Origin of the sequence: Nonomuraea rosea, from assembly GCF_039539705.1 — a bacterium.
GTDB classification, from domain to species: Bacteria; Actinomycetota; Actinomycetes; order Streptosporangiales; family Streptosporangiaceae; genus Nonomuraea; species Nonomuraea rosea.
The window spans coordinates 278,584-376,047 of the sequence record NZ_BAABDQ010000007.1; the positions used below are offsets into that span (position 1 = coordinate 278,584).

The 97,464-nt window shown below is 71.6% G+C and carries 95 protein-coding genes, 1 pseudogene and 2 riboswitches (1 of these 98 only partly in view); of the genes and pseudogenes, 71 read left to right on the forward strand and 25 right to left on the reverse strand.

Annotated features, from left to right (window positions below):
- On the reverse strand, positions 1-720 hold the 5' portion of the coding sequence (aroF, locus tag ABEA43_RS19690) for a 3-deoxy-7-phosphoheptulonate synthase (RefSeq protein ID WP_345563688.1). The gene continues 312 nt to the left of window position 1, outside the view; 720 of the gene's 1,032 nt are visible here — the first part of the coding sequence; it begins with the start codon at positions 718-720; the stop codon falls past the left edge of the window.
- A 262-nt stretch (positions 721-982) separates the two neighbouring features.
- Here aroF and ABEA43_RS19695 point away from each other — a divergent pair, with 262 nt between their 5' ends.
- The 5 genes from ABEA43_RS19695 to ABEA43_RS19715 all read left to right on the forward strand — a co-directional run bounded on the left by ABEA43_RS19695 (position 983) and on the right by ABEA43_RS19715 (position 5,448).
- On the forward strand, positions 983-1,579 hold the full coding sequence (locus ABEA43_RS19695) for a molybdopterin-dependent oxidoreductase (RefSeq protein WP_345563690.1): 597 nt from the start codon (positions 983-985) through the stop codon (positions 1,577-1,579).
- 55 nt (positions 1,580-1,634) lie between these two features.
- Positions 1,635-2,828 (forward strand): sensor histidine kinase, encoded by a 1,194-nt coding sequence (locus tag ABEA43_RS19700; RefSeq protein ID WP_345563692.1) that lies wholly within the window; start codon positions 1,635-1,637, stop codon positions 2,826-2,828.
- Positions 2,829-2,894: 66 nt separating this feature from the next.
- Positions 2,895-3,635 carry a LytR/AlgR family response regulator transcription factor gene (locus ABEA43_RS19705; protein WP_345563694.1) on the forward strand — a complete coding sequence of 247 codons (741 nt, stop codon included), beginning with the start codon at positions 2,895-2,897 and terminating at the stop codon, positions 3,633-3,635.
- Complete coding sequence (locus tag ABEA43_RS19710; RefSeq protein WP_345563696.1) at positions 3,632-3,958, forward strand: hypothetical protein; 327 nt, start codon at positions 3,632-3,634, stop codon at positions 3,956-3,958. Before ABEA43_RS19705 ends, ABEA43_RS19710 begins: the two co-directional genes overlap by 4 nt.
- A complete protein-coding gene (locus tag ABEA43_RS19715; RefSeq protein WP_345563698.1) occupies positions 3,955-5,448 on the forward strand; it encodes a sodium:solute symporter family transporter in 1,494 nt (497 codons plus the stop codon). Before ABEA43_RS19710 ends, ABEA43_RS19715 begins: the two co-directional genes overlap by 4 nt.
- Positions 5,449-5,819: 371 nt before the next feature.
- Here the strand turns inward: ABEA43_RS19715 and ABEA43_RS19720 are convergent, their stop codons facing one another.
- Positions 5,820-6,659, reverse strand: coding sequence for a deoxyribonuclease IV (locus ABEA43_RS19720; RefSeq protein WP_345563699.1), 840 nt, complete (start codon positions 6,657-6,659; stop codon positions 5,820-5,822).
- Between the two features lie 24 nt (positions 6,660-6,683).
- Here ABEA43_RS19720 and ABEA43_RS19725 point away from each other — a divergent pair, with 24 nt between their 5' ends.
- From ABEA43_RS19725 to ABEA43_RS19760, 8 genes are all read left to right on the forward strand, one after another.
- Positions 6,684-6,848 carry a hypothetical protein gene (locus tag ABEA43_RS19725; RefSeq protein WP_345563700.1) on the forward strand — a complete coding sequence of 55 codons (165 nt, stop codon included), beginning with the start codon at positions 6,684-6,686 and terminating at the stop codon, positions 6,846-6,848.
- 106 nt (positions 6,849-6,954) lie between these two features.
- Positions 6,955-7,476, forward strand: coding sequence for a 2-oxo-4-hydroxy-4-carboxy-5-ureidoimidazoline decarboxylase (gene uraD / locus ABEA43_RS19730; protein ID WP_345563701.1), 522 nt, complete (start codon positions 6,955-6,957; stop codon positions 7,474-7,476).
- Complete coding sequence (gene uraH / locus ABEA43_RS19735) at positions 7,473-7,772, forward strand: hydroxyisourate hydrolase (RefSeq protein ID WP_345563702.1); 300 nt, start codon at positions 7,473-7,475, stop codon at positions 7,770-7,772. The genes uraD and uraH overlap by 4 nt, the downstream gene beginning before the upstream one ends.
- Positions 7,773-8,633 carry a factor-independent urate hydroxylase gene (pucL, locus tag ABEA43_RS19740; RefSeq protein WP_345563703.1) on the forward strand — a complete coding sequence of 287 codons (861 nt, stop codon included), beginning with the start codon at positions 7,773-7,775 and terminating at the stop codon, positions 8,631-8,633. It abuts the gene before it with no gap.
- 2 nt (positions 8,634-8,635) lie between these two features.
- Positions 8,636-9,496 carry an FAD binding domain-containing protein gene (locus ABEA43_RS19745; RefSeq protein WP_345563705.1) on the forward strand — a complete coding sequence of 287 codons (861 nt, stop codon included), beginning with the start codon at positions 8,636-8,638 and terminating at the stop codon, positions 9,494-9,496.
- The gene (locus ABEA43_RS19750; protein ID WP_345563706.1) at positions 9,496-9,969 is read left to right on the forward strand and encodes a (2Fe-2S)-binding protein; all 474 of its coding nucleotides are present in this window, start codon (positions 9,496-9,498) and stop codon (positions 9,967-9,969) included. The genes ABEA43_RS19745 and ABEA43_RS19750 overlap by 1 nt, the downstream gene beginning before the upstream one ends.
- A complete protein-coding gene (locus tag ABEA43_RS19755) occupies positions 9,966-11,399 on the forward strand; it encodes an 8-oxoguanine deaminase (RefSeq protein WP_345563707.1) in 1,434 nt (477 codons plus the stop codon). The genes ABEA43_RS19750 and ABEA43_RS19755 overlap by 4 nt, the downstream gene beginning before the upstream one ends.
- 88 nt (positions 11,400-11,487) lie before the next feature.
- The gene (locus ABEA43_RS19760) at positions 11,488-11,700 is read left to right on the forward strand and encodes an EF-hand domain-containing protein (protein ID WP_345563709.1); all 213 of its coding nucleotides are present in this window, start codon (positions 11,488-11,490) and stop codon (positions 11,698-11,700) included.
- Positions 11,701-11,719: 19 nt separating this feature from the next.
- Here ABEA43_RS19760 and ABEA43_RS19765 read toward each other — a convergent pair whose 3' ends face one another.
- Entirely contained in the window at positions 11,720-12,880 is a 1,161-nt protein-coding gene (locus ABEA43_RS19765) for a winged helix DNA-binding domain-containing protein (RefSeq protein ID WP_345563710.1), read from the reverse strand.
- A 147-nt stretch (positions 12,881-13,027) separates the two neighbouring features.
- On the opposite strand from ABEA43_RS19765, the gene ABEA43_RS19770 reads away from it, so the two are divergent.
- The 4 genes from ABEA43_RS19770 to alc all read left to right on the forward strand — a co-directional run bounded on the left by ABEA43_RS19770 (position 13,028) and on the right by alc (position 17,915).
- Positions 13,028-14,353, forward strand: a complete 1,326-nt coding sequence (locus ABEA43_RS19770) for a nucleobase:cation symporter-2 family protein (RefSeq protein WP_345563712.1) — start codon at positions 13,028-13,030, stop codon at positions 14,351-14,353.
- Between the two features lie 82 nt (positions 14,354-14,435).
- A complete protein-coding gene (locus ABEA43_RS19775; RefSeq protein WP_345563714.1) occupies positions 14,436-15,617 on the forward strand; it encodes a glycerate kinase in 1,182 nt (393 codons plus the stop codon).
- Positions 15,618-16,928, forward strand: coding sequence for an allantoinase AllB (allB, locus tag ABEA43_RS19780; protein ID WP_345563715.1), 1,311 nt, complete (start codon positions 15,618-15,620; stop codon positions 16,926-16,928). It abuts the gene before it with no gap.
- A complete protein-coding gene (alc, locus tag ABEA43_RS19785; RefSeq protein ID WP_345563716.1) occupies positions 16,929-17,915 on the forward strand; it encodes an allantoicase in 987 nt (328 codons plus the stop codon). It begins immediately after the preceding gene.
- Between the two features lie 45 nt (positions 17,916-17,960).
- Here the strand turns inward: alc and pknB are convergent, their stop codons facing one another.
- From pknB to ABEA43_RS19805, 4 genes are all read right to left on the reverse strand, one after another.
- Positions 17,961-19,844, reverse strand: a complete 1,884-nt coding sequence (gene pknB, locus ABEA43_RS19790) for a Stk1 family PASTA domain-containing Ser/Thr kinase (RefSeq protein ID WP_345563717.1) — start codon at positions 19,842-19,844, stop codon at positions 17,961-17,963.
- A gap of 145 nt (positions 19,845-19,989) precedes the next feature.
- Positions 19,990-20,745 (reverse strand): thiazole synthase, encoded by a 756-nt coding sequence (locus ABEA43_RS19795; protein WP_345563718.1) that lies wholly within the window; start codon positions 20,743-20,745, stop codon positions 19,990-19,992.
- Positions 20,738-20,938: a sulfur carrier protein ThiS gene (gene thiS / locus ABEA43_RS19800; protein WP_345563719.1), complete on the reverse strand. Its 201-nt coding sequence runs from the start codon at positions 20,936-20,938 to the stop codon at positions 20,738-20,740. The genes ABEA43_RS19795 and thiS overlap by 8 nt, the downstream gene beginning before the upstream one ends.
- Entirely contained in the window at positions 20,935-22,164 is a 1,230-nt protein-coding gene (locus ABEA43_RS19805; RefSeq protein WP_345563720.1) for an FAD-dependent oxidoreductase, read from the reverse strand. The genes thiS and ABEA43_RS19805 overlap by 4 nt, the downstream gene beginning before the upstream one ends.
- Positions 22,133-22,247: riboswitch (TPP riboswitch) on the reverse strand. (Overlaps the previous gene by 32 nt.)
- 58 nt (positions 22,248-22,305) lie before the next feature.
- Between ABEA43_RS19805 and ABEA43_RS19810 the strand changes: the two genes are divergently transcribed.
- The 3 genes from ABEA43_RS19810 to thiE are packed head-to-tail and all read left to right on the forward strand — an operon-like array spanning position 22,306 to position 24,490.
- Positions 22,306-23,469, forward strand: a complete 1,164-nt coding sequence (locus ABEA43_RS19810) for an NAD(P)/FAD-dependent oxidoreductase (RefSeq protein WP_425570307.1) — start codon at positions 22,306-22,308, stop codon at positions 23,467-23,469.
- A gap of 30 nt (positions 23,470-23,499) precedes the next feature.
- On the forward strand, positions 23,500-23,874 hold the full coding sequence (locus tag ABEA43_RS19815; RefSeq protein ID WP_345563724.1) for an Rv2175c family DNA-binding protein: 375 nt from the start codon (positions 23,500-23,502) through the stop codon (positions 23,872-23,874).
- The gene (gene thiE, locus ABEA43_RS19820; protein WP_345563725.1) at positions 23,852-24,490 is read left to right on the forward strand and encodes a thiamine phosphate synthase; all 639 of its coding nucleotides are present in this window, start codon (positions 23,852-23,854) and stop codon (positions 24,488-24,490) included. Before ABEA43_RS19815 ends, thiE begins: the two co-directional genes overlap by 23 nt.
- 190 nt (positions 24,491-24,680) lie before the next feature.
- On the opposite strand, the gene ABEA43_RS19825 is transcribed toward thiE, so the two are convergent.
- Positions 24,681-25,748: a polyprenyl synthetase family protein gene (locus ABEA43_RS19825; RefSeq protein WP_345563726.1), complete on the reverse strand. Its 1,068-nt coding sequence runs from the start codon at positions 25,746-25,748 to the stop codon at positions 24,681-24,683.
- A 92-nt stretch (positions 25,749-25,840) separates the two neighbouring features.
- On the opposite strand from ABEA43_RS19825, the gene metF reads away from it, so the two are divergent.
- On the forward strand, positions 25,841-26,761 hold the full coding sequence (gene metF / locus ABEA43_RS19830; RefSeq protein WP_345563728.1) for a methylenetetrahydrofolate reductase [NAD(P)H]: 921 nt from the start codon (positions 25,841-25,843) through the stop codon (positions 26,759-26,761).
- Between the two features lie 165 nt (positions 26,762-26,926).
- Here the strand turns inward: metF and ABEA43_RS19835 are convergent, their stop codons facing one another.
- On the reverse strand, positions 26,927-27,499 hold the full coding sequence (locus ABEA43_RS19835; RefSeq protein ID WP_345563729.1) for a GNAT family N-acetyltransferase: 573 nt from the start codon (positions 27,497-27,499) through the stop codon (positions 26,927-26,929).
- A 10-nt stretch (positions 27,500-27,509) separates the two neighbouring features.
- A complete protein-coding gene (locus tag ABEA43_RS19840) occupies positions 27,510-27,986 on the reverse strand; it encodes a YbaK/EbsC family protein (RefSeq protein ID WP_345563731.1) in 477 nt (158 codons plus the stop codon).
- Positions 27,987-28,108: 122 nt separating this feature from the next.
- Here ABEA43_RS19840 and ABEA43_RS19845 point away from each other — a divergent pair, with 122 nt between their 5' ends.
- Positions 28,109-28,933 carry a L,D-transpeptidase family protein gene (locus tag ABEA43_RS19845; protein ID WP_345563733.1) on the forward strand — a complete coding sequence of 275 codons (825 nt, stop codon included), beginning with the start codon at positions 28,109-28,111 and terminating at the stop codon, positions 28,931-28,933.
- 145 nt (positions 28,934-29,078) lie between these two features.
- The gene (locus ABEA43_RS19850; protein ID WP_345563734.1) at positions 29,079-30,755 is read left to right on the forward strand and encodes a hypothetical protein; all 1,677 of its coding nucleotides are present in this window, start codon (positions 29,079-29,081) and stop codon (positions 30,753-30,755) included.
- Here ABEA43_RS19850 and ABEA43_RS19855 read toward each other — a convergent pair.
- On the reverse strand, positions 30,752-31,360 hold the full coding sequence (locus tag ABEA43_RS19855) for a hypothetical protein (RefSeq protein WP_345563736.1): 609 nt from the start codon (positions 31,358-31,360) through the stop codon (positions 30,752-30,754). The genes ABEA43_RS19850 and ABEA43_RS19855 overlap by 4 nt on opposite strands.
- Before the next feature lie 171 nt (positions 31,361-31,531).
- The gene (locus ABEA43_RS19860) at positions 31,532-32,137 is read right to left on the reverse strand and encodes a TetR/AcrR family transcriptional regulator (RefSeq protein WP_345563738.1); all 606 of its coding nucleotides are present in this window, start codon (positions 32,135-32,137) and stop codon (positions 31,532-31,534) included.
- Positions 32,138-32,233: 96 nt separating this feature from the next.
- On the opposite strand from ABEA43_RS19860, the gene ABEA43_RS19865 reads away from it, so the two are divergent.
- From ABEA43_RS19865 to ABEA43_RS19875, 3 genes are all read left to right on the forward strand, one after another.
- On the forward strand, positions 32,234-33,424 hold the full coding sequence (locus ABEA43_RS19865) for a cytochrome P450 (protein ID WP_345563740.1): 1,191 nt from the start codon (positions 32,234-32,236) through the stop codon (positions 33,422-33,424).
- Positions 33,425-33,430: 6 nt separating this feature from the next.
- Positions 33,431-33,622 (forward strand): ferredoxin, encoded by a 192-nt coding sequence (locus tag ABEA43_RS19870; protein WP_345563741.1) that lies wholly within the window; start codon positions 33,431-33,433, stop codon positions 33,620-33,622.
- Positions 33,623-34,519: 897 nt separating this feature from the next.
- Positions 34,520-34,966, forward strand: a complete 447-nt coding sequence (locus ABEA43_RS19875) for an SAV_6107 family HEPN domain-containing protein (protein ID WP_345563742.1) — start codon at positions 34,520-34,522, stop codon at positions 34,964-34,966.
- A 572-nt stretch (positions 34,967-35,538) separates the two neighbouring features.
- Here ABEA43_RS19875 and bldD read toward each other — a convergent pair.
- From bldD to ABEA43_RS19905, 6 genes are all read right to left on the reverse strand, one after another.
- On the reverse strand, positions 35,539-36,033 hold the full coding sequence (bldD, locus tag ABEA43_RS19880; RefSeq protein ID WP_026214021.1) for a transcriptional regulator BldD: 495 nt from the start codon (positions 36,031-36,033) through the stop codon (positions 35,539-35,541).
- Positions 36,034-36,334: 301 nt separating this feature from the next.
- The gene (locus tag ABEA43_RS19885; protein ID WP_345563744.1) at positions 36,335-37,201 is read right to left on the reverse strand and encodes a universal stress protein; all 867 of its coding nucleotides are present in this window, start codon (positions 37,199-37,201) and stop codon (positions 36,335-36,337) included.
- Positions 37,202-38,623 (reverse strand): amino acid permease, encoded by a 1,422-nt coding sequence (locus ABEA43_RS19890; RefSeq protein WP_345563746.1) that lies wholly within the window; start codon positions 38,621-38,623, stop codon positions 37,202-37,204. It lies immediately after the preceding gene.
- Positions 38,624-38,633: 10 nt separating this feature from the next.
- Positions 38,634-39,569 carry a carbamate kinase gene (arcC, locus tag ABEA43_RS19895; protein ID WP_345563748.1) on the reverse strand — a complete coding sequence of 312 codons (936 nt, stop codon included), beginning with the start codon at positions 39,567-39,569 and terminating at the stop codon, positions 38,634-38,636.
- Between the two features lie 50 nt (positions 39,570-39,619).
- The gene (gene argF / locus ABEA43_RS19900) at positions 39,620-40,624 is read right to left on the reverse strand and encodes an ornithine carbamoyltransferase (protein WP_345563752.1); all 1,005 of its coding nucleotides are present in this window, start codon (positions 40,622-40,624) and stop codon (positions 39,620-39,622) included.
- Positions 40,625-40,634: 10 nt separating this feature from the next.
- Positions 40,635-41,879 carry an arginine deiminase gene (locus ABEA43_RS19905; protein WP_345563754.1) on the reverse strand — a complete coding sequence of 415 codons (1,245 nt, stop codon included), beginning with the start codon at positions 41,877-41,879 and terminating at the stop codon, positions 40,635-40,637.
- Positions 41,880-42,155: 276 nt separating this feature from the next.
- On the opposite strand from ABEA43_RS19905, the gene pyrR reads away from it, so the two are divergent.
- From pyrR to ABEA43_RS20045, 28 genes are all read left to right on the forward strand, one after another.
- On the forward strand, positions 42,156-42,701 hold the full coding sequence (pyrR, locus tag ABEA43_RS19910) for a bifunctional pyr operon transcriptional regulator/uracil phosphoribosyltransferase PyrR (protein ID WP_345563756.1): 546 nt from the start codon (positions 42,156-42,158) through the stop codon (positions 42,699-42,701).
- Positions 42,698-43,615 (forward strand): aspartate carbamoyltransferase catalytic subunit, encoded by a 918-nt coding sequence (locus ABEA43_RS19915; RefSeq protein WP_345563758.1) that lies wholly within the window; start codon positions 42,698-42,700, stop codon positions 43,613-43,615. Before pyrR ends, ABEA43_RS19915 begins: the two co-directional genes overlap by 4 nt.
- On the forward strand, positions 43,612-44,907 hold the full coding sequence (locus tag ABEA43_RS19920; RefSeq protein ID WP_345563760.1) for a dihydroorotase: 1,296 nt from the start codon (positions 43,612-43,614) through the stop codon (positions 44,905-44,907). Before ABEA43_RS19915 ends, ABEA43_RS19920 begins: the two co-directional genes overlap by 4 nt.
- Positions 44,904-46,052, forward strand: a complete 1,149-nt coding sequence (gene carA, locus ABEA43_RS19925; RefSeq protein ID WP_345563761.1) for a glutamine-hydrolyzing carbamoyl-phosphate synthase small subunit — start codon at positions 44,904-44,906, stop codon at positions 46,050-46,052. The genes ABEA43_RS19920 and carA overlap by 4 nt, the downstream gene beginning before the upstream one ends.
- A 3-nt stretch (positions 46,053-46,055) precedes the next feature.
- Positions 46,056-49,343 (forward strand): carbamoyl-phosphate synthase large subunit, encoded by a 3,288-nt coding sequence (carB, locus tag ABEA43_RS19930; RefSeq protein WP_345563762.1) that lies wholly within the window; start codon positions 46,056-46,058, stop codon positions 49,341-49,343.
- A 34-nt stretch (positions 49,344-49,377) separates the two neighbouring features.
- A complete protein-coding gene (locus ABEA43_RS19935) occupies positions 49,378-50,244 on the forward strand; it encodes a dihydroorotate dehydrogenase electron transfer subunit (protein ID WP_425570311.1) in 867 nt (288 codons plus the stop codon).
- The gene (locus ABEA43_RS19940; RefSeq protein ID WP_345563765.1) at positions 50,234-51,211 is read left to right on the forward strand and encodes a dihydroorotate dehydrogenase; all 978 of its coding nucleotides are present in this window, start codon (positions 50,234-50,236) and stop codon (positions 51,209-51,211) included. The genes ABEA43_RS19935 and ABEA43_RS19940 overlap by 11 nt, the downstream gene beginning before the upstream one ends.
- A 118-nt stretch (positions 51,212-51,329) precedes the next feature.
- Positions 51,330-52,025 carry an orotidine-5'-phosphate decarboxylase gene (gene pyrF / locus ABEA43_RS19945; protein WP_345563766.1) on the forward strand — a complete coding sequence of 232 codons (696 nt, stop codon included), beginning with the start codon at positions 51,330-51,332 and terminating at the stop codon, positions 52,023-52,025.
- Between the two features lie 1,308 nt (positions 52,026-53,333).
- Complete coding sequence (mihF, locus tag ABEA43_RS19950; RefSeq protein WP_020541698.1) at positions 53,334-53,657, forward strand: integration host factor, actinobacterial type; 324 nt, start codon at positions 53,334-53,336, stop codon at positions 53,655-53,657.
- Positions 53,658-53,778: 121 nt separating this feature from the next.
- Complete coding sequence (gene gmk, locus ABEA43_RS19955) at positions 53,779-54,366, forward strand: guanylate kinase (protein WP_345563768.1); 588 nt, start codon at positions 53,779-53,781, stop codon at positions 54,364-54,366.
- Between the two features lie 5 nt (positions 54,367-54,371).
- Positions 54,372-54,641, forward strand: a complete 270-nt coding sequence (rpoZ, locus tag ABEA43_RS19960) for a DNA-directed RNA polymerase subunit omega (protein ID WP_345563770.1) — start codon at positions 54,372-54,374, stop codon at positions 54,639-54,641.
- 8 nt (positions 54,642-54,649) lie between these two features.
- Positions 54,650-55,918, forward strand: a complete 1,269-nt coding sequence (coaBC, locus tag ABEA43_RS19965; protein WP_345563772.1) for a bifunctional phosphopantothenoylcysteine decarboxylase/phosphopantothenate--cysteine ligase CoaBC — start codon at positions 54,650-54,652, stop codon at positions 55,916-55,918.
- 200 nt (positions 55,919-56,118) lie between these two features.
- The gene (locus tag ABEA43_RS19970) at positions 56,119-56,481 is read left to right on the forward strand and encodes a hypothetical protein (RefSeq protein ID WP_345563773.1); all 363 of its coding nucleotides are present in this window, start codon (positions 56,119-56,121) and stop codon (positions 56,479-56,481) included.
- Positions 56,482-56,609: 128 nt separating this feature from the next.
- The gene (gene metK / locus ABEA43_RS19975; RefSeq protein WP_345563774.1) at positions 56,610-57,797 is read left to right on the forward strand and encodes a methionine adenosyltransferase; all 1,188 of its coding nucleotides are present in this window, start codon (positions 56,610-56,612) and stop codon (positions 57,795-57,797) included.
- A gap of 529 nt (positions 57,798-58,326) precedes the next feature.
- Positions 58,327-61,596, forward strand: coding sequence for a primosomal protein N' family DNA-binding protein (locus tag ABEA43_RS19980; protein ID WP_425570308.1), 3,270 nt, complete (start codon positions 58,327-58,329; stop codon positions 61,594-61,596).
- Positions 61,597-61,645: 49 nt separating this feature from the next.
- Entirely contained in the window at positions 61,646-63,139 is a 1,494-nt protein-coding gene (locus ABEA43_RS19985) for a hypothetical protein (protein WP_345563776.1), read from the forward strand.
- A 37-nt stretch (positions 63,140-63,176) separates the two neighbouring features.
- Positions 63,177-64,532 (forward strand): hypothetical protein, encoded by a 1,356-nt coding sequence (locus ABEA43_RS19990; RefSeq protein WP_345563778.1) that lies wholly within the window; start codon positions 63,177-63,179, stop codon positions 64,530-64,532.
- Positions 64,533-64,592: 60 nt separating this feature from the next.
- On the forward strand, positions 64,593-65,141 hold the full coding sequence (def, locus tag ABEA43_RS19995) for a peptide deformylase (protein ID WP_345563779.1): 549 nt from the start codon (positions 64,593-64,595) through the stop codon (positions 65,139-65,141).
- Between the two features lie 4 nt (positions 65,142-65,145).
- A complete protein-coding gene (gene fmt / locus ABEA43_RS20000) occupies positions 65,146-66,075 on the forward strand; it encodes a methionyl-tRNA formyltransferase (RefSeq protein ID WP_345563780.1) in 930 nt (309 codons plus the stop codon).
- A 71-nt stretch (positions 66,076-66,146) separates the two neighbouring features.
- Positions 66,147-67,517 carry an RsmB/NOP family class I SAM-dependent RNA methyltransferase gene (locus tag ABEA43_RS20005; RefSeq protein WP_425570309.1) on the forward strand — a complete coding sequence of 457 codons (1,371 nt, stop codon included), beginning with the start codon at positions 66,147-66,149 and terminating at the stop codon, positions 67,515-67,517.
- A gap of 91 nt (positions 67,518-67,608) precedes the next feature.
- On the forward strand, positions 67,609-68,271 hold the full coding sequence (gene rpe, locus ABEA43_RS20010; RefSeq protein ID WP_345563784.1) for a ribulose-phosphate 3-epimerase: 663 nt from the start codon (positions 67,609-67,611) through the stop codon (positions 68,269-68,271).
- Between the two features lie 30 nt (positions 68,272-68,301).
- On the forward strand, positions 68,302-69,111 hold the full coding sequence (locus ABEA43_RS20015) for an oxygenase MpaB family protein (RefSeq protein WP_345563785.1): 810 nt from the start codon (positions 68,302-68,304) through the stop codon (positions 69,109-69,111).
- Positions 69,112-69,188: 77 nt separating this feature from the next.
- A riboswitch (FMN riboswitch) is annotated at positions 69,189-69,319 on the forward strand.
- Between the two features lie 109 nt (positions 69,320-69,428).
- The gene (gene ribD / locus ABEA43_RS20020; protein WP_345563786.1) at positions 69,429-70,616 is read left to right on the forward strand and encodes a bifunctional diaminohydroxyphosphoribosylaminopyrimidine deaminase/5-amino-6-(5-phosphoribosylamino)uracil reductase RibD; all 1,188 of its coding nucleotides are present in this window, start codon (positions 69,429-69,431) and stop codon (positions 70,614-70,616) included.
- Positions 70,616-71,206, forward strand: coding sequence for a riboflavin synthase (locus ABEA43_RS20025; protein ID WP_345563787.1), 591 nt, complete (start codon positions 70,616-70,618; stop codon positions 71,204-71,206). Before ribD ends, ABEA43_RS20025 begins: the two co-directional genes overlap by 1 nt.
- On the forward strand, positions 71,203-71,862 hold the full coding sequence (locus ABEA43_RS20030; protein ID WP_345563789.1) for a nicotinamide mononucleotide transporter family protein: 660 nt from the start codon (positions 71,203-71,205) through the stop codon (positions 71,860-71,862). The genes ABEA43_RS20025 and ABEA43_RS20030 overlap by 4 nt, the downstream gene beginning before the upstream one ends.
- Complete coding sequence (locus ABEA43_RS20035) at positions 71,859-73,076, forward strand: bifunctional 3,4-dihydroxy-2-butanone-4-phosphate synthase/GTP cyclohydrolase II (RefSeq protein ID WP_345563791.1); 1,218 nt, start codon at positions 71,859-71,861, stop codon at positions 73,074-73,076. Before ABEA43_RS20030 ends, ABEA43_RS20035 begins: the two co-directional genes overlap by 4 nt.
- Before the next feature lie 58 nt (positions 73,077-73,134).
- Positions 73,135-73,602, forward strand: coding sequence for a 6,7-dimethyl-8-ribityllumazine synthase (gene ribH, locus ABEA43_RS20040; protein ID WP_345563793.1), 468 nt, complete (start codon positions 73,135-73,137; stop codon positions 73,600-73,602).
- 19 nt (positions 73,603-73,621) lie between these two features.
- A complete protein-coding gene (locus ABEA43_RS20045; protein ID WP_345563795.1) occupies positions 73,622-74,101 on the forward strand; it encodes a PH domain-containing protein in 480 nt (159 codons plus the stop codon).
- A gap of 62 nt (positions 74,102-74,163) precedes the next feature.
- Here the strand turns inward: ABEA43_RS20045 and ABEA43_RS20050 are convergent, their stop codons facing one another.
- Entirely contained in the window at positions 74,164-74,571 is a 408-nt protein-coding gene (locus ABEA43_RS20050; protein ID WP_345563796.1) for a hypothetical protein, read from the reverse strand.
- A 108-nt stretch (positions 74,572-74,679) separates the two neighbouring features.
- On the opposite strand from ABEA43_RS20050, the gene ABEA43_RS20055 reads away from it, so the two are divergent.
- The 4 genes from ABEA43_RS20055 to ABEA43_RS20070 are packed head-to-tail and all read left to right on the forward strand — an operon-like array spanning position 74,680 to position 78,292.
- Positions 74,680-75,546, forward strand: a complete 867-nt coding sequence (locus ABEA43_RS20055; protein ID WP_345563798.1) for an AAA family ATPase — start codon at positions 74,680-74,682, stop codon at positions 75,544-75,546.
- Positions 75,539-76,645 carry a vWA domain-containing protein gene (locus ABEA43_RS20060; protein WP_345563800.1) on the forward strand — a complete coding sequence of 369 codons (1,107 nt, stop codon included), beginning with the start codon at positions 75,539-75,541 and terminating at the stop codon, positions 76,643-76,645. The genes ABEA43_RS20055 and ABEA43_RS20060 overlap by 8 nt, the downstream gene beginning before the upstream one ends.
- On the forward strand, positions 76,638-77,729 hold the full coding sequence (locus ABEA43_RS20065) for an XdhC family protein (RefSeq protein WP_345563839.1): 1,092 nt from the start codon (positions 76,638-76,640) through the stop codon (positions 77,727-77,729). The genes ABEA43_RS20060 and ABEA43_RS20065 overlap by 8 nt, the downstream gene beginning before the upstream one ends.
- Positions 77,726-78,292, forward strand: a complete 567-nt coding sequence (locus ABEA43_RS20070) for a nucleotidyltransferase family protein (protein WP_345563802.1) — start codon at positions 77,726-77,728, stop codon at positions 78,290-78,292. Before ABEA43_RS20065 ends, ABEA43_RS20070 begins: the two co-directional genes overlap by 4 nt.
- Here ABEA43_RS20070 and ABEA43_RS20075 read toward each other — a convergent pair.
- Entirely contained in the window at positions 78,278-79,165 is an 888-nt protein-coding gene (locus tag ABEA43_RS20075; protein ID WP_345563804.1) for an endonuclease/exonuclease/phosphatase family protein, read from the reverse strand. The two genes, ABEA43_RS20070 and ABEA43_RS20075, sit on opposite strands and share 15 nt — an antisense overlap.
- A gap of 91 nt (positions 79,166-79,256) precedes the next feature.
- Between ABEA43_RS20075 and ABEA43_RS20080 the strand changes: the two genes are divergently transcribed.
- Both ABEA43_RS20080 and ABEA43_RS20085 read left to right on the forward strand, forming a co-directional pair.
- Positions 79,257-80,297, forward strand: a complete 1,041-nt coding sequence (locus ABEA43_RS20080) for an LLM class F420-dependent oxidoreductase (protein ID WP_345563805.1) — start codon at positions 79,257-79,259, stop codon at positions 80,295-80,297.
- A 214-nt stretch (positions 80,298-80,511) separates the two neighbouring features.
- A complete protein-coding gene (locus ABEA43_RS20085) occupies positions 80,512-81,810 on the forward strand; it encodes a dicarboxylate/amino acid:cation symporter (protein ID WP_345563806.1) in 1,299 nt (432 codons plus the stop codon).
- 42 nt (positions 81,811-81,852) lie between these two features.
- On the opposite strand, the gene ABEA43_RS20090 is transcribed toward ABEA43_RS20085, so the two are convergent.
- Positions 81,853-82,080, reverse strand: a complete 228-nt coding sequence (locus ABEA43_RS20090) for a helix-turn-helix domain-containing protein (RefSeq protein WP_345563807.1) — start codon at positions 82,078-82,080, stop codon at positions 81,853-81,855.
- A gap of 182 nt (positions 82,081-82,262) precedes the next feature.
- On the opposite strand from ABEA43_RS20090, the gene ABEA43_RS20095 reads away from it, so the two are divergent.
- The 8 genes from ABEA43_RS20095 to ABEA43_RS20130 all read left to right on the forward strand — a co-directional run bounded on the left by ABEA43_RS20095 (position 82,263) and on the right by ABEA43_RS20130 (position 89,260).
- Positions 82,263-84,002 (forward strand): serine/threonine-protein kinase, encoded by a 1,740-nt coding sequence (locus ABEA43_RS20095; protein ID WP_345563808.1) that lies wholly within the window; start codon positions 82,263-82,265, stop codon positions 84,000-84,002.
- 26 nt (positions 84,003-84,028) lie between these two features.
- Complete coding sequence (locus ABEA43_RS20100) at positions 84,029-85,078, forward strand: M24 family metallopeptidase (protein ID WP_345563809.1); 1,050 nt, start codon at positions 84,029-84,031, stop codon at positions 85,076-85,078.
- Between the two features lie 26 nt (positions 85,079-85,104).
- Entirely contained in the window at positions 85,105-85,665 is a 561-nt protein-coding gene (efp, locus tag ABEA43_RS20105) for an elongation factor P (RefSeq protein ID WP_345563810.1), read from the forward strand.
- Position 85,666: 1 nt separating this feature from the next.
- Positions 85,667-86,077 (forward strand): transcription antitermination factor NusB, encoded by a 411-nt coding sequence (gene nusB, locus ABEA43_RS20110; protein WP_345563812.1) that lies wholly within the window; start codon positions 85,667-85,669, stop codon positions 86,075-86,077.
- Between the two features lie 149 nt (positions 86,078-86,226).
- Positions 86,227-86,517, forward strand: coding sequence for a hypothetical protein (locus ABEA43_RS20115; protein WP_345563814.1), 291 nt, complete (start codon positions 86,227-86,229; stop codon positions 86,515-86,517).
- 49 nt (positions 86,518-86,566) lie between these two features.
- Positions 86,567-87,319 carry a methyltransferase domain-containing protein gene (locus ABEA43_RS20120; protein ID WP_345563815.1) on the forward strand — a complete coding sequence of 251 codons (753 nt, stop codon included), beginning with the start codon at positions 86,567-86,569 and terminating at the stop codon, positions 87,317-87,319.
- A gap of 72 nt (positions 87,320-87,391) precedes the next feature.
- A complete protein-coding gene (locus ABEA43_RS20125; RefSeq protein WP_345563817.1) occupies positions 87,392-88,633 on the forward strand; it encodes a DNA polymerase IV in 1,242 nt (413 codons plus the stop codon).
- Between the two features lie 228 nt (positions 88,634-88,861).
- Positions 88,862-89,260 (forward strand): DUF3040 domain-containing protein, encoded by a 399-nt coding sequence (locus ABEA43_RS20130; protein WP_138693901.1) that lies wholly within the window; start codon positions 88,862-88,864, stop codon positions 89,258-89,260.
- Positions 89,261-89,375: 115 nt separating this feature from the next.
- Here the strand turns inward: ABEA43_RS20130 and ABEA43_RS20135 are convergent, their stop codons facing one another.
- The 3 genes from ABEA43_RS20135 to ABEA43_RS20145 are packed head-to-tail and all read right to left on the reverse strand — an operon-like array spanning position 89,376 to position 94,116.
- Positions 89,376-91,823 (reverse strand): transglutaminase TgpA family protein, encoded by a 2,448-nt coding sequence (locus ABEA43_RS20135; protein ID WP_345563821.1) that lies wholly within the window; start codon positions 91,821-91,823, stop codon positions 89,376-89,378.
- Positions 91,820-93,082: a DUF58 domain-containing protein gene (locus ABEA43_RS20140; protein ID WP_345563823.1), complete on the reverse strand. Its 1,263-nt coding sequence runs from the start codon at positions 93,080-93,082 to the stop codon at positions 91,820-91,822. Before ABEA43_RS20140 ends, ABEA43_RS20135 begins: the two co-directional genes overlap by 4 nt.
- On the reverse strand, positions 93,079-94,116 hold the full coding sequence (locus tag ABEA43_RS20145; RefSeq protein WP_425570310.1) for an AAA family ATPase: 1,038 nt from the start codon (positions 94,114-94,116) through the stop codon (positions 93,079-93,081). The genes ABEA43_RS20140 and ABEA43_RS20145 overlap by 4 nt, the downstream gene beginning before the upstream one ends.
- A 407-nt stretch (positions 94,117-94,523) precedes the next feature.
- Between ABEA43_RS20145 and mraZ the strand changes: the two genes are divergently transcribed.
- The 3 genes from mraZ to ABEA43_RS20160 all read left to right on the forward strand — a co-directional run bounded on the left by mraZ (position 94,524) and on the right by ABEA43_RS20160 (position 96,634).
- Positions 94,524-94,955, forward strand: coding sequence for a division/cell wall cluster transcriptional repressor MraZ (gene mraZ / locus ABEA43_RS20150; protein ID WP_345563827.1), 432 nt, complete (start codon positions 94,524-94,526; stop codon positions 94,953-94,955).
- 217 nt (positions 94,956-95,172) lie between these two features.
- Entirely contained in the window at positions 95,173-96,135 is a 963-nt protein-coding gene (gene rsmH, locus ABEA43_RS20155; protein WP_345563829.1) for a 16S rRNA (cytosine(1402)-N(4))-methyltransferase RsmH, read from the forward strand.
- Positions 96,128-96,634 carry a hypothetical protein gene (locus ABEA43_RS20160; protein WP_345563830.1) on the forward strand — a complete coding sequence of 169 codons (507 nt, stop codon included), beginning with the start codon at positions 96,128-96,130 and terminating at the stop codon, positions 96,632-96,634. The genes rsmH and ABEA43_RS20160 overlap by 8 nt, the downstream gene beginning before the upstream one ends.
- A 593-nt stretch (positions 96,635-97,227) precedes the next feature.
- Here the strand turns inward: ABEA43_RS20160 and ABEA43_RS20165 are convergent.
- Positions 97,228-97,464 (reverse strand): annotated as a pseudogene (locus ABEA43_RS20165) (hypothetical protein); the annotation flags it as partial.

The window sequence follows — 97,464 nt, forward strand, 5'->3', positions numbered from 1 at the left end:
CCGCACGCCCCGCTCGCACAGCACGATGTCCAGGTTGCCGCGCTGGGCGATGTACTCGGCGGCCATCAGCCACTCCTCGATGGTGGCGGTCATGCCGCGCTTGAGCATCACCGGCCGCCCGGCCGCGCCGACGGCCTGCAGGAGCGCGAAGTTCTGCATGTTGCGGGTGCCGACCTGCAGCATGTCGGCGTAGGAGGCGACCAGCTCCACGTCCTGGGCGTTCACCACCTCCGTCACGATCGGCAGGCCCGTCTCCTCGCGCACGTCCGCCAGGATCCGCAGGCCCGCCTCGCCCAGCCCCTGGAAGGCGTACGGCGACGTGCGCGGCTTGAAGGCCCCGCCGCGCAGCAGCACCGCGCCCGCCGACTGCGCCATCCGCGCCGCGTCCAGCGTCTGCTGGTGCGTCTCCACCGCGCACGGCCCCGCGATCAGCGTCACGGTGTCGGGGCCGATCGGCACGCCGCCCACGTGGACCGTGGAACGTTCCGGGTGGTTCTCCCTGCTGACCAGCTTGTACGGCGTGGACACGCGCATGACGTCGCGCACGCCGCCCATGCCGCGCAGGCCGGCCGCGTCGAGCTGGGTCACGTCGCCGACCAGGCCGACGATCGTGCGCCGCACGCCCTTGCTGACGAAAGCCTCGACCCCGGCCGCCTGGACGACCGCCACGATCGACGCCAGATCGTCCGCGGTGGCCTCGGGGCCCATCACGATCACCATCAGAAGTACTCCTCCGCCGTGAGAACTGCTCGGAATTTGCCTGGACAACGCAGAAGGCCCCGGGTCCTGTCGGACCCGGGGCCTTCGCTCGCCTGGCTGCTAGCGCAGCGTCAGATGGCGAACGGACTCGGGTCCGTCGCCATACCAAAACTGGGACGCGTTGCGCATAGCCCGTAATGGTAGCGCACCGCACCCGCTCGCGAGTCACTCCCCGTCCGATGGCAGGATGGCCCAAGACGCGAGATGTGTGAGGGGAGTGATCGTGGAGGAGTCGCGCCTGCCTCCAGGCCAGTACGTCCCGCGCGGCCGACCCGTGATCCACTACGGCAGGGTGCCCCAGTTCAAGCCGGAGAGCTGGGACTTCCGCGTGTTCGGGGCCACCGCCTCGGGCGAGGAGCACTGCTTCACCTGGAGCGACTTCGAGGTGCTGCCGCGCACGACCAGGATCGCCGACTTCCACTGCGTCACCAAGTTCTCCCTCATGGCCAACGAGTGGCGCGGCGTCGCCCCCGCCACGATCATGGCGGCCGCCCCGCCCGACGCCGGCGTCCACCACGTGATGATCTGGGCCGAATACGGCTACAGCGCCAACCTGCGGATGGCCGACTTCGCCGCGAGCGACACCCTGTTCGCCATGGAGCTCGACGAGAAGCCGCTCAGCCCCGACCGCGGCTACCCGCTGCGCATCGTGGTGCCCCACCTGTACGCCTGGAAGAGCGTCAAATGGGTGCGCGGCATCGAATACCTCCTCGAAGATCGCCGGGGCTTCTGGGAGGAGCGCGGCTACCACAACATCGCCGATCCGTGGGACGAGCAGCGATACTCCTACCAGGAAGAACCCGGCGAGGGCCCCCCTTAGACTTCACGCCCGGTTTTCCCTCGGACACGCTCTGTTTTTGGCTACGGTTGCCCGCATGCAGACCACCGCATGCGTGGCGCTGTCCTCCCTGACCTTCATCCTGGGCTCCGCCCTGGCATGGGCTCTCAAGGGCGCTCTCGACGGGACGCCCGGCGGGCCGCTCGCTCGGGCTCCTTGGCGCCGCCACGCGCTGCCCGAGGGCCGCTGGGAGGACGAGGCGACGTTCACCACGCTGCACATCGCCGCGATGGCGGCCCCGGCCCTCCGCGCGGGGCTCAATCGCGACTCCGCCCGCAAGGCGGTGCGCCACCTGCACACGCTGCTCGGCACCCACGCCGTCGCGATCACCTCGACCGACGCCGCGCTGGCCTGGGACGGGCCGTGCACCGACGACGTGCTCACCTACGCCCACGCCACGCTGGCGGCCGGCCGGGCACAGGTGTTCGCGGGGGAGCCGTACGGGGCGGTCGTGGTGCCCCTGACCGTGGACGGCACGGTCGTGGGGGCGCTGGCGGCCTTCGACGACGAGGTGAGCGCCGCGCTCGTGCGCACCGTCACGGAGGTCGCCCGCTGGGTCTCCGGCCAGCTCGAACTCGCCGACCTCGACGCCTCGCGGCGGCGCGCCCTCGAAGCCGAGATGCGCGCGCTGCGGGCGCAGATCTCGCCGCACTTCGTCTACAACGCGCTCACCACGATCGCCTCGTTCGTCCGCACGAACCCCAAGCGCGCCCGCGAGCTCCTGCTCGACTTCGCCGACTTCTCCCGGTACGCGCTGCGCAGGGCGCACGACTTCACCACCCTGGCCGACGAGCTGACCTGCGTCGACCGCTACCTGCTGCTCGAACGCGCCCGCTTCGGCGACAAGCTGCGCTTCAGCATGCAGGTGGCGCCGGAGGTGCTGCCGGTGCCCGTGCCGTTCCTGTGCCTGCAGCCGCTCGTCGAGAACGCCATCAAGCACGGCATGCGCGGCCGTGGCGGCCGGGGCGAGGTGCGGGTGGTCGTGCGCGACGCCGGTCCGGAGGCGCACATCACCGTCGAGGACGACGGCGCGGGCATGGACCCCGAGTGCGCGCGGCGGATGCTCGACGACGACCCGGCCCGCGAGGGCAGCGGCATCGGGCTGGCGAACGTGGACCTGAGGATGCGCCAGATCTACGGCGACGGCTACGGGCTCGTCGTGGAGACGGCGCTGGGCGCGGGCACCAAGGTGCGGCTGCGCGTGCCGAAGACGCAACTCACCTCATTGTGACCGAATGCTTACGCTATGCTGGCGTGTCGCTTGTGACCTTTGCTTTCATACGGCAGCGTGGTGGACATGCTGAGAGTGCTGGCCGTCGACGATGAGGTGCCCGCTCTGGAGGAGCTGGCCTATCTGTTGCGCCAGGACGACAGAATCGAACACGTGACGACCGCGGCCGACGGCGTCGCCGCGCTGCAGGACATGGTCCAGATGATCGGCGGGGGAGAGCGGCTCGACGGCGTCTTCCTCGACATCCGGATGCCCGGCCTCGACGGGCTCGACCTGGCCAGGCTGGTCGGCGGCTTCCCCAGCCCGCCGCGGCTGGTCTTCGTGACGGCCCACGAGGAGTGCGCGGTGCAGGCGTTCGACCTCGAGGCGGTCGACTACCTGCTGAAACCGGTCAGGGCCGAGCGCCTGTCCGAGGCCGTGCGCAGGCTGGAGGCCGCCACCTCGCCCGGTCCGGAGCCGGGGCAGGACGACGTGATCCCGGTGGAGCTGGGCGGGCGCACCAGGTTCGTGCCGCAGCAGGCCGTCTGGTTCGCCGAGGCCAAGGGCGACTACGTGCGCCTGCACACCGTGGACGGGAGCTACCTGGTGCGCATGTCGCTGGCCGCGCTGGAGCGCCGCTGGTCCGAGGCCGGGTTCATCCGGATCCACCGCAGCACGCTGGTGTCGGCCAGGCATGTCAGCGAGCTGCGGTTCGAGGGCGGGCGGGTGACGCTCACGGTCGGCACCGAGACCCTGCCGGTCAGCAGGAGACACAGCCGCCAGGTCCGCGAGCAGCTCGTGCGCCAGCACCGGGGCGTGATGTCGTGACGGCTCGCCCGCACCGGGCGGAGCGGCGGGTGGTCGTGTCGCGGCGGCCCGCCGGGCTCGGGCGGCCCCGCGGCCTGTCGGGTCCGGACGGCGCGCCCGACGGCCTGCCCGGTGTGCCCGACGTGCCGGCGATCGTGCGGCGGCAGTTACGGCAGGCGCTGCTGACCGTGGCGGCCGTGGCCGTGCTGCTGCTGGGCACACCGGTGCTGGCCCTGTGGCTGCCCGACTCCTGGGCCTGGGTGGCGCTGTCGCTGGCCGTGCAGTGCGCCTGGGTGGGCCTGTCCGTGTCGCAGCTCAGGCGGGCGGAGCGGCTGGAGCGATGACCGTCGCGGTGCTCACCGGGATCGCCTTCGTGCTGGTCCTGGGTGTCATGGCGGGCGCCGCGCGACCGCGCCGCTCCAGCGGCGTCTCCGACTTCTACGTCGCGGCCAGAGCGGTCCCCCCGTGGTGGAACGGCGCCGCGATCACCTCGGAGTTCACCTCGGCCGCGGCCTGCCTGGGCGCGGCCGGGCTCATCGCCACCAGGGGCGGGCCGATGCTGTGGTACCCCGCAGGGGCCGCGGCCGGGTTCGTCCTCGTCCTCGCGCTGGTGGTCGCGCCACTGCGGCGGTCGGGCACGTACACGCTGCCTGACTTCGCCGAGTGGCGGCTGAGGTCGGCCGGGCTGCGCCGCTTCACCACCTGCATCGTCCTCGTCATCGGGCTCGCCTTCCTGGTCGCGCAGTTGCACGCGGCCGGGGTCGTGGTGCGGCTGCTGACCGGGCTGCCGCCGTGGCTGGGCTGGGCGGCCGTCGCGGCGGCGGCGCTGACCGTGGCGCTGGCGGGCGGGCTGGGGAGCGTGACCAGCGTGCAGGCCGCGCAGTTCTGGCTGAAGCTGGTCGTGTTCCTCGGGGTCGGCGCGGTCTGCTGGTGGATGTCGGGCACGCGGCCCGTCACCTGGTTCGAAGGGGCCTACCGGGCGGGGGAGGCCGGGCTGGCGGGCGCGGGGGACCCGTCGCTGCCCGGGGTGCTCGCCGTGCTGCTGGCGTGCGCGCTGGGCACGATGGGGCTGCCGCACGTGATCGTCCGGGTCTACACCAGCCCGGACGGGCGCGCGGCCAGGCGGTCCATCGTGGCGACGCAGGTCATGCTGGCGGTGTTCTGCCTCGTGCCGCCCCTGTACGGCGTTCTGGGGCACGTACACGCGCCGGACGCCGCGACGGACGAGATCGTGCTGCTCCTGCCCGCCAGGATGCTTCCTGGGGCCGCGGGCGACGCGCTGACGGGCCTGCTGGCGGCCGGGGCGTTCGCGGCCTTCCTGGCCACCACGGGCGGCGTGCTGGTGGCGGTCGGCGGCGCGATGTCGTCCTGTCTGACGCGGGCCGGCGTGGGCTCCTTCCGCGCGGCCGTGGGCGTGGTGCTGCTGGCCGCGCTCGCCTTGACCGCGCTGACCAGCCCGCGCACGTCGGTGGCGTTCGTGCTGGTCGGGCTGAGTGTTTCGGCCGCCACGCTCTGCCCGCTGCTGGTGCTCGGGATCTGGTGGAGCAGGCTGACGGACGCGGGGGTGGCAGCCGGGTTCGCGCTGGGCGGGGGCGTGACGGCCACGCTGGTGTTCTGCGAGCAGGCAGGCGTGAAGACGGGCGTGCTCGATTCCCACCCCGCGGCGGTCGCGGCACCGGTCGCGTTTGCCGCGATGGTTGTGATTTCCCTGGTCACACCGGGTCGGGTGCCGCGGGAGGTCGGCCGGCTGATGGCCAGGATGCATGTGCCCGAGCATCTTGCAGGCCCCACAACCTACCGTTCGTCGCTCCACGATGACCGCTCATCGCGATAGCACTCTCCGTATATCGATGACTACGGACCGTTCGACGAGCTGACCGTAAACAGGGTTTCGCCCACAAGATCGCAACCGTAGTGTTTCGGCATCGGAGAGCCACCCGGGCGCATCGGGGGGGACGAGCCGTAAGGCTCATGACAGGTCTGATGCGCCGGGCTTCACCGGTGACCGCGCAGGTCACCACGGCTGTCGGGCCCTTTACCGGGGGGTAGGGCCCGCCATGCCGATCGTGAGGGGGCGTCCGCCGAGGCCGGGCGACCGGCCCGCGATCCGGCCTTCGGGGGCGGTCGGATCGCGTGTGCGGGCGTCCCTATCACGTTTCCGGCAGAGCCGGGGCTTTTGCCCGGCCGCCGCGACGACCGGAATGGTCAGCCGTCGCGCAGCTTCTTCAGCAGGGCGATGTCCTCGGCGTGCTGGGGGGCCTTGCCCGGCGTCTCGATGCAGATGGGGACCCCCGCCACCGCCGGGTGCCGCATGAGGTCGGCGAACGGCTGGGCGCCGATGTGACCGGCCCCGATGTTCTCGTGCCGGTCCTTCTTGGCGCCGCACACGTCCTTGGAGTCGTTGGCGTGGATCAGCTTGAGCCGGCCGGGAGCGATCTCGTGCAGGGCGTCGAACGTCTCCTGCACCCCGCCCTCGGCGGCGAGGTCGTGACCGGCGGCGAAGGCGTGGCAGGTGTCGAGGCAGATGCCGGCCCGCGGATGCCAGTCGAGCGCCGCCAGGTAGGGCTCCAGGTCCTGGACGGTCGCGCACAGCATGGCGCCCTGACCGGCCATCGGCTCCAGCAGCAGGTCGGGCCCGCCGTCGGGGATCTCGTCGAGCAGCGGCACCAGGTTGTCGTGCAGCTGGCGCAGGGCGTCTTCGCGCGACTGCGTCACCGCCGAGCCCGTGTGCACCACGACCCCCTTGGCGCCGGTCGCCACCCCGCGCCGCAGCGTGTGGCGGACGATCGCGATGGAGTTGGCCAGCGTCTCCGGGCTGGGTGAGCCGAAGTTGACGAGGTAGGGCACGTGGATGAAGGCGTCGACGCCCGACTCGGCCAGCTTGGCGTCCTGGTCGGGCTTGCCTTCCGTGAGCGCCCAGCCGCGCGGGTTGGTGACGAACACCTGGATCATCTCGGCGCCGATCTCGGCCATGTACGCGAGTCCGCCCGTCGCCAGGCCGCCCGCCACGGACACGTGTCCGCCGATGAGGGATGTCGGAGTCATGATGGCCCTAAGTGTAGGCCCCAAGTGCAGCGCAGCCTGCGACGATTCCGCCGGGCCCGGCGCGCCTGCGCGGAGTACGGCGTCGTGGCGCAGGACGGGCCGGTGGCGCGCATGCCGAAGCGGGCGCCCGGCGCGCTGCGCGAGATCGCCGCGGGCGGAGCGCGCGGCGAGATCGTCTTCACCATGTGAACGCCCGGCTCTTGGAGCATGACACGAAAAGTCCCGGCCATCCGGCGGGGAGGTTCGGAGTTCTCGCGGATGGACCGGGCACGAGGGACATGTGTGTACTTCTGACATGCCCGACACGCTGACCGCACTCGACGCCTTCAACGCCCGGCCGCCGGACGCCGCCGAGGCGGAGCTGCTGACCTGCTGCGCCTCCCGCGCCTTCGCCAGGAAGGTCGCGGCGCTGCGGCCGTACGGGAGCGTCGCCCTGCTCGTGGCGGCCGCGGAGGCGGCCGTGCGGGAGCTGGCCTGGCCCGACGTGCTGGAGGCGCTGAGCGCGCACCCGCGGATCGGCGAGCGGGCGGCCGGGACCGGCAGGGAGGCGGCGTGGTCGCGCCAGGAGCAGTCGGGGATGGCGGAGCCGGGGGCGGAGGACGTCCGCGCGGCGCTGGCCGCGGGCAACCGGGCCTACGAGGACCGTTTCGGGCACGTCTACCTGATCTGCGCCACCGGGCTCAGCGGCGCCCAGATGCTGGCCAGGCTGCGCGAGCGGCTGCGCAACGACGAGGAGGCCGAGCGTGCCGCCGTGCGCGGCGAGCTGGCCGCGATCACCCGGCTGCGGCTGGGCAGGCTCATGGAGGAGGCGGGATGAGCTTCTCGACGCATGTCCTCGACGCGGTCACCGGGCGGCCCGCGGCGGGCGTCCGCGTACGCCTGGAACACGACGGCCGGACCGTGGCCGAGGGCCGCACCGACGACGACGGCCGGCTCAACGGCTGGCACCCGGAGGCCGGGGTGCACCGCGTCGTCTTCGACACCGGGGCCTACCTGCGGGAGACGTTCTACCCCGAGGTCGTCATCACCTTCACCGTGACCGACCCCGGACAGCACTATCACGTGCCGCTCCTGCTCAGCCCCTACGCCTACTCCACCTACCGAGGGAGCTAGATGTCGATCAAGCTCGGCCCCAACCGCTACGGCAAGGCGGAGACCAGGCTCGTCCACGTCGTCAGAGACGGCCCCGTGCACCACATCAAGGACATCAACGTCAGCACCTCGCTCTCCGGCGACATGGAGGCGGCCCACCTGACCGGCGACAACGCCGCCGTGCTGCCGACCGACACGCAGAAGAACACCGCCTACGCCTTCGCCAGGAAACACGGCGTCGGCCAGATCGAGGAGTTCGCCCTCCTGCTGGCCAGGCACTTCGTCCGGTCGCAGCCCACGATCCACCACGCCAGGGTGGAGATCGAGGAGTACGCCTGGAGCCGCGGCGGGCCCCACTCGTTCGTGCGCGAGGGCGGCGAGGTGCGCACGTGCGTCGTCCACCACGACAGGGAGGGCGGCGACACCGTCGTGTCGGGGCTCAAGGACCTGGTGGTGCTCAACTCGACCGGCTCGGAGTTCCACGGCTACATCGTGGACGAGTACACCACGCTGCCGCCCGCCACCGACCGCATCCTCGCCACCGCCGTCACGGCCCGGTGGCGGCACGCGGGGGAGACGGTCTCGTACGGGAAGTCGTACGAGCAGGTGCGGCAGTGCCTGCTGGACGCGTTCGCCGGCACGCACAGCCTGTCGCTCCAGCAGACGCTGTACGCCATGGGCGAGCGCGCGCTGGCCGCCTGCCCCGAGATCGGCGAGGTCAGGCTGGCGATGCCGAACAAGCATCACTTCCTGGTCGACCTGTCGCCCTTCGGCCTGGACAACGACAACGAGGTGTACTTCGCCGCCGACCGCCCGTACGGCCTCATCGAGGGCGGCGTGCTGCGGGACGACGCGCCCGACGCCGGATTCGCCTGGGAGTAGAGATGGACTTCTTGCGCCCCACGACGTGGGAGGAGGCGCTGGCCGCCAAGGCGGACCAGCCCGAGTCGGTGCCCATCCAGGGCGGGACCGACGTCATGGTCGAGATCAACTTCGACGTGCGCAGGCCCGTCGCGCTGCTCGACCTCAACCAGGTGGCCGAGCTGCGTGACTGGGAGATGGTGGACGGCGTCTGCCGGGTCGGGGCGGGGGTGCCGTACACGAGGATCATCGACGAGCTCGGCGGCCCGCTGCCGGGGCTCGCCCAGGCGTCGCGGACGGTCGGCTCGCCGCAGATCCGCAACCGCGGCTCCGTCGGCGGGAACCTGGGGGCGGCCTCGCCCGCGGGCGACAGTCATCCGCCGCTGCTGGCGGCGGGCGCGGTGGTGGAGGCCGAGTCGCGCGACCGCGGCGTCCGGATGATCCCGGCCGCGGAGTTCTACCGCGGCGTCAAGCGCAGCGCGCTGGAGCCGGACGAGCTGATCAGGGCCGTGCATATGCGGCCCGCCACCGGGCCCCAATACTTCTCCAAGGTCGGGACGCGCAACGCCATGGTGATCGCGGTGTGCTCGTTCGCGATCGCGCTGCACCCGGGCGAGCTCCGGGTCGGCACGGGGATCGGCTCGGCGGCGCCCACGCCGCGCCGCGCGCTGGAGGCGGAGGAGCTGCTGGCCGCCGAGCTCGACTGGACCGCGCCGCTGGACCCCAAGCTGCTCAAGCGCTTCGGCGAGCTGTGCGCGGCCGCCGCCGCGCCGATCGACGACGTGCGCGGCACCGCCGGATACCGCGTGCACGCCATCGGCGTGATGGCCCGACGCACGCTGACCTGGGCCTGGAACGACCATCTGGGAAGGAGGGCCGCCTGATGCGCGTCACCTTCGTCGTCAACGGCCGCGAGGAGAGCGCCGACGACGTCTGGGAGGGCGAGAGCCTCCTGTACGTGCTGCGCGAGCGCATGGGCCTGCCCGGCTCCAAGAACGCCTGCGAGCAGGGCGAGTGCGGCTCGTGCACGGTCTATCTGGACGGCCTCCCGGTCTGCGCGTGCCTGGTCGCCGCGGGGCAGGTGGAAGGACGGCGGGTCCGCACCGTCGAGGGGCTCGCCGACGGGGACCGGCTCGATCCCGTGCAGGAGGCGTTCGTGGAGTGCGGGGCCGTGCAGTGCGGCTTCTGCACGCCCGGACTGCTGGTGCAGGCCCACGACCTGCTCGAACGCGTGGAGCGGCCGTCGGACGCCGAGATCAGGGAGGCGCTCGCGGGCAACCTGTGCCGGTGCACGGGATACGAGAAGATCCTCGACGCCGTACGCCTGGCCGCGGCCAGGAAGGCGGGGTCCCGATGAGCGCCGAGTCCCGTGTCCTGATCGAGAACGTGCACATCGCGCCGGTGGTCGGCCCGGAAATCGAGTCCGGATATATCAGGATCGAGGGGGATCGGATCGTCGAGCTGGGCGCGGGCGCCGCGCCCGGCACGTCGGCCGGCGCTTCAGCCGGCGCTTCAGCCGGCACCGTCCTGATCGACGGCACCGGCTGCCTGGCCACCCCCGGCCTGGTCAACACCCACCACCACCTGTACCAGTGGGCCTCGCAGGGCCTGGCGCAGGACGCGACGCTGTTCGAGTGGCTGGTGGCCCTCTACCAGGTGTGGGCCGCGATGGACGCCGAGGTCGTGCACGGCGCGGCCACCGCCGGCCTGGGCTGGCTCGCGCTGTCGGGCTGCACCACCTCCAGCGACCACCACTACGTCTTCCCCAAGGGCCGGGGCGACCTGCTCGCCGCCGAGATCGAGGCGGCCCGCGAGGTGGGCATCAGGTTCCATCCGGCCCGGGGCTCCATGGACCGGGGCGAGTCGCAGGGCGGGCTGCCGCCGGACGTCGTGGTCGAGGAGCTCGACGACATCCTGGCCGCCACCGCCGAGGCCGTGGACGCCTACCACGACCCGTCGCCCTCCTCGATGCTGCGGGTGGCGGTCGCGCCGTGCTCGCCGTTCTCGGCCAGCGCCGATCTGATGACCGAGAGCGCCGCCCTGGCCAGGGACAAGGGCGTGCGCCTGCACACGCACATCGCCGAGACCCTGGACGAGGACGAGCACTGCGTGGCGCAGTTCGGCCTGCGTCCCGTGGACTACATGGAGAAACTGGGCTGGCTCGGGCCCGACGTGTGGTTCGCGCACACGGTGCACCTGAGCGACTCCGACATCGGCAAGCTCGCCGACACCGGGACCGGCTCGGCGCACTGCCCCTCCTCCAACGGGCGGCTCGGCGCGGGGATCGCCCGCGTGTCCGAGATGCTGCGCCGCGGCGCGAACGTGGGGCTGGGCGTGGACGGCAGCGCCTCGTCCGAGCTGACGCCGCTGGCGGGGGAGATGCGGCAGGCCCTGCTGTTCCAGCGCGCCCGCTACGGTCCCGGCGCCCTGACGGCCCGGCAGGCGCTGGAGCTGGCCACGCTGGGCGGCGCCCGCAACCTCGGGCGCGCGGCCGAGCTGGGCTCGATCGAGCCGGGCAAGCTCGCCGACCTGGCGCTCTGGCGGGTGGACGGCCCGTTCACCGCCGCGGTCGCCGACCCCGTCTGCGCGCTGGTCTTCGGGCCTCCGCCGCCGCTGGCCCGGGTGCTGGTCGGCGGGCGGAGCGTGGTCGAGGACGGCGAGCTGCGGACCGTCGCGCAGGACGCGGCCGGGCGCGCGGGCGTGGCGGCCCGGCAGCGGCTGCTGCGGCTGGCGGAGGAACGGGGGGTCAGCGCCGCTGAGGAGGTCCACCGGAGCGCGGGGCGGTAGGCCCTTCTTGCTGCGCCGCCGGTCGGTCCTGGTCCGATGATGGCTAGGGTGTGAAATGTCTGGAAACGGAGCACTGAAAGGCGGTCCCGTGTCGGCGGAACCCACAGACGAGCGGCTGGCGCAGCTCAAGAGCACCTTCGCGTCGATCGACACCGACGGCGACGGCTACATCAGCGAGACCGAGCTGAAGAGCCACTTCCCCGGCCTGCCCGCGGAGGCACTGGGCGCGATGAGCCAGGAAGCGGACTCCGACCAGGACGGCCGCTATTCCCTGGAGGAGTTCATCCGCGTGGTGTCGTAGCGGGCTGAAGGGAGCGCGTTCATGCGGGTGGTCCCGCGGACAGGGCGCGCTCCAGCGGGGTGCGGAAGCGGGGCGTCACCTTGATCCCGCCGAGCCAGGCGGCCAGCCCGGCCACCTCCGCCTCGATGGCGGCCCGCGCGTCGGCGCCCGCGTCGGTGAGCAGCCGCCACACGATCTCGCCGTCCGCCCGCTGCGCCCAGCCGCCCACGACCCGGCCGTCCCACCAGACGGTCGGCCCCACGTTCCCGCTGCGGTCGAACAGCTCGGCCCGGTGCTCGGGCGGCAGGTACCAGTCGCGCGCCTGCCAGCCCATGGGCGTCGGGTCGAGCGCGGGCAGCAGCGCCGCCCACGGCTCGGGCGCGGTCACCTCGTCCTGATCGTGCGGAAGTACGAATCCGGTGCCCTCGTCCAGGTCCACCGCCACCGCGCCGACCGCGGCCAGGGCCGCGCGCACGTCCTTCAGCGTCCAGCCGGTCCACCACTTCAGGTCGGCCTCCGTGCCGGGCCCGAACGCCGCCAGCCACCGGCCCGCCAGCTCCGCCTGCGCCTCGTGGACGGTCAGCTCGGCCATCTCCGGCGCCAGGCCCCAGCGGTGCTGCCCGCTGATCCACGTGCCGGAGTGGCGGCCCCGGCGTACCAGGAGGCCGTCCATCGCCATCAGGGGCAGCAGGCGCGAGCCCACGCTCACCACCCCCTCGTACGGCTTGCCGACGGCCACCCTGAACTGCTCGCGCAGCCGCGGCTCCAGCACCCCCAGCTCGGTGGTCGTCGCCTCGCCGGCCGCGGTCAGCGCCGCCAGCACGGACGCCTCGACGTCCTTGACCCGAGCCTCGTCCCAGCCGCCCTCGCCGAACACCTTCAGCATCGACACGCGCTCCTTGCGGGCGACCGGCAGCATCGACGAGTGGTGCACGACGGGCACCAGCTCGGCGGGCACCACGAACACCGTGCGCCGCATCCCGGTCATCCGCACCAGCGTGCGCTCGGTGTACAGGGCCCGCTCGACCGGCTCGGGACCCGGCTCGGCGAGCCGCGCGCCCGCCGACAGGAACACGGTCGCCGGATCGGTGCCGTGCAGCGCCACCACGGACGCCGCCGCCTCCTCAGGAGTCGCCGCCTTACGCGCGAGCCGGTGCCGCGCGCCGAGCCTGGCCCGTCGCTGCCCGTTCGTGATCCGCACAAGAGCCCCCTTTCCCGCAGTGAGCCTAATTGGAGGATCACACACCTGGCGACGGCCCGAGGGGGCGGCGGTTGATGGCCACGTGCATAGGTTTACGGGGAGATCCGTTGTTTCACTTGAGGTCACCCCCTGAACCTGGAGTGACCCATGACAAGTGAGGTGCATCCGGTCGACGCGCGCCTGCCGATCGCGCAAATGGGCACGCTCGGGCTGCAGCACGTGCTGGCGATGTACGCCGGCGCCGTGGCGGTCCCGCTCATCGTGGGCGGCGCGCTCAAGCTGCCGCCCGACCAGCTCGCGTACCTGATCAACGCCGACCTGCTGGTCAGCGGCATCGCCACGCTCATCCAGTGCGTGGGCGTGTGGCGGTTCGGCGTCCGGCTGCCCATCATGCAGGGATGCACGTTCGCGGCGGTGACGCCGATGGTGCTCATCGGCACGACGCAGGGCGGGCTGCCGGCCATCTACGGCGCCGTCATCGTCTCAGGGCTGCTCGTCGTGGCGGTCGCCCCCTACTTCGCCAAGATCGTCAGATTCTTCCCGCCGCTGGTCACCGGCACCATCATCACGATCATCGGGATGTCACTGCTGCCCGTGGCCGCCCGGTGGGCCGCGGGAGGCGCGGGCAGCCCGTCGTACGGCGAGCCGCGCAACATCGCCCTGGCCGCCGCCGTGCTGCTGCTCATCCTGGCCGTCTACCGGCTCTCCAAGGGGTTCCTGGGACGGGTCGCGGTGCTGGTCGGCATCGCCGCCGGCACGCTGGCCGCGATCCCGCTCGGGTTCACCGACTTCTCGAACGTGGGCTCGGCCGCTCTGTTCGGGATCAGCACGCCGTTCGCGTTCGGGCTGCCCACGTTCCAGGTCACCGCGATCATCTCGATGTGCGTGGTCATGCTCGTCTCCATGACCGAGACGACCGGCGACTTCGTGGCCGTCGCCGAGATGACCGGCTCCGACCTGCCGCCGCGGCGGCTGGCGGACGGGCTGCGGGCCGACGGGTTCTCGACCGCGCTCGGCGGCGTCTTCAACACCTTCCCCTACACCGCCTTCGCCCAGAACGTCGGCCTCGTCGGGCTGACCGGCGTACGCAGCCGCTGGGTGGTGGCCACGGCGGGCGGCATCCTGGTGCTCCTGGGCCTGGTCCCCATGCTCGGCGCGGTGATCGCGGCCATCCCCCAGCCCGTGCTCGGCGGCGCGGGGATCGTCATGTTCGGCACCGTGGCCGCGTCCGGCATCCGCACGCTGACCAAGGCGAGCTTCGACGGCAACCACAACCTGGTCATCGTGGCCGTCTCCATCGGCGTGGCCGCCATCCCGGTCGGCGCGCCGGACTTCTACGACAAGTTCCCCGACTGGGCTCAGACCATCCTGAACAGCGGCATCAGCACCGGCAGCCTGCTGGTGATCGTGCTGAACCTCGTCTTCAACCACCTGCGGACGGGCGGGCCCGCGGTGAGCCGGCGCGGGATGTGATGATGAGTCACGCCTTCCTGCCCGCTCGCACCGGGCAGGAAGGCGTGTCAGGACATTGTTCATCACCGTGTGGGAGTTCGTAGTGGTTCAGCACGTTCTCGTCGCCCCCGACAAGTTCAAGGGGTCGCTGACGGCGGCCGAGGTCGCGGCCCGGGTGTCGGCCGGGCTCGGTGTGCCGTCGGTGCAGCTGCCGATCGCCGACGGGGGCGACGGCACCGTCGACGCCGCCGTGGCCGCCGGGTTCAGCCGGATCGCCGTCGAGGTCACCGGGCCCACGGGCGAGCGGATCCCCGCCTCCTACGCCTGGCAGGCGGGAGACGTGGCAGCAGGCCCCGGCGGTGAAGGCGGCACGGCGGTGGTCGAGCTGGCCGACGCGTCCGGGTTGCGCCGCCTGCCGGGCGGGCGCGAGCCGCTGACCGCCACCAGCTACGGCACCGGCGAACTGGTCGCCGACGCCGTGCGCCGCGGCGCCCGGCGCGTGGTCCTCGGTCTGGGCGGCAGCGCGTGCACGGACGGCGGAGCGGGCCTGGCCCAGGCGCTCGGCGCCCGCCTGCTGGACGGCGAGGGCCGCGACCTCCCGCGCGGCGGCGCGGCCCTGAAGGACCTCGCCCGCATCGACATGTCGGGCTTCATCGACATCTCCGGCGTCGAGTTCGTGGTCGCGAGCGACGTGGACAACCCCCTGCTCGGCCCGCACGGCGCCGCCGCCGTCTACGGGCCCCAGAAGGGCGCCACGCCCGGGGACGTCAAGACCCTGGAGGCGGCCCTGGCCCGCCTGGCCGCCGTGGCCACGGCGACGCACGGGCTGACGGGCGCCGTCGAGCACGACGACACGCCGCGGGCGATGGGCGTGGCGGGCGCGCCGGGGGCCGGGGCCGCGGGCGGCGTCGGGTTCGCGGCGCTGGCGTTCCTGCACGCCGAGCTCCGCCCGGGCATCGACTACCTGCTCGACCTGCTCGGGTTCGGCGCGCTGGTCGAGGGCGCGCGGCTGGTGATCACCGGTGAGGGGTCGCTGGACGAGCAGTCGCTGCGCGGCAAGGCGCCGATCGGGGTGGCCCAGGCCGCGGCCAAGGCGGGCGTCCCCGTGGTGGCCGTCTGCGGCCGCCGCACGCTCTCCGACGCCGAGCTGAAGGACGCGGGCATCGAGGCCGCCTACGCCCTGACGGACCTCGAGCCCGACACCGCCCGCTGCATGGCGGAGGCCGGGCCGCTGCTCGAACGCCTCGCCGCCCGCCTGGCCACCGTTCATCTCAGAGAGGCCTAGATGACGCAGCCCGACCTCGTGGTCCGATCCCGCAGGACCGTCACGCCCGAGGGCGAACGCGCGGCGGCCGTGGCCGTACAGGATGCCAAGATCATCGGCCTGTACGACTACACCGCGCCGATCGACGCCGCCGAGGACATCGACCTGCGGGATCTTGCTCTGCTCCCCGGCCTGGTCGACACGCACGTGCACGTCAACGAGCCGGGCCGGACCCACTGGGAGGGCTTCGACTCGGCGACCAGGGCGGCGGCCGCGGGCGGCGTCACGACGATCCTCGACATGCCGCTCAACTCCCTGCCGCCGACCGTGGACGTGGCGGCGTTCGAGGTCAAGCTGCGGGCGGCCGAGGGGCAGTGCCACGTGGACGTGGGGTTCTGGGGCGGCGCGGTGCCGGGGAACGTCAAGGACCTCGCGCCCCTGCGCGAGCGCGGCGTCTACGGGTTCAAGTGCTTCATGTCGCCGTCGGGGGTGGAGGAGTTCCCGCCGCTCACGCGCGACGAGGCACGGCAGGCGATGGCGGAGATCGCCGGGTTCGGCGGCGTGCTGGTGGTGCACGCGGAGGATCCGGCGCTGCTGGCCGAGCCCGCCGGGCCGACGTACCGGGAGTTCCTGGAGTCGCGGCCCGGGGCGTCGGAGCGCAGCGCGGTCGAGCAGGTGGTCCGGCTGGCCGCCGAGACCGGCGTCAGGGCGCACATCCTGCACGTCTCCAGCGCCGAGTGCCTGGACGTGCTGGAGGCGGCGCAGGCGGACGGCGTACGCGTCTCGGCGGAGACCTGCCCGCACTACCTGACGCTGGCGGCCGAGCGCGTGCCCGAGGGGCTGACCGCGTACAAGTGCTGTCCGCCGATCCGCTCGGAGGCCAACCGGGACCTGTTGTGGGACGGGCTGGCCAGGGGCGTGCTGAGCTGCGTGGTCTCCGACCATTCGCCGTCGACGGCCGAGCTCAAGGTGCCCGACTTCGCCGCGGCCTGGGGCGGCATCGCCTCGCTGCAGCTCGGCCTGTCCGCGGTCTGGACGGAGGCCGCGCGCAGGGGGTACGGGCTGGGGGACGTGATCCGCTGGATGTCATCAAATCCCGCAGCGATGGCTGAAATTTCCGGAAAAGGGGCCATAAAGGTGGGCAATGATGCCGATCTGGTCGCCTTCGACCCCGACGCCGACAACCTGATCGACGCCTCCCTCCTCCACCACAAGAACCCGGTCACCCCCTACCACGGCAGCGCGCTCAAGGGCGCCGTCCTGACCACCTGGCTGCGCGGCCGGCCGGTGGACGGCGTCCCGCACGGACGATTCCTCTTGGGAGAGCAGTAGATGACCCGCTTCACCGGCCCGTCCGACTTCAACCGGCCCGATCTCGCCTTTCCCGATCTGGCGCTGCGCACGCTCGGCGGCTCCGTCGTGGCGGCCAGCGACGAGTCGTTCGCCGAGAAGGAGAGCCTGATCAGGCCGGGCAGGCCCGAGTTCGCGGCGGAGACGTTCGGGAACAAGGGGCAGGTGTACGACGGCTGGGAGACCCGCCGCCGCCGCGACCCCGACGGCTCGCAGGGCCACGACTGGGCCCTGGTACGCCTCGGGCTCCCCGGCGTGATCCGCGGCGTGGTGATCGACACGGCCTGGTTCAAGGGCAACTACCCGCCCAGCGCCTCCGTCGAGGCCGCCGCGGTCGAGGGCCACCCGTCACCGGACGAGCTGCTGGCCGCCGACTGGACGGAGATCGTGCCGCTGGTCGAGCTCAAGGGCGACGCCGAGCACCACTACGAGGTCGCCGACGAGCGCCGCTACACCCACGTGCGCCTGAACATCCACCCCGACGGCGGCATCGCCCGCCTGCGCGTGCACGGCGAGGCGCGGCCGGACCTGTCCGTGTACGAAGGGCTCGGCCTCGACCTGGCCGCCCTGGCGAACGGCGCCCTCGTCACGGCCTGCTCGAACGACTTCTACTCCGCCCCCAACAACGCCATCGCCCCCGGGCTGGCCCGGCACCAGGCGGAGGGCTGGGAGACGGCCCGGCGCAGGGGAGAGGGCAACGACTGGCTGCTCATCCGGCTGGCCGGGCGCGGCGTGATCAGGCTGGCCGAGATCGACACCACGAACCTGCTCTTCAACGCCCCCGGCTCGGTCTCGCTGACGGGCCTCGACGGGGACCGGGAGGTGGAGCTGCTGCCCAGGACCCGGCTCCAGCCCGACACCCCGCACCGCTTCAGGCTGGACCACCCGGACCCGGTCACCCACGTGCGGGTGGACATCTACCCGGACGGCGGCCTGGCCAGAGTCCGCCTCCACGGCCACCTGGCCTGACCGGGGCTCCGGCTCAATCGCCAGAGCCCGGGTCGCCGCCCCGGGTCACTGCCAGAGGTAGACCGTGGAACGCTGCGGCCGCTCGCTGTTGGGCAGCGGCCGCTGGTAGAGCACCACGCCGCCGTTGCCCAGCCGCTGCACCCGTACGCGGAACCCGAGCGACTCCAGCTCGGACTTGGCGTCCTTGACGTCCTTGCCGATCACCGCGGGCACCAGGCTGAACTGCTGATCGTCGCGAGCCTCGTTGTCCCCGCGGAACCACTGCCAGAAGTCCGTCTGGCACCGCGCGACCGTGATCCGGGCCGGAGTGCCCTTGTTCACCTCGGACTTGGCCTTCGGCGTCTGGGCGATGACCGTGCACGGCTCGGCGTCGTCGTCGACCTCGCTGACCTCCACGGGGAAGCCCTGCCCGCCCAGGTACGCGGCGGCCTCGTCCTTCGGCATGCCGGTGACGTCGGGCATGACCATCCCGGCGCTGACGAAGATGTCGATCTTCGCGCCTTCCTTCACCTTCTCGCCCACCTGCGGCGAGGTGCGGATGACCTTGTCGCGCTCGACATTCTGGTTGGCCAGGCGCTTGACCGCGCCCGCGGTCAGCCCGGCGCCGGAGATCGCCACCCGGGCCTCGTTGCCCGTCATGCCCTCCACGTTGGGCACGACCACGCGCTTGGGCCCGAGCGAGGGCACCAGCGTGATCGTGCTGCCGCTCTCCACCTCGGTCTTCGCCACCGGGTCGCTGCTCAGGACCAGCCCCTCGGCCACCTTCTCGTCGTACTGGCCTTCGGCCTTCTTCGCGATGAGACCGAGGGCGTGGATGTTCTTCTCGGCCACCGCCAGGTTCTTGCCGACCAGGCTGGGCACGGCGACGTAGTCGGTCTGCGAGAAGAACCACCCGGTCACGCCGATCGCGACCACCATCGCGGCGGCGAGCACCACCAGGAACCAGTTGGGCCTGAACCCGCGCTTCCGCGGCTCTTCCGCCCGCGGCTGGATCAGCGTGTGCATGGGCGCGGCCTGCGGCATCGACGCCGTGGCCGGGCCGGCGTGCGGCTGGGGCCGGGACATCTGCGGATTGGTCACCCGCGGCAGCATCCGGTGCGCGTCCACGGCCGCCACCAGCATCGCGGTCGCGTCGGCCGGCCGATCCTGCGGGTCGCGGGCCGTCGCGTGCGCCACCAGCGTGTCGACCAGCGGCGGCACCTCCGGCACGAACGACGACGGCGCCGGCACCGTGTCGTGGACGTGCCGGTAGGCCACCGACATCGGCGTCTCGCCGTCGTACGGCTGCTGTCCCGTCACCAGCTCGAACAGCATGATGCCGGCGGCGTAGACGTCGCTGCGCACGTCGGCGCCGCCCGTCGTCACCTGCTCGGGCGACATGTAGGCGATCGTGCCGATCATCACGCCGGTACGGGTCTGGTTCGTCGCCTCGATGGCCCTGGCCAGGCCGAAGTCGACGACCTTGACCCGGCCGTCGTCGGTCATCAGGACGTTTTCCGGCTTCACGTCGCGGTGGACCATCCCGGCCTGGTGGGCCGCGCCGAGGGCGGCGAGCACCGGGATCATGATCTCGAGCGCCTCCCGGGCAGGCAGCCTGCCGCGGTCGCGCAGGATGTCGCGCAGCGTCCTGCCGGGCACGTATTCCATCGACAGGTAGACGACGTCCGTGTCGGTGCCCTGGTCGAAGACGTGCACCACGTTGGGGTGAGAGAGACTGGCCACCGACTTCGCCTCGCCGATGAACCGCCTGACGAAGGCGGGATCCTCGGCGAGCGAAGGATGCATGACCTTCAGCGCCACCGTCCGGTCGAGCCGGATGTCCAGCGCAAGGTAGACGGTCGCCATACCGCCCCGGGCGATCCGGCTCTCGATACGGTAGCGCCCGTCGAGGAGCCGCCCGACCAGGGGGTCCGCAGTCGTCGTATCCACCCCGCTGAGTTTACGGGCGTTTTGCCACTGGCAGGGCCCGCCTGCCCGAAACCGATGCGGACCCGTGCTCGTTTCGGCCCGCCACGACGCCGCCGGACCGCCTCCCGCCAGGGGCTACGACGCCAGCGGGCCGGCGCGGGTCAGGTCATGGCGTCGTCGGGGAGGACGCCTCGGCGTAGCGTCTGCGCGGGATGCGGCCCGCCTGGCGCGCCAGCCGTCCCGCCGTCACGGCCGCCTTCATGGCCGCCGCCATGAGATCGGGCCGCTGCGCCCTGGTGACCGCCGTGGCCAGCAGCACGGCGTCGCAGCCGAGCTCCATCGCCAGGGCGGCGTCGCTGGCGGTGCCGATGCCCGCGTCGAGGATGACCGGCACGGAGGCGGACTCCACGATCAGCTCGATGTTGTGCGGGTTGCGGATGCCCAGGCCGGAGCCGATCGGCGCGCCCAGCGGCATCACCGCCGCGCAGCCCGCCTGCTCCAGCCGCCGGGCCAGCACCGGGTCGTCGCCGATGTACGGCAGCACCACGAACCCGTCCGCCACCAGCCGCTCCGCCGCGTCGAACGTCTCGATCGGGTCGGGCAGCAGCGTCCGCTCGTCGGCGATGACCTCCAGCTTGACCCAGTTCGTGCCGAGCGCCTCCCTGGCCAGCCGCGCCGTCAGCACGGCCTCGCCCGCGGTGAAGCAGCCGGCCGTGTTCGGGAGCACCTTGATGTCCCGGTCGCGCAGCACGTCCAGGACCGAGCCGCGGGCGCCCGGGTCGAGCCGCCGCATGGCCACCGTGGTCAGCTCGGTCCCCGAGGCGGCCAGTGCCTGGTCGAGCACCTCCAGCGAGGGCGCGCCCCCGGTCCCCATGATGAGCCGGGAAGCGAACTTCTCCCCGGCGATGATCAGATCATCCACCTTGCACCGCCGTCAGCACCTCCATGCGGTCACTGTCGCCGAGCACCGTCGTCTCCCACGTGCTCCGCGTGACCACCTCGTCGTTCACGGCCACGGCCACTCCGGTGGTGGCCGTCGTCAATGTGCGTACGGCCTGCGCCACGGTCGTGCCGTCGGCCACCTCGTGCGCAGCTCCGTTGATCGTCACGTTCATGAAATATCCCGAAATCTCGCGGGTGAGCACAATGTCGCCGCCTCACTCTCCTCGCCCAGCAGGACGGCCGCGGTGAGCGGGGCCAGCAGCACGCCGCCCCGGTGGTGCCCGGTGGCCAGCGTGAGCCCCGGCGTGCCGCTCGGGCCGATGAGCGGCAGATTGTCCGGCGTGCCCGGCCGCAGGCCCGCCACCACGTCGGCGACCTCCAGCTCGGTGACGCCCGGCACCAGCTCCCTGGCGTCGCGCAGCAGCTCGTAGAGCCCGCCCGCGGTCACCCTGGTGTCGAACCCCATCTCCTCCTGAGTGGCCCCGACCACCAGCTCGCCGTCGCCCCTGGGGACGAGGTAGACGGACGCGCCGTGCACGGTGCCGCGCACGCATCGGCCGAGCAGCGGCTGCGGGGAACGCAACCGCATGATCTGCCCCTTGACCGGCCGCACCGGCACGTCGGCCAGCTCGGCACTCCACGCCCCGGCCGCCAGGATCACCCGATCAGCCGATATGTCCGGCGCATCCCGAAGCCGCACCCCCACGACCCTGCCACCGCTCCCGCCGCCCGTTCCACCGCTCAGTCCTGGGCGATCGCCACCCATGCTGCCCCGGCCGGCGCGATCGCCGTCATCGCCGTCGCCCGTGCCGTCCCGGCCGGCGTCCTCGCGGAGGAGCCCGGTGGCGTGCTCACGTACCAGCGGCACGTCCAGCCGTTCCAGAGCGGCGAGCAGCGCCGCCGTCACGCGGCGCGGATCCACCCAGGCGTCGCCGGGAGCCAGCAGCCCGCCGCGCACGGAAGGCGCCAGCATGGGCTCCAGACGGCGGCACTCGCGCCCGGTCAGCCGCTCGACCGGCAGCCCGAGCTTGTCCATGTACGCCGCCAGCTCATCCAGCGCCACCAGGTCGTCGGCCCCGAACGCCACGTCGAGCGTCCCCTCGGAGCGCAGGTCCAGCCCGGTCCGCGGATCACCGAGCCCCGCGTCGGCGGCCAGCTCGGCGGCGAACGCCGGCCAGCGGCGCAACGAGGCCACCCCGAGCCGCAGCAACGGCGCCTCCGTGTAGGTGACCTCGCTGACCGGGGCCAGCATCCCCGCAGCCGCGTGCGAGGCCCCGGAGGCCGGAGCCGGATCCACCACGGTGACGGGCCGCCCCGCGCGAGCCAGCCGCCAGGCGACGGACAGCCCGACGACCCCGCCACCCACGATCACGTCCACCTGCGCTCCCTTCGCCGGCATGATCCGGATCAGGTGTCTTGCGGTCGAAGGCCCGTGCAGCCTTCCTCTCAGCCCGGTCACGCCGGACTCCCGCGCGTCTCTCCTCCACAGCCTACGGCCTCGGTGCGGCGTCCAGACACCGCCCCCGTTATGGTCATGAACGTGAACCATGTCGTGGTGGTAGGAGCGGGACTGGCCGGGGTACGCACGGTGGAGGCGCTGCGCGGACGGGGATTCAACGGCAGGATCACCCTGATAGGCGAAGAACGGCATCGCCCCTACGACCGCCCGCCCCTGTCCAAGGCCGTGCTGCTCGGCGACGCCGACACCAGCTTCGTCGAGGCCGACCTGGCCGCGATGGAGGTCGACTTCTGGCCGGGCGTCAGCGCCAAGTCCCTGCGCAGCGGCGTCGTCGAGACCACCGAGGGCGAGCTGGGCTACGACGGCCTGGTGATCGCCACCGGAGCCGAGCCGATCACGCTGCCCGGCGACGGCCCCCAGCACGTGCTGCGCACCCTCGACGACGCCCACGAGCTCAGGGCCATGCTCGTCCCCGGCGCCCGCGTCGCGATCATCGGCGCCGGATGGATCGGCGCCGAGGTGGCCACCGCCGCCCGTCGCGCGGGCTGCGTCGTGACGGTCGTCGAGGCGGGCCCCGCCCCGCTCGCCACCGCCGTCGGCGCCGAGCTCGGCGCCCGCACCGAGCCCTGGTACGACGGCATCGACCTGCGCCTGGAGACCATGGTCGACTCGGTGGACGAGGGCGGCGTGCGGCTGGTGGGCGGCGAGTTCGTCGATGCCCACGTGGTCGTCACCGGCATCGGCGTCCGCCCGGCGATCGGCTGGCTGGCCGACGCCGACATCGACCTGCACAACGGCGTCGTCACCGACGAATACCTGCGCACCTCGCTGCCGAACACCGTCGCCGTCGGCGACTGCGCGGCCTGGTGGTCGCGCCGCTGGCAGACCAGGCTCAGGGTCGAGCACTGGGACACCGCGCTCAACGCCCCCGAGATCGCCGCGGCGAGCCTGCTGGGGGAGGAGGTCGCCTACGATCCGGTGCCGTACTTCTGGTCGGAGCAGTTCGGGCACATGGTCCAGTACGCGGGCCACCATCCGGCCGGAGAGCGCCTCGTCTACCGCGGCGATCCCGGCGGCAAGTGGTCGGCCGTCTGGCTCACCGGCGACGACGCCCTCGCCGCCGTGCTCGCCGTGGATCGGCCGCGCGACCTCGTACAGGGGCGCAGAATCATCGACGCCGGACACCGTCTCGACGTGGAACGCCTGGTAGATCCAGAGGTCTCCCTACGGGATTGTGTTGTTTGAGCAAGCACGGCATGTGGTAGTTGTGGTTTCGTGACGCTTTCTGTTGCACAGATCGACCGGGAGACCGACCAGCTCGTTGACGAGTGGCTCACTCTCCCCGAAGTGGCCTCGCGCCTGGACCTATCGCTAGGGCGGGCCAAGCAACTCCTCAAGGACCACAAGCTCCTAGGCGTGCGCCGAGGGGGCGGCGGGCCACAGGTGCCTGCGGTGTTCCTGGATGGAAAGGACGTGATGAAGGGCCTGCCCGGCACACTGACCGTGCTGCTGGACGCCGGCTACGACGATGTGGAGTCGTTGCGCTGGCTCTTCACCCCAGACGAGTCCCTGCCAGGGTCGCCCATTGAGGCGATCAGGGCCGGCCGTCACACAGAGGTCAAGCGGCGTGCCCAAGCCCTCGGTTTCTGAGGCCCGCCTCTATCTCTGCACGGACGGCCGCCGCGACCGCGGCGACCTGGCAGAGTTCCTCGACTCGGTGCTGGCCAACGGCGTGGACATCATCCAGCTGCGGGAGAAGGGCCTGGAGGCACGCGAAGAACTCGCGCTCCTCGAAATCTTCCGCGACGCCTGCGACCGGCACGGCAAACTGCTGGCCGTCAACGACCGGGCGGACATCGCTCATGCCGCCCGGCCCGACGTGCTCCACCTGGGGCAGGACGACCTTCCTGTGACGGTCGCGCGAGAGATACTCGGCGACGACATCGTCATCGGACGGTCCACCCACTCCGCCGCCGAGGCTTCCGCCGCGGCTGTGGAGGAGGGCGTCGACTACTTCTGCTGCGGGCCGATCTGGCCCACGCCCACCAAGCCAGGGCGCCACGCTCCCGGCCCGCCGCTGCTCAGGCACGCGGCGTCGCTGGGCGGCACACGGCCCTGGTTCGGGATCGGCGGCATCGACCTCGGCAATCTCGACGAGGCGATGTCGTACGGCGTGAGCCGGGCGGTGGTGGTCCGCGCGATCACCGACGCGGAGGATCCAGGGGCGGCGGCGGCGGAGTTCGCGAAGCGGCTGTCGGCCCACTGACCCCGGAGGCGCCCGCAGGCACCCGGGCGCCTCCCACGATCAGGCCTTCAGCGCGCCCGCGTTCCGGCGTGCCCGCCCTTCAGCGTGCCCGCCTTCAGCGAGCCTGCCCTTCGGCGCGCCCGCACGCGTGCGGCCATTCCGGCCTGCCCGTGTACGGCGGCAAGCCTCACGTCTTGCGGGGCGATGAGCCTCAGGTCTTGCGGGACGTGGCGGCGATGGCCAGCTCCATCAGGGCGGCGTGGGACTCCGCCGTGACGGGGGCCTCGTCGAGCGCGGCCAGCGCCTCGCCCAGATAGTCGCTGATCAGATCCTCGCACTCCTGCAGCGCGCCGGTGTCGTCGATGATCTGCCGCAGCGTCTCCACCCCGGCCTCGTCGAGCCCGGGGTCGCCGAGCAGCCGCCGCACGGTCTCGGCGTCCGCCGGGGACGCCGCCGCCAGCGTGCGGGCCACGAGCATGGTCCGCTTGCCCTCGCGCAGGTCGTCGCCCGCGGGCTTGCCCGTCTGCGCCGGGTCCCCGAACACCCCGAGGATGTCGTCGCGAATCTGGAACGCGATCCCGACGCGGCGGCCGTAGCCGGTGCACAGCTCGTCCATCCACGGCGCGAGCTCGCCGGAGGCGAGCACCAGCCCCAGCCGCAGCGGCTGCTCCACCGAGTATTTACCGCTCTTGAACAGCGCCACCCGCAACGCCGACTCGAACGTGTTCTCCCCGTGCGCCTGCTCCAGCAGGTCGAGGTACTGGCCGCACATCAGCTCCGTGCGCATGTGATCGTGTACGGGCTGGGCCGCCGCCAGCGACTCGGGCGGCAGGCCGCTGGTGCGCCACATCTCGCCCGACCAGATCAGCAGCAGATTGCCCAGCAGGATCGCGGCGCCCTCGCCGAACTGCTCGGCGGAGCCGTACCAGCCGGACTTCTCGTGCATCGCCTGGAAACGGCGGTGCGCGGACGGCATGCCCCTGCGCAGATCGCTCTTGTCCATCACGTCGTCGTGCACGAGCGCGCTGGCCTGCAGCAACTCCAGCGAGGCCGCGGCGGTGAAGATCTCGGGCACGTCCGTGCCGCCCGCCCCGCGCCAGCCCCAATAGCAGAACGCGGGGCGCAGCCGCTTGCCGCCGGACAGGAGCTCGTCGGCGGCCGTGCGAAGGGGCGCGAGCACGGGGTCGCCCGGGGCCGGCAACTGCCGTTCGACGAAGGCTCCGATGGCGCGCTCGACCTGCGTGCGCAGGGCATCCATGCCGGCGGCGTCAATGGTCATGCCTTGAGACTAGTAGGCGAGCGGAGGCGGTCGGATCTCCAGGCCGCCTCTATGGCGGCCGGTTCCGGCGATGTGACGGTAACCTAAGGCGCATGGCGCTTGGTCGACCCTCCATCCGGCCCGATCGTGTTCCCACCGTCCGCGACATGCTCGCCGCCGGGGGCCGATCGTTCTCCTTCGAGTTCTTCCCCCCGAAGACCGACGAGGGCGAGCGGCAGCTCTGGCGGGCGATCAGGGAGCTGGAGTCGCTGCGGCCGACGTTCGTGTCGGTGACCTACGGCGCGGGCGGCTCCACGCGTGACCGCACGGTCGACATCGTGGAGCGGATCGCCCACGACACGACTCTCACGCCTGTGGCGCATTTCACGGCCGTCAACCACTCGCTCCGCGAGCTGCGCCATCTGGTGGGGCGTTTCGCCGACGCCGGGGTGCGCAACATCCTGGCCGTCCGCGGCGACCCTCCTGGCGACCCGACGGCCGAGTGGGTGCAGCATCCCGAGGGCGTCCTCTACGCGGAGGAGCTGGTGCGGCTGATCAGGCAGGTGGGCGACTTCTGCGTCGGCGTGGCGGCGTTCCCCTACAAGCATCCGCGCTCGCCGTCCATCGAGTCCGACACCGACTACTTCGTGCGCAAGTGCCGCGCGGGCGCCGACTACGCGATCACGCAGATGTTCTTCCAGGCGGACGACTACCTGCGGCTGCGCGACCGGGTCGCGGCGCAGGGGTGCGAGACGCCGATCATCCCGTGCATCATGCCGGTGACGCAGATGAGCACGATCGCGCGCTCGGAGCAGCTGTCGGGGGCGCCGTTCCCGCCGGACGTGGCCGCCCGCTTCGAGGCGGTCGCCGACGACCCGGCGGCCGTGCGGCGGCTGGGCATCGACCACGGGGCCGAGCTGTGCCAGCGGCTGCTGGACGAGGGCGCGCCGGGGATCCACTTCATCACGTTCAACCGGTCGAGCGCGACGCGCGAGGTCTTCCAGCGCCTGGAGCCGGTGCGGCTGCCCGCCTGAGGCTGCCTCCGAGTGCGGCCCGCCACCCGCCCGCAGGGGGACCGGGCGGGTGACGAGCCAGGGGACAGTAGCCGACGGGTAAAAGGTCAGTTACTTTCTGTAAGATAAGATGCCCCTGGTCATGCGGAGCAAACCCAGGAGTCACAAGCTCATCAGGTGTAACGCTCAGGTCAAGGGCAGGGGGCGGCCGACGATCGCATACTCCTCGTAGCCGCCGGGGAAGACGAACCGGCTCAGCAGATCCGTGAAGCCGAGGCTGGCGTAGAGGTGGCGGGCGGCCGTGGGGCGGTCGTGGGTCGACAGGAGCGCCGAGCGCTCGCTCCGCCCCGCGCACAGCGTCCGGATCATCGCGCGGCCGATGCCCTTGCTCTGGTAGTCGGGGTGGACGTGGATCTCGGCCAGCTCGAAGGCGTGGCCCAGCCAGGCACCGGCCACCTGCTCGCCCGACTGCGTGGTCATGGCCCGCAGCACCACGTCATGCCACCACTGGCCGGGCGCGCCGCGAAAGCCGTAGGCGAAGCCGACGACCTTGGGTTCGAGGTCACGAATGGCGCGGGACGAATCATGCAATTCTGCGAAATAACACTGGAAATGGGGATATGTCCCATGGTTTCGCATGATGGTCTTGCGGCCGGTGATCTGGTCCTCCGGCGGATTCATCGCCGCCGTGTAAATGCCGATCACCGTCTCCAGCCGCTCACCGAACTCGGCCGGGCCCGCCCCGCGAAACTCGATCACCCGTCGCACACTACTCGACGTCCACCGGCGTACCCCCGGTGATGCGCACGAGCTCGTCGAACGTCGTCGGGAACACCGTCAGCGGATGACCGCCCGCCGCCCACACCACCTCGTGCTTGCTCAGCCAGTTGTCCACCAGGGTCCGCACGGGCGCCGGGTGCCCGACCGGGGCGACGCCGCCGATCGGCTGGCCCGTGGCGGCCCTGACGAACTCCGGCGTGGCGCGGCGTACCTTGTCCACTCCCGCCGTGCGGGCGATCAGCTCCACGTCCACGCGGTGCGCCCCGCTCGTCAGGACCAGCAGCGGCGCGCCGTCCGCGTCGAAGATCAGGCTGTTGGCGATGGCGCCGACCTCGCAGCCGACCTGAGCGGCGGCCGTCGCGGCGGTGGGGGCCTTCTCCGGCAGGACGACGATCTCGCCGTTCGCGCCCAGTGCGCGCAACGCGGATTCCACGACGACGGCATTCGCCGGCAACTTCTCAGACATGAGCACACTCTAAACAGGTTGACCGCTTCATTACCCGTTCATGGTGAGTGGTGTAGGGTCCTCTGATTCGTACGTTCGTGGTATGAGAGGTGGTACGGGTGGGGGCTCGACGGCTGCCCGGAATGGCTGCCCTTGCGACGGCTGGGGCCGTCCTGTTCACCGGTGCGCTCACGGGCTGCGGCACGCAGGCCGCGCCGCAACCACCGCAGGCCGCGCCCGCGACGACGCCGGCCGCCACGACCCCGCCACCGGCGGGCGCGAGCTCGGGCCCCGCGTCGGGGCGGACCGCGCCGGCCGCCACCGCGCCGCGCAAGACGCTCAAGCTCGGCGCCAAGGGCAAGTCCGTCACCTGGCTGCAGCGGCGGCTGACCGAGCTCCACTACCGGCCGGGCAAGGCCGACGGCCGCTACGGCGGCACCACGCTGACGGCGGTGTGGGCGTTCCAGAAGGTCAACGGCATCAAGCCGACCAGTACGATCGCCAAGCGCACCTGGGACGCGCTGGAGACCCCGAAATCGCCCAAGGTCCTGGTCGGCAACGGCAAGCCGACCCGCGCCGAGGTCAACCTGACCAAGCAGATCATGGTCCTGTACGTCGGCGGCGAGGTGGAGCTGATCACCCACGTGTCCTCCGGCAGCGGCATCCCCTACTGCGAGACCGCCACGTGGCAGGGCAAGGAGCAGCGCTTCTGCGGCTCGGCCGGCACGCCGACCGGCAACTTCAAGACGACGTGGCGCGCGACCGGGTGGCACAAGTCGTATCTCGGGCAGCTGTACAACCCGATCTTCTTCAACGGCGGCATCGCGTTCCACGGGGCGCTGTCGGTGCCGCTCTACCCGGCTTCGCACGGGTGCGTCCGGATGCCGATGAACGTGGCCCAGGTCCTTCCCGGGCTGCTCGGCAAGGGCGTGCCGGTGCACGTGCGGGGTAAGTTCCGGCGTCCCTGAGCGGTCTCACGTCCCAAGGCCCGGTGTCCTGATCTTCGGGGTGCCGGGCCTTGTGGCGTGTCCATAACGCCCGCATAACCGGATCGCGTGACGAGCGGGTTACGGGGTCGCTGGTGGACTCCCTCCTGACTTTTGGGGGGATTTCATGGCGACGACGTTCGCGATGCCGGTGCCCGTACGGACGACGGGGGCGCGTACGGGCCGGTCCCGGCTGGGGTGGGCGCTGGCGGCGGGGTGGGCGGCACAGGTGGTGCTGCGGCTGTGGCTGTACCGGTATCACGCGGGACCCGTGGCGAACCCGGACGAGACCGGCTACCTCCTGGCCGCCCGGTGGCTGGCCGGCGGGCCCGGCGCGAACCTGTCGGGCTCGACGTTCTACCAGGCCGGATACGCATTACCGCTGATCCCGATCTTCTGGCTCACCGCCGACCCGGTCCTGGCGTACCGGCTGGTGGTCGTGGTCGGCTCGGTGGTGGCGGCGAGCGCGTACCCGCTGGCGTACCTGCTGCTGCGGCGGATGGGGGTGGGGGGACGGGCGGCGCTCGTCCTGGCGTTCGTGGCGGGGGCGTCGCCGGCGCTGCTGCTGTTCTCCGGGCTGGCGCTGGCCGACGCGATCCTGCCGGTCCTCGTGCTGGCCTGGCTGGTCGCGGTGCACGACCTCGTCGTCCGGGGGTCGGCGCGGGCCGGGCTGGCGGCGGGGGCGGTGGCGGGGTTCGCGACGGCGGTGCACCTGCGGGGGGCCGTCGTACTGGTGGTGTGCGTGCTGGTCGTGGCGGCGGGGGCGGCGTTCCTGCGGACGCCGCGCCGGGCGGCGCTCGCGGCCTTGGCGGGCGCGGGCGTGACGGCGGCGGCGGGCCAGGCGCTCAACGGTACGCTGGCCGCCGCGCTCTATCCCGGTGGCGCGCGCGACCTGTCCGGCCTGCTGGTGTCCAGGCTCACGAGCCTCGAAGGGCAGGCGTGGGCGCTGTCGGGGGCGGCCGGGCAGCTCTGGTACCTGATCGCCGGCACGTGGGGGCTGGCGGGCGTCGGGCTGGCGGGGGCGGCGGTCACCCTGGTACGCCGGGCCGCGCCGCGCGCGCACCGCGTCCTGGCCGGCACGCTGCTGGTCACGACCCTGGGCATCGCGTACGCCTCCTCGGCCGCGCTGCCGGACGAGCACCGGGTCGGCAACTACGCGTACGGCCGCTACCTGGCCTGCGTGGCGGTGGCGTGGCTGCTGGCGGGCCTGGTCGCGCTGGTCAGGAGCGGGCGCTTGGCCGTGGTGCGGCTCGCGCTGGCCGCCGCCGGGCTGCTGGCGGTCACAGGGGGAGTGGCGGCCTGGTACGCGGGGGACCGGCTGGAGCGCTACGTCTTCATCGCGTTCGACTTCCCCGAGATGATCTTTCTGAGCGGGACGCGGGACTCGCTCGACATGGCCGCCGCCTCGCTGTCCGCGCTGGCCCTGCTGGCCTGCCTGGCCGGCGCGGCCCTGCTCACCGCCGGGCGTTCGTGGCTCCTGGTGGCGGGCGTGCTCGGGCTGGTGCATCTCGCGTTCGTGGCCTACCAGGCGCCGGTCGCGCCGGCGGCCTCGGGCCAGGACTGGCTGCCCGCCCCGCCGCACGGGCGCGTGGCCGTGGACGGGCGGGTCAAGTGGAATGTCTGGGTGCCGCTGTCGTACCGCGTGTGGTGGACCGAGGTCGAGCGCTTCGACGGTGCGCCGCCGCAGGGCGTCTGCACCGCCGTCGTGCCGCCGGGCGCGGTCCCGCCGGTGGGCTGGACTTCGACGGGGGAGGGCGGGAGCCGGCAGGGCTGGACGACCTGGCGCGGCTCGCACTGCCCCTAACGGGCTTCAGAAGCGTCGGAGGCCGCTTCCCCGGCCTGTTCTTGTTCTCCCGGCCGTTCCCCGGCGGGTGCTCGCGTCCGCGCTTCGGCCGGCGGCGGGCGGCGCTTGCCCTCGCCGGCCGTGATGGAGAAGCCGACGGCCTGGGCGAGCCCCGCCGCGATCAGGAGGAGGAAGGCGGCTCCCTGCCAGGAGGGGATTCCGTCCGAGAAGTCAGGGGCGTCGTAGAACTCGCCCAGCAACCGCACGGGGTTGAGGTAGGCGAGGAGGATCACTACGGCGTACGGGACGATGAGGACGCCCGAGAGCACGAGCAGCGGCGTACGGCCCCGGCTGCTCCGCCGCAGGTGCGCCCCGATGACCACGAACGCCACCGCCACCGCGCCCAGGAAGGCGGCGCTCCACCAGACCGCCCGCCAGGTGTCCACCCCCAGCGAGGTCAGCCCGTCGGAGCCGACCCGGCGTCCGCCCCACTCGGGGCCCTTGACCTGTGCCGCCGCCGCGAGCTGGATGGCCACGCGGTTGACGGCCGCGTACGCCGCCACCAGGACCGGCCCCAGCGCCAGCAGGACGAGACCGACCGGCCGCCCACGTCCGCTCCCCGCCATCCGTGCTCCTCCCCGCTTCACCTTCTAGGGTGGACAGCCTCTCAAAAGGCCGCCAGACACGCTATTCCGCCCGAAAAGCCGGTTGCCGTGTCATGGGGCCGGGATCCGGCTCACGCGTCTGAGGGGCTCGTCCGGGGGCGTCCGGGACTGACATGAGGGGTCGGCGGGTTGCTAGCCGAGGGAGCGCAGGCCGGACTGTACGACCTCGGCGGCGCGGCGGGCCCTGGCCCAGAGCTCGTCGAGCGAGCGCTCGTGCTCGATCCCGGACATCACCGCCAGCTTCACCGCGCCGATCAGCGCGCCCACCGCCGCCGCGGAATCGGTCAGGGTCAGCCGGTCGGCATACGCCTCGTGCAGCGCCTGAGCCAGCCTGAGCTGGCTGCTGAACAGCAGCTGCAGCGCCCGGCCCTGCAGTGTCGGCTCGGTCAGGATCAGCCGCACCCGCAGCTCGGTGTTCTCGTACGTGAGCCCTTCCTGGGTGGCCGCCTGGACCAGGATGTCGTCGATGATCGTGATCAACAGCTCGCCCGGCGGCACTCCCGGATCCCTCCGGGCCAGCGCCGAGAACATCAGCTCCATCCGCTCGTCCATGTCGTAGAAGACCACGTCTTCCTTGCTGGCGAAGTAGCTGAAGAACGTCCTCGTGGACACGTCGGCCTCCGCCGCGATCTCCGCGAGCGTGGTCTCCTCGAACCCCTTCTCGTCGAACAACCGGAGCGCCCCCTCGATCAGCGCCCGGCGTGTGCGCTCTTTCTTGCGCTCCCGCAGTCCCACCATGCCGGAACTATACTGCGTTCGACTAGGTTTTTCATCCATTGAAATTTTGCAACGAATGAGGTTTTCTGGAGAGAGAGCTCGGAAAGGAGCCGCAGCATGTCCGATCTGACGTTCCCGACGACGCGCCAGCGTCCGCTCGACCCGCCCGACGAAGTCACGCACCTGCGACAACAGGCGTCGATGCACCGGATGACGTACGCCGACGGCCACCTCGGCTGGCTGGTGACCGGCTACACGGCGGCCCGCGCGGTGCTGGCCAGCCCGCACTTCAGCAACCGGCCGGAGACGATGCACGTCCCCATCCCGTCCAGGCTGGGGATGGCGGACAAGGAGCAGTTCCGGGTGCCGCCCGGGTTCTTCCTGCGTACGGACCCGCCCGAGCACACGCGCTTCCGCAGGCTGCTGACCGGGCAGTTCACCGTACGCAGGATGAAGATGCTCGAGCCCAGGATCGAGGAGATCACGAACGCCTGCCTCGACGGCATGGCCGCCGCCGGCGGGCCGGTGGACCTCGTCGAGGCGTTCGCGCTGCCGATCCCGTCCCTGGTGATCTGCGAGCTGCTCGGGGTGCCGTACGAGGATCGCGCGCAGTTCCAGGAGGACACGAAGGTCCTGGTCAACCTGGAGGTCAAGGCCGACGACGCGATGGCGGCGCTGGGGCGGATCTCGGTCTACCTGTACGGGCTGATCCAGCGCAAGCGCAAGGAGCCGGCCGACGACCTGCTCAGCGGGCTCATCGAGAGCGGGGAGCTCAACGACGAGGAGCTCACGGGGGTGGCGTTCCTGCTGCTGGTGGCCGGGCACGAGACGACCGCCAACATGCTGGGGCTCGGGACGTACGCGCTGCTCACGAACCCCGCCCAGCTCGCCGTCATGCGCGACGACCCGTCCCTGGTGGAGAACGGCGTCGAGGAACTGCTGCGCTACCTCACGATCATCCACCTCGGGCCGATGCGGTCCGCGCAGGAGGACGTCGAGATCGAGGGCCACCTCGTCAAGGCGGGCGAGACGGTCGCCATCCACCTCCCGGCCGCCAACCGCGACGCCTCCCGCTTCCCCGGCGCCGAGGAGCTCGACGTCACCAGGCCCGCCGGCGGGCACCTGACCTTCGGCCACGGCATCCACCAGTGCCTGGGCCAGCAGCTCGCCCGCGCGGAGATGCGCATCGCCTACCCTGCGCTGCTGCGCCGCTTCCCTGGCCTACGCTTGGCGGTAACACCCGAGGAGGTGCCGATGCGCTCGGACATGAGCATCTATGGAGTGCACCGCCTCCCTGTCACTTGGTAGGTCACCATGGAAATCAAGGCAGATACAACGGTGTGCATCGGGGCGGGCATGTGCGCTCTGACGGTGCCGAAGGTGTTCGATCAGAGTGAGGAAGAGGGCACGGTGGTGCTCCTGCAGGACGCGCCTCCGGAAGAGCTGGAGGACGCCGTGCGGCGCGCCGTGACCCTCTGTCCGTCGGGGGCGATCTCGGCTTCGTGACGAACGCCGTACCGGTGCCTTGACGCCCCTCTGAGATCACCCGGCCGTCGCCGCACCCAACCGTGCGGCGACGGCCCCGCTCCCTGCCCGGTCTGCCGCTCGACGGCCCTGCCGCCTGCCCGGCCTGCTGCCTGATGGGCTCGCTCCCTGATGGGCCCGCGTGGGCGCCACGCGAGGCTGGCCGCCGCCGAGCCTGGCGTTGTCCCGGTCGCCGGGCCCAAAGCCTCGCCCCGACCGCCTGCGCCGCGACGCGGCCGTTTCGCGGCTTCCACGGGCACTCCGTGCGGCCTCCCGTCTCCGGCCTCCCGCCTGCCACCTCCTTCCGGCTGTTTCGCGGCTCCCACGGCTGCCCCGTCGCCCTCCCGGCTACCCCGCCGCTCACCTGGGCCGCTCACCTGAGCTGCCTTCCCCGCCGCTCTGCCGGATGGCCCGCCCTCTGCACGGCCGTCCCGTGGCCTGCACGGGCGCGTCGGCGGCAGGCGCAAATTCGTCCCATGGCCAATACCGCAAAGGCCCGAACGCGCCGTCATCTGTGCGTCATCCCCACCCCGACCCGTCATTTCGCTTCATGGTCATCGAACCTGTGTTCGTGGAACTGGTTGACACCGAGCGTGATCGAAATTATGTTCGACCTAGTGACGATGAGGCTCGCGGCTCAACGTCACCGGACCTGGTCGCGGGCCGTTCGCTTCCCCAAGCGATCCCTGCGGCCAGGCTCCACGGGCGAAGGGCAGGTCCTCGTCGTCGGCGGAGACGAGTGGGCGTGCCCTGGCCGGACGGGGTGAGGGGAAGCTCCTCGTCCGGCCAGCCCGGCGGAAATGTCAGTGGGGTCTGCAATTGTTGACTCCACCGGCGGAGACGCCGGCAGCCGCCCACGACTCCAAGGAGGCGCGCAAGATGGCACCAAGGCCTAGAGACACCCCCGGGCCCCGGCTGTCGCCTGCGGTTCGGGCACACTTGACCGATTCACGATCCTGCCTGGCGGAGGCGACGAGCGCTCGCACCCCGGCATCCCGATATGTGGCCGCACACTTGGCAGCCCTTCGAGCCGCGGCGGCGATGCTGGCCGCCCGCCCTCGGCCCATGGAAGGCCGCAGGCGTCGCCTGCGCAGCGCATGGGAGCTGCTGCCGGAGGCCGAGCCGCACCTGGCCGAGTGGGCCGCCTACTTCTCGGTGAGCGCCGCCAAGCGCGCCGCCGCGGAGGCGGGCATGGTCCGCGGGGTCAGCGCGGCCGACGCCGACGAGATCCTGGCCGAGGCGGAAACGTTCGTCTCCACGGTCGAAGACCTCCTCGGCGTCCCAGCCCAGCCCCAACTCCCCCTGAGCGTCCCCTTGGCCGGCTGACACCCACACCACCCACGGAGCCGGAGGCGGGGCCGTCCTTAAGGTTCACGGGCGTCGCGTCCCCGATGTCCCAGCAGGCCTCGTAGACGACGTCGTGCCGCGCGACGGGCGCGTACAGCACCTTGACGTCGACGCAACGCTCAGCGTCGATCCGGCGATTCCCCTTGACCGCGACCGTCTTCGGGTACCCGGCGGCGCGGGAGAACGTGGGGGGCGGTGCAAGCCAGGGCAGCGACGACCGCGCCCGCGAGCTTGACGGCGGTGCAGGTAGCGGCGGCGGCGAGCTTCATGTTCGGGCCCTCCCCGTTGGATGCCGGGAGAAAGGCTCCGGCCCGCGCCGTCGAGCGAAAAGTTGAGGATCCGTTGAGGCGGGAACGGATCCCCAACGCGTAAGGCCCGAGGGCCGACCGGCGTGCGGCGAGCCCTCGGGTCCCGGCGGGGGACCGCGAAAGCGGCGATCCCTGGTGGGGAAACCTGGAAAAGACCGTGGAACGGGTGCGATCTCCGGTCGGTCAGACCGTGGGAACGACTCGCTCCAGGCCGGCAATACCGTGCGAACGACTCGTCTCAGGTCAGAACGACTCGACGGCCCTGCGGGCCTCCGCGTCGAGGACGCCCCAGCTGATGAGCTCCTCGGTCAGCTCGCTCGGCGACTTGTCGTAGATCACGGCCAGGGAGCGCAGGTCCTCCTGGCGGATCGACAACACCTTGCCGTTGTAGTCGCCGCGCTGGCTCTGGATGGTGGCGGCGTACCGGGCCAGCGCCCCCGCCTTCTCCTTAGGCAGCGTGGCCAGGCGCTCCAGGTCGATCACAAGCTTGGGTGTCGGCCCGAGCGGGCTGGGGGCGGCGCCGCCCGGCAGCAGCTCGGATACGGGCACTCCATAGAAGTCGGCAAGCTCGGCAAGCTTCTGCACGGTCACCGCTCGGTCGCCACGCTCATAAGAGCCCACGACCACGGCTTTCCACCTGCCACGCGACTTCTCTTCGACTCCATGCAGGGACAGCCCCTGCTGGGTGCGGATGGCGCGGAGTCGTGCACCCAGCGACTTTGCGTACTCAGACGGCATCGTGTGGCCCCCCGGCTCTCGTATGTAGCGCTCTCAGTAGATTGTGCTCCCTTGCGGCGAATGCCCGAGCCACCGGGGGGTCTGGTGCCGTGCTCGGCACCAACGGTAGCCATGGCCCTGGGTTTACCCCAGACCGCCGCGCGGTGTGGTTACGCACAGTGACGGTAAAGGGGTGGACGCCTAAGGTCAAGCTGATTGGAAAAAAGATGCCGAATCCGGTCCGTGGAGGAACGCAACAAACGCCCCTCATGTCCCGCTGATAACACTACTTCGTCATAGTTTGCCGAGTGACTCAGCGCAGTCAGGTCTGCCGGGTGAGGATCATGACGGGGCAGGTCGCAGCCCGTACGATCTTGATCGAAGTGTCTCCGAGGAAGACCCGCCTGAGTGGCCCGGTGTCGCTCGAAGCGCATATGATCATCTCGCCGGCGAGCCAGGAAGTCGTTGCGAGCGCCTGGGCCACGTTGCGGCCCTCGAGCACCTCGACCTCCACGGGCAGCCGCCGGCGCTGCCCGCGCGCCGCCGCCCGCAGATCGGCCGCGGCCTGGTCGCGCAGGCGCAGCAGCATGTCCTGTTCGATCCTGGCGCGCCTGCCGCTGCTGATCACCAGCGTGACCAGCCGCAGCGGGACGTCGAGCGCGACCGCGGTCACGGCCGCGTCCTTGACCGCCGCGTCGCAGCCGGGGCCGCGCCGGTAGGCGACGGTGAGGCGCTCGAAGGCGGGGGGCGGCTTGTCGCCGTAGCCGCGCGGGGCCAGCAGCACCGGCACCGACGAGGAGTGCAGGAGCTGGTCGGCGGTGCTGCCCACGGTGATGCGGCCGCGGCCGCCGCGCGGGGCCGAGCCGATCACCACGACGTCCGCGCCGCGCCTGCGCGCCAGCTCCACCAGCCCCCGGCCGCTGCCCTTGTTGGTGTGCACCAGGTAGTCGGCGTCGCCGCCCGCCAGCTCGCGGGCCTGCGTGAGCGCGGCCTCGGCCTGCTCCTTGAGGTAGGAGCGCCAGGCGCTCTCGTCGGCCCTGGCCGGCCCGGGAGCCGACCAGGCCGGCGGCTGCACGGTCGCCACCGTCAGGTGCGCGTGCGCCTGCTCTTTCACGAGTACGGCCAGCGCCAGCCCGTCCCTGCCCCGCGACCCGGGGATGTACCCGGCCAGCACGTCGTTCAGCTTCATTCAGCGCACCTCGGCATTCAGCCGCGAATGGCCATAGCCGTACAGGAAATAGCAGACCAGGCCGAGGAGCATCCACAGCCCGAACGCCAGCCAGGTCACCCCGGCCAGCCCCGCCATCACGATGACGCAGAAGATCGCGCCCAGCACCGGCGTGGCGGGGAACAGCGGCGTGCGGAAGCTGCGCGGCAGCTCCGGGCTGCGGTAGCGCAGGACGAGCACGCCGATGTTCACGATGGCGAAGGCGAACAGCGTGCCGATGCTGGTCGCCTCCGCGAGCTGCCCGAGCGGCACCAGCCCGGCCAGCACGGAGATGAACAGGGCCACGATGAGGGTGTTGGCGATCGGAACCTGGCGGCGGGGGTTGACCCGCTGGAAGATGCGGGGGATGAGCCCGTCGCGCGACATCGCGAACAGGATGCGGGTCTGGCCGTAGATGACCGTGAGCACGACGCTGGCGATGGCGATCACCGCGCCGAAGGAGACGATCAGGCCGGGCCAGGTCGCGCCGACGGCAAGGTCGGCGATGTAGGACAGGCTGGCCTCGGTGTGCTCGGGGTCGAAGTCGGTCCACGGCATCGCCCCGACGGCGGCCACGGCCACCAGCACGTAGACGACCGTCACGATGGCCAGCGACAGGATGATCGCCAGCGGCAGGTCCCGCTTGGGGTTCTTCGCCTCCTCGCCGGCGGTGGAGGCGGCGTCGAAGCCGATGTAGGAGAAGAACACCTGAGAGGCCGCGGCCGTGATCCCGGCCACCCCCATGGGGGCGAAAGGCGTGAAATTTCCGGTCTGGAAGGCAGTGAACGCCACCACGCAGAAGAACACCAGCACCGCGATCTTGACCAGCACGAAGATCGCGTTCGCCGTGGCGCTCTCCGAGGCCCCGTACATCAGCAACCAGGTGGCCAGCGCCACGATGAGGACCCCGGTGAGGTTGATCACGCCGCCGTCCTGGCCGGGGGAGCGGGTGATCGCGTCGGGCAGTGTGAAGCCGAACAGCGAGCGCAGGAACGAGTTGAGGTATTCGCCCCAGCCCACGGCCACCGCCGCCACGGACACGGCGTACTCCAGCATGAGGCACCAGCCGCAGATCCAGGCCACCAGCTCGCCCAGCGTCGCGTACGCGTAGGAGTAGGACGAGCCGGACACCGGGATCGTCCCGGCCAGCTCGGCGTACGACAGCGCCGAGAACAGCGCGGTGATCGCCGCCAGCACGAACGCCAGCACCACCGCCGGACCCGCCTTGGGCACGGCCTGCCCGAGGATGACGAAGATCCCGGTGCCGAGCGTCGCGCCCACGCTGAACAGCGTGAGCTGCCACAGCGACATCGAGCGCCGCAGCTCACCGCCTTCGCCCTGCCCGCCTTCCGCGACGATCCGCTCGGTGGGCTTGGTACGGAAGAGCCGTTGGGCCAGCGTCATCCGACACCCCCTACAGCGTGCTCGTCAGCGGCCACCTGCCGTTGGGTGTCACGATCGTTCCCGCTGCACCGGCGAGTATGCGCTCGGCCTCGTCAAGCTTTCCGATGGCGGCCATGTCGCCGGTGGTCTCGACGAACCGGCACACCGCCTCCACCTTCGGCCCCATCGACCCGGCGGGGAACTCCATGGCCCGCAGCTCGTGCGGCGTGGTGTGGGCGATCTCGGTCTGGTGCGGCGTGCCGAAGCCGCGCAGCACGCGCGGCACGTCGGTCAGGCTCAGGAACGCGTCGCACTCCAGGGCCTCGGCCAGCATCGCGGTCGTGAGGTCCTTGTCCACGACCGCCTCGACGCCGGTCAGCCGGCCGCGCTCGTCGCGTACGACGGGGATGCCGCCACCGCCCGCGCACACCACGACCACGCCCGCGCGGACCATCTCGCGGATCAGGCGCGTCTCCACCACGCGCTGCGGGATGGGGGAGGGGACGACGCGCCGCCAGTGCGGGCCGTCGCGCCCGACCGTCCAGCCGTGCTCGGCGGCCAGCTTCTCGGCCTCCTCCTGCTCGTAGACCTGGCCGACGAACTTGGTGGGGTGCTCGAAGGCCGGATCCACGGCCGTGACCAGGGTCTGCGTGACCATGGCGAGGATCCGCCTGCCCGGCAGCGCGTTCTGCAGCGCCTGCTGCATCCAGTAGCCGATCATGCCCTGCGTCTGCGCGCCGAGCGTGTCGAAGGGGTAGGGCCGGGTCAGGTCCGGGTCGGAGGCGCTCTGGAGCGCCAGCAGGCCGACCTGGGGGCCGTTCCCGTGGGTGATGACCAGCTCGTGGTCGGCGGCGAGCCTGGCGAGCGTCCTGACGGCCGTGCGGACGTTGCTCATCTGCACGTCCGCGTCCGGCTTCTGGCCGCGCCTCAGCACCGCGTTGCCGCCCAGTGCGACGATGACCCGCATACGTTCCCCCGCTCTTTCGACCCGCTCTTTCGGCACGCCTGGCCGGGCGGTCAGCCGCCCAGCGTGGCGACCATGACGGCCTTGATGGTGTGCAGCCGGTTCTCGGCCTGGTCGAAGACGATCGAGCGTGGCGACTCGAACACGTCGTCGGTCACCTCCAGGGCGTCGAGGCCGGTCTTGTCGTAGATGTCCGCGCCGACCTGGGTCTGCCTGTTGTGGAACGCGGGCAGGCAGTGCATGAACCGCACCCCGGGGTTCCCGGTCGCCCGCACCACGTTGTCGTTGACCTGGTACGGCAGCAGCAGCTTGATCCGCTCGTCCCACACCTCCGCCGGCTCGCCCAGCGACACCCACACGTCGGTGTAGAGGAAGTCGGCCCCCTTGACTCCCTTGATCACGTCGTCGGTGAGGGTGATCCTGGCGCCGGTGTCCCTGGCCAGCTTCTCGGCGGGCTCGACCACCAGGCCGGGGTCGGGCCACAGCGCCCTGGGCGCGACCAGGCGCACGTCCATGCCGAACATCGCGCCCGTCACCAGCAGCGAGTGGCCCATGTTGTTGCGCGCGTCGCCCAGGTAGGCGAAGGAGACCTCACGCAGCGGCTTGCCCGCGTGCTCCCGCATGGTGAGCATGTCGGCCAGCATCTGCGTGGGGTGCCACTCGTCGGTCAGGCCGTTCCACACCGGCACCCCCGACAGCGCCGCCAGCTCCTCGACGTGGGCCTGCCTGCTGCCTCTGTACTCGATGCCGTCGAACATCCGGCCGAGCACCCGCGCGGTGTCGCCGACCGACTCCTTGTGCCCGATCTGCGAACCGGCCGGGTCGAGGTACGTCACGTGCGCGCCCTGGTCGTGGGCGGCCACCTCGAACGCGCACCGGGTGCGGGTGGAGGTCTTCTCGAAGATCAGGGCGATGTTCCGGCCCTTGAGCCGCTGCCGTTCGGTGCCGTCGCGCCGCTCGGCCTTCAGCCCCGCCGACAGGTCCAGCAGGAACTCCAGCTCTTCCGGCGTGAAGTCCAGCTCCTTCAGGAAGCTGCGGCCGCGCAGGTCGTGATCCATCGGGCGCTCCCTAGATGCCGTCGCGTTCGAGCGGGCAGCTCATGCACCGCGGCCCGCCGCGCCCTCTGCCGAGCTCGCTGCCCCTGATGGTGATGACCTCGACGCCGTTGTCGCGCAGGAAGTTGTTCGTGGTGGTGTTGCGCTCGTAGGCGACGACCACGCCGGGCTCCAGCGCCAGGCCGTTGCAGCCGTCGTCCCACTGCTCCCGCTCGGCGGCGGACACGTCCTGCGTGGGGGTCAGCACCGTGATGTCGCTCATGTCCAGGGCGTGGGCGATGGCCTTGTGCATGTCCTCCGGCGGGTGGTCGGTGACCTTGAGCTCCTTGTGCGTCTCGCCGGGCTCGATCGTGTACGCGCGCAGCATGCCGAGGCCCGCGTACTTGGTGAACACGCCCACGTCGAGCATCGTCATCACGGTGTCCAGGTGCATGAACGCCCGCGCCTTCGGCATGTCGAGCGCCACGATCTTCCTGGTGGAGCCGGCCTCGAACAGCCGTTGCGCCAGCATCTCCACCGCCTGCGGCTGGGTGCGCTCGCTCATCCCGATCAGCACCGCGCCCCGGCCGATGACCAGCACGTCCCCGCCCTCCATGGTCGCGGGGGCCACCGCGTGACCGGGCATCCAGCAGTGGAAGCCCCCGTCGTCAGGCCGGTTGAAGCCCTTGGCGAACGTCGGGTGGTACATGTAGACGGCCTCCATGTTGACCGTCTCGCGCATCCTGGCCTTCTTCTTCATCGCGTTGATGGACACGCCGTCGTACACCCAGCAGGAGGTGTCGCGGGTGAACAGGTGGTTGGGCAGCGGCGGGAGGATGAAGTCGTCGCCCGCCGTGGTGTGGAAAGTCACAGAATCGGGGTCGCAGCCCATCTCGGTCAGCTCGCGTTTGGTGATGCCGCCGGTCAGGAACTTCTGCAGCGTCTCCGAGTCCATCCCGTCGAGGGCGTTGCGGATGTCGTCGATGGCGCCGGGGCCGAGCCAGCGCTCGTCGATGACCGCGTCGAGGATGTGCTTGCGCGCCTCGGGGATGTCGACGGTCTCCTGGAGCAGGTCGGACAGCAGGTGGATGCGGATCCCGCGGCTGCGCAGCACCTGCTGGAACTCCTCGTGCTCCTCCATCGCCCGCTGGACCCAGAGCACGTCGTCGAAGAGGAACCCGTCCTTGTTCGTCGGGGTCAGCCGCTTGAGCGCCAGGTCCGGCTTGTGCAGGAGGACCTGGCGGAGGGGCCCGACCTCGGAATCGACGTGGAATGTCATCTCTGCTCTATCCCCCTACTCGGCGGGCGTCACGCCCGGCCGTACGCGCGGCGGCCGCCCCCTTCACAGCGCGCGACCTGGGGTGACGTGCCCTGCGCGGAGCGTGTTGACACGGGGTCGCGCGGAATAGGGGCGGGGCGGGTGCGAGGATTGCGCGTGGCGGTCCCGCCACGCGGGCCTGCTCGCATTGTTCCTGGTAGCCCCTGGTACTGTGTGTCCCGACCAACACCCTTTTAAGACCCGTCCTGTGAGGCGGGAAAGGTGGTGAGATTCGCCATGTCCGACCCCCGGGCCGTGCTAGAGGCCCCGGACATCCATCGGGCGCTGACCCGGATCGCGCACGAGATCCTCGAACGCACCAAGGGCGCCGGTGACGTCGTCCTCCTCGGCATCCCGACCCGTGGCGCCACGCTGGCCCGCAGACTCGGTGACCGCATCGAGCAGTTCGAAGGCGTCAAGATCCCCGTCGGCTCGATCGACATCACGATGTACCGCGACGACCTGAGGCTCAAGCCGGCCAGGCCGCTGGGCCGCACCGAGCTGCCGCCTGACGGCATCGACGGCAAGGTGGTCGTCCTCGTGGACGACGTCCTCTACTCCGGCCGCACCGTGCGCGCCGCCCTCGACGCGCTCAACGACCTCGGCCGCCCCACCGCCGTGCAGCTCGCCACGCTGGTCGACCGCGGCCACCGCGAGCTGCCCATCCGCGCCGACTACGTCGGGAAAAACCTTCCGACGGCCAAGAGCGAGAAGGTCAAGGTCTATCTGCAGGAGATCGACGGGCGCGACGCCGTGCTCCTCATGAAGGGGGAGTCCCAGTGAACTGTCATCTGATCTCCGCGGGCGACCTCACCAAGGACGACGCGCTGCTCATCCTCGACACCGCCGAGGAGCTGGCGAGGGTCTCGGAACGTTCCATCAAGAAGCTGCCCACCCTGCGCGGGCGCACGGTGGTCAACCTGTTCTTCGAGGACTCCACCCGCACCCGCATCTCGTTCGAGGCGGCGGCCAAGCGGCTGTCCGCGGACGTGATCAACTTCTCGGCCAAGGGGTCGAGCGTGTCCAAGGGCGAATCGCTCAAGGACACCGCGCTCACCCTGGAGGCCATGGGCGCCGACGCGGTGGTCATCCGCCACAGCGCCTCCGGCGCGCCGCACCGCCTGGCCAACTGGGTGCGCGGCAGCGTCGTCAACGCCGGCGACGGCACCCACGAGCACCCCACGCAGGCGCTGCTCGACGCCTTCTCCATGCGCCGCCGCCTGGGCAACCTCGAAGGGCGCAGGGTCACGATCGTCGGCGACGTGCTGCACAGCCGGGTCGCCCGCTCCAACGTGCTGCTGCTGCACACGCTCGGCGCGGAGGTCACGCTGGTCGCGCCGCCCACGCTGGTGCCCGTCTCCATCGGCTCCTGGCCGTGCGAGGTCTCCTACGACCTCGACGCGGTCCTGCCCAAGTCCGACGTGGTGATGATGCTCCGGGTGCAGAAGGAGCGGATGAACGCCGCGTACTTCCCGAGCGAGCGCGAATACTCCCGCCGCTACGGGCTCGACAGGGACAGGTTCGCCAAGATGCCCGACGAGGCCATCGTGATGCATCCGGGCCCGATGAACCGGGGCATGGAGATCGCCGCCGAGGTGGCCGACTCCGCCCGGTCCACGATCGTCGAGCAGGTCGCCAACGGGGTGACCGTGCGCATGGCCGTCTTGTACCTGCTCCTCGGGGGAGAAATCGCATGATCATTCGAAATGTCAGGATCCTGGGCGGTGAGCCGGTCGACATCCGCGTCGGCAACGGAGTGATCACCGCCATCGACCCCGCCGGCACGACCTCCGCGGAGGGCGACGCGGTCGACGGCCGCGGCGCCATCGCGCTGCCCGGCCTCGTCGACCTGCACACCCACCTGCGCGAGCCCGGCAGGGAAGACGCCGAGACCGTGCAGACCGGCACCCAGTCGGCGGCCCGCGGCGGCTACACCGCCGTGCACGCCATGGCCAACACCTCGCCCGTGGCCGACACCGCCGGCGTGGTCGAGCAGGTCTGGCGGCTCGGCCGCGAGTTCGGCCACTGCGACGTGCACCCGGTGGGCGCCGTCACCGTCGGCCTGGAGGGCAGGCAGCTCGCCGAGCTGGGCGCGATGGCCGACTCGGCCGCCCGCGTACGCGTCTTCTCCGACGACGGCAAGTGCGTGGACGACGCCGTGCTGATGCGCCGCGCCCTGGAATACGTCAAGGCGTTCGACGGCGTCGTCGCCCAGCACGCCCAGGAGCCCAGGCTCACCGCCGGCGCCCAGATGAACGAGGGCGTCGTCTCCGGCAGGCTCGGCCTGACCGGCTGGCCGGCCGTCGCCGAAGAGGCGATCATCGCCCGCGACTGCCTGCTGGCCGCCCACGTCGGCTCCCGGCTGCACATCTGCCACGTCTCCACGGCGGGCTCGGTGGAGATCATCCGCTGGGCCAAGTCCAAGGGCTGGAACATCACCGCCGAGGTGACCCCGCACCACCTGCTGCTCACCGACGACCTGGTCGAGGACTCGCCGGTGGGCGCCTACAACCCGATCTACAAGGTCAACCCGCCGCTGCGCACCCACGCTGACGTCGAGTCGCTGCGCGCCGCGCTGGCCGACGGCACGATCGACATCGTCGCCACCGACCACGCGCCCCACCCGGTCGAGGACAAGGAGACCGAGTGGTCGGCCGCGGCCATGGGCATGGTGGGCCTGGAGACCGCGCTCAGCGTGGTGCAGGAGGCCATGGTCGAGACCGGGCTGCTCGACTGGGCGGGCGTCGCCCAGCGCATGTCCGTGGTGCCCGCGCGCATCGGCCTGCTGAGCGGCCACGGGCAGCCGCTGGAGGTGGGCGCTCCGGCCAACATCACGTTGTACGACCCGTCCGTACGCACCAAGGTCGACCCGGCCGCGTTCGCGTCCAAGAGCAGGAACACCCCCTACGAGGGGATGACGTTGCCAGGTGCGGTCGTCGCCACGTTCCTGCGCGGCAGGCCGACCGCTCTCGAAGGGAAGCTGGTTTGAACACCGCGGTGCTCGTCCTGGAAGACGGCCGCGTCTTCCACGGATCTCCCTACGGCGCCGAAGGCGAGACGTTCGGCGAGATGGTCTTCAACACCGGCATGACCGGTTATCAGGAGACCCTCACGGACCCGTCCTACCACCGGCAGATCGTCGCCATGACGGCGCCCCACATCGGCAACACCGGCGTCAACGACGAGGACTCCGAGTCGGGCCGCGTCTGGGTCGCCGGCTACGTCGTGCGCGAGCCGTCCAGGGTCGTCTCCAACTGGCGGGCCAACCGCTCGCTGGACGACTACCTCAAGGAGCAGGGCGTCGTCGGCATCGCCATCTCCGGCACCCGCGCGCTCACCCGCCACCTGCGCGAGCGCGGCGCCATGCGCGCCGGCATCTTCACCGCGCCGTCCGAGCCGGTCGAGGAGCTGGTCGAGCGGGTCCGCAGGTCGCCCGGCATGGAGGGCGCCGACCTGGCCGCCGAGGTGGCCACCGCCGAGCCCTACGTCGTGCCCGCGATCGGGGCCAAGCGCTTCACGGTCGCGGCCGTGGACCTGGGCATCAAGGGCATGACGCCGCACCGGATGGCCGAGCGCGGCTGCGAGGTGCACGTGCTGCCGGCGAACGCCACGTACGAGCAGATCATGGCGGTCGAGCCCGACGGCGTGTTCTTCTCCAACGGGCCAGGCGACCCCGCCACGGCGGACGTGTCGGCCCTGGGTGGCGTCCTGGAGGCCCGGGTGCCGTTCTTCGGCATCTGCTTCGGCAACCAGCTCTTCGGCCGGGCCCTGGGCCTGTCCACCTACAAGCTGCGCTACGGCCACCGGGGCGTCAACCAGCCGGTCCAGGACATGCGCACGGGCAAGGTCGAGATCTCGGCGCACAACCACGGGTTCGCGGTGGAGGCGTCGCTCGACGGGCCGTTCGAGACCCCGTACGGGCCGGCCGAGGTCAGCCACGTCAACCTCAACGACCGCTGCGTGGAGGGGCTGCGCCTGCTCGACGGGCGGGCCTTCAGCGTCCAGTACCACCCCGAGGCAGCCGCCGGTCCGCACGACGCCGCCTACCTCTTCGACGAGTTCTGCTCGGTGATGGCGTCCGTGCGGGACGATGCCGCGCCGGGTCCGATTTCGACGAGTTCTGTGAGGTCTTGAGCCGTGCCCAAGCGTGAGGACATCAGGTCCGTCCTGGTCATCGGGTCGGGGCCGATCGTGATCGGCCAGGCGTGCGAGTTCGACTACTCCGGCACCCAGGCGTGCCGGGTGCTGCGGGACGAGGGGTTCCGCGTCATCCTGGTCAACAGCAACCCGGCGACGATCATGACGGACCCCGAGTTCGCCGACGCCACGTACGTCGAGCCGATCACCCCCGAGTTCGTCGAGAAGATCATCGCCAAGGAGCGCCCCGACGCGCTGCTGCCCACCCTGGGCGGCCAGACCGCACTCAACACGGCGGTGGCGCTGCACGAGTCGGGCGCGCTGGAGAAGTACGAGGTCGAGCTGATCGGCGCGGACTTCGACGCGATCCAGGCGGGGGAGAACCGCGAGCGGTTCAAGGAGATCGTCGGCAAGGTCGCCCGCGAGCACGGGTTCAACGCCGAGTCGGCCCTGTCGATCATCTGCCACACGATGGACGACTGCGTGGCCGCCGCGGGCGAGCTGGGCTACCCGCTGGTGGTGCGGCCGTCGTTCACCATGGGCGGGGTCGGCTCCGGCTTCGCCTACGACGAGACCGACCTGCGGCGCATCGCCGGGGCCGGCCTCGACGCCTCGCCGACCACCGAGGTGCTCCTGGAGGAGTCCATCCTCGGCTGGAAGGAGTACGAGCTCGAGGTCATGCGCGACAAGCACGACAACGTGGTCATCGTCTGCTCCATCGAGAACATCGACCCGATGGGCGTGCACACCGGCGACAGCGTCACCGTCGCGCCCGCGCTGACCCTGACCGACCGCGAATACCAGAACATGCGCGACGTCGCCATCGCGGTCATCCGCGAGGTCGGCGTCGACACGGGCGGCTGCAACATCCAGTTCGCGGTCAACCCGGCCACCGGCCGCATGATCGTCATCGAGATGAACCCGCGGGTGTCGCGCTCCTCCGCGCTGGCCTCCAAGGCGACCGGCTTCCCGATCGCGAAGATCGCCGCCAAGCTGGCCATCGGCTACACCCTCGACGAGATCCCCAACGACATCACCAAGGTGACCCCGGCCTCCTTCGAGCCGACGCTCGACTACATCGTGGTCAAGGTGCCGAGGTTCGCCTTCGAGAAGTTCAAGGGCGCCGACCAGACGCTCACCACGCACATGAAGTCCGTGGGCGAGGCCATGGCCATCGGCCGCTCCTTCCCCGAGGCGCTGCAGAAGGCACTGCGGTCGCTGGAGAAGAAGGAGTCCTCCTTCACCTGGGCCGGGCCGGTCCGGCCGAAGGAGGAGCTGCTCGGCGCGTGCCGCACGCCGCACGACGGGCGGCTGCGCACGATGCAGCAGGCCATCAGGGCGGGGGCGACCGCCGAGGAGCTGTTCGAGGCCACGAACGTCGACCCCTGGTTCCTCGACCAGCTCTACCTGCTCGACGAGGAGGCCGCGGCCGTCGGCGACGCGCCCGAGCTGACCGCCGAGGTGCTCGAGCGGGCCAAGCACCACGGGTTCAGCGACGTGCAGATCGGCGAGATCCGCGGCATCGACGAGGCCAGGGTGCGCGACCTGCGGCACGCGCTCGGGCTGCGGCCGGTCTACAACACGGTCGACACCTGCGCCGCCGAGTTCGCCGCGAAGACGCCGTACCTCTACTCGACCTACGACGAGGAGAGCGAGGTCCCCACCGGGGAGCGGCAGAAGGTCATCATCCTCGGCTCCGGGCCCAACCGGATCGGGCAGGGCATCGAGTTCGACTACGCGTGCGTGCACGCCTCGTTCGAGCTGGCCAGGGCCGGGTTCGAGACAGTCATGGTCAACTGCAACCCGGAGACCGTCTCGACCGACTACGACACCTCCGACCGGCTCTACTTCGAGCCGCTCACTCTGGAGGACGTCCTGGAGGTCGTGCACGCCGAGCAGCAGACCGGCCCGGTCGTGGGCGTGATCGTGCAGCTCGGCGGGCAGACGCCGCTCGGGCTGGCGCAGGCGCTGAAGGACGCGGGCGTGCCCGTGGTCGGCACCTCGCCCGAATCGATCCACCTGGCGGAGGAACGCGGCGCGTTCGGGCGGGTGCTGGCCGAGGCCGGGCTGCCCGCGCCCAAGCACGGCACGGCGCTGACCGTGGCCGAGGCGCTGGAGATCGCCGAGGAGATCGGCTACCCCGTCCTCGTCCGCCCCTCCTACGTGCTCGGCGGGGCCGGCATGGCCATCGTCTACGACGACGAGACGCTCACCACGTACATGGCGGCCGAGGAGGGCGGCCACCCGGTGCTGGTGGACAAGTTCCTCGACGAGGCCATCGAGATCGACGTGGACGCGCTCTACGACGGCGAGGAGCTCTACCTCGGCGGCGTCATGGAGCACATCGAGGAGGCCGGCATCCACTCCGGCGACTCCTCGTGCGCGCTGCCGCCCATCACGCTCGGCAGTCACGACATCAAGCGCATCCGCTCCGCCACCGAGGCCATCGCCGCGGGGGTGGGCGTGCGCGGGCTGCTCAACGTCCAGTACGCGATGTCGGCCGGCGTCCTGTACGTCCTGGAGGCCAACCCGCGCGCGAGCCGTACGGTGCCGTTCGTGTCCAAGGCCACGGCGGTGCCGCTGGCCAAGGCGGCGGCCAGGGTGATGCTCGGCGCGTCGATCGCCTCCCTGCGGGAAGAGGGCATGCTGCCCGCTACCGGAGACGGTGGGACATTGCCGCTCGACGCGTCCATCGCGGTCAAGGAAGCCGTGCTGCCGTTCAACCGGTTCCGCGGCGTGGACACCGTGCTCGGGCCCGAGATGCGCTCCACGGGCGAGGTCATGGGCATCGACGAGTTCTTCGGGATCGCGTACGCCAAGTCCCAGGCGGCCGCCTACGGCGAACTGCCGACCAAGGGACGCGCGTTCGTGTCCGTGGCGAACAGGGACAAGCGTGCGATGATCTTCCCTGTGAAGGCACTGGCGGATCTCGGGTTCGAGATCCTCGCCACCGAGGGAACGGCCGAGGTGCTGCGCCGCAACGGCGTCCATGCCAAGATCGTGCGCAAGCACAGCGAGGGGACCGGTCCCGGAGGTGAGCCTACGAGCGTGCAGTGCATTCTCGACGGCGAGGTCGACCTGATCGTCAACACGCCGTTCGGCAGCCCCGGCCAGTCCGGGCCGCGGCTCGACGGCTACGACATCCGCACCGCGGCCGTGCTGCGCGGCATTCCGTGCATCACCACGGTCGCGGGGCTGGCCGCGGCGGCGGCGGGCATCCAGGCGATCGTGCGCGGCGACGTCGGCGTACGGTCGCTCCAGGAGCACGCGCAGGCGCTGCGGGGCTGACCCGGGAGCGCCCCGGGGCGGGAGGTGAAGACGACTGGCCGGCACTCCGGTGCAGGTGACGGGCACGGTGCTGACGACGCGCCGGGTCGATGCCTACCATGCGCTGACGGTGGTGGCGCCCGGCATCGCCGAGCGTTACCGCCCCGGTCACTTCGTCTCCGTCGCGGTCGGCGGGGCGCACACGTCGATGGTGACGCGGCGCGCGTTCTCCATCCACGACGTCAAGGCCGACTACGGCGGCACGGTCGAGCTGGTCTTCACCACCGGCGGGCCGGGCACGGCCTGGCTGGCCGAGCGGCGCGCCCGTGACACGATCGACCTGGTCGGGCCGCTCGGGCGGCCCTTCCCGCTGCCGCGCGACCCCGTCAACTGCGTGCTCGTCGGCGCCGAGTACGGCTCCGCCGTGCTGTTCCCGCTGGCCGACGCGCTGCTGGAGCGAGGCTGCCGGGTCGACTTCGTGCTGGGCGCGGCCGGGGCAGAGCGGGTGTTCGGGGCGATGCGGGCGCGCAGGATGGCCGAGACGACCACGCTGACGACCGAGGACGGCTCGCTCGGGCTGCGCGGCAAGGTCACCGACGCGCTGCCCTCGGTGATCGCCGACACGCGGGCCGACGCCGTCTACGCCTGCGCGCCCATGGAGACGCTGCGGGCGGTGACGGCGGTGGCGATGGAGTTCGACATCCCGGTGCAGGTGGCGGTCGAGGAGTCGATGGCCTGCGGCATCGGGGTGTGCATGACGTGCGTGCTGCCCGTCATCGGAGACGACGGGGTGACCAGGATGGTCAGGGCGTGCGCCGAGGGCCCGGTTTTCCGGGGGGAGCGAGTGCGCTTCGAGGACGTGGGAACGATCCCGTTCGACGCGCTCGGCGCCCCCGGAGGCGGTGCACGACATGTCGGTTGATATGCGGACTTTTCTGGCGCACATGGAGCTGACGAACCCGATCACCACCGCCGCGGGCTGCGCCGCCTCCGGGCGGGAGCTGGCCCAGTTCTTCGACCTGCACCGGCTGGGGGCGCTGACCACCCGCTCGATCACCATGGCGCCGCGCGCGGGCCGGCCCACGCCGCGCATGGCGGAGACGCCCTCGGGCATGCTCAACGCCGTCGGGCTGCAGGGGCCGGGCATCGACGCCTTCCTGGAGCGCGAGCTGCCCTGGCTGGCCCAGAGGGGCATCAAGACCATCGTCTCGATCGGCGGCGGCACCGTCGCCGAATACTCCGAGCTGGCCCGCAGGCTCGCCGACGCGCCCGGGGTGACCGCGCTGGAGGTCAACCTCTCCTGCCCGAACATGGAGGACCGCGGCCGGGTCTTCGCCCGCGAGGGCAGCGCGGCGGCCGAGGTGATCGCCTCGGTGCGCTCCATCATGCGCTACGACGTGCCGGTCGTCGCCAAGCTCGCGCCCGACGTGGCCGACATCGTGTCCGTCGCGCGCGCCTGCGTGGACGCGGGGGCCGACGCGCTGTCCATGATCAACAATCCGCTCGGCATGGCCATCGACACCGAGGCGCTGCGGCCCTCGCTCGCGGCCGTGACCGGCGGGCTGTCGGGGCCGGCCATCCTGCCGCTGGCCGTACGGTGCGTGTGGCAGGTCCACGCCGCGCTCCCCGGGGTGCCGCTGATCGGCATCGGCGGGGTGATGAGCGGCAGGGACGCGTTCCAGCTCGTCCTGGCGGGCGCCTGCGTGGTCGGAGTGGGCACGGCGCTGTTCCACGACCCCTACGCCTGCCTGCGCATCGAACGTGAGCTTGAGGACCTCCTGAGGGCCCGCGGCTTCCAGCGGCTGGCCGACGCCGTCGGCCTGGCGCACCGCCCGCCGGGGAGCGCGCCCCGGCACCTGCTCGTCGACTCCGAGGAAATCGCCCCGTGACCCCTGACCCCGCCGCACCCGGGCATCCTCCGATCTCCAGGCCCGCCCTGCGCCGGCTCGTTTCCGAGCCCGTCCGACCCGAGCATCTTCTGACTCCCGAACCTGAGGAGAGCACGTCTTGACTCCCGCACCCATCGCCGTCGCACTCGACGCCCCCGACCTGGAGACCGCAGCCCGCTGGGCGGCCCTGGTGACGCCGCACGTCAGCACGGTCAAGGTGGGACTGGAGCTCTACCTCCGCTACGGCCCCGACGTGATCGCCTCCGTGCGGGGGGCCAGCGGCGTGCAGGTGTTCCTCGACCTCAAGCTGCACGACATCCCCAACACCGTCGCCGGCGCCGCCCGCGCGGTGTCGCGTCTGCGGCCCGCCATCCTCACGGTGCACGCGGCCGGTGGGCCCGCCATGATCAGGGCGGCCGTGGAGTCCGCCCCGCACACGCAGATCGCGGCGGTGACGATCCTGACGTCGCTGACGGAGGGCGACCTGAGCCGCATCGGGCTCGCCGGGCCCGCCGACGAGGCGGTGCGCCGGCTGGCGGCCCTGTCGGTGGAGGCGGGGGCCACGGCGCTGGTGTGCTCGCCGAACGAGGTCTCGGTGGTGCGGGCGGAGGTCGGGCCGGGGATCACGCTCATCACGCCGGGGGTGCGGCCGACGGGGGCGGCCACGCAGGACCAGGTGCGGGTGGCCACGCCGGAGCAGGCGCTGGCGGACGGCGCGGACCTGCTGGTCATCGGCCGCCCCATCACGGGCTCCCCAGACCCGGGCGCGGCCGCCGCCGCCATCGCCGCCTCCCTCCGCCGCCAGGTGTCCTGACTCCGGCCGACAACCTCCCTAGCCTTTACGGCGGGCCGGGTTACCCGCACGCGCCGACGCCCCTTCCCATCTGTCATGGCCGGTCGTGAAGGCTCACGGGTCCTCGCCGTGACGACGCGCATGCTTGGCCTGGACGGTGGTCACGCGAAACCCGGCCCGCGTCCCCAGGCCGGTCGGCGCTCCTGAGATCGCCTGCCCCCGCGCCCGCGTCCGGTGTTCGCGTCTACGGTCTGGTCGGCCGCCCTACGGCGACTGGCCACGCGCCCGCGTCCCGTGTCTGCGTCTCTGGCCTGGTCGGAGGGCCTGAGGTGGGCCGGCGCCGCGCACGCGCTCGTCAGGCTCGTCAGGCGGCCCTCGCGCTCGCCGACGTGGCCCAGGAGCCCTCTTCCCTCCGACGCGGTCGCCCAGCCCTGCACGGGGGCGCAGGGCCGCTCTGAAGCGCATGGCCACCAGCGCCCGGAGGTGGCCATGCCCTGGGCGGGTTGGTGTGGTGTGGTGCGGTCGTGATCCGTGGTCGGCGGCATTCGCGCGGTGCTCGGGCGACCCTCTCGGGCGGCACTCGGCTTCCGGTGATCGCGGGCGTGAGACTTGCGGGCCGCTGCGTCGCCCGTTACGCGACGAAACTCCCGGACGACGGAACTCCCGAATGTCGCCTCGCCGTCCTGGGTGCCGCCAAGCCGACCGGGCGGAAGCGTCCCGAGGGGAGATGTGCCGACGGAGAGGCGTTCTGGGGAAAGGTGCCGGGCGGGAGGAAGCGTGCCGGGCTTGGGTCGTGTGGGCGAATGGGTGTTGCGGGGGCGCGAGTGGGATTTATCGCTGAATATCGGGGCGACAGTTCCCGGCCGCGTTTGAGTGTTGCCGGACGACGTTCGGAGTTTGCCGGATGGCCTTCGGCGCGTTCCTTTGGACGGCGTGCGGATGAGGCCGGGAGGGGATCGGGACGCGCCCATGACGGAGGCGTGTCGGAATCCCGGCCAGGCGGGCCTCGCTCACAAGATCATAATGCATTCCCGGAGCGGTCGCGCGCCGTTGTGGATTTTGGTTTCGGCCCAGGTAAGGGCAGGATTTCGGACATGGGCTGATGGCGGGAATGTGATCATCGTTGCGTTTCGCGACACCGTCGCGCGCCGACGCGCGAAGCGCGAAGTGAGGGCGATTTGATCAGCACAATGTGATTTTACGATCACGCACAGTGATGAAGTGGATTTTGTGAGGAGAGAAACCGCTCTTGACGTTGCTTAGGGGCCGATGACCAGCTAGTTTCCCTTCCCGTCCGAGTACATCGACAGAAATTCGAGGTGACCCGGCGTGGCTCTTCCTCCCCTGACCCCTGAGCAGCGCGCCGCAGCTTTGGAAAAGGCTGCCAAGGCCCGTAAAGAGCGTGCCGAGGTCAAGAACCGGCTCAAGCATGGCGCGGTTTCTCTGGCTGAGGTGCTCAAGGATGGGCAGACCGACGACGTCATCGGCAAGATGAAGGTGTCGGCACTGTTGGAATCGCTCCCCGGCGTGGGCAAGGTCCGCGCCAAGCAGCTCATGGAGCGGCTTGCCATCGCCGAGTCCCGCCGCGTGCGGGGTCTCGGTGCGAACCAGAGGGCATCCCTCGAGCGCGAGTTCGGTGGCAACGAGAGCTAATCTCTGTTCCACACGAAAGCGCAGGTTCAACGGGGGGTAGGAAGTGACCGACAGGTCCTGGTCCGGCGAAGTCAGTGCCCACGAGGCAGTCGGATCGGGGACGGAGGTCCGCTTCCCGCCCTTGAGCGAACGGCGGCTGACGGTCCTTTCAGGGCCGTCGGGCGTCGGAAAGTCCACGGTTGTCGCCGAGCTCCGGCGGGCGCACCCTCAGGTGTGGCTGTCGGTCTCGGTGACCACCAGGAGGCCCCGGCCCGGCGAGGTGAACGGGGTCCACTACTTCTTCGTCGGCGGCGAGGAGTTCGACCGGCTCGTGGAGTCGGGTGAGCTGCTCGAGTGGGCGGAGTTCGCGGGCAACCGCTACGGCACGCCGCGCGAGCCCGTGCTGAGAAATCTCGCCGCGGGTGTGCCCACCCTGCTCGAGATCGACCTCGAAGGCGCCAGGCAGGTGCGCGGGAGCATGCCGGACGCTCTGCTGGTGTTCCTGGCCCCGCCCACGTGGGAGGAGCTGGAGAAGCGGCTGCGCGGTCGCGGCACCGAGCCCGAGGACGTCATCGCGCGCCGGCTGGAGGCCGGACGGATCGAGATGGCGGCAGAATCGGAATTCGACCTCACTCTGGTGAACACGAGCGTCCAAGACGTGTGCCATCGGCTGATAGCCTTGATGACTGACCCTCAGGGGGTCACGACAACCACCAACCGAGAGGTCTGACAATCGTGGCAGGCACTACCCCGGCCGCGGAGGGCATCACCAACCCGCCGATCGACGCGCTGCTCGACATCGTCGACAGCAAATACTCTTTGGTGATCATGGGTGCCAAGCGCGCCCGCCAGATCAACGCCTACTACTCGCAGCTCGGCGAGGGCCTGCTCGAATACGTCGGGCCGCTGGTCGAGACGCATGCGCAGGAGAAGCCGCTGTCCATCGCGCTGCGCGAGGTGGCCGAGGGCCTGCTCAACGCCGAGCCCATCGAAGGCGCGGTCTGACCCCTTCGATGAAGGTCGTCCTGGGCGTCAGCGGCGGCATCGCCGCGTACAAGGCCTGCGAGCTGCTGCGCCTGTTCACCGAGTCCGGCCACGAGGTGCGGGTCGTCCCGACCCGCGAGGCCCTGAAGTTCGTGGGCGCGCCCACCTGGGCCGCCCTGTCGGGCAATCCCGTGTCGGCCGAGGTGTGGGACGACGTTCACGAGGTGCCCCACGTGCGGATCGGCAAGCAGGCCGATCTGGTCGTGGTGGCGCCCGCGACCGCCGACGTGCTCGCCAAGGCCGCCCACGGGCTGGCCGGCGACCTGCTCACCAACACGCTGCTGACGGCGCGCTGCCCAGTCGTGTTCGCGCCCGCGATGCACACCGAGATGTGGCAGCATCCCGCCACCCGTGCCAACGTCGAGACCCTGCGTTCGCGCGGGTCCGTCGTGATCGACCCGGCCGTGGGCCGGCTCACCGGCGCCGACACCGGCCCGGGGCGGCTGCCGGATCCCGCCGAGATCTTCGAGGTCTGCCTGCGCGTGCTGCGCGGCCGGCCGCGCGACCTGGTCGGCCGGAAGATCGTCGTCTCCGCGGGGGGCACCCGCGAGGCCATCGACCCGGTCCGCTACATCGGCAACCGTTCGTCGGGACTGCAGGGATACGCCCTGGCCCGCACGGCCGTCGCCAGAGGCGCGGAGGTGACCCTCGTCGCGGCGAACGTCACCCTGCCCGACCCCGCGGGAGCCGCGGTGACGCGGGTGCAGTCCACGGCCGAGCTGCGTGAGGCGGTGCTGGCCGCCTCGGAGGACGCCGACGTGGTCGTCATGGCCGCCGCCGTGGCCGACTTCCGGCCCGCCGCGCGGCACGACACGAAGATCAAGAAGACGGACGGCGAGCCCGAGCCCATCCGGCTGACGAAGAACCCCGACATCCTCGCCGAGCTCGGCGAACGCCGCCGGCAGCGCTCAGGTGGTGCGGCGGTCGTCGCCGTGGCGGACGTCGCCGTGCCCGGCGGTTCTGCGATGGACGTCGCGGGGGCCAAGGGTGTGCCCGCGGTGATCGTCGGGTTCGCGGCGGAGACGCACGACGTGCTCGCCAACGGGCAGGCCAAGCTCGCGCGCAAGGGTTGCGACCTCCTGGTCGTCAACCAGGTGGGGGAGGGCCTGGCCTTCGGCACGCCCGACAACGCCGCCACGGTGCTGGTGGCGGGCGGCGATCCGGTCGAGGTGCCGTTCGGGCCCAAGGAAGACCTGGCTGACGCCGTGTGGGACCTGGTGGCGGCGCGGTTCGCCTGAGGGCGCCGCACCGTTCTGACAAGCCGGTACGCCCTCCGAGAACACCTTCGTACGCCTCCACCTGGCCACCTCAAGCGGCACAAATGATCGCAGAAGTCGGCGAACCCCGCACAACGTACAAAATGTGCAAGACCGATTACCCGATCACATGTTGCAACACCCCCACACGCCTGCGGATACTTGGGGCAAGGGGGGATGGAATGCCGGTGGGTTCTGCTGTCAGGGATCGTTGTAGAACATTGCTCGGCGACCAGGGGGAGATTCACTACGTCTTCCCCGCGTTCTCTGCGGGGCCTTCGGGCACGGGGAATTTTCTGGTCGTCGTCACCGACACGGTTATTTCGGTGCTGGTCACCAGGACGCTCAGGAGTGATCGGCCTGTCTCGGTGCTGGTGGAGTTTCCGCGCCACACGAGGCTGGGCCCGATCCTGCCTGGACCGGCGATCGAGCTGGGCGCGATGGCGTTCGAGTTCGACGAGGAGTACGCGGCCGTGGTGTCCGCCGCGGACGCGGAGGTCTTCGCGCCGGAGACCCTGCCACCAGACCCTCTGCCCGACCTGTGATGGGAGACATATGGTGGACGGTTTCGCGACCTGGCACCGGGTAGGGCTAGACTTCGGCGAGGCCCAGGCACGCCCTTCCGTCCCGGGCCTTACATCCGTCAGCAGCCGCTGCATGAGGAGCCACTGAGTTGTCACGTCGCCTGTTCACCTCCGAGTCGGTCACCGAGGGCCACCCGGACAAGATCGCCGACCAGATCAGTGACGCGATTCTCGACGCCATGCTCAAGGACGACCCCAAGAGCCGGGTCGCCGTCGAGACGATGATCACTACCGGCCAGGTTCACGTCGCAGGCGAGGTCACGACCGAGACCTACGTCGACATCCCCGGCGTCATCCGGGAGAAGATCCTGGAGATCGGCTACGACGCCTCGCACAAGGGCTTCGACGGCGCCTCGTGCGGCGTGTCGGTGTCCATCGGGGCGCAGTCCCCCGACATCGCCCAGGGCGTCGACGACGCCTACGAGCACCGCGTCGGCGGCGACGGCGACGAGCTCGACCGTCAGGGCGCCGGCGACCAGGGCCTCATGTTCGGCTACGCCTGCCGTGAGACCCCCGAGCTGATGCCGCTGCCGATCACGCTGGCTCACCGGCTGGCCCAGCGCCTGTCCGAGGTGCGCAAGACCGGCACGGTGCCCTACCTGCGCCCCGACGGCAAGACCCAGGTCACGATCGAGTACGACGGCGACACGCCCGTCCGCCTCGACACGGTGGTCGTCTCCACGCAGCACGCCGCCGAGATCGACCTCAAGGAAATGCTGACGCCGGACATCAAGGAGCACGTGGTCGATCCCGTGCTGGCGAGCCTCGACCTCGACATCGAGGGCTACCGCCTGCTGGTGAACCCGACCGGCCGCTTCGAGATCGGCGGCCCGATGGGCGACGCCGGGCTCACCGGACGCAAGATCATCATCGACACCTACGGCGGCATGGCCCGCCACGGTGGCGGCGCCTTCTCGGGCAAGGACCCGTCCAAGGTCGACCGCTCGGCCGCGTACGCGATGCGCTGGGTCGCCAAGAACGTCGTCGCCGCGGGGCTCGCCGACCGGTGCGAGGTCCAGGTGGCGTACGCGATCGGCAAGGCGCAGCCGGTGGGTCTGTTCGTGGAGTGCTTCGGCACGGAGAAGGTGTCGGTCGAGCAGATCCAGAGCGCCGTGCTCCAGGTGTTCGACCTGCGTCCGGCCGCCATCATCCGCGACCTCGACCTGCTGCGCCCGATCTACTCGGAGACCGCCGCTTACGGGCACTTCGGCCGTGAGGGCTTCTCCTGGGAGTCGACCGACCGCGCCGAGGCCCTGCGGACCGCGGCCGGCCTGTAGTCGCGACGGCGGGACCTCCCGCTCCTGTTTCACCATTGCCTGGCGTGACCGCCGGGGCCCCGCCTCTGATGTGCTGGGCCCCGGCGTTCGCGGTCAGAGGCCCTTGGCGACCGCGATGTCCGCGGCTCGTGCGCCAGACGGGCACTGCGGATCGTGAGCTCCGAGGGCCGCGGGTCTGGTGGAGGGTGAGGGTCGTGGCGTCCGTGGATCGCAGGTCGGGTGGACGCCGCGGGTCGTGACGTCCGTGGACTGAAGGCTCGATGGAGGTGGCTGGTCGCCGCACTCGATCGGTCGCAGTGAAGCGGGTTTCGGTGGAGCGTCCTCGTGAAGCGGCCGGGTGACGCGGTCGGACGGGGCGCGACCGGCCCTGTGAGGGCGTTGTTGCGCCTGCCCTGATGTCATGTGCTCGTGCAAGGTGTGCCGCATCCTGTCGTGGGTGCGGCGTTCGTCGTTCAGGCCGGGTCTGGTGGGGGCGGTCAGCTTGCGGGCGGCGGGCGTTGCGGGCGGTGGGGTCTGGTAGACGTAGTGCGTGACCCACTCCGACGACGCCCTGCTGCCGCTCGATGCCGTGCGGCCCCCAGCGTCGTCGAAGGACACCAAGGGGGCTCCCGTACCGGCGGCCGAGCGCCCGGTGGCCAGGGTCGTCGTGGACAGCCCGCTGCCGCACCTCGACCGGCCCTTCGACTACCTGGTGCCCGTCTCCATGCACGAGACGGCCGAGCCGGGGGTGCGGGTGCGGGTGCGGTTCGCGGGCAAGCTCGTCGACGGGTTCGTGCTGGAGCGCGTCGATCAGAGTGAGCACGAGGGCAAGCTGACCCCGCTCGAACGCGTGGTGTCGCCAGAACGAGTGCTCACGCCCGAGATCACCGGCCTGGCCAGGGCGGTCGCCGACCGGTACGCGGGCACCCTGACCGATGTGCTCCGCCTCGCCATCCCGCCCCGCCACGCCAAGGCGGAGTCGGAAGTCCCCAAGCCCGCCGCCGGCCAGGACACACCCACCGGTGGTGAGCCGGAGATGGACGCTGCTGGTCGGCAGGGTACGTCCGTCGGCGGTGAGCCGGTGACGGACGCCACCGGTCGGCGGGATACGCCCGTCGGCGGTGAGCCGGAGAGGGACGCTGCTGGTCGGCGGGACACGCCCGCCGACGGGAGACCGGACGCGGTCGTCACCGGGCCGAGCGCGCCCTCCGACGCGGGCGGTGCGGATGTCGTTTCGGAAATGGCCGAGCTGCGCGGCCGGGGTGCAGTTCCGGAGGGCGCCGACCCGGAGGGAGCCGGGTCGGACGGGGTCGGGTCGGACGGGGTTGGGCCGGACAGGGCTGATGCCACCGGTGAGCCTGGCGATCAAGCCCCTTCGCCTGCCGATCAAGCAGTCCCGGCCGCTGGCAGGGCTGTCCCTCAGGCCGATCGGGCGATCCCGGCTGCGGGCGAAGTCGCCCCGTCTCCTGATGAGGCCGCCTTGCCTGCCGATCGAGCGGTGCCATCGGCCGATGAGGCAGTCCCGCCCGCCGGGCCGGAAGTCTCGCCTGCCGGCCCGGCAGTCCCGCCCGCTGGTCAGGCTGTACCGCCCGCCGACCGAGGCACCCCGTCCGTTGGCTTGTCGGCCTCGATCGGCGGGGAAGGGAGCCGGGCCGGAGAGCGAGCCGTACGGCTCGCCGTGCCGATCGTGCGGCCCGATGGGCAGACCGCCAAGCCTGAGGGGACAGCGTCCGGGAGGTCGGTTCCCTCGCGTGGGCAGGGCGGGGGGACCGGTGGGGGAGTCGGGCGGCCGGATGAGCAGGGTGGGCGGCCGGGCGTTCAGGCCAAGGGTGGTCGGCAGGTCGTCCCATCCGGTGGGGCGGAGAAGGGCGGCGAGAGGGCGCCGGGAGGGGAGGGGAGCGCTTGGGACGCGTACCCGAACGGCCCTTCGTTCCTCGACGCGCTGCGCAACGGGCGCGCGCCCCGCGCCGTGTGGTCCGCGCTGCCCGGTGCGCGGGGCTGGGCCGGGGCGGTGGCCGAGGCGGTGCGGGCGACGCTGGACGGCGGCAGGGGAGCGGTCGTCGTGGTCCCCGACGGGAAGGACGTGGCGCTGGCGGACGGCGAGTTCGCACGGGTGCTCGGCCCCGGCAGGCACGTCGCGCTCACCGCGGACCTCGGTCCCGCCGAGCGGTACAGGCGCTGGCTGAAGGTGCTCAGAGGCCAGGTGCGGGCCGTTGTGGGCACCAGGGCGGCCATGTTCGCCCCCGTCGCCGAGCTCGGCCTGGTGGCCATCTGGGACGACGGAGACGACCTCCACGCGGAACGCCTGGCCCCCTACCCCCACGCCCGCGAGGTGCTCGGGCTCAGGGCCCACAGGACCGGCGCGGCGATGCTGATCGGCGGCTACGCCCGTACGGCCGAGGCCACCCAGCTCATCGCCGGCCGCTGGGCCAGGCCCATCGTGGCCGCCCGTACGACGATCAGGAGTCTCGCGCCCCGGGTGCGCCCCGCCGGTGAGGACGCGGAGCTGGCCAAGGACCAGGCCGCCCGCCAGGCCAGGCTGCCCAGCATCGCCTGGCGGGCGCTGCGCCAGGGGCTGGAGAGCGGCGGGCCCGTACTCGTGCAGGTGCCCAGGCGCGGCTACCTGCCCGCGCTGGCCTGCCAGCACTGCCGCGCCCCCGCCCGCTGCGTCCTGCCGCCCACCAGGACGGCCGCCCATGCCCGCGAAGAGGGCCGGCCGGGAGCCACCCCAGTGACGGGCAGAGGCGCGGGCGAGGCGGTCCCTCCGATGGGCGGAGGCAGGCCCGAGGCGGTCCCGCCGGCGGGCGGAGGTGCGGCCGCGGCGATTCCGCTGATGGGCGGAGGCGCGGGCGAGGCGATCCAGCTGACCGGCGAAGGCGGGGCCGAGGCGATTCCGCTGAGCGGCAGAAGTCGGGCGGACGCGGTTCCGCAGCCCGGCTGGGGTGCGGGTGAGCCGATTGCGCAGACCGGTAGGGGCCGGGCCGGGGCGATTCCGCTCACCGGCCGGGATGCGGCTCAGGACGCCCCGGTCGCCGGAGGGGCCGGGCCGCTCTGTCATGGCCCCCTCGCGCTCAGAGGCGGCGGCCACGCCGCCCCCTGCTGCCGCTGGTGCGGCCGGGTGGACGCCGCCTGGCGCTGCCCGTCCTGCGGCAGCCCCCGGCTGCGCGCGGTGGTCACCGGTGCCCGCCGTACGGCCGAGGAGCTCGGCAGGGCCTTCCCCTCGGTGCAGGTGCGCACGTCGGGGCGTGACGGCGTCCTGGCCACCGTGCCCGGCACCCGCGCGCTGGTCGTCGCCACCCCCGGCGCGGAGCCCGTGGCGGAGGGCGGCTACGCGGCGGCCGTGCTGCTGGACGGATGGGCGCTGCTCGGCCGGGCCGACCTGCGAGCAGGCGAGGAGACGGTCCGGAGGTGGATGAACGCCGCCGCCCTCCTCCGCCCCGGCGCCGAGCTCGTGGTGCTCGGGGACGCCGGGCTGCCCGCCGTACAGGCACTGCTGAGGTGGGATCCCATCACGCACGCCGAGCGCGAACTCGGCGACCGGGCCGAGCTGGGGTTCCCGCCCGCCGTGCGGATGGCCACGCTCACCGGCGCGGCGAGCGCCGTCAGGCAGATGCTCGACGAGGTACGCCTCCCGCCGGAAGCCCAGGTCCTCGGCCCCGTGCCGGTGGACGAACAGGGACAGGAACGCGCCATGATCCGGGTGCGCCGGGGCGGCGGCGCCGCGCTGGCGGCTGCGCTCAAGGGGGCCAGCGGGGTGCGTGCGGCCCGTAAGACGCCGGATGTCGTGAGGGTGAGTGTCGACCCACTCGACCTGATTTAGACCGTTTCCCCGATTCGCTCATCTGGGGGCCAGCCGTTAGCGTGCCCCTGTGTCGATCGAATGGGTGAACCAGGCCATCGACGACCTGCGCGCTTGGGGGCGCGCGCGGGAAGTCGAGGTGGACGCGGACGAGGTCCGCCTGCTCTGCGACTACGCCAGCGACTACCTCAACGTCAACGAGCTGGGGGATTTCACGCCCGAGACCTTCGACGAGCTGCTGCTGTCCATCTATCCCCGCAAGGTCATCGCGCCGCCGGAGAGCGCGCCGGAGACCGTGGCCGCGGCCCGTACTCTGGTCGACTACCTCAGCGAAGCGGGCAAAGCGGACGAGCCGACGGTGGTGCAGATGCGCCACCGGCTCGACGACATCGCGACGCGGCTGCCGGAGGCGCTCGGCGACCCCTCGAACTTCGGCATGGCCAAGAGCCTGTTCAGCTCCATCGGGCCGGAGTCGCTCGAGCAGTCGATCGCCATCCCCTCAGGCGAGGTCCCCGACCTGGGCGAGGCGCCCTGCGACTGCCCGGCGTGCACGCCGCTGCCCGCCGTGCGGCTGGCCACGGACGAGGAGCTGGCCGCCGCGCTGAGCGCCGTGCCGATGCTGGCCGAGGACCCGCTGCCGGCCGGCGACGAGCCGCTGGCGGCCTGGGCGCAGCGCGTGTCCCGGCTGCTCGAACACGACGCGTCCGGCGTCGTCACCGGCTCCGCCGAGCTCGACGACGGGCTCTACGACCTGTTCGACATGCTCTACCGGCTCCAGGTACGCGTGCCCGTCACGGTGATCGGCGACTACCTCGACGAGCTGTCCGGCGACGGCGGGACCGGCCTGCGCGCCGTGCTCGACCGGCTGGCCTGGCACGGCATGATCCGGCTCGTGGACGACAGGGCCGGCGACCGGGCGGGCGAGGCCGCTGAGCTCACGCCCCTGGCCGTCTGGGCGCTGCGCCAGCACTACCTGTCGCTCGGCCTCGACGCGCCGGAGGCCCCCGACCTGGCCGAGGCCGACGCGCTCGGGCTCATCGAGGGGCTGCTCGACGGCGTGCCCACCGAGATCGCCGAGCACGACATCGGCCGCTGGCTGACCGGCAGGACCGTGAGTGAGGCCGCGGCCGAGCTGCTGGCCGCCGCCTCCGGCGCGCCCGCCGTGGCCCGCGGCATCGCGGTCACCATCGTCGACCGGCTCGGGGCGGAGGCCGAGCCGCAGGTGCGCGACCACCTCGACGACCAGGAGCTGCGGCCGCACGCCATCCACTGGCTGGCCGCCAGAGGGCTGCCCGCGCCGCCGCTCACCCAGGAGGAGCTGCTCTGGGTCAGCGTCGACATGCTGGCACTGGCGATGCCCGCGGCCGAGGAGGACCCCGAGATCTTCGCCGAGAACATGGCCGCCTCCGGCCCGCCCGCCCATATGATCGAGGAGATGTGGCGGGTCGATCACCCTGACGTCGTCGACGTTCTGGAGCTGCTCGGACGCTCCATTCCCGACCACACGGTCGCCAAGGCGGCACGCAAGGCGGCGTTCAAAGCACGTTCCAGAGCCATCCGTTGAGTACGCTCATGTGACTCCTGTGCAGTAAGTTTCGTGGGTGGCAAACAATGTCTTCGACCTCGCCGAGCTGCGCAAGCTGATCGATGAGCAGGCCGTCGCCGTGCCTCCGCGGCCTCCTGAGGAGACCTCCGCAGAGCACGAAGCGCTGACGTTCCCGCCGGTCCTGCCCGCGCCCGACGCCGAGCTGGCCAGAGCGGTCCCCGAGGTCCCGCTCGTGGCCGACGCGTCCAGGCTCGCCGCCTGGACGGGCTCGCGCGAGGTGACCCCGGAAGGACACCTGAGCGAGGCGGACGCGCGTGCCGCGGCGGACGAGCTGGACCTGCCCGCCGCCCGGCTGCGGCTGGTCTGGATCGTGGCCGTCAACACCGGGCTGGTGCAGATCATCGGCGGGCGGGCCTCCCGAGGGCCGCTGTCGATGCATCTCACGGTCGAGGCCACGCTGGAGTTCTGGGACGGCGTGGTCATGGACGTGCTCGACCGGGCCGACGCGGGCCTGACGGGCTCGGCCGTGGTCGACGGCCACCTGGCCGAGATGCTGGCCACGATCTACTCCGTGCGCTCCGGCGTCGCCACCGCGAACCTCGCCAGAGGCATCCTGCAGTCCCACGAGGTCGCCTGCGCGCCCGGCGCGGTCGAGATGCGCCGGCTCGCCGCCGCGCTGCCCGCGGAGCTCCTGGAGGCGCTGTCCCTGCTGGCCTACTGCGGCCTGGTCGAGCAGACCGCAGCCGGCCGCACCGCGCTCACCCCGCTCGGCGTCTGGGCCATCCGGCGCGACCTGCTCCGCGAGGGCCACGACGCGCCGACCGCGGCGGAGGTGCAGGTGTTCGCCGACCTGTCGGCTGCTGAGCTGGTCGAGGCGCTGGTGAAGGGCTCGGCCACGCAGAGCGCCGTGGCCGGCTGGCTGGAGCGCCGCGCGCCCGAGTCGGCCGCCCGCGACCTGATCGAGATCGCCGCGTCCGGCACCGCGGGCCAGCGGGGGACGGTCGGCGCCATCCTGGAGGAGCTGGGCCCGGAGGCCGAGGCGCCCGTCAGGCAGGCGCTCGACGACCCCCTGATGCGCCGGTACGCCGCCTCCTGGCTGCACATCCGCGACCTCGAGGCGCCGCCGCTCAGCTCCGATGACCACACCTGGATCGCGGTCGACTCCCTGGCCGCCCTCATGCACCTGTCGGCTCCGGCCGCGGGCCGCCTCGACACGCCCGAGCCGGGCGAGGACCTGATCAAGCTGGTCGGGGAGATGCCCGCGGTCGGTCACCCCGACACGATCGCCGTGCTCGACATGCTCGCCACCGCCCACGACGACCAGGCCGTGGTCAAGGCGGCGCGCAAGGCCGCGATGAAGGCGCGCTCGCTGGAGCACGACGGCCCGCGCCCGGCGGCTCGCCGCAGGTGACGCGTTCTCTACCTACACTAAACTGGATTGATCCACGCTTGAGAAACGGAGTGAGCCCCCTTGGCGATCCAGTCGATCCGGCTGTTCGGAGATCCGGTGCTGCGCACGGCGGCGGCCCCGGTCGTCGACTTCGACAAGGAGCTTCGTAAGCTCGTCAAAGACCTCACCGACACGATGATGGACGCCCCGGGCGCGGGCCTGGCGGCGCCGCAGATCGGCGTCGGGCTGCGGGTGTTCACCTACTACGTCGACGAGCAGCTCGGCCACGTGATCAACCCCGATCTCGACCTGTCGGCGGAGCTCGACGAGGAGGGCGAGGAGGGCTGCCTGTCCTTCCCCGGCCTGGCCTTCCCGACGCCGCGCGCCATCCGCGCCGTGGCCAAGGGCTTCGACATGCACGGCGAGCCGATCACCCTGGAGGGCACGGACCTGATGGCCCGCTGCTTCCAGCACGAGACCGATCACCTCGACGGCGTCCTGTTCATCGACAGGATGGACCCCAAGCAGCGCAAGCTGGCCATGAAGGCCGTGCGCGAGGCCGAGTGGAGCGGCCTGTCCGCCCCCGTGGTCAAGGTCTCGCCGCACGCCACCGGCGGAAGGGCGCTCTGACATCATGCGGCTGGTCTTCGCGGGCACACCCGAGACGGCGCTCCCGTCGCTGCGGACCCTGATCGACTCGCCCCGCCACGAGGTGGTCGCGGTCGTCACCCGTCCCGACGCCCAGTCGGGCAGGGGCCGCAAGGTCCACCCCTCGCCGGTGGCCGCGCTCGCGGAGGAGGCCGGCATCGAGGTGCTTCGCCCGCAGAAGGCCGGTGACCCGGTCTTCCTCGACCAGCTGCGCGCCCTGGAGCCCGACTGCTGCCCGGTGGTCGCCTACGGGGCGCTGCTGCCGCAGTCGGCGCTGGACATCCCCCGCCACGGGTGGATCAACCTGCACTTCTCCATCCTGCCCGCCTGGCGTGGCGCCGCCCCGGTCCAGCACGCCGTCCTGCACGGCGACGAGATCAGCGGGGCGACCACGTTCCAGATCGTCAAGGAGCTGGACGCGGGGCCCGTCTACGGCGTGGTCACCGAGGAGATCCACACCGCCGACACCAGCGGCACGCTGCTCGAACGGCTGTCGATCTCGGGCGCGGGCCTGCTCGCCGCGACCCTCGACGGCGTCGAGGACGGCACGCTGGAGGCCCGCCCGCAGCCCGCCGACGGGATCACCGTCGCGCCCAAGATCTCCGTGGCCGACGCCCAGATCGACTGGGCCAAGCCCGCCATGCACGTCGACCGGCTGATCCGGGCCTGCACGCCCGGTCCTGGGGCGTGGAGCGAGTTCAGAGGGCAGCGGGTCAAGCTCGGGCCGGTCCGCACCGCGGTCTCCGAGAAGCGGCTCGCGCCGGGTGAGATCGCCGCCACGAAGGCGGAGGTGCTGGTCGGTACGGCCACCGGCGCGGTGGCGCTGGGCGAGGTGCAGCCGCAGGGCAAGCGGCTGATGGAGGCCGTGGAGTGGGCGCGCGGGGTTCGCCCGGAGAGTGACGAGGCCTTCAAGTGACTCCGCGGGTCGATTCGCGAAGGCCGCGGAAACCGGCGCGCGACCATGCGCGCAACGCCGCCTTCGACGTCGTGCGAGCGGTCGACGAGCGCGACGCGTACGCCAATCTGCTTCTGCCGCGGCTCCTGCGCGAGCGTGGCATCAAGGGCCGCGACGCGGCCCTCGCCACCGAGCTCGCCTACGGGACGCTGCGCGGGCTCGGCACCTACGACGCCATCATCGAGATGTGCAGCGACCGCGCGCCCGACCCCGACGTGCGTGACGCGCTGCGGCTCGGGGCGCACCAGCTCCTGCGCATGCGGGTCCCGCCGCACGCGGCCGTCGGCACCACGGTCGATCTCGTACGCCTGCGCATCGGCCAGGGGGCGGCCAAGTTCGCCAACGCGGTCCTGCGCAAGATCGGTTCGAGGACGATCGAGGAATGGGTGCCCATCGTGGCCCCCGACGCGGCACACGACCCCGTGGGCCACCTCGCCGTCGCCCACGCTCATCCCCGGTGGATCGTCTCGGCCTTCCGTGACGCCCTGGGCGGCGACGCCGAGATGACCGACCTCCTGGAGGCCGACAACGCCCGCCCGCTCGTGACCCTGGTCGCCCGGCCGGGCCGCAGCTCCGTGGCGGAGCTCGAAGACTCGGGCGCCATGCCCGCCCGCTACTCTCCCTACGCGGCCTACCTGCGCGAAGGCGATCCCGGCCAGATCGAGGCGGTGGCCGAGACGCGCGCCGCCGTGCAGGACGAGGCCAGCCAGCTCGTCGCGCTCGCGCTGACCCGGGTGCCCGTTAAGGGCGACGGCGACGAGGTGTGGCTCGACATGTGCGCGGGCCCCGGCGGCAAGGCGGGGCTGCTCGACGCCATCGCCACCCACGGCGACCTCGCGGGGCTGAGCGACGAGACCCGGCACCGCGCCGAGGGCACCGCGCCGCAGCCGGGGCCTGAGGCCTTCCCGGGAGGGGCGCGGCTGCTGGCGGCCGACGTGCAGTACCACCGGGCGCGGCTGGTGTGGCAGACGACCAGGGACGCGCCGGTGATCACCGCTGACGGCACGGAGCCGGCGTGGCGGCAGGGGGTGTTCGACCGGGTCATGCTCGACGCGCCCTGCACGGGGCTGGGCGCGTTGCGGCGCCGGCCCGAGGCCCGGTGGCGGCGTGACCCCTCGGGCATCGCCGAGCTGGGCAAGCTGCAGCGGAGGCTGCTCGGCGCCGCGCTCGACGCCGTGCGCCCGGGCGGGGTCGTGGCCTACGTCACCTGCTCCCCGCACCTGGCCGAGACCCGGGTCGTGGTCGGCGACGTGGTCGGCCGGCGCGACGACGCCGAGCAGCTCGACGCCCGCGGCTACCTGCCGGAGATCGACGGGCTGGGCGATGGGCCGCACGCCCAGTTCTGGCCGCACCGGCACGGCACCGACGCCATGTTCCTGGCCCTGCTCCGCAAGCGTTCCTGAGGCGCCGGCCGCCCCGGGCGCCGCGCGCTCGGGGAGAGCGGCGACGGCCCGGGCGAGGCAGGGTCGGGTCGTTCACTAGACTTGGCCCATCATGGCCGTACAGATCTCGCCCAGCATCCTCGCCGCCGACTTCGCCAGGCTCGCCGACGAGGCCGCCGCCGTCCCGAACGCCGACTGGCTGCACGTCGACGTCATGGACTACCACTTCGTGCCCAACCTCACCCTCGGGCTGCCCGTGGTCGAGGCGTTGCGCAAGGCGACCTCGACACCGCTCGACTGCCATCTCATGATCGCCGACCCCGACCGGTGGGCGCCGGCGTACGCGGAGGCGGGGGCGGGCAGCGTGACCATCCACGCGGAGGCGGCCAAGGCCCCCGTCAGGACGCTGCGGGAGATCCGCTCGCTCGGCGCCAGGGCGGGGCTCGCGCTGAGCCCGGCCACGGCCGTCGAGCCGTACGAGGATCTGCTCGGCGAGATCGACATGCTGCTGCTGATGACCGTGGAGCCGGGGTTCGGCGGGCAGAAGTTCCTCGACATCATGCTGCCGAAGATCCGGCGGTCGCGGGCGCTCATCGAGCGGCACGGCGGCCGGGTCTGGCTCCAGGTCGACGGGGGCGTGGACGCCGAGACCATCGGGCGCTGCGCGGAGGCGGGCGCGGACGTGTTCGTGGCGGGCAGCGCCGTCTACGGGGCCGCCGACCCGGCGGCCGCCATCGACGCGCTCCGGGCCACGGCTATTCGCCAAAGCGGATAAATCCCTCTTTACCTGGGTAACTATTCACTTATGAGCGACCATGGGATCTTCGGGCCGCGCTCGGTGACGTGGCGGGTGATGGGTGAGCCGATCCTCCTGGTGGGCGGCGTACGCGCGCTGCTGATGCAGGGGCTGCACCCGAGGGCGATGCGCGGCGTGCTGCAGAACTCCGCGCTCATGGATCCGGCCGAGGCCTGGTCGCGGTTCGTACGGACCTCCGAGTTCGTACGCGTGCGCACCTACGGCACCAACGCCGAGGTCGAACGGGCAGGACGCCGGGTCCGCAAGATCCACGCCACGCTGACCGCCCATGACCCCGACACCGGTAGCACCTTCCGCCTGGACGACCCCGCCGCGCTGCGCTGGGTTCACGTCGGCGAGGTCGACTCCTACCTGTCCGTCGCCCGCCGGGCCGGAGTGCGGCTGACCGACGACGAGGCGGACACGTTCGTCGCGGAGTGGCGGCGGGCCGCCGAGGTGGTGGGGCTGACGGCGGCCGAGGTGCCCGGCTCGGTGGCCGAGCTGCGCGACTACATCAACGCCGAGCGGCCGGGGCTGCGCTTCGTGCCCGAGGCGGCCCACCCGCTCCGCCTGTCGCTCAGCGCCCCGCTGCCGCGCCTGCTCACGCCGCTCAAGCCCGCGCTGCCCGCGCTGACGATCCTCGCGTTCGCCACGCTGCCCCGCTGGGCGCGCCGCCTGTACGGGCTGCCCGCCACGCCGGTCGGCGACCTGTGGGCGACCGCGACCCTGCGTACCCTGCACACCGGGATCGGGCTGGTCCCGGCCAATGTCCGCTATGCCCCGGCGGCCCGCCGCGCGCGCCGTCTCATGGCCGCTTAAAGCGAACGCGCCGATCTAGGGGGGAGGGCGGTCGCGTGCGCCGTTTGGGGCATGGCAAACTGGTAGTGAAAGAGAGCTAGCGTGCTCCGGGGTCGGTGAAAGTCCGAACCGGCGGTTATAGTCCGCGACCCGGCCGATGCCATCGGCCGGTTGACTCGGTGAAATTCCGGGACCGACGGTTAAAGTCCGGATGGGAGGAAGCGCGCGAGGTGTCCGGTGTCTCAGCCGGGCGCCTTCTGTGATGCATACGCGCATCATGGAGAAGTCCCCCGGGGCCCGCCATGGCTTGAAGCTACTGGCGAGTAGGAGACCCCCGGGTGGAGATACCCGAGCAGGACGCCGCGCACATGGCGCGGGCCGTCGAGCTGGCCGGGCGCGGACACGGCAGCACCAGCCCCAACCCCGTCGTGGGCTGCGTCGTGCTCGACGCCGCGGGAGCGGTCGCGGGCGAGGGGTTCCACGCCTACGCCGGCGGGCCGCACGCCGAGGTCGTCGCGCTGGCGCGGGCGGGGGAGCGGGCGCGCGGCGGCACCGCGTACGTGACGCTGGAGCCCTGCGACCACACCGGCAGGACGGGTCCGTGCAGCGTGGCGCTGCTCGACGCGGGCGTGGCGCGGGTGGTCATCGCGGTGGCCGACCCCAATCCGAAGGCGGCCGGCGGGGCCGCGCGGCTACGGGCGCACGGCGTCGCCGTGACGTCCGGGACGCTGACCGGCGCGGCGGAGCGGGTCAACGAGGAATGGCTGACCTACGCCCGGCTCGGCCGGTCCCACGTGACCTGGAAGTTCGCCGCCACCCTCGACGGCAGGTCGGCCGCCGCCGACGGGACCAGCCAGTGGATCACCTCGCCCGAGGCCAGGGCCGACGTGCACCGGCTGCGGGCCGCGGCTGGCGCGATCGTCGCGGGCGTCGGGACCGTGCTGGCCGACGACCCCAGCCTCACCGCGCGCCCGGCCACCCCCGCGATCGACCCCAGCCTCACCGCCCGCCCCACCACCCCCGCGATCGACCCCAGCCTCGCCGCGCGCCCCGCCGCCCCCGCGATCGATCCGGGCGTCCCCGGGCGGACGCCGTTGCGGGTCGTGATCGACACGGAGGCCAGGACGCCGCAGGACGCCAGGGTGCTCGACGACCGGGCGCCCACGCTGATCGCCGTGGCCGACGACGCCGAGACCGCGCTCAAGGCCGACCTCCTGCGCCTGCCCCGCCACGCGAACGGCCTCGACCTGCACGCCCTCCTCCGCGAGCTGGCGGCGCGGGAGGTCGTCAGCGTGTTCGTGGAGGGCGGTCCGGCCCTCGCCGGCTCGTTCGTCGCGCAGGGCCTGGTCGATCGGGTGGTGGCCTACCTCGCGCCCGCGCTGCTCGGCTCCGGGCGGGCGGCGCTCGGCGCGGCCGGCGTGGAGACGATCGCCGGGATCCACCGCCTGACATTTGACGATATTGCCCCCATCGGGCCGGACCTACGGCTGATCGCCCGGCCCACCCAACCAGGCAGGGAGAAGTGATGTTCACCGGAATCATCGAGGAAAAGGGCGACGTGGTGGCCATCGAGCAGCAGGGCGGCGGAGCCCTGCTGTCCGTACGCGGCCCGATCGTCACCTCCGACGCCAAGCACGGCGACTCGATCGCGGTCAACGGCGTGTGCCTGACGGTCGTGTCGGCCGAGAACGACGTGTTCACCGTGGACGTGATCAGGGAGTCGCTCGACCGCAGCTCACTGGGCGGGCTGTCGGCCGGCTCGGCGGTGAACCTGGAGCGGGCCGTACGCGCCGACCAGCGCCTCGGCGGCCACATCGTGCAGGGCCACGTGGACGGCACGGCCGTGCTGCTGTCCAGGGAGCCCGGTGAGAGCTGGGACGACCTGCGTTTCTCGCTCCCCGGAGCGCTCGGCCGTTACGTGGCGGAGAAGGGTTCGATCGCGATCGACGGAATCAGCCTGACGGTCACGACGGTTGACGACGAAAGCTTCGGCGTGAGCCTGATCCCGACCACGCTGAAGCTGACCACCATGGGCGACCGCATGGTGGGCGACGTGGTGAACATCGAGGTCGACGTGATCGCGAAGTATGTGGAAAGGCTGGTGGTCAGGCAGTGAACTGGGCCAACGCCGGATTTACGGCATTCGGCACACACGTGCTCTGGACGGACCTGGTCGGCAACATCGCCGCCCTGGCCACCGTCCTGCTCGCCATGCGGAAGTCGATGTGGACCTGGCCGGTGCAGTTCACCGGCGCGGTGCTGCTGTTCATCGCCTCCGTCAACGCGCACATCACCGGCAACGCGCTCAAGCAGGCCATGTTCGCGGGCCTGGCGATCTACGGCTGGTGGGCGTGGCGGCGCGGCACCCAGGACGGCAAGCAGCTCGCCGTCCGCCCGGCCGAGTGGTGGGAGCGGATGCTGCTGATCCTGTTCATGATCCTGGGCACCGCGGTGGTCGGGGTGCTGTTCTACGTCACCGGCCTGTCGTGGGGCGCGCACGAGCCGCTGCCGAAGGGCGCCTTCCTGGTGGCCGCCGACGCCTACATCTTCGTCGGCAGCGCGATGGCCACGTGGGCGCAGGGCAGGGCGCTGGTGGACTTCTGGATCGTGTGGGTGGCCGTGGACCTGGTCGGGGTGCCGCTGGCGTTCAGCTCGGGCCTGGTGGTCTCCGGGGCCGTCTACGGAGTCTTCTTCGTGCTGGTCCTCGTCGGGTTCGCCAAATGGCTGCGCGAATATCGGACGGCCGGCATCAATGTGGCGGTGGCGCAATGAACGAGATCACGCTCGACCCCATCGAGCGCGCCGTCGAGGACATCCGCAACGGCAAGCCCGTCGTGGTCGTCGACGACGAGAACCGCGAGAACGAAGGCGACCTCATCTTCGCCGCCGCCAAGGCCACGCCCGATCTGTGCACGTTCACGATCAGGCACACCAGCGGCATGATCTGCGTGGCCATGGACGGCAAGGAGCTCGACCGGCTCGGGCTGCCGCTCATGGTCTTCCACAACAAAGAGCGCATGCGCACGGCGTACACGATCACCGTGGACGCCCGCGACGGCGTCACGACGGGGATCTCCGCGGCCGACCGGGCCAGGACGATCCGCACGCTCGCCGACTCCGCCACCGAGCCCAACGAGCTCGTCCGCCCCGGGCACGTCTTCCCGCTGCGCTACCACGAGGGCGGGGTGCTGGCCAGGCGCGGCCATACCGAGGCGGCGGTGGACCTGGCCAAGCTGGCCGGGCTGTCGTCGGCGGGCGCGCTGGCCGAGGTCGTCAACGACGACGGCACCATGGCCAGGCTGCCCGAGCTGCGCCGCTTCGCCGACGAGCACGACCTGGCGCTGATCTCCATCGAACAGCTCGTCGACTACCGGCGGCGGGCCGAGAGCATGGTCACCAGGGTCGCCGAGACGCGGCTGCCGAACGCGTACGGGATGTGGCGGGCGTACGGGTACGCCAGCGCGCTCGACGGCGGCGAGCACGTCGCGCTCGTCTACGGCGACCTGGCCGGCGGCGAGAACATCCTGGTCAGGGCCCACTCCGAATGCCTGACCGGCGACGTGTTCGGCTCGCTGCGCTGCGACTGCGGCGTGCAGCTCGACCGCGCCATGGCGGCCATCGCGGAGGAGGGCCGGGGCGTGGTCGTCTACCTGCGCGGGCACGAGGGCAGGGGCATCGGGCTGCTGGCCAAGCTCAAGGCGTACAGCCTGCAGGACAACGGCAGCGACACCGTCGACGCCAACGTGGAGCTGGGGCTGCCGATCGACGCGCGGGAGTTCTCCAACGCGGGGCAGATCCTGGCCGATCTCGGGGTGAAGTCGGTGCGGCTGCTCACCAACAACCCGGCCAAGCTCAAGGGCATGGACGGCTACGGCATCAAGGTGCTCGGCCGCGAGCCCATGCCGGTGGCCATGAACCCGCACAACGAGCGTTACCTCAAGGCCAAGCGCGACCGCCTCGGCCACGACATCTCGGAGGCGTCATGAGCGAGCGGTCCATCGGATACAGCGGGGTCCCGCTGACGGGGACGACCGAGGAGACCTCATGAGTGGAGAAGGACGGCCGGGGGCCGCGGCGCCGGACGCCGCGGGGCTGACGGTGGGGGTGGTCGCGGCCAGCTGGCACGCCAAGATCACCGACCAGCTCGTGGCGCGGGCCCTGGCGGCCTGCGACGACAGCGGCGCCACGGCGACGGTGGTCCGCGTGCCCGGCTCGCTGGAGATCCCGGTGATCGCCCAGGCGCTGGCCCGCCGCTGTGACGCGGTGGTGGCCCTGGGCGCGGTGATCAAGGGGGAGACCGCCCATTTCGAGTACGTCTGCGACTCGGTGACCGCGGGCCTGACCCGGATCGCGCTCGACGAGGGGACGCCGGTCGGCAACGGCCTGCTCACGTGCGAGACCATGGACCAGGCGCTCGACCGCTCGGGGCTGCCGGGAAGCAAGGAGGACAAGGGCTACGAGTCGGCCGTTGCCGCGCTCGAGACCGCCCTCCTGCTGCGGGACCTCCGCTGACCTGCGGTAGGTTTCCTTCGTGTCAGAGCCCGTGTCCCCTCCGCCCCTGCCCGTGACCTGGCGTCCCCGCCGGGGACGGATCGTCCCGTACGGCTGCGCCGTGCTGATCGTCGCCGGGTCGGTGATCATGGCCGCCCTCATCGCGGAGCCGTTCAAGCTGCCCGATCGGGTGGCGATCGTGTTGTTCGCGTGCGCGGTGGCGTTCGTGCTGCATCTGCTGGGGCGGGTGCGGGTGGAGGCCGACGAGGAGGGCGTCACGATCGTCAACGCCATCCGCACCCACCGCTACACCTGGCCGGAGGTCCTGGACGTCACGCTCCTGGTGGGCGACCCGTGGCCGAAGATCGACTTCTCCGACGGGCGGACGATCGGCGCGATGGGCATCCAGGGCTCGGAGAAGCCCCGCGCCCGCCGGGCCACGGCCGAGCTGGCGGCCCTGATCAGGGAGCGCGGTGAGGCCAGGAACGGGCAGCCCAAGGGCGGCGAACCCAAGGACTGAGCCTGCCGCCCCCGCCCGCCCGTGCCGCGCCCGCCCCTACCGGGCGGGGGCGGCACGGGCGCTCAGGCCTCGCCGAAGATCTGGGCCACCGTCTCAGCCGTGACGGCGTGGGCGATCCAGGTGAGAAGCAGGTCCCTGTCCTCGCATGCCTCGATGGCGGCGCGGCGTTCGTCCGTGATCGTCAGCCTGCGGGCCTCCAGCACCGTGAACAGCGACCGGATCTCGGCGCGCACCTCGCCTCGCGCTTCTCCACGGGCCTCTCCACGGGCCTCGCCTCGCGCTTCCGCCGCGTCTTCGATGGGCTGGGTGAAGCGGTCGGGAAGGCGGTTACGGACATGTTCGCGGATGTCGATCATGTCTTCCTCCAGTTGGGTGCGGATCTTCTCGGTGAGCTGCAGACGCAGGAAGTCGTAGTAGAGGAGGCTGTAGTCGTCATCGAGACTGGTCAGGGTCTGCGCGAACGCTTGCACTGTCTCGAGTGATCGGCACTTTACTGTGAGCGATGGTTGGGGCGGCCGATATCGCGGAGCCGGGTGTCGACGTAGCCTGAAGGCGTGCTGCGGCGGACAATCAAGGCAATGGACATCGAGTCGCCGGAGAAGCTCATCGAGCTTCTCGACCGGCACACGTACCTGGCCGACGAAGGACTGGCGACGGCTGCCTTCCTGGCGCTGCGGATGGGCCGGCCGCTGTTCCTCGAGGGGGAGGCGGGGGTCGGGAAGACCGAGCTGGCCAAGACCCTTGCGAGCCTGCTCAAGGCTCCGCTCATCAGGCTGCAGTGCTACGAGGGGCTGGACGCGGCCCAGGCCCTGTACGACTGGGACTTCGCCCGCCAGCTCCTCCACCTCAAAGCCGCCGAGGCCGCCGGCATCACCGACGTGAGCAGGCTCGAAGGGGAGATCTACGACCGGCGGTTCCTGATCGCCCGGCCGCTGCTGAGGGCCGTCGAGACGCAGCCCAGCGTGCTGCTCGTGGACGAGATCGACCGGGCCGACGACGAGTTCGAGGCGTTCCTGCTCGAAGTGCTCTCCGATTTCACGATCTCCATCCCCGAGCTGGGCACGATCAAGGCCAGGACGCCGCCCGTGGTCGTGGTGACCTCCAACCGGACGCGTGAGGTGCACGACGCGCTCAAGCGGCGCTGCCTCTACCACTGGCTGGAGCACCCGAGCTTCGACCGCGAGGTCGCCATCCTGCTGCGGCGGCTGCCCGAGTGCACCGAGACGCTGGCCTTTCAGGTGGCGCGGGCGGCCGAGCGGCTGCGGCAGGCCGACCTGGTCAAGCCGCCCGGCGTCGCGGAGACGCTCGACTGGACGGAGGCGCTGCTGACGCTGGGCGCGAAGGAGCTCGACCCGGGCCGGGCCGCCGCCACGCTGGGCGCGGCGCTGAAATACCGCGAGGACATCGCGAAGGTGCTCGGCAACGGGCTGCTCGGCCATGAATGACACCCCCATCAATGGCACAGCCGACGCCGTGGGCGACGTCGCCGCCACCATGACCGGGTTCGCCAGGACGTTGCGCGCGGCCGGGGTCGCGGCCGACCACGAGCGGACGCGGAACCTCATGCAGGCACTCGACCACCTCGACGTGACCGACTCGGGCGAGGTCTACTGGGCCGGCCGGTTCACGTTGTGCGCCACGCCCGACGACCTGCCCAGGTACGACCGGTGCTTCGCCGCCTACTTCGGCGGCCAGAAGGCGGCGGTGGCCCGTACGAGCACGACCAGCGTCACCCGGCACCTGGCCGCGCAGGGCGACGGCGCGGACGGCGACGACGGGTCGGCGGCGCCCGCGACGGCGAGCCGGACCGAGGTGCTGCGGCACCGGGACGTGGCCAGGCTGACCGACGCGGAGCGGGCCGAGGTGCACAGGATGCTGGCCATGCTGAAGAGCGGCCGGGCGCGGCGGCGCTCGCGGCGGTTCGAGAGCGCGCACAGGGGCGCGCTCGACCAGCGCCGCACCATCCGCGACGCGCTCAGGAAGGGCGAGGTCGCCCGGCTCCGGCACCGCAGGCACACCACCAGGCCGCGGATGGTCGTCCTGTTCGTGGACGTGAGCGGATCGATGGCCCCCTACGCCGAGACCCTGCTGCGGTTCGCCCATGCCCTGGTGCGCAGCGAGCCGCGGGCCACCAGGGTCTACTCGGTCGGCACCAGGCTCACCTCGATCACGGCCGAGCTGCGCCACCGCGACCCGGGCACCGCGCTGAACGAGGTGTCCAGGGCCGTCCCCGACTGGAGCGGCGGAACCCGGCTGGGCGAGGAACTCAGGGAATATCTCGCCCGTTACAGCGCGCGGGGCGCGATGGCGGTGATCGCCTCGGACGGGTGGGAGCGTGGCGACCCGGAGCTGCTGGGCACCCAGATGGCCCGGCTCTCCAGGCAGGCGCACCGCGTGATCTGGGTCAACCCGCACAAGGGGTACGAGGACTATCAGCCGCTCACCGGGGGCATGCGGGCCGCCCTGCCGTACCTCGACGAACTGGTGGCCGGGCACAGCCTGGCCGCCTATGAACAACTCAGTGAAAGGCTCGCCCATGCGTGACGTGCTGCCGGAGATCATGCGGTGGTGGAGGTCGGGGCTCAGGTTCGGGCTGGCGACGGTGGTGGGCACGTGGAGCAGCGCGCCGCGGCCGCCGGGCGCGGCGATGGCGGTGCGCGGCGACGAGGTCGTCGGCAGCGTGTCGGGCGGCTGCGTCGAAGGCGCGGTGTTCGAGCTGGCCGCCGACATCGACGCGCCCGTCCTGCAGCGGTACGGCGTCACCGACGACGACGCGTTCGCCGTCGGGCTCACCTGCGGCGGCATCATCGACATCCTCGTCGAGCCCATCTCGATCGAGACGTTCCCCGAGCTGGGGGAGATCGCGGCGTCCGTGGAGGCGCACGTGCCGGTCGCCGTGGCCACCATCATCTCCGGCCCTGGGGCCATCGGCGCCCGCCGGATCATCTGGCCGGACCGCTCGTCGGGCACCCTGGGCCTCGGACGCCTCGACGAGGCCGTGGACGACGACGCCCGCGGCATGCTGGCCCAGGGGCTGACCGGCATCAGGCACTACGGCGGGCAGGGGGAGCGGCGGCTGGACGACCTGTCGGTGTTCGTCCAGTCGTTCGCGCCGCCGCCGCGCATGCTCGTGTTCGGGGCGATCGACTTCGCCGCGGCGGTGGCCAGGGTCGGCAAGTTCCTGGGCTACCACGTGACGGTCTGCGACGCCCGCCCGGTCTTCGCCACCGCCAAGCGCTTCCCCGACGCCGACGAGGTGGTGGTCAAGTGGCCCCACGACTACCTGGCCTCGGTGCAGGTGGACGAGCGTACGGTGATCTGCGTGCTCACCCACGACCCGAAGTTCGACGTGCCGCTCCTGGAGGTGGCGCTGCGCACCGAGGCGGGCTACGTGGGCGCCATGGGCTCGCGCCGCACCCACGAGGACCGGCTCGTACGGCTGCGCGAGTCCGGCATCACCGACGCCGAGCTGGCCAGGCTGCGCTCGCCCATCGGCCTCGACCTCGGCGCGCGCACCCCCGAGGAGACGGCCGTGTCGATCGCCGCCGAGCTGATCCAGCTGCGCTGGGGCGGCTCCGGCCGGGCGCTGTCCGACACGGAGGGCCGCATCCACCACGAGGCGTCGTGAAGACCTCCAGGGTCGCCGGAATCCTCCTGGCCGCGGGCGAGGGCAGCCGGCTGGGGACGCCCAAGGCGCTGCTCGAGTTCGAGGGCGAGCGGCTGGTCGATCGCGGCGTGCGGCTGCTGGAGGAGGGCGGCTGCCATCCGGTCGTGGTCGTGCTGGGCGCGGCGACCGTACAGGTGCGGGGCGCGATCACGGTGCGCAACCCCGGCTGGGCGACCGGCATGGGCTCGTCCCTGCGGGTCGGGCTCGGCGCGCTGCCGGACGAGGCGGAGTTCGTCGTGGTCGCGCTGGCCGACCAGCCGCTCATCCGGCCCGGCGCGGTGCGCGCGCTGATCGGCGCGGGCGCCGGGCTGGCCGTCGCCACCTACGGGGGACGGCGCAGGAACCCCGTGCTGATCGCCCGCGGGCACTTCGCCGAGGTGGCCGGGCTGGCCGTGGGCGACGCGGGGGCCAGGCCGTTCATGAAGGCGCACCCCGAGCTGGTCACCGAGGTGCCGTGCGACGAGCACGGCGACCCCGCCGACATCGACACCCCCGAGGACCTGCGCCGCCTAGAAGCGCAGTGAGGCCACGGCCGCCCGGTGGTCGCTGCCGGTCGCGGGCGCCACGCCCGCCTTCGTGGCCGTCATCCCCTTGTACAGGATGTGGTCCGGCCGGGTGACCGGGAACTCCGACGGCCAGGTGAACCCGAACCCGTCGCCCGCCGCGCCCTGGGCGTCGGTCAGCGGCGGGGTCAGCCCGCGCATGCCGCGGTCGGTGGTGGCGGTGTTGAGGTCGCCGAGCAGCAGGATGCGCTTGCTGGGGTCGGCGTCGATGAGCTTGCGCGCGGCCGCGAGCGAGGCGTCGCGCGAGGTGGTGGCCCCAGGACGGGCGGAGGCCAGGTGCATGACGTAGACGGTCACCTTGCCCTTGGGGGTGGTGACCACCGCGCGCAGCGCCCGCGGCCAGCCCAGGCCGACGTCGAGCGGCTTGGTCTCGCTGATCGGGTAGCGGCTCCACAGGCCGACGGTGCTGACCGGATAGTGGTATTTGAACATCTTGTTGAGCTGCTTGGCCGCGGGCCCGCCGCCGGTGAGCTCCTGGGCGGCGAGCAGGTCGAGGTCCTCGGCGATCGTGCGGACGGCCTCGCCCGAGGCGCTGTTGCGCACGCCCACGTTGACGGTGCCGACGGCCAGGTCGCTGGGCCCGCCGGGCGGCGTGCGGAACAGCGTCGAGCCGAACATCACCGCCCACACCACCCCCGGCACCAGCGCCGCCGCGGAGGCGACCCGGGAACGTGCCAGGACGCCGGCGACGAGCAGCACCGGGACGCTCACGCCCAGCCAGGGCAGCAGGCTCTCCATCACCGGCGTGAATCCGCCGAGCGCCGGGATCAGCTGATGCCCCGCCAGGGCGATGGCCACCACGGCGGAAACGACGACGACTACCCGGCTCAGCACTCGAACCAGGCTAGCCGCTCCACCCCGGGACGCCGGCGCGATAACCTGTTCCGGTCTAAACGGAATATCATTCGGTTCACGGGAGCCCGGCATGCGGATCGGTATGGCACTCAACTACTCGGGCGATTTCAAGGCGTCGGTGGCCGAGCTGGCCGACTACGAGAGGGCCGGGCTCGACATCGTCTTCGTGGCCGAGGCCTACACGTTCGACGCCGTCAGCCAGCTCGGCTACATCGCGGCCAAGACCGAGCGGCTGGAGATCGCCTCCGGCATCCTGCCCATCTACTCGCGTACGCCGACGCTGATGGCCATGACGGCCGCGGGCCTCGACTACGTCTCCGACGGGCGCTTCACGCTCGGGATCGGCGCCTCGGGGCCGCAGGTGATCGAGGGGTTCCACGGGGTCCCGTACACCGCGCCGCTCGGGCGTACCAGGGAGGTCATCGAGATCTGCCGCCAGGTGTGGCGGCGCGAGCGCCTGCAGCACGACGGCCGGCACTACACGGTGCCGCTCCCGCCGGACCAGGGCACCGGCCTGGGCAAGGCCCTGAAGATCATCAACCATCCCGTACGGTCCCGCATCCCGGTCGTCGTCGCCGCGATCGGCCCCAAGAACGTCGAGCTGACCGCCGAGCTGGCCGAGGGCTGGGAGCCGATCTTCTACGTGCCGGAGAAGGCCGCCGACGTCTGGGGCCCCTCGCTGGCCGCGGGCCAGGCCAAGCGCGACCCCGAGCTGGGCGCGCTCGACGTGATCGCCCAGGCGTCGCTGGCGATCGGCGACGACGTGGCGGGGCTGCTGGAGTTCGGCCGGCCGATGGCGGCCCTCTACATCGGCGGCATGGGCGCCAAGGGCAAGAACTTCTACAACGACCTGGCCAGGCGCTACGGCTACGAGAAGGAGGCCGAGCTGATCCAGGACCTCTACCTGGAGGGCAAGAAGGACGCGGCGGCCGCGGCCGTGCCCCGGGAGCTGCTGGAGAAGATGTCGCTGATCGGCAGCGAGGGCTTCGTCCGTGACCGCGTGCAGGCGATGAAGGAGTCGGGGGTGACCACGCTCAACGTGGCGCCGTTCGGGAAGACGCACGAGGACCGGGTGCGGCTGATCGAGCGGATCAAGGAGATCGCCGCCTAGTGAGCTGAATCACACCCTTTGGGGGAATTGACCCCGTTTCACGGGTGTTGAAGCGCCTCGTGAGGTTCTCGCTGGTGTTCGTGTGGCTCGTCGAGCGGCTGCACATCGACCTGTGCCGGTGGCACGGGTCGATCTGTCGCTGACCGCAGCCCGCGATCGTCCATCCCTCACCTCGCGTGCCTTCGGCATGCCGTTCTCCGGAGTGTCCTCTCCCGTGAAGAGATTCTCTTTCTCCCTGCAGCTGCTGCTCGGCCTCGCGGCCGGCGTCGCGCTGGGGTTCACCGCCAAGATCTGGGACGTGGCCTGGCTGGCCGAGACCCTGACCAAGGTCGGCCAGATCTTCGTCCAGCTGCTCAAGCTGGCCGTGCCGCCGCTGGTCTTCACCGCCGTGCTGGTCAGCGTGGCCAACCTGCGCAACGTCAACGGGGCCGCCAGGCTCGCGTCCAAGACGCTGCTGTGGTTCTTCGTCACCGCGTTCGTCTCGGTGGCCTTCGCCATCGGGCTCGGCCTGATCGTCAACCCCGGCCAGGGCGTCAGCCTCGACACCGGCGCCGCCAAGGCCCCCGAGAACGCCGGCACCTGGCTCGACTTCGTCACCGGCATCCTCCCGACGAACGTCGTCACCGCCTTCACCGAGGTGAACGTCCTCCAGATCGTCTTCCTGGGGATCGTGCTCGGTGCGGCGGCGCTGGCGATCGGCGACAAGGCGGAGCCGTTCCTGAGCCTCAGCCGTTCCGTGCTCGAACTGGTCCAGAAGGCCCTGTGGTGGGTCATCAGGCTGGCGCCCATCGGCACGGCGGGACTGATCGGCAAGGCCGTGTCCACCTACGGCTGGGACCTGCTGGCGCCGCTGGCCAAGTTCAGCGCCGCCGTCTACATCGGCTGCTTCATCGTGCTGCTCGCCGTCTACCCGACGCTGCTGGCGGTGTGGGGCAAGGTCAGCCCGGTACGGTTCTTCCGCAACGCCTGGCCGGCGATCGAGCTGGCCTTCGTCTCGCGGTCCTCGGTCGGCACGCTGCCGCTGACGCAGCGGGTCACGATCGAGCGCAACGGCGTGGACCGCGACTACGCGGCGTTCGCCGTCCCGTTCGGCGCGACCACCAAGATGGACGGCTGCGCCTCGGTCTACCCGGCGCTGGCCGCGATCTTCGTGGCCCAGGTGTTCGGCGTGCAGCTCGGGGTGGGCGACTACCTGCTGATCGCGTTCGTCTCGGTGGTCGGCTCGGCCGCCACGGCGGGCCTGACCGGCGCGATCGTCATGCTGACGCTCACGCTCAGCACGCTGGGGCTGCCGCTTGAGGGCGTCGGCCTGCTGCTGGCCATCGACCCGATCCTGGACATGATCCGCACGGCCACCAACGTCGCCGGGCAGCTCGTCGTCCCCGTTCTGGTCGCCCGTTCCGAGGGCCGCCTGGACGAGAGCGTCTTCAACGCGCCGCCGCAGCCGCTCGACGACGCCCCGGGGCCGCACGCGCCGCGCGCGCCGCGGGTGCCCGAGCCGGCGACCGCCTGACCGCGAGCCGGACGAAAAGGGGCGGGCCTCCCGCCCCTTTTCCTATTCATGCGTTTCGTACGTCAGCAGATCGCCGGGCCGGCATCCGAGCGCCTCGCACAGCCGGGTCAGCGTGGAGAACCGCAGATGGCCCGCCGTGGCCACGGAGAACAGCGCCCTGTCGCCCGACCGCGCCCTGCCCAGCGCCCGGGTGACCGTGAACAGCGCGAACAGTCCCGTCGCCGTTCCCGGCGCCCAGAGCAGTAAGTAGAGCAGGCCCGCGACCGGCACGTCGAAGACGCGCAGGGGATGCCGAGGCCGTTCGGCGCGTCGAAGAGTGCGATGGCGAGCCGGGATGCCCTCGCCGTGCGCGGGCGATGGTGGGGCGGGAGTGGCGGCGGGGCCCTATGGTTGGTCGGAATCCTGATGTTCGAGTAATTGGCGGGGATATGTCCGACGCGACGGAGCGTGCCTTGGTCGCTGACCGGTACCGGCTCGACGAGCTCATCGGTCACGGGCCGATGGGCGAGGTGTGGCGGGGGTACGACACGCGGGCCGACTGGGTCGTGGCCGTCAAGGTGCTCGGCGCCAAGGCGGCGGGGGCCGCCACCCGGGAGGTGCTCAGGCAGCACGCCCAGGCCGTGGCCAGGGTCATCCACCCGAACGTGGCCATGGTGCTGGACGTCGGCGACCGCGACGGGGCCCCGTTCCTGGTGATGGAGTATCTCACCGGGCTCAGCCTCGGCGAGGAGCTGGCCGCGCAGGGCGGGCCGCTGCGGATCGTCGACGTGTGCGACCTGGTCGGGCAGGCGGCGGCGGGCCTCGACGCCGCGCACCGGGCCGGGGTCGTGCACGGGCAGGTCGGTCCCGACAGCTTCCGCCGGGCCGGGAGCGGGGTGCTCAAGGTCGTCGGGTTCGGGATGGACGATCGCGAGGCCCCGGCCCGGGACGCCCGGTACGTGGCGCCGGAGCGGACCGCGGGGCAGGAGGCGCAGGCGCCGGGCGATCTGTACGGGCTCGGGTGCGTCTGCTACGAGCTGCTGTGCGGCCGCCCGCCCTTCGACGCCGACGCGCCCGGCACCGGTACGGACGCCTCCGGTGGGGGTGCGCCCGTACCGCCCGGCACTGGGGCGGACGCTTCCGGTGGCGGCGGGGGTGGGCCCGTTCCGCCCGGCACTGGGGCGGACGCCTCGGGAGGCGGCAGGGGTGCGCCCGTTCCGCCCAGCACGTACAGGAGTGAGGTGTCCGCCGAGCTGGATCGGCTGGTCCTGGCCATGATCGCGGAGGACCCGGCGCGGCGGCCCGCCAGCGGTGAGACGATCAGGCGGGCGCTGGCGGCCATCGCCAGGCCGCGCTCGAACCCGGCCGCCCAGCCGCCCGTCACCGGGGCCTCGCTCCGCGACCCCGGCCTCGTGGCGGGCGCCGCGCAGGCCGGTGCCGGGCAGAGCGCCGGCGGACCCGGTGGCCCTGGCGGACCGGGCGGACCCGGTGGATCCCGTGGGCCAGGCGGACCCGCTGGGGCAGGCGCGGGCGCGGGTGCGGGTGCCACCGAGGTCTACGAGTTCGGAGGTCCCGGAGGACCGGGCGGGCCCAGGACGCAGCCGGGCCCGACGCCCCGCGCCGGTGACACCGCGATCTTCGAGGCGGGCGAGCTGGACCCCCCGCCCTCGTCGAACCGCAAGCTGTTCGTGCAGCTCGGCGCGGCCGTGGCGGTCATCATGGCCGTGACCGTGGGCATGGTGCTGTGGGCCGGCTCAGGCGAGAAGCCGGTCGTCACTCCCACTGCCGCACCCACCACCGCTCCGCTACCGACCGAGCCGCCCCCCACCCTGTCGCCCTCCAGCGAGCCCTCCCAGGACCTCGTGACCACCATCGGGCCAGAAACGCCCGACTCCCTGCGCGAGACGGCGGCGCCCAAGGCGACCCTGGGCTCCGAGGTCCCGCGCGGCGGGTGGAGCAGGTGGCTGGAGGCGTTCGACGATGCGCTGACGTCGCAGGAGGCCCTGGGCGGGATCAACCCGGCCGTCGCCGCCAAGGCCCACGAGAAGATCAGGAAGGCGGGCCGGAAATTTCAGGACAAGCACGCCGACCCCGGCCTGAGCCAGATCGCGGGCATCTACGACGACTTGCGGCGGGCACAGGAGAAGGGCGACATGAGCACGACCGGGCCGCTGGCGGATTTCGTGCGCGATTGGCGGCTCCCGAACGACTAGGAGGCGCCGGAACGTACATTGGCGCAATGACCTTCGACTACCCGGCGCGCCGGGCGCGGCTGGCCGAGCTGCTGCCCGCCCGCGAGGTCCCCGCCCTGCTCGTCACGTCCCCCGTCAACGTCCGCTACCTCACCGGCCTGTCCAGCTCGAACGCGGCCGTCCTGGTCGGAGCCGACGGGTCGGCGCTGCTGGCCACCGACAACCGCTACATCGAGCAGGCGCGCACGCTGGACGTTCACTCCGTCGAGGCCCCGGACGTGGTGGGCAGGCTGATGACGCCGGGCGCCGGCATCGAGGCGGAGAGCATGAGCGTGGCGACGTACCGCCGGCTGTGCGAGGGGCAGGACGCGGGGCCGGTGCCGCTGGGGCCGGTCGTCGAGCTGCTGCGCGCGGTCAAGGACGAGGATGAGCTGGCGCTCCTGCGTACCGCCTGCGAGCTCACCGACCAGGCGTTCGCCGACGTCGTGACGCGGATCGCGCCCGGGATGACCGAGCGCGACCTGGCCCGCCTCATCGAGAACCGCATGACCGAGCTGGGCGCCGACCAGCCGGCGTTCGACACGATCGTGGCCGCGGGCGAGAACGGCGCCATCCCGCACCACGCCCCCACGGGCCGGGAGCTGCGCGCCGGCGACCTGGTCACCATGGACTTCGGCGCCCGTTACCAGGGCTACCACGCCGACATGACCAGGACGGTGTGCCTCGGCCCGCCCGCCGCCTGGCAGCGCGAGGTCTACGACCTGGTCGCGGCGGCGCAGCGGGCCGGCCGGCACGCGCTCGCCCCCGGCGCGGGGGCCAAGGAGGTGGACGCGGCGGCCCGCTCGGTGATCGAGCACGCGGGCCACGGCGGTCACTTCCGTCATGGGCTGGGGCACGGAGTCGGCCTGGAGATCCACGAGGAGCCGTTCCTGGGCCCCTCGCGTACCGGTAGACTAGAGGATCGAGTTCCGATCACCGTCGAGCCTGGGGTCTACCTCCCGGGCCGGGGAGGGGTTCGCATCGAGGACACCCTCGTGACACGTGAGGGCGGGCCGGAACTCTTCACCAAGACCACCAAGGAGCTGCTCGTCCTTTAGAGCGGCCGCACGCGGGAGAAGAACGAGTGGCGACGACCAACGACCTCAAGAACGGCATGGTGCTGAAGCTCGACGGCGGTGACCTGTGGGCCGTTGTGGAGTTCCAGCATGTCAAGCCGGGCAAGGGCGGCGCGTTCGTGCGCACCAAGCTCAAGAACGTGCTCTCCGGAAAGGTCGTGGACAAGACCTTCAACGCCGGGGTCAAGGTCGAGGTGGCCAACGTCGACAAGCGCGAGATGCAGTACTCGTACAAGGACGGCGACGACTTCGTCTTCATGGACACCGAGACCTACGACATGGTCAACGTGCCCGGCGTCACCGTCGGCACCGCCGCCAACTACATGCTGGAGAACACCCTGGCGACGATCGCCTTCAACGAGGGCGCCGCGCTCTACGTCGACCTGCCCGCCGCCGCCGAGCTGACCATCGCCAGCACCGAGCCCGGCCTGCAGGGCGACCGCTCCACCGGCGGCACCAAGCCCGCCACGCTGGAGACCGGCGCCGAGATCAAGGTGCCGCTGTTCATCACCACCGGCGAAAAGGTCAAGGTCGACACCCGTAGCGGCGAATACCTCGGCCGGGCCTGAGGTGTCGGCACGCGGCAAGGCACGCAGACGGGCCCTCGACATCCTGTTCGAGGCCGAGCTGCGCAGCGAGGATCCGCTGAAGGTCCTCGCTGAGCGCGTGGAGCGGCAGGAGCCGCCGGTCAACGAATACACCTCGGCCCTCGTCGAGGGCGTCGCCAGGCACCACGAGCGCATCGACGAGCTGATCACCACGTATGCCGAGGGCTGGACCCTCGACCGCATGCCGGCCGTTGACCGAAACCTGCTGCGCGGCGGCACGTACGAGCTGCTGTGGGTGCCGGACGTGCCCGAGGGTGTGGTCATCAGCGAGTGGGTGCACCTGGCAGGGGAGCTCTCCACCGACGAGTCCCCCCAGTTCATCAACGGTCTGCTGGCCCGCTTCAAGCAGCTCAAGCCAAGCCTCACCCTTTAGACACCCTGTTTGGGTGGGTTTAGGCGGGGCAGGGTCGCGCGTTCGGGGTACGTTCCAACCACGCCAGCCTGCACGGCTCGCGAAGGCGAGGGACGTGTGCAGCCGCGCGGTCAGGCACAGCGCCCGTCTTCGGGAAGCGGAGCCTGACCGTGTGGCCGGAGCGTCTCCGGCCTCCGGAGAAGTGGCGCGTCACCAGCCGCGACGCGCCCTTCTCCGACGCACTCCCCTGCAAGGGTCGCCGCGTCATGGTGATCGAGGACGACGTCCGCAGGATCGCGCCGGCGCTGCCGGAGACCCCAGAGAAGACCAGGTACGGCACTCCCGCCTTCTCCGTGCGCGGCAAGTGGTTCGCCCGGATCAAGGAGGAGGGCGACCCGCTGGGCGCGGAGGAGGAGAAGGCCGCGCCCGGTCGGGAGCGGGCGATCCCGCATACGGCGTAGGCTGGGCCCGTCCGCGAAGAAGCAGTTCGCGAGGGAGAAGGAGCCGACGTTGCGTGCTGAAGGCGTCACGAGGACCCCGGCGGTGCGGACCGCCGTCGTCTGGGACGCGTTGCGGTCCGTCCTGGCCGAGCGCACGGCGGCCACGGGCCGCGAGGGCCTCGACATCGTGGACGCCGGAGGTGGCACCGGCGGGTTCGCCGTGCCGCTGGCCGTGCTCGGCCACACCGTCACCGTCGTCGACCCGAGCCCCGACTCGCTGGCCGCGCTGGAGCGCCGGGCCAAGGAGAAGGGCGTGCGCGTGCGCGGCCTGCAGGGCGACGCCGCCGACCTGGGCGAGCTGCTCAGCCGCGACAGCGCCGATCTGGTGCTGTGCCACAGCGTGCTGGAATACGTCGAAGACCCGATCAGCGCGTTGACCGCCGTCGCGGGCGTGCTGCGCAGGGGCGGCGCGGTGAGCGTGCTGGCCGCCAACCCCGTGGCCAGCGCCATCCACCGGGCGCTGGCCGGCCAGTTCGACGAGGCCAGGGCCGTGCTCGACGACCCCAGCGGCACCTGGGGCGACCGCGACCCCACGCCGCGCCGCTTCGCCGCCGACACACTGGTCGAGCTGCTGGGCGCGACCGGGTTCGCGATCGGCGCTGTGCACGGCGTGCGGGTCTTCGCCGACCTGGTGCCGAGCAGGCTCGTGGACGGGGAGCCCGGCGCCGCCGAGAGCCTGGTGGCGCTGGAGCAGGCCGCCGCGACGCATCCCGTGCTGAGAGACATCGCCACGCAGCTCCACGTCCTCGGCCACCGGAGCTGAGGCGGCAGGAAGGGAAAGATTCGATGTCCGCTCCCCTCGGTATAGAACGCCTGTTCGGATAGAATCGGCAGCGTGTCTCGTAAGCAGATCACCGGGATCGGCCCCGCACCGCGTACCGGGGCCGATGACAGCGGCTGCCCGATCCTGCATGTCGACATGGACGCCTTCTACGCCAGCGTCGAGCTCCTCGACCGGCCCGAGCTGCGCGGCAAGCCCGTGATCGTGGGCTCGCCCGCCGGGCGCGGCGTCGTGCTCAGCGCCACCTACGAGGCCAGGTCCCAGGGCGTGCACTCGGCGATGCCGATGAGCCGGGCGCGCAGGCTGTGCCCGCGCGCCACGATCATCCCGCCCAGCCACGGCAAATACTCCGAGGTCTCCAAGGGCGTCATGGAGATCTTCCACACGATCACCCCCATGGTCGAGCCCATCGCGTCCGACGAGGCGTTCCTGGACGTCGGCGGGGCCAGGCGCAGGCTCGGCACGCCCGCCGCGATCGCCGCCATGATCAGGGAGCAGGTTCTCGACCGGTTCGGCATCACGTGCTCCGTCGGCGTGGCGAGCAGCAAATTCGTGGCAAAGCTCGCGTCCAAGCAGTGCAAGCCCGACGGGTTGCTGGTGGTGCCCGCCGACCAGGTCGTGGACTTCCTCCACCCGCTGCCCGTATCCGCCCTGTGGGGGGTCGGGGAGCGCACCGAGCAGGCCCTCGTACGCCTCGGCATCCGCACGGTCGGAGACTTGGCCAGAGTGCCCCACAACACCCTTCAGCGCGAGCTCGGGCAGGCCGTCGGCGGCCACCTGGCGGCGCTGGCCTGGGGACGCGACGAACGCGCGGTGACCGCGCACGTCCCCGACAAGAGCATCGGCAACGAGGAGACGTTCGCGGTGGACGTGGACGACCCCGAGATGATCAAGCGCGAGCTCCTGCGGCTGTCCGAGCGGGTCGCCGCCAGGATGCGTAAGGGCGGACACGTGGGAAGAACTGTAAGTGTGAAGCTACGCCGAGCAGATTTCACCACGATCAACCGCTCGCGCACGTTGCGCGAGCCGACCGACGTCGCCCACGTGATTTACGCCACAGCCTGCGAGCTGTTCCAGGCGGCCGGGCTCGACCGGGTGAGGTTGCGCCTGGTCGGGGTCCGGATGGAAAATCTCCGGCCGGCCGAGGAGGCCACCCGTCAGCTCAGCCTGGGCGAGCGGGAGACCGGCTGGCGCGAGGCCGAGCAGGCCATGGACAAGGCGATCCGGAGATTCGGTCCCGATGCGGTGCTCCCAGCGTCGCTTGTACGTGGCAAGCTTGATGAAATAGAGACATGACGTCGATGTCCGGATTTTGTGGTGCGTGGGTGTCGCGATTTTGGGGGAAGGGGGGCGAGATGGGCCACAATGGAGCCATGACGTCACCTCCGGTTTGGTCTGCGTTGGACGTTTGCTTTCGCCTACGTCTACAGCCTCGTATTCTGGGGATAACCGACCGCGAGGTTCGGACACCCCGTGTCGTCCGTTGCCGTCTTCCCCGTCCTGGGGCCGTCCTTGGGAGGCGCCGTGCCGCTCTCTGAGCACGAGCAGCGCTTGCTCGACCAGATCGAGCAGGCCCTCTACGCCGAGGACCCGAAGTGGGCCAACACCGTAAGGATCAGTGACCCGCGCAGCCATTACAAGCGTCGCCTGGTCAAAGCCTCCATCGGCTTTGCCCTCGGTGTCGTCATCATGATGGTCGGCGTGGTCATGAGTCTGATCTGGCTCGGCGTCGGCGGTTTCGTGGTCATGCTCGCCGCGTGTCTGTGGGGCTTGTCCAGTTGGAAACGTATGAATGGGTTCGGAGACGCGGCTCCCGCCTCCGGCACGGCCGTTCCTCCGGGCAAGCCTGCCCGCCGGGGCAACCGTGGCACCTTCATGGAGCGCATGGAAGAGCGCTGGCGCCGTCGTCACGACGAGCGCTGAGCGTAGAAGACCGCCAGGGCTGACGGCACAGGACGGCATTCGTGCCGATCCGGTGGAGACAGCGAAGCGTGCGGCCGTTCCCCGCGAGGGGGACGGCCGCACGCTCGGTCGGTCGTCAGGAGTTCTTCTGTGCTGCCGTCCGTCGCAACCTGATGTTCTCCAGCAGGTCGAACCCGTCGAGCAGCCGCTCGCCCAGGCTCCGCAGCCGCCGCAGGGTCGAGGGCGGCAGCAGCACCGCACGCACCCGCTTCCCCCGTGACACGGTGGCCGCCAGCGCCTGCCGCACCGTGCGCAGCTCCGTCTTCATCGGACCGATCTGCCCGGGATCCCGGGCGAACAGCACCCGCTCGACCGCCGAGGCGATGGCCGTGACGGCCGCCGCCGGCTCCGCCCCGAACTCGTGCTGCTGGATCAGCCGCCGCGCCAGGGCCCGCGGGGTCTCGCTGGTCTGGCGGGGCGTGCCGTAGTCGTACAGCACGTCGTCCAGCTCGGCCCACGCCGCGGCGACCGACTGGTGACGGCTCCTCGCCTCCTTGCCCGAGACCATCCTGGCCGTCAGGTCGTCGGAGGGCCCCGACACCTTCCAGCCCAGGTTCCGTACGCGCCGGTTCCTGGTGACCAGCCGCACGCCGGCGGGGATCAGCAGCAGGAGCAGCAGCGCGCCCGCGCCGATGCCGATCTTGCCGATCAGCGGCATCGAGTCGTCCGGGGGCAGCCCGCCGGTGGCGATCAGGCCCTCACGGTCCGCCTGGCGGGGGTTGAGCTGGTTCGACGGGTCGACGGGCTCGTCGGCGGAGGAGCTGGTCGCGCCCGGCGTCGGCGTCACGGCCTCGCCCGTGGTCTCCGGCCTCGGCTGCGTGTACGCGGGCACGCGCGCGCTGCCCTGCCCCAGCGACCCCGCGGGAGTGGGCTCGAACGGCAGCCAGCCCACGCCCTCGAAATACAGCTCGGGCCAGGAGTGGGAGTCGTTCGTGCCGACCGTCCAGCGGTCGCCGATCTTCGTGCCGCCCGTGTAGCCGATCGCCACCCTGGACGGGATGCCGATCAGCCTGGCCAGCACCGCCATCGACGCGGCGAACTGCTCGCAGTAGCCCACCCGGTCACGCAGCAGGAAGTCCCGCAGGGCGGAGTTGCTGTGCCCCTGGGTGCGCACGTTGTAGGTGAAGCCGCCGTCCTTGGTGAAGAACTGCTGCAGCTTGACGGCGGCCTCGTAACTCGTCGAGGCGTTCGCGGTCAGGCGGGAGGCCAGGTCGCCGATCTCGGGAGGCAGGTTGTCCGGCAGCTTCAGATAGCGCGAATCCGCCCGCGGCTGGGTCCCGTCGAGGGAGTCCAGCAGGTCCGCGGTCGGCTCCGGCTCGCTGGTGCCCACCTGATACTCGATGCCGGCGGCCTCGTCGAGGGTGGAGAAGACCATCAGCGTGTCGACGTCCGCGCGCCAGTCGCCCTCCACCCGGATCTCCCTGGCCGGGTACGGCAGCGGCAGGAAGGACAGCCGCGCGATCTCATCGCTGATCTGGACGTTGGTGATCACGCTGGTGATCTTGGGCTCCGGGCCCAGCCCGGGCGGGTCGGGGAGCGGGCCGTTGTCCGTCCTGTTGTCCGGCGCCCCCTTCGGCTCGGTCATGCCGAACTGCTGGCCGTCGAACGTGTCGAGCGCGTAGATCCGCAGATAGCGGGGTTTGTCGTCGTTGTTGGTGTAGGTGAGGACCACCCGGCGCTCGGGCAGCTCCAGTTGCCCGCGCAGGTTCGCGATGGGGTTCGGGATGCTGATCGAGTTCCCCTTGCCGATCCCCCGGCCGCCCACGCCGAACGTGAAGAACGACACCGGCTCCATCGCCGGCAGCAGCGCGGGCAGCAGCACGGCCAGCGCGATCGCGGCGAACCCGATGCGCTTGCCCGACAGCCGCAGGCCACTCGTGTCGGCGGCGGTGCGCGGGCCGCTGGAGGAGCTGCCCGAGGAGGCGGCGCGGGTGGTCCTGCGGACCAGCACCGCCCTGCCCCAGTGGCCCACCCGCTCGCGCCCGTCGGCGATCAGCAGGCTGACGAACCCGAGCGCCGCGATGATGAACGCCGGCCAGCTGATCGGGTCGGGCAGGATCGTGGCCGGCACGGTGGCCAGCGCCAGCAGCGGCAGCCCGGCCAGCGCCGCCCGCCGCACCCGCGCGGCGAGCAGGTCCACGCAGATCGCGATGAGCGCGACGCCGCCCGCGGTCAGCAGCGTGATGCCCTCCGTCGGCGGCACGGGGGCGGCGAAGCGCTGGATGTCGGTCCAGCCGACGCCCAGCAGCCTGCCGAGCTCCACCACCGACTCCTTCGTCGGCACCAGCCACGCCCACGCCTCGCTCGCGGCGAAGGACGCGGTCAGGTAGATCCAGGTCGCGGCCACCCCGAGCAGCGGCGCGGCCCAGGCGGGCAGCGACAGGCGGCTGCTGAGCAGGCCCGCGGCGACCACGGCGAGCACGGCGCCGAGCGAGGTCCAGAACCAGGCGCCGCCCTGGAAGAGCGGATAGAGCAGCATCGACGCGGCGAACGTGGCCACTCCTGACGCGGCGGTCAGCCTCATGCCGCACCTCCGGCCGGGTTGACCGCGTACCTGCCGCGGCTGGCGGCGTTCTGCCAGACGGAGGCGATCGAGGTGCCGGCGGGCAGGCGGACGATGCGCCAGCCGTACCCGGCCAGCACGGCCTGCACGGCCTGGTGGCTCTCGGCCGCCGCGCTGTCGCCGCCCTCCCACGTGCTCACGTCGAGCAGCACCGCGACCGCGGTGATCCCGCTGTGCCTGAGCCTGGCCAGTTCTCTCGCCTCCTCCGGGTCGAGCGAGCCGAGCACGGCCACGATCAGCCCGTCGCCGCCGCCCTGGCGCAGGGCCGAGACGCCCATCTCCAGCGAGCGGGCGGGGCTGTGCCGTACCACGGCGAGGGTGTCGAGCAACGAGTAGCTCAGGCCGGTGTCGGTCAGGTGCTCCGCGCCCAGGTCGGTCACCAGCCGCAGGCCCAGGCCCTCATGGGCGAGGTGCACGCCGATCGAGGCCGCGGCGGAGACCGCCACCTCGAAGGACGAGCGCGGACCCTCACCGCGATGCGCGTACCTGCGGGTGTCCAGCAGGAGCGCGCCGCGGCTCTGCCACTGCTGCTCCTCGCGGCGCACCATCAGCTCGCCGTGGCGGGCCGTCGAGCGCCAGTGCACCCGCCGCAGGTCGTCGCCCTGCCGGTATTCGCGCGGGGCGACGTCGTCGTCGCCCGCCGCGGCCACACTCCTGGTACGGCTGTCGCCGCCGCCCGTCCACTCACCCGACAGCCGTACGTGGGGCAGCGCCGCCACCTGCGGCGTCACCACGAGCGTGTCGCTGATCGTGAACGAGCGGGTGAGCTCGACCAGCCCGAACGGGTCCGCGATGCGGATGGACAGCGGGCCGATCGTGTAGCGGCCACGCAGATCCGAGCGCACCCGGTAGTCGATCTCCCGCACGCCCCGCGACTCGACCCGGTCCAGCACGAACCTGGGCCGCACGCCCAGCGCGTAAGGAACGGTGTCCTCGATGAGCAGCAGGCCGGTCGGCAGCCGGGTGACGTTCTCCAGCCGCAGGGTCACGGTGGCCTCGCCGCCCACCTCGGCCCTGGGCGGGTCGAGGCGCCTGGCGCAGCTCAGCCGGTAGCGCGTGCGCGCCACGACCATCGCCGCCAGCAGCGGCAGCGCCGTCACCAGCACCCCGATCCTGAACAGGTCGTTCTCGCCCAGGATGACGGCCATCAGCAGCGCCGCGATCCCGGAGGCGAGGAACGACCTGCCCCTGGAGGTCAGCGCCTGCAGTCCGGCTCTCACGACGCTCGCGTCTCCGGCACCGGCACGCGTCTCACCAGATCGGTCACCACCTGCTCCGGCAGCCGGCGCTGTCCCTGGGCCTCGACGCTGGGCAGCAGCCGGTGCGCGAGCACCGGGATGGCCAGGTCCTGCAGGTCGTCGGGGATGACGTAGTCGCGACCGGCCAGCGCGGCGTGCGCCCTGGCGGCCCGTACGAGCTGCAGCGTGGACCGGGGTGAGCCGCCCAGCCGCAGGTCGGGGGAGTGGCGGGTGGCCACGACCAGGTCGATGGCGTACTTCTTGACCGCCTGTGAGACGTAGACGCCGCGTACGGCCTCGATGAGCGCGCGCACCTCGGCCGTCGTCGCGACCGGCGCCAGCTTGTCGAGCGGGGAGGTGCCGCCGTGCACGTCGAGCATCTCCAGCTCGGCGGTCGGCTCCGGGTAGCCCATCGCGACCCGCGCGGTGAAGCGGTCGCGCTGCGCCTCGGGAAGGGGATAGGTGCCCTCCATCTCGATGGGGTTCTGGGTCGCGATCACCATGAACGGCGCGTCCAGCCGGTAGGTCTCCCCGTCCACCGTCACCTGGTGCTCCTCCATGCACTCCAGCAACGCGGACTGCGTCTTGGGGGAGGCCCGGTTGATCTCGTCGCCGACCACGATGTTCGCGAACACCGGACCGGGCTTGAACTCGAACTCTCTGGTCTGCTGGTTGTACGCGCTCACTCCGGTGATGTCGCTGGGCAACAGGTCGGGGGTGAACTGGACCCGGCGCACGGGGCAGTCGATGGACCGGGCGAGTGCCTTGGCCAGCATGGTCTTTCCGACGCCGGGAACGTCCTCGATCAAGAGGTGCCCCTCGGCGAGCAAGACGGTCAGCGTGAGACGGACGGCGTCGCTCTTTCCCTCGATCACCGATTCGATGGCCTGCCGAATCCGGTGTGCTGTGGAGACCAGCTCGTCGAGCTGGGGAGGGACGTCATGGGTTACTGCCACCAGGCCTCCATGAGAAGTGCGACGGCTGTCCCGTTGGTGCCATTGCGGGAGCCATGCCATTCCTTTTCCATTGTGTGTACGACCCTACGACGCTGTGGGTTCTCGAGCGACATTTGTGGATATTCAGGGAACCCCGTGGATGTTCCGGTTCTTGTGGCATAGCAGTGCGAATCCTGTGACACGTCGCCCCGCCCGCTGCTCCACTTTCCACCACGGAGGTCTTCCCGAAGCGCCCGATCCCCTATTTCCACGGTCTTCCGAACCCTCGACACGCCCATGAGGGTTGACCGCCCGGTCACCCCGCTCCACTCCGCCCCATCGCTCTGACCTGCGGTAACGCAACGGAAACTGATGATGAAGACGGTTCGAATCAGTTGACGGTGGGGAGAAGTGGAGTATGGTGGTGCGCAGTGGAGAGCCCGGTGCACCAGCGCTGAGCGCTTCACGAGGCACGGGAGGTGGGGCCGATGTTCCTCGGCACCCATCAACCGCGTCTGGACGACAAGGGACGGCTGTTCCTGCCGGCTAAGTACCGTGAGGAGCTGGCGGAGGGTCTTGTGATCACCAAAGGCCAGGAGCGATGCCTCTACGTGTTTCCCGTGGAGGAGTTCCAGCGCATTACCGAGGCTCTCAGCACCGCCCCGGTCACCGCCAAGGCGGTGCGTGACTACAGCCGCGTCTTCTTCGCCAGCGCGTCCGACGAGAAACCAGACAAGCAAGGACGCATCACGATTCCGCAGACCCTGCGCCAATACGCCGGGCTGGAGCGTGACTGCGTCGTCATCGGGGCCAACACCCGGCTGGAGATCTGGGACGCACAGGCCTGGGACACCTATCTCAGCGCGCAGGAGCAGGCGTTCGCCGATCTGTCGGAGGAGGTGCTGCCAGGGACCTTGTAGCTACCACGGTCGATCCGTCGGTGATGTCGTTCGGCGAGGTCTCCACCCGCAACCACTGCCGGCCAGCTGATGCACCTTCCCCGGTGTCAGATGGCGGGCGTCCACGAAGAGGGTGCGGATGGGGACCTGGCCGGGCGGCGCCGGGTGGGGACCCAGTAAGACCGGCGATCGGCTAGTACGCGTCATCCGCGAGCAGGACGCGAGAGGGGGGTTGGAGATGGAGGACAACGCTGGCACGAGCGGTCACGTTCCGGTGATGCTCGAGCGCGTTCTGGAGCTGCTCGGTCCCGCACTTTCCGGGCCGCGGCCCGTCGTCGTCGACGCCAACCTGGGCCTCGGCGGCCACTCGGAGGCCCTGCTCGCGTCCAATCCGGCGCTGCGGCTGATCGGGATCGACCGCGACCCGTTCGCGATCGACTTCTCGACCCGCAGGCTGAGCCCGTACGCGGACCGCATCACGCTGGTCCACGCCTCCTCCGATGACCTGGAGGAGGTGCTCGCGGAGGCGGGGCACACCACGATCGACGCGGCGCTGTTCGACCTGGGCGTCTCCTCGCCGCAGCTCGACGAGGCCGAGCGGGGTTTCGCCTATTCCTATGACGCGCCACTCGACATGCGGATGGACACGCAGCAGGAGCTGACGGCGGGGCTGGTGGTCAACACCTACTCCGCGGGAGAGCTGACCCGCATTCTGCGTGACTACGGGGAGGAACGATTCGCCCCGCGTGTCGCGGGCCTGATCATCAAAGAACGGGCTAAAGAGGCAATAACCTCGACTAAGCGGCTTGCGGACATCGTGCGCGATGCGATTCCCGCCGCGACGCGACGCACTGGGGGCAACCCCGCGAAGAGGACTTTCCAGGCGCTGCGGATCGAGGTGAACGCGGAGCTGACCGCCCTGGAGGCGGCGCTGCCCGCGGCCCTCGACGCGCTGGCGCTGGGTGGGCGAGTCGCCGTGCTCTCCTACCACTCACTTGAGGACCGGCTCACCAAGCAGGCCCTCACGGCGCGAACCAAGGACACCAGCCCCCCCGGGCTGCCCGTCCCGCTACCGGCTCACCAGCCGAGGTTCCGCCTGCTGACGAGGGGAGCGGAGCTCCCAAGCGATGAAGAGCTCGCCCGTAACCCGCGGGCGGCCTCGGCCCGGCTACGGGCGGCAGAGAGGATCCGTGTTGACTGAGCAGGAGACAGGCCGGGGTGCGCCCGTCCGCCGCGCCGTGCCCAAGCCGGGCACGCGCCGGTCCGCGGCGCCGCACCAGTCCAAGCCGCGGCCCCGTCCTGACGCACGCCCCGAGACCGGCAAGCGGTCCGCTGCGGCAGGTGAGGCATCGGCGGAGCGCTCCGCGCGGCCGTCCCGCACCGTGCCGCGGCGCCGTCCGGCGCGCCAGCGCGCGCCGTTCGTGCTGCTCGTCGTCGGGTTGATGTCCGGTGGCCTGGTGAGCCTGCTGCTGCTCAACACCATGCTCGCCCAGGACACCATCACCGACGGCAAGCTGCGCGAGGAGATCGCGGTCGCGCGCCAGGAGAACGAGAAGATCGACCAGGAATACCAGCGCAACACGCAGCCCGGCGTCATCGCCACCATGGCCGCGAACCAGGGCCAGCACACCGACTGGGACAACGTCAACAGCTACACCAGCACCAGCGACCAGACCAGCCAGGTGGACAGGGAACGGTGAGCAGCTCAGGCGGCAGGGGGCAGGGTCCCGGCCGCGGTGCCGGCGGCGCCGGCTCTCAGGGAGGGCCAGGCGCCGCCCGCCGTACGTCGTCGGGCTCGGGCGGCCCGGGACGGGCAGGACGCCAAGGAGGCTCCTCCCGTTCCGATGGGGCGGGCCGCCCTCCGTCGCAGCCACCGTCGCAGGACCCGTCGCAGGACAACCCGCCGGACCAGCCCGACAAGCGGCCCGATCCCTTCGACCTGCCGTTCGGGCGCGACGACGCCGCCCGGGGTCGTCCGCCGCAGGACCCGGAGGACCAGCCGCGCGGCCGGTCCCGCCCGGGTGAGGGCACCGGGCGCAGGCGTCCGCGCGACGACAGTGACCGTTCCAGGGGCCGTGACGAGGACGGTCGTTCCAGGGGCCGTGACGAGGGCGGACGCTCCCGTGGCAGGACCGGCCAGGGGCGGGACGACTCGGATCGTTCCAAAGGACGCTCCGCGCAGGGGCGGGGTGAGGGCGAGCGTCCGGAGCGTTCCGGAGGCCGTGCCCCCCAGGAGCGCGACGACCGGGCGCGGGGCGCCCGGCAGCCACGCGAGCCACGCCGCGACGCGGGTTCAAATCGTGAGCCCAGTCGTGAGCCCAGTCGTGAGCAGGGCCGTGATGGCGCGCGGCCGGACGCCGGTGACGCGCGGCGCAGGGGCGGCCAGTCCGACGGGCCGTTGCGCCGTACCCAGGCTGGGCCGTCCAGGCCGCCGGTCGCCGGATCCAGGCAGGCGCCGCGCGGCCGCGAGGGAGTGGCGCCGCGACCGCACGCCGACCGCGGCGCGGACGTGCCGCCGCCCAGGGGCCCG

What these genes read in the sequence shown, in the direction of transcription:
- ABEA43_RS19700 (WP_345563692.1), top strand. Translation starts at nt 1,635, where the DNA reads ATGCAGACCACCGCATGCGTGGCGCTGTCCTCCCTGACCTTCATCCTG.
- ABEA43_RS19705 (WP_345563694.1), top strand. Translation starts at nt 2,895, where the DNA reads ATGCTGAGAGTGCTGGCCGTCGACGATGAGGTGCCCGCTCTGGAGGAG.
- ABEA43_RS19715 (WP_345563698.1), top strand. Translation starts at nt 3,955, where the DNA reads ATGACCGTCGCGGTGCTCACCGGGATCGCCTTCGTGCTGGTCCTGGGT.
- ABEA43_RS19720 (WP_345563699.1), bottom strand. Translation starts at nt 6,659, where the DNA reads ATGACTCCGACATCCCTCATCGGCGGACACGTGTCCGTGGCGGGCGGC.
- uraD (WP_345563701.1), top strand. Translation starts at nt 6,955, where the DNA reads ATGCCCGACACGCTGACCGCACTCGACGCCTTCAACGCCCGGCCGCCG.
- uraH (WP_345563702.1), top strand. Translation starts at nt 7,473, where the DNA reads ATGAGCTTCTCGACGCATGTCCTCGACGCGGTCACCGGGCGGCCCGCG.
- pucL (WP_345563703.1), top strand. Translation starts at nt 7,773, where the DNA reads ATGTCGATCAAGCTCGGCCCCAACCGCTACGGCAAGGCGGAGACCAGG.
- ABEA43_RS19745 (WP_345563705.1), top strand. Translation starts at nt 8,636, where the DNA reads ATGGACTTCTTGCGCCCCACGACGTGGGAGGAGGCGCTGGCCGCCAAG.
- ABEA43_RS19750 (WP_345563706.1), top strand. Translation starts at nt 9,496, where the DNA reads ATGCGCGTCACCTTCGTCGTCAACGGCCGCGAGGAGAGCGCCGACGAC.
- ABEA43_RS19755 (WP_345563707.1), top strand. Translation starts at nt 9,966, where the DNA reads ATGAGCGCCGAGTCCCGTGTCCTGATCGAGAACGTGCACATCGCGCCG.
- ABEA43_RS19770 (WP_345563712.1), top strand. Translation starts at nt 13,028, where the DNA reads ATGACAAGTGAGGTGCATCCGGTCGACGCGCGCCTGCCGATCGCGCAA.
- allB (WP_345563715.1), top strand. Translation starts at nt 15,618, where the DNA reads ATGACGCAGCCCGACCTCGTGGTCCGATCCCGCAGGACCGTCACGCCC.
- alc (WP_345563716.1), top strand. Translation starts at nt 16,929, where the DNA reads ATGACCCGCTTCACCGGCCCGTCCGACTTCAACCGGCCCGATCTCGCC.
- thiS (WP_345563719.1), bottom strand. Translation starts at nt 20,938, where the DNA reads ATGAACGTGACGATCAACGGAGCTGCGCACGAGGTGGCCGACGGCACG.
- ABEA43_RS19805 (WP_345563720.1), bottom strand. Translation starts at nt 22,164, where the DNA reads ATGCCGGCGAAGGGAGCGCAGGTGGACGTGATCGTGGGTGGCGGGGTC.
- ABEA43_RS19825 (WP_345563726.1), bottom strand. Translation starts at nt 25,748, where the DNA reads ATGACCATTGACGCCGCCGGCATGGATGCCCTGCGCACGCAGGTCGAG.
- metF (WP_345563728.1), top strand. Translation starts at nt 25,841, where the DNA reads ATGGCGCTTGGTCGACCCTCCATCCGGCCCGATCGTGTTCCCACCGTC.
- ABEA43_RS19840 (WP_345563731.1), bottom strand. Translation starts at nt 27,986, where the DNA reads ATGTCTGAGAAGTTGCCGGCGAATGCCGTCGTCGTGGAATCCGCGTTG.
- ABEA43_RS19845 (WP_345563733.1), top strand. Translation starts at nt 28,109, where the DNA reads ATGGCTGCCCTTGCGACGGCTGGGGCCGTCCTGTTCACCGGTGCGCTC.
- ABEA43_RS19850 (WP_345563734.1), top strand. Translation starts at nt 29,079, where the DNA reads ATGGCGACGACGTTCGCGATGCCGGTGCCCGTACGGACGACGGGGGCG.
- ABEA43_RS19855 (WP_345563736.1), bottom strand. Translation starts at nt 31,360, where the DNA reads ATGGCGGGGAGCGGACGTGGGCGGCCGGTCGGTCTCGTCCTGCTGGCG.
- ABEA43_RS19860 (WP_345563738.1), bottom strand. Translation starts at nt 32,137, where the DNA reads ATGGTGGGACTGCGGGAGCGCAAGAAAGAGCGCACACGCCGGGCGCTG.
- ABEA43_RS19865 (WP_345563740.1), top strand. Translation starts at nt 32,234, where the DNA reads ATGTCCGATCTGACGTTCCCGACGACGCGCCAGCGTCCGCTCGACCCG.
- ABEA43_RS19870 (WP_345563741.1), top strand. Translation starts at nt 33,431, where the DNA reads ATGGAAATCAAGGCAGATACAACGGTGTGCATCGGGGCGGGCATGTGC.
- ABEA43_RS19875 (WP_345563742.1), top strand. Translation starts at nt 34,520, where the DNA reads ATGGCACCAAGGCCTAGAGACACCCCCGGGCCCCGGCTGTCGCCTGCG.
- bldD (WP_026214021.1), bottom strand. Translation starts at nt 36,033, where the DNA reads ATGCCGTCTGAGTACGCAAAGTCGCTGGGTGCACGACTCCGCGCCATC.
- ABEA43_RS19885 (WP_345563744.1), bottom strand. Translation starts at nt 37,201, where the DNA reads ATGAAGCTGAACGACGTGCTGGCCGGGTACATCCCCGGGTCGCGGGGC.
- ABEA43_RS19890 (WP_345563746.1), bottom strand. Translation starts at nt 38,623, where the DNA reads ATGACGCTGGCCCAACGGCTCTTCCGTACCAAGCCCACCGAGCGGATC.
- arcC (WP_345563748.1), bottom strand. Translation starts at nt 39,569, where the DNA reads ATGCGGGTCATCGTCGCACTGGGCGGCAACGCGGTGCTGAGGCGCGGC.
- argF (WP_345563752.1), bottom strand. Translation starts at nt 40,624, where the DNA reads ATGGATCACGACCTGCGCGGCCGCAGCTTCCTGAAGGAGCTGGACTTC.
- ABEA43_RS19905 (WP_345563754.1), bottom strand. Translation starts at nt 41,879, where the DNA reads ATGACATTCCACGTCGATTCCGAGGTCGGGCCCCTCCGCCAGGTCCTC.
- pyrR (WP_345563756.1), top strand. Translation starts at nt 42,156, where the DNA reads ATGTCCGACCCCCGGGCCGTGCTAGAGGCCCCGGACATCCATCGGGCG.
- ABEA43_RS19920 (WP_345563760.1), top strand. Translation starts at nt 43,612, where the DNA reads ATGATCATTCGAAATGTCAGGATCCTGGGCGGTGAGCCGGTCGACATC.
- ABEA43_RS19940 (WP_345563765.1), top strand. Translation starts at nt 50,234, where the DNA reads ATGTCGGTTGATATGCGGACTTTTCTGGCGCACATGGAGCTGACGAAC.
- coaBC (WP_345563772.1), top strand. Translation starts at nt 54,650, where the DNA reads ATGAAGGTCGTCCTGGGCGTCAGCGGCGGCATCGCCGCGTACAAGGCC.
- ABEA43_RS19970 (WP_345563773.1), top strand. Translation starts at nt 56,119, where the DNA reads ATGCCGGTGGGTTCTGCTGTCAGGGATCGTTGTAGAACATTGCTCGGC.
- fmt (WP_345563780.1), top strand. Translation starts at nt 65,146, where the DNA reads ATGCGGCTGGTCTTCGCGGGCACACCCGAGACGGCGCTCCCGTCGCTG.
- rpe (WP_345563784.1), top strand. Translation starts at nt 67,609, where the DNA reads ATGGCCGTACAGATCTCGCCCAGCATCCTCGCCGCCGACTTCGCCAGG.
- ABEA43_RS20015 (WP_345563785.1), top strand. Translation starts at nt 68,302, where the DNA reads ATGAGCGACCATGGGATCTTCGGGCCGCGCTCGGTGACGTGGCGGGTG.
- ABEA43_RS20025 (WP_345563787.1), top strand. Translation starts at nt 70,616, where the DNA reads ATGTTCACCGGAATCATCGAGGAAAAGGGCGACGTGGTGGCCATCGAG.
- ABEA43_RS20035 (WP_345563791.1), top strand. Translation starts at nt 71,859, where the DNA reads ATGAACGAGATCACGCTCGACCCCATCGAGCGCGCCGTCGAGGACATC.
- ribH (WP_345563793.1), top strand. Translation starts at nt 73,135, where the DNA reads ATGAGTGGAGAAGGACGGCCGGGGGCCGCGGCGCCGGACGCCGCGGGG.
- ABEA43_RS20055 (WP_345563798.1), top strand. Translation starts at nt 74,680, where the DNA reads ATGGACATCGAGTCGCCGGAGAAGCTCATCGAGCTTCTCGACCGGCAC.
- ABEA43_RS20060 (WP_345563800.1), top strand. Translation starts at nt 75,539, where the DNA reads ATGAATGACACCCCCATCAATGGCACAGCCGACGCCGTGGGCGACGTC.
- ABEA43_RS20065 (WP_345563839.1), top strand. Translation starts at nt 76,638, where the DNA reads ATGCGTGACGTGCTGCCGGAGATCATGCGGTGGTGGAGGTCGGGGCTC.
- ABEA43_RS20080 (WP_345563805.1), top strand. Translation starts at nt 79,257, where the DNA reads ATGCGGATCGGTATGGCACTCAACTACTCGGGCGATTTCAAGGCGTCG.
- ABEA43_RS20100 (WP_345563809.1), top strand. Translation starts at nt 84,029, where the DNA reads ATGACCTTCGACTACCCGGCGCGCCGGGCGCGGCTGGCCGAGCTGCTG.
- ABEA43_RS20135 (WP_345563821.1), bottom strand. Translation starts at nt 91,823, where the DNA reads ATGAGGCTGACCGCCGCGTCAGGAGTGGCCACGTTCGCCGCGTCGATG.
- ABEA43_RS20145 (WP_425570310.1), bottom strand. Translation starts at nt 94,116, where the DNA reads ATGGCATGGCTCCCGCAATGGCACCAACGGGACAGCCGTCGCACTTCT.
- mraZ (WP_345563827.1), top strand. Translation starts at nt 94,524, where the DNA reads ATGTTCCTCGGCACCCATCAACCGCGTCTGGACGACAAGGGACGGCTG.
- rsmH (WP_345563829.1), top strand. Translation starts at nt 95,173, where the DNA reads ATGGAGGACAACGCTGGCACGAGCGGTCACGTTCCGGTGATGCTCGAG.